Consider the following 114036-nt stretch of genomic DNA (forward strand, 5'->3'; position numbering starts at 1 on the left):
CAGGCGGCGGCACAGGCGGCGGCACAGGCGGCGGCACAGGCGGCGGCACAGGCGGCGGCACAGGCGGCGGCACAGGCGGCGGCACAGGCAGCAGCTCCGGCGGTAATAATGGTGATGGTGGTGATGGTGGTGATGGCAGCGCATCCACCGAAAATGACCAAGACATCATCACGCAGGCGGCCCGGTTCGTAGACGGTTTGTGGGAAGGCTTTAAAGATCAGTTTTGGGGCCTTGTTGAAATAGTCCTGAATCCTGTTGATACCGCTGTCGCTATGTACAAGTTGGGCGAAGGGCTGGTGCGGGATTTTGACGGTACTATGCAACTGATCGTCGATGAGGTTGCGAAGGATATAGCGGCCGCCACCAGTGGTGACCCCTTTGAAATAGGTCGCATCATTGGGGAGAACGTGAGCCCGGCAGCAATGGCTCGGGTTGCCTCTAAGCTGTCACAAATCGCCAAGTCCGTGAGAAAGCTCGATACCGCGTGCAGCAGTTTTGCTGCTGGCACTATGATCTGGACGGAACAGGGCCCGGTGGCAATTGAGGAGATAGACGTTGGAGCCAGAGTTCTGGCAAGGAATGATCAAACTTACATTGATACGTATCAAGCAGTCGAGCGCTTGTTTCAGAGGGATGTGCGCTCGATATACCGGCTATCTACCGGCTTCGACAATATCCAGGTGACCGGCGAGCACCCATTCTGGGTGCAGGGTGAGGGGTGGCGGCCAGCGTCGCGTCTTCGCCCGGGCCATGCCATTGCCACGGCCGAAGGCGACATCCTGGTTCGCACAAATGAGAAGGTTGACGAGCGAACTAAGGTTTACAATTTCCGTGTCGCTGAGGACCACAGCTATTTTGTTTCTGACAATGGCTTGTGGGTGCACAACGCCAATGAGGTATGCGACTTATCCCAGCGTGACCCCACAAAGTCCACTGATCCTCTTGAAGGGGTCGAAGATATCCCGCTTGACGAACTCGATAGCGGGCTGATCGAAAAGCTGCGCAAACAGCTGGATACGGACCCCAACCTCCTGGAAGATCTCCGTAATCCTGAATTTTTTGAACTGTACAAGCAGGCTGACGGCGATGCTGATTTCTCGTACGAGTTGATGCGTCGGCTGGATGAAGATGAGAAGGCCAAACTCGCAGCTGAATCACGATCAGAATTTTTCAAGCGCATGGCGCTCGGGCGCAAATTCGAATCAGAAACGGTACTCAAAAAACTGATAGATCGGCTGTCCCCGGAGTACCAGTGGTTGCGCACCACGACGCTGGATAAATACGGCGTAGACCTGGATGAATACGATATGTACTCTCAGGTTCAGTTTACATATGACAATTCTGGTAATTATTTTGTTAGCGACCAGGTGTATGTGAAGTGGGGTAAGGATGAATTTGGCAGGGATATACCAATCGATTCGGTTATTATTGAAAACAAATTGACCGACGCCACAGATTTGACGGTCAACCAAAAAGGCGCAAATAAACTTGATAGCCTTAACGTCAGATCGAAACTGAAGAACGCGGATAGTCCTGTTTCTGGTCTTCAGCTGCAATCCTCAGACGAAGTTGTTGGAACTCTTAAGTGGATCAAGGTATTTGATTCTAATTCCGGTGACGTCATTAGTGGCATGAAGGATATATAGTATGGCTCTGGATATTAGTTCTCTTGGAGATGCGGTGCACGATATTTTGGGTCTTTCAGATTATGAAAAACTCCAAAATACTCCTGGTGCAATCTGTTTTGAAGAGAAGTTCGAAAAGTGTACTGTTGAGTTGATTTTTTCATATCACAAGATGGTTTCTGGATATTCCTTTCGTAACGGAATAACCGGACGAAAAAGCTTTTCTGAAGTTGAGGGGTTATTAGAGAAGTACTACAAAAAGTATGACATTAAGATGGGGCTTGGGACGATTTTCCGAAAGTCGGAGAGCGTCGATTTTCGGGATAAAATTTTCGATCATCAAATCATGTCTGTGGACACCCTGAATGAGGTGACGCCGATATTGAAGGGGTGGATTTATGACGATATCCTTCCATTTCTTGATCATTTCAAGAGAGTCGAAGATGTTTACGAAAAAATGGAAAGCATGCCGCTGAATGACCGGAGTGGTTTCGTCTGTAACCCCATGCCAATTCGATCATTGATAATGAAGGGGTTATTAAAGACAGACGATTTTGTGAAATATGGATCACGCCTTGAAGCATTCCTGGACAAGCAAAAAGATTCTGTTCATTACAAAAATGAAACCAAATATTTCGAAGAGATGTATCAGGAATTAAAAGATATGCAGTAGTTCTATTTTCTTTAGGTAAGGTTTATTTTTTATCAGTCCCGGTTTTCCGTAGTGCTGCGATCTTTTCAATTTTGATTTAGTGCTGGGGTGAACTACTGGGAATTTTGAAATTAAAGTCTGAATGGAATACGGGAAGTACTCATACAAAAGGCAGGTCTGGATGAGCCTGCCTTTTGCGTATTTGGGTTGCTAGGTGAGTCTGCGACCTGGGCCTGTCGGTATATGAGTCTACGGGACTGAATGCGGTCTAGACGGATAGTGACTGCGTATATCCGCGACTATCAATAGCCACACACACCAACTCAAAGCTATTTCCTTCATCGAGCCGCAGATAAAGGTTAAATTATGGACGATTTTGGTGTCATAATGCCGGCCCCAGCCCTTATTGGTTACCCCACCTAGTTGAAAGCCCGTGAAAATCCCGAAACGCCTGCAACCCCTTGTTGATGACGGCCTGGTCGATGAAGTGATCAGCCGCCTGATGAGTGGCAAGGAAGCCGATATCTTCATTGTCCGCTGCGGGGGGCATATTCGTTGCGCCAAGGTCTACAAAGATGCCATTAAACGCAGCTTTAAGAAGGCCGCCCAGTACCAGGAGGGGAGGAAAGTGCGCGGTGGCCGCCAGGCTCGTGCTATGGCCAAGCAGTCAAATTACGGCCGCGCCCAGCAGGAAAAGGTTTGGCAAACGGCGGAAATCGACGCCCTATCCCGGCTGGCTGGCGCCGGTGTGCGCGTACCGGAAACCTTCGGCTGTGTGGACGGTGTACTGTTAATGGAGCTGGTTACCGACGATGCCGGCGACGTTGCGCCGCGGCTGGGCGATGTGATCATGTCGGAAGAGCAGGCACTGGAAGACCACGCGTTGATGATGCACTACATCGTGTGCATGCTTTGTACGGGCGTAGTGCACGGTGACCTCTCCGAGTTTAACGTGCTGGTGGATGATTACGGCCCGGTGATTATCGATTTGCCGCAAGCAGTCAACGCCGCGGCCAATAACAACGCACAGGCGATGTTCACCCGCGATGTGAATAATATGCGTCGGTATTATGCGAATTTCGCCCCGGCGCTAGCACACACCCAATACGCCAAAGAAATTTGGGCCCTGTTCGAAGATGGCAGTTTAACGCCTGATTCAGTGCTCAGCGGTAAGTTTGAAGACAGTGGCGATAGTGCCGATGTGGACGGTGTGTTGGAAGAAATAAAGGCGGCAATGCAAGAAGAGCAGGAGCGACAAGAGCGACTGCGCGAAGCAGAGCTTGAATAGCGGCCAATCAACTTTTTATCCATTCGGGTTATTTAATGTCTAAATTCTTTTTCAAGGGCCGCCAGGAAGTGCGTGAAAATCACGTTCAGTCCGGCTATGCCACCAAGGCAATCCAAAAATCCGGGAGCAAAAAATTCCCGTTAAAACTGGTGGTGACCAGTGCAGCGCGCAAGCGCGAAGTAGAGACGTTGGTTGCCGATGCGCAGTTGTATGCAGAAATCAGCGTGGATTCGCGCGAGGGTGCCACTGAATCTATCGCTGAGCTGACGGCGCTGCTCGACAAGCAGGGCACGGTGCGGTTGGACAAGGTTCCCGCGCGGAACGAACCCTGCAGCTGTGGCAGTGGTAAAAAATATAAAAAGTGCTGTGGCTAGTGGATATGAATACGGGTGATACTTCGATGTCTGGTGTTTGATGAAAACCGGATAGGCGGTACGCCAGAAACGAAAAAGGGACCTCTGTGGTCCCTTCTATGGTTTACCTGATTCTGATCAGGGCAGCGGCCGCGTGCGTCCGCGATCGTCTATGGCGACAAACACGAATTCCCCTTCGGTCACTTTCACCTGCTCACCGGTGTCTACCCGGGTCAGCCAGACTTCCACCAGGGTTTTGATGGAGGAGCGGCCTACTTCCAGGGTTTCGGCATAGCAGCTCACGGTGGAGCCGACGGTGACCGGGCGCAGGAACACCATGCTGCCGACGGCAACGGTGGTAACGCGGCCACGGGCAATGCTCTGGGCGAGGATGGCGCCCGCCACGTCCATCTGCGACATCAGCCAGCCGGCAAAGACGTCACCCTGGGGATTGGTGTCCTTGGGCATGGACTGGGTCTGTAGGGTCAGGGTACCGCTGGGTTGCGGCTCTTCATCAATGGCGGACATCGGAAAACTCACGTTCTTAGATTTATTGGTCCGGCGGGTCATTGCTGCCACTTGTGCCGGGTGGCGCATTCTAGCACAAACTGGGTACTAATTAGCCAGTGCCGGTTCGCGATAATTTACCGGTTTACCGCATAAAACCCGGTGTTAGCCGGTACGGGTGTTCTGTTTTTTTACGCAATCATCGGGCCAGATTCGGAAAGGCCACGGCCTGCCAATTGCCTGAACCCCGCCCATCGCCTAGACTTGCGCCCATGCGTGGACTGATTCTAACCCTGATCATTTGCTGTTTCGCTGCCCAGAGCCTGGCTCTGGTGGTGTCGCCTGGCTGTGATATGGGCATGATGACCGAGACCGCGCACGACCATGGTCAGAATATGGATCACGGGTCCAGTTCCCACATGGCAATGTCCCAAAGCGATATGCCTTGTTGCGATACCGGTGTCGATATCGGCACCGATGGCTATGCCGGCCAGAGCCCGGCGGCGGATCTGTGTCAGCTCACCTGTGCCAGCGGTGGCTGCAGTGTCGCCATGGCCACGGAAAATCTCCTGTTCCAGCCCGTTTTGAATAGTGCGCCCTATCTGGCGCAAAGCCCCTCTCCCCTGCCTGCTTCCCAGCAAAACCTGTTACGCCCACCCATCGGCGCCTGATGTTCTCCTAACCGGTTCCCCACACTCGGCTTCTTCAAGCCCCGGGGTGCCCGAACATCAGACTGACAGGACGACCCATGACGATTTCCCTGCGCCGGAACGCGCGGTGGCTGCTGCTGGCCGCGTTTTTACTGGCCGTGTCGTTTGCCGCCGGCCCGGCCCGTGCCGAGCTGGATTTGCAGCGTGCCCTCCAGCAGGCCAGACAACTGGACCCGCAAAACGCCGCAATCCGCGCCCAGGCGGAGGCGCTGGCGCAAACGGCGGTGGCCGACGCCCAGTGGCAGGACCCGAGCCTCAAGCTGGGTATTGCCAACCTTCCCACCGACAGTTTTGCCTTTGATCAGCAGCCGATGACTCAGAAGGTAATCGGTATTCGCCAGGAGTTCCCCCGGGGCAACGCCCGCGCACTGATCGGCGAGCGTGGCGCCAGTGCAGCCGAGGCCGGGTTTGCGAGCGCGGCGGATCAGATGCTGGCGCTGGAGCGGGACGTGAGCATCGCCTATCTCTCCCTCGCCGAGCAGCTGCGGGTGCGCGCACTGCTGAGTGACAACCGGCGCTGGCTGCAGCAGCTGGTGGACTACAACCGCGCGCGCCTCGCCAGTGCCCAGATCCAGTCGCAACAACTGCTGCAATCCCAGTTGGCACTGGCCCGTCTGGATGACCGGATTGCCGGGGTGGACGGAGAAATCAGCCGTGCCCGCGGACAGCTCAGTCGCTGGGTTGGTCCCGCCGCCTGGGAGCCCGCAGACAGCACACCACCGGCCTGGCGAAATACCCGCGACTGGCTGGCGGCGCAGGCGCCGCCGCTGCCGCTGGCAATCCTCGATGGGCATCCGGCAATTGCTGCGCGGGAGGCACAGATCGCCGCGGCCCGCGCGGATGTTGATCTCGCCGGCGAGGCCTACAAGCCGCAGTTTGGTGTGGATGTGAGCTACGGCCAGCGCGACCGAACGCCCGGCAGCGACGGCGCCGACTTTGCCAGCGTGATGCTCACTTTCGATTTGCCCCTGTTCCGCAAGAATCGCCAGGATCGCCGTGTGGCCGCCAGCCGCGCGCGGGAGAGTGCCGCCCAGTTGGCGCGGCAGGGCCTGTTGCAGCAGATGCACGGCGAGTTGAACGGCGCTGTGGCCATGGCCAATACCCTGGCGCGTCGCCGCGCGGCCTACGACGGTGAACTCCTGAAGCAGGCCGAGTCCACTGCCGACGCAGTACTGCAGGGCTACGCCAGCAACACTGCGGACCTGGACGCGGTGATCGACGCGCGTATGCAGGCCATCGAGGCACAGATCAGTGCGGTACAACTGACCTACAGCTACTTTCGCGCGCTGGCGCGTATCCGCTACTTCCGCGCCGAATCCCGCGCGATGAACAGCAAATAATTGGCGGCAGACCATGAACAACACACAAAAATTTTTCCTGCTCACCCTGTTCCTGCTGGCGCTGGTTGCCGGAGTACTGTTGGGCAGTGGCCTCGGCGACGGGGCAACAAAGCAGGCGGGCAGCGGCAAAGCCATCCTGTACTGGGTGGCTCCCATGGACCCCAATTATCGCCGCAACGGCCCGGGCAAATCGCCCATGGGCATGGACCTGATTCCGGTCTACGCCGGCGATGAAAAGAGTGAGCCTGCCGGCACCGTCACCATTTCCCCGCAGGTGGAAAACAACTTGGGCGTGCGCACCGCCACCGCCCAACAGGGCCCGGTCGCCACCGAAATAAACGCCGTGGGTCTGGTGCAGCTGGATGAAGACAAGCTGCACCATGTGCACACCCGCCTGAGTGGCTGGGTGCACAAAACCTGGGTAAAAGCTGTTGGCGACCGGGTGGAAAAAGGCCAGCCATTGCTCGAGATTTACTCGCCGGAACTGGTGAAGGCTCAGAGCGAGCTGGTGGCAGCACTGGCCAGCGGCAACCGCACACTGATCCAGGCCACCCGCGAGCGCCTCAACAGCCTCGGCATTCCGGCTGCGCATATACAGCGTCTGGAGGAAACCCGCGAAGTCAGCCAGACCATCACTCTGCGCGCCCACGGCGGCGGGTATGTGAATGCCCTCGGTGCCCGCGATGGCATGTACATCACGCCGTCCACCAATTTAATGGGCATTGGCCCACTGGATACCGTGTGGGTGGAGGCGGAGCTGTTCCCGAAGCAGGCGGGTCTGATCAAGGACGGGCAGGTTCAGTCGGGGCAGAGTATATCCATTCACAGTGACTTCGCCCCCGATCGCCAGTGGCACGGCGAGCGCGCGCAGTGGTTGCCGGATCTCGACCCTAAAACGCGTACCCTGCGCCTGCGCATAGCGGTGGATAACCCGGACAAAAGCCTGCGCCCTGGCATGTTCGTGCGGCTGAAGATTCCCGGCGCCAGCGTAAATGCGCTGACGGTACCGCGCAGCGCGCTGATTCGCACCGGCGAGATGGACCGGCTGGTGATTGCCGAGGGCGATGGCCGCTTCCGATCGCTGCGGGTTCGTGCCGGGCGCGAGCTGGGGGACCGCGTCGAAATTCTCGAGGGGCTCAAGCCCGGTGCGGAAGTGGTTACCTCAGCACAATTCCTGCTGGATTCCGAGTCGAGTATCAGTGCCGACCTGACGCGAATCCACGGCAAGAAAACAGTTCCGAACGACAACACGGTATTGCGTGGGGAGGCGCTCTGGGTGGAGGCGCGCGTGCTCAGCATGCCCGATGATAACCACTACGCCCGTCTGCAACACGCCCCGCTACCCCAGTGGGACTGGCCCGCCATGACCATGGGATTCTACGTCGCGGACGGCGCCCAGGCCGGGCTGCGCTCGGCGCTTGAAAACGATGCGCCGGTGATGGTGCAACTGCGCCAGCGCGCGGATGGCAAATACGAAGTGATTGCCATGCGCGGCGAGACCGGTGACGGAGACAAGCCATGATCGCGCGCATCATTGACTGGTCCCTGCAGAATCGCGCCCTGGTGCTGATCGCCGCCGTCGCGCTGGCGCTGGCGGGGCTTTACAGTCTGCGCCACACCCCGGTAGACGCCCTGCCGGATCTGTCCGATGTGCAGGTGATCGTCAAAACCAGTTACCCCGGCCAGGCGCCGCAGGTGGTGGAAGATCAGGTCACCTATCCGCTTACCACCGCCCTGCTCAGCGTGCCCGGCGCACACACGGTGCGCGGTTATTCCTTTTTCGGCGATTCCTACGTTTACGTCATTTTCGACGACGATGTGGACCTCTACTGGGCAAGATCCCGGGTGCTGGAATACCTGAGCCAGGTGGCCCCGCGCCTGCCGGACGCGGCGCGACCGGAACTCGGGCCCGACGCCACCGGCGTGGGCTGGATCTACAGCTACACCCTGGTGGATCGCAGCGGCCAGCACGACCTGGCCCAGCTGCGCTCCCTGCAGGACTGGTTTCTCAAGTACGAGCTGCAGACCCTGGCCGGCGTGTCTGAAGTGGCGACCGTGGGCGGCATGGTCAAACAGTATCAGGTGCAGGTGGACCCGCTGCGCCTGCGCGCCTACGACCTGACCCTGGCCCAGGTGCAGGGGGCGATCGAGCGCGGCAACCGCGAGTCCGGCGCCTCCGTGGTAGAGATGGCGGAAGCGGAATACATGGTGCGCGCCAGCGGCTATATCCAAAGTGTGCAGGACCTGCGCGCGCTGCCACTTGTGGTCAATGCCGCCGGCACCCCGCTGTTACTGGGGGATGTGGCGGACGTGCAGCTGGGCCCACAGATGCGCCGCGGCCTGTCGGAACTCGATGGCGAGGGCGAGGCCGTGGGCGGCATCATCGTGATGCGCTTTGGCGAGAATGCCCGCGCGGTGATCGAGCGCGTGCGCACGCGGCTGAGCGAACTGCAGCGCAGCCTGCCAGACGGGGTGGAAATCGTCCCCACTTACGACCGCTCCGAACTGATCGACAGCGCGGTGGAAAACCTGTGGCACAAGCTGCTGCAGGAATTCATCGTGGTGGCGCTGGTGTGTGCGCTGTTCCTGTTTCACCTGCGCTCGTCCCTGGTCATCGCCATTAGCCTGCCGCTGGGCATCATCGGCGCCTTTGTGGTGATGCACCTGCAGGGCATCAACGCCAACATCATGAGCCTTGGCGGTATCGCCATCGCCATTGGCGCGATGGTGGATGGCGCCATCGTGATGATCGAAAACCTGCACAAGCACCTGGAGCGGCGGGCACATGGCGATCCGCTTACCGACGAGGAACGCTGGAACATTGTCGGCGAGGCCGCCAGCGAAGTGGGCCCGCCACTGTTTTTCAGCCTGTTGATTATCACCCTGAGCTTCCTGCCGGTGTTCGCGCTGGAGGGCCAGGAGGGCCGACTGTTCGCGCCGCTGGCCTACACCAAAACATATGCCATGGCAGTGGCCGCCGGTCTCGCCATTACCCTGGTGCCGGTGCTGATGGGTTATCTGGTGCGCGGGGCCATCAAGCCGGAACAGGCCAACCCGATCAACCGCGCCTTCGCCGCCGCCTACCGCCCGGCACTGGAATTGTCGATTCGCCACCCGCGCTGGGTCATCGGTGTGGCGCTGGTATTGCTCGCCAGCAGTCTGTATCCCCTGTCCAAAACCGGCAGTGAATTTATGCCGCCGCTGGATGAGGGCGATCTGATGTATATGCCGAGCACCCATCCCGGCATCTCCATCGGCAAGGCCCGCGAGCTGCTGCAGCAGACCGACAAGCTGATCATGCAGGTGCCGGAGGTGGCGCAGGTATGGGGCAAGATGGGCCGCGCGGAAACCGCCACCGACCCGGCGCCGCTGACCATGGTGGAAACCATCATCCGCTTCAAACCCCGCGACCAGTGGCGCGATGGCATGACCCCGGAAAAACTGCGCGCAGAACTGGACGCCGCGGTGCAACTGCCCGGCGTCACCAACGCCTGGGTGATGCCGATCAAGACCCGCATCGACATGCTCGCCACCGGCATCAAGACCCCGGTGGGCATCAAGATTGCCGGGCCCGACTTGCACCAGATCGAACAGATCGGCACCCGTCTCGAATCCCTGCTGGAAAATGTTCCCGGCACTACTTCGGTATTTGCCGAGCGGGTGGAAGGCGGCCGCTACATCGACATCGATATCGACCGCGCCGCCGCCGCTCGCTACGGGCTCAACATCGCCGATGTGCAGACCGTCATCGACACAGCGGTGGGGGGCAAAAAGGTGGGGGAAACCACCGAGGGCCTGGAGCGCTACCCGATCAATCTGCGTTATCCACAGGCCTGGCGCGACTCCCCGGAACGTCTGCGCAACCTGCCCCTGGTGGCGCCAAACGGCAGTCACCTGACCCTCGGCAACGTGGCGCGCATCGAAGTGCAGAGCGGCCCGCCGATGATCAAAACCGAAAATGCGCGTCCCAACGGTTGGGTGTATATCGATATTAATGATGAGCGCGACCTGGGCAGTTGGGTGGGCGACGCCCAGGGGCTGGTCGCAGATCAGCTCGACCTGCCGCCGGGCTACTCCCTGGCCTGGTCCGGCCAGTACGAATATATGCAGCGCGCCCGCGAGCGCTTGAGCCTGTTGTTGCCCGTCACCCTCGGCATCATCGTGCTGCTGTTGTATTTCAGCTTCCGCCGTTTTGGTGAGGTATTGCTGATTATGGGCACCCTGCCCATGGCGCTGATCGGCGGCCTGTGGCTGTTGTATTGGCTGGGTTACAACCTATCGGTGGCGGTGGGAGTTGGTTTTATTGCCCTCGCCGGAGTAGCGGTGGAAATCGGCGTGATCATGTTGGTGTATCTGAATCAGGCGTGGGGTTGGACGCAAAAAGAATGCGAAGCTGCCGACCGCAATCCCACCCTGCAAGATCTACGTGAAGCGATTCGCCAGGGCGCCGGCCAGCGCATGCGCCCGGTACTGATGACCACCGCTACGGTATTTGTCGGTCTGGTGCCGGTGATGATCGGGTCCGGGGTTGGTTCGGAAGTGATGCAACGTATTGCTGCGCCGATGGTGGGGGGCATGGTCAGCGCCATGTTGCTGACGCTGATGGTGCTGCCGGCAGTCTATGGTTTGTGGAAAGGACGCAGGCTGCCGCGGCGAAGCGCTGAGGCCGAGTGAGAGCAAGAGTGGTGGATGCGCTGCGCATCCACCAAAGCAAGCCCGACACAGAGGAGGACACGATGGAAAATAACGCCAGGCTTTACCGCATGCACACCGATGAGCATATTTGCCCATATGGCCTAAAATCCCGGCACCTGCTAAGACGTAAAGGTTTCACGGTCGAGGATCACCGCCTGACCTCGCGGGAGGAAACCGACGCTTTCAAGCGCGAATACGACGTGGACACAACGCCGCAAACGTTTATCGATGACAAGCGTATCGGCGGCTACGACGCGCTAAAAGAATACTTCGGCGAGCCACTGCCGGACAAAGACGAGACCACCTACAAGCCCATCATCGCCATTTTCAGCACCACCTTGCTGATGGCACTGGCCCTGTGCTGGAGTCGCTTTCAGGGGTTTCCGCCGATAGCCGTGATCGAGACGTTTATTGCACTCAGCATGTGCGCACTGGCGATTCAGAAGTTGCGCGACCTGGAGGCATTTTCACTGCAGTTCATTACCTACGATCTGCTGGCGATGCGCTATGTGCCCTACGCCTATGTCTATGCATTTCTCGAAGCCTTCGCCGGTATCGGCATGTTGTCCGGCGCGGAGCCCTGGCTGTTTGCAATCCCGGCGCTGTTTATCGGCTCCGTTGGGGCCATCTCGGTAGTTAAAGCGGTGTATATCGACAAGCGCGAACTGAAGTGCGCCTGTGTGGGTGGCAACAGCAACGTACCACTGGGTGTCATTTCTCTGGCTGAGAACCTGATGATGGTTGCTATGGGGCTGTGGATGCTGTTGAAGTAGTTGGCGGCCAGCGCATGCCACTGGTGTGAATGGCTACCGCTACGGTACTTATCGGCCTGGTGGGGGGATGGTGAGCGCCATGTTGCTGACGCCCATTGTATTAGCGGCGGTATATGTTGTTCGGAAAAGGTGGGCTGTGCCAATTCATTGGTCGGCTTTACTTGAGCTGCTCCCGATGCGCTAGGGTTAAATCAGCTATCGCTCTTCCTCTCCTTAAAGGTTGTTTATCCCATGATTTCATGTGTACCGCACATCGGCAGATTGGTGCTGATATTTTTGCTCGCCCTGTCGTTCAATGTTTTCGCTGGCAGTACATTGGTAGAAATCGAAACGCCAAATTCCGATGGAGTGAATCTGTCTTTCGATCTGGATGACGCGGGAAACCCGGTGGTGAGTTTTATTGATCTGGATGACGATGCGCTCAAAATTCTGCATTGTGCGGACGCCCTGTGTGATGTCCAGTCACGCAATATTTCTACACCATCCGCAGCTTCGACTTCTAGAACCAGCCTTGTCCTGGACGAAAATTATTTTCCCGTCGTTGTATTCCGCCCGGGTAGTGGGTCTGCGCAAATACTCCATTGCAACGATCGAAAATGCGCGGTGGATTTCCCGGGCGATACAGAATCCATCGAAAGCCCTGTGACCGGTTTCTCCCCATCTGTAGCTTTAAATAGCAGTGGTAACCCGGTGATTCTGACGAAAAAAACCGGTGCATTGGAACTTGTGCGCTGTGACGATCCGCTGTGCGCACCTGGTGGGGAGACGGTAACCAACATACCGGTAAATGGAAATATCGATTTTGAAAACATGGTGTTAGACGCCGATGATAACCCGGTAATTATTTTTCGCGATCTACAGGTCCTGACGGTTCTCCGTTGTGACAACCCTACGTGCACGGGTCAGGTTAGCGTGGTTACACCTGACAACGGCACCTCTCCAGGAGGTCTCAACGCACTCGCACTGGATAAGAACGGCTTTCCGGTGATTAGCTACGATGATTTGTCGACAGACAAGCTTATGCTCATGCGTTGCCAGGACAAAAATTGCAATGTGCCTCCCGATATTTCTGTTCTGGGGCCAATTAGTATTTTCGGTGCCTTTTCATCGATTGCAATGGACAGCAGAGGCAATCCCGTGGTGGCTTATGATGATGTGACCGGGGGTGGAATTGTCCTGATACATTGTGGCGATAAAACCTGTAGCGGAATTGGCGATAGTCGATTTGTTCAGCCGGATAGTGAGATGGGAGGGAACAGTTGGCTAACCCTGAGGCTGAATGATCAGGGAAACCCTGTGATGGTGTACCGAGCCAGTGATGCAGAGAACCTGAAAATTCTGTTCTGCGATACCCCCACCTGTTATGACTCACCACCGGTCGCAATAGCCGGAGGCCCGTACTGGGGGGTAACCAATACGCCGATTCAACTGGATGGGTCGGGCAGCTACGATCTGGATTCCGAAATCAATTACTACGCCTGGTCGATTTCCGGTGCGGGCAGCGAAAGCTGCGTATTCGAGGGAGATTTCACCACCATTGAGGGTGCAGCAGTACCTCAATTGACTTGTGCTGTTGCGGGCGAGTACGAACTTGAATTCAGCGTCAGCAGTGGCACCGGGCAGGACCGATTGTGGGATTTCGATACGGCGGCTGTCACCGTGGTTTCCCCGGCACAGGGCGTAATGGATTTACTGGATCAGATTGATGCCCTGCAAAATAACGGCGCAATCAGTTTGTCGGCGGCCACCAAGGCCCGCTGGCAATTAAATTCTGCGAAAGACCTGTTACAGCGAGGCGTAAACGCCGCTGCCTGTTGGCAATTACTCTTCTTTGTAAACTCCATCACCTTCTCACGAGACTGGCGGAGTGTTGATGCGCTCACGCGTGAAGCGCTGATTGCACAGGCGAATACCCTGCGGCAGGCTATTGGCTGCGGTGGCGTGTAATCGAGAAGATTTGCAGTCGATGACTTGCCTGGTTGTGGTTGATCAATTCAGGTTGTCAAGCACCGTGGGTTGCTGAGTACCGGCTTCAGCAACCCATTATCCCCCTGCTACGATACCGGGCAGCCAGGTGGCGAGCGCAGGCCACATTGCGAGCAAACACATCACCAATAACTGAATCCCGATAAACGGGACCACTCCGCGGTAGATGGCACCGGTGGCGACTTCGGCCGGCGCAACTCCGCGCAGGTAAAACAGCGCGAACCCGAATGGCGGTGTGAGGAACGAGGTCTGCAGGTTCAGCGCAATCATTACCCCCAGCCACACCGGGTCCAGCCCCATGGCCAGCAGTACCGGGCCGACAATGGGCACCACCACGAAGGTGATCTCGATGAAGTCGAGGATAAAGCCCAGCAGAAAGATCACCAGCATCACCAGCAGGGTGGCGCCCACTACGCCGCCAGGCAGGCTGTGGAACAGATCGGTGACCACTTCCTCACCACCAAAACCTCGGAATACCAGCGAGAACAGCGAGGCGCCGATCAGGATCGCGAACACCATCGCGGTGACCTGCAACGTGCTCTGCCCCACTTCCCCGGCTCGCGCCCAGTTTAGCGCGCCGCGGCCCCAGGCCAGAATACCTGCACCCAGCGCCCCTACGGCGGCGGCTTCGGTGGGGGTGGCGGCGCCGGTGATAATGGATCCGAGCACCAGCAGCATCAGGCCAATCGGCGGCACCAGGCTTTTGAGTGTCTGCAGCAGATCCACTTCTTCTTCCGCGGTGCGCGTGGTGGCGGGCTCACGGCGGGCGATAAACAGCAGGTAAATAATGTAGGCCGCTACCAGCAACAGACCGGGGATAATCGCACCCATAAACAGGTCGCCCACGCTCACCGGTTTGGGATTGAAGATGCCCTGGGACAATTGCGCCTGCTGGTAGGCGTTAGACAGGGTATCGCCCAGCAGGACCAGGGCGATGGACGGGGGAATGATTTGGCCCAGGGTGCCGGTGGCACAGATGGTGCCGGTGGCGAGCTTGGGGGAGTAGCCGCGCTTCAACATGGTGGGCAGGGACATCAGGCCCATGGTCACCACCGTGGCGCCGACGATACCGGTACTGGCGGCGAGCAGCGCGCCCACCACTACCACGGAGACCGCCATGCCAGCGGGGATACCGGAGAATACCCGCGCCAGGTTGACCAGCAGCTCCTCGGCGATCCGCGCTCGTTCCAGCATCACGCCCATCAGTACAAACAGCGGCACCGCCATCAGGGTGCCGTTCTGCATGATGCCGTACAGGCGGTCGGGAAATGCCCGCAGCAGCTCGCCGTCGAACCCGCCGGCGACGATGCCGAGGCCGGCGGCAATCAATGCTGTGCCGCCGAGGGTGAATGCCACCGGATAGCCGAACATTAGTGCGGCGCACACGGCCAGAAACATCAGTAAAGGAATCAGTTCCATCATGGGCTGGCCTCCACGGTGGCTTCCCGCACCAGGGGGTGGAGTTTCCCGGTGGTTTTTTCCGCTGCCTGCGACGTTGCGACCCTGAACGACGTGGTGTCACTCGCGGAGGTTTCCACCTGCATCAGGGTGTGGAGGGCGCGCGCAAACTGGGACACGCCCTGCAGGGCGAGGGTGATGGCGGCGAGGGGCATCAGGCTTTTCAGCAGGTAGACACCCGCGAGGCCGTCGGCGCTGGCGCTGGTCTCGGATACGGCCCAGCTGCTGGCGGCAAACTGCCAGCTGCCTATTGCAATGAAGGTGCAAACAGGAAGTAGGAAAATAAGGCAGCCGACCGCGTCCACCCACGCCTTGCCGCGCGCCGACAGGGTGCGGTAGAACACATCCACCCGCACGTGGGCGCCGGCCTGCAGCGCATAGGCCAGGCCGAGCATAAAGGCGGCGCCGTGCAGATAGGTCACCGCGTCCTGTAAGGCCAGCGACCCGCCATCGAACCCGTAGCGCAGGGCCACCACCAGGCTCTGGATCAGCACCATGACCAGGGTAAACCAGCCTAGCAGGCGGCCGCAGAGGTGGGCGAAGCGGTCCAGCCTTCCGGCGGTGCCGAGCAGAATCGATTGGGGAGGGGACTTCATGGCGGGCATTGTGGAGAGTCTCTCGGCTCATCTTTATTTTTTTGTGATGGGGAGAGAGCGTACCTGCTGGTCAAAGTTTGCGCCAGTATTGCCACAAGCCCGCCGCGGTGGGGTCTCAGGATGGTATGACCAGGTATTGCCACTAGAGTCACGAAATGGGTTTCGGGCTGTAATCTTTTTGTAACTTTACCTTCATAGAATCGCCATCAGTTCGAAATAGCATGCGCCGCGTGCAGACATATTCACCCTTTTGGCGCCCACTTTTTGGAGATACCCATGAACAACCGTTCCGCGAGCAAAACAGTCCTGGCCTCGGCCCTGGCGGCTCTGACCATTGCGGCATCCAGTGCGGCTCTGGCTGCACGCGACCACATCAGCATTGTCGGTTCATCCACCGTCTACCCGTTCACCACCGTGGTCGCGGAGCGCTTCAGTCGCGCGACCCAATTCAAGACGCCGGTGGTGGAGTCCACCGGTACCGGCGGCGGCATGAAACTGTTCTGCCAGGGTGTGGGGGGCAACACCGCGGACATCACCGGTGCCAGTCGCCGGATCAAGCAGTCCGAGCTGGAAATGTGTCATGGCAACGGCGTCGACGTGGTGGAAGTGCAGATTGGTTTTGACGGCATCGTGCTGGCCAACGCCAAGACTTCCAAGCCCTTCGAGCTGTCCCGCAAAGACATCTTCCTGGCCCTGGCCAAAGATGTGCCGAATCCGGACGGTTCCGAAACCCTGGTAGCCAACCCTTACAAAACCTGGAAAGACGTCAACCCGACCCTGCCGGCGACCAAAATTGAAGTACTGGGCCCGCCTCCGACCTCCGGTACCCGCGATGCCTTCGCCGAGCTGGCAATGGAAGGTGGCTGCAAGAAGTTCGACTGGATTGCCGCCAAGAAGTCTTCCGACAAGAACGCCTACAAGGCCATCTGCCACAACGTGCGCGAGGATGGTGCTTACGTGGAAGCCGGTGAGAACGACAACCTGATCGTGAACAAACTGGTGGCCAGCCCAGATGCCCTGGGTATTTTCGGCTTCAGCTTCCTCGACCAGAATGCGGACAAGGTGCAGGGCTCTGTGATTGAAGGCCAGGAGCCCACATTCGAGTCCATCGCCGATAACAGCTACCCGGTGTCCCGCCCGCTGTTTGTGTATGTGAAGAAGGCCCACGTTGAAGTGGTGCCCGGTATCAAGCAGTTCCTGGCCGAGCTCACCAATGAGCGCGCCTGGGGTGAAGAAGGCTACCTGGCCGACAAGGGCATGATTTCGCTGCCCGATGCCAAGCGCCGTGAGGTTGCCAGCAACGTGCGCAAACTGAACAGTCTGACCAATCTCGCAGCGAAATAAATCCGCGCGCGATTCCGAGCATTCGTGTCAGGTAGAGGGATTTACCGGCCGAGCCCCTTTCTATTCATCGGGGGCTTGGCCGTTTCCATATAAAGAATGGCGATATCTTCACAGCGCCATGCAATTGTGGTCACAAGTACGGATAATGGCCGCCGTTTTTGAGCAAAAGAATTAACCGAGCAAATCGATGCAGACTCCCACTCTCTTCGCCCTGCTGCTGTTGCTGATACTGGTCGCCTACGGCACCGGTTTTAGTCGCGCGGTGGGTGCTGCCCGCAGCCGTGGCGGAATTCGCAGCCTGGCGTCACTGCCCAATTACTACGGGGTGCACACGGCACTCTGGTGTGGTTTGCCGGCGCTGGTGATTCTCGCTGCCTGGCTGATTTTCGACGATGCCATTATTCGTATGCTGGTGATGGGCGGCCTTGCTGACAAACCGGATTCGATCTCCGGCCAGAACCTGCTGTATGCACAAATCCAGAATATGGCCGCGGGCAAGCTGATTGGGGAAGGTACACCGCAGGTCGCGGCCGCTGCGGAGCACCTGGCCAGCCTGCGCCAGAGTGGCCAGTGGCTGCAGACCGCACTGATCCTGATTCTGTCACTGGGGCTGGGTGCCTTTGCCCTGCTGCAGGTATCCCCGGAAATGCGCGCACGGGAAAAGGTAGAGAAGGTACTGCGCGCGATTCTGATGGCCTGTGCCTGCGCTGCGATCTTTACTACCGTCGGCATTCTGATGTCGGTGTTGTTTGAATCCCTGCGTTTCTTCCAGTCGGTACCGGTGACCGAATTCCTGTTCGGCCTGCACTGGAGTCCGCAGATGGCGTTGCGGGAAGATCAGGTGGGGTCCAGTGGTGCCTTTGGTGCGGTGCCGCTGTTTACCGGCACCCTGATGGTCTCCGCCATTGCCATGTTCGTGGCGGTGCCGGTGGGGTTGATGTCGGCGATTTATCTCGCCGAGTACGCGGGCAACCGGGTACGCGCCTTCGCCAAACCTTTGATCGAAATCCTCGCCGGTGTACCCACGGTGGTATACGGCTTCTTTGCCGCCCTCACCGTGGCACCGTTTGTGCGTGAAGTGGCGCAAAGCGTTGGTCTGGAGGCGTCCAGTGAAAGTGCGCTGGCCGCCGGCCTGGTGATGGGGGTGATGATTATTCCGTTCGTCTCGTCACTGTCTGATGATGTGATCAACGCGGTGCCGCAATCCCTGCGCGACGGCGCCCTTGGCCTCGGTTCCACCAAATCGGAAACCGTGCGCAAGGTGGTGATTCCCGCTGCCCTGCCGGGCATCGTCGGCGGTGTGCTGCTGGCGGTGTCCCGCGCAATTGGTGAGACCATGATTGTGGTGATGGCCGCGGGCCTCGCTGCCAATCTCACCGCCAATCCTCTGGAGTCGGTCACCACCGTGACGGTGCAGATCGTGACCCTGCTGGTGGGCGACCAGGAATTCGACAGCCCGAAAACCCTGGCTGCATTCGCCCTCGGTCTGATGCTGTTTATCAGCACGCTGATTCTGAACTTTATTGCCCTGCACGTCGTAAGAAAATACCGGGAACAGTATGACTGATCTGACACAGAAACAGGTGCGCGAGCGAATTGCCGCGCGCCTCGCCAGCCGTCACCGCAAGGAAAAGCTGTTCCGCGGCCTCGGTATCGCCAGTATCGCGTTTGGCGTTCTGGCGGTACTGGTGCTGTTTACCGATATCATCAGCAAGGGCCACAGCGCGTTTTTGCAGACGGATATTCAGCTGGAAGTAACCTATGACCCGGCAGAGCTCGGCATCGACAAGATCGATGAAGAGAGTCTGGCCTGGGCCAACTTTGACGGTGTGATCCGCGCTTCCCTGCGCGAGCGCTTTCCGGATGTGAGCGGCCGCCGCGATAAGCGCGAGCTGTATACGCTGGTGTCCAACGGCGCCGGATTCGAGCTGCGCAAGCGCCTGCAGGACAACCCTGAGCTGCTGGGCAAGACGGAAACCCTGTGGTTTAACGCCGACGATGATGTGGACACCTACATCAAGAGCCTGTCGAAATCCGATGACGGCTTCCTTGGCCGCACCTCGGAGCAGAAGGTGGTATGGGTCCAGGCGCTGCGGGAGTCCGGTGAGTTGAAAAAGCGGTTTAACACCACCTTCTTCACCAATGGCGACTCCCGCGAGCCAGAACAGGCGGGTATCCGCGCTGCCCTGGTCGGTTCTCTGTTCACCCTGCTGGTGACCCTGGTGTTGTCTTTCCCCATCGGTGTGGCGGCGGCTATCTACCTGGAAGAATTCGCACCGAAAAATCGCTGGACCGACCTGATCGAGGTGAACATCAACAACCTCGCGGCGGTGCCGTCCATCGTATTTGGCCTGCTCGGCCTGGCAATTTTCATCAACTTCTTTGAAATGCCGCGCTCGGCACCGCTGGTGGGGGGGCTGGTGCTGACCCTGATGACGCTGCCGACCATCATCATCTCCAGCCGTGCCTCGCTCAAATCTGTGCCGCCGTCGATTCGCGAAGCGGCTATGGGCATGGGCGCATCGCGTATGCAGGTCGTGCTTCACCATGTGCTGCCGCTGGCGATGCCCGGCATGCTCACCGGTGCCATCATCGGTATGGCGCAGGCGCTTGGGGAAACAGCCCCGCTGCTGATGATCGGGATGGTGGCCTTTATTGTCGATGTACCCCACGGCATCACTGATCCGTCCACGGTACTGCCGGTGCAGATTTTCCTGTGGGCCGACAGCCCGGAGCGGGCCTTTGTTGAGCGCACCTCTGCGGCGATCATGGTGCTGCTGGCCGTACTGATTACCATGAACACCTGCGCAGTGTGGCTGCGCAAGAAACTCGAGCGCCGCTGGTAACGTACGTCGTTACCTGTGAGTGCTAAGATTGCGAACCGAGATAGACCAATGAACACCATGACTCTGAGTGCCGGCGAAGCAATTCCGGCGGAAACGAAAGCCACCAAACCGGCAGCGGAGCCCCCTTCTGTGAAAAACCAGGCCGTGAAGAGACCCGAGGAAATCGCCAGCACCGTAGGCAGCCCCTTCTGCGATGAAGCCAAGCTGCGAATGCGCAATGTGAATGTATTTTACGGCGAGGCCCAGGCGATTCACGATGTGAGCCTGGATATCGGTCGCAATCAGGTAGTGGCCATGATCGGCCCATCCGGTTGCGGTAAATCCACCTTCCTGCGCTGCCTCAACCGCATGAACGACACGATCGAAGGCTGCCGGGTGGAAGGCGAGCTGAGCCTGGATGGCGAAGCGATTTACGGCCCCAAAGTAGATGTGGTTCCGCTGCGTGCGCGGGTCGGTATGGTATTCCAGAAGCCCAACCCCTTCCCGAAAACCATCTACGACAACGTCGCCTATGGTCCCAAGATCCACGGCATCGCCAGCCGTCGCGCTGAACTGGATGAGATTGTGGAAAACAGTCTGCGCCGCGCCGGCCTGTGGAATGAAGTCAAAGATCGGCTGGACAAGCCCGGCACCGGCCTCTCCGGTGGTCAGCAACAGCGCCTGTGTATTGCCCGCGCTATTGCCGTGAGCCCGGAAGTGATCCTGATGGACGAGCCCTGCTCGGCCCTGGACCCCATCGCCACCGCGCGTATCGAAGAACTGATCGACGAGCTGCGCCAGAACTACACCATCGCCATTGTTACCCACTCCATGCAGCAGGCCGCGCGGGTAAGCCAGCGCACCGCCTACTTCCACCTGGGTAAACTTGTGGAGGTCAACGATACCGAGACCGTGTTCACCAATCCGGAACACGAGCTCACAGAAGCCTACATCACCGGCCGTTTCGGCTAAGGTTGGGGGGAGCCCACACAAAGTTATGGACATGCATTTCGATCAACACATCTCCCGCCAGTTCAACGAAGATCTTGAGTCCCTCAAGACGGAAATGCTGGAAATGGGTGGCATGGTCACCCGTCAGGTGGCTGATGCGGTAGAGGCGCTGGCCAATGCCGATAGCGAATTGGCGGAGAAGGTCCTGCAAGTGGAAGAGGAAATCGACCGCTGTGAAATGGATCTGGACGAGCACGCCACCCTGATCATTGCCAAGCGTCAACCGGCAGCGTCTGACTTGCGTATGGTGATGTCGGTCATTCGCATCGCCCGCGATCTGGAACGCGTGGGCGACGAGGCCAGCAAGGTTGCCAAGATGGCCATCGCTCTCACCGATGAGGGCACCGCCCCCCGCGGCTACACCGAGATTCGCCACATCGCCAACGAAGTGCGCAAAATGCTCAACGATGCACTGGATGCCTACACCCGCTTCGATGTGAAATCCGCCATGGAAACCCTGGCCCGCGACGATCAGGTCGACATGGATTACCGCAGCGCCGTGCGCGAGATGATCACCTACATGATGGAAGATCCGCGCAGTATTTCCCGGGTGATGAATGTGCTGTGGACCCTGCGGTCACTGGAACGTATTGGGGACCACGCGAAGAATATCTGTGAACAGGTGGTGTATCTGGTGAAGGGGGCGGATATTCGTCATGGCAACGAACAGAACATGCGCTGAATAAAATTGCACATCGGAAATCCGACGATTTCGTGCAGAAAAATTTTCTACAAAAGGTCGCAATTGCGGCCTTTTTTATGGGTAGTAAATCCGTACCATTTTTAACTGAGAACCAGTTACCGAAATAAAAGCCATTATTGGCATGGCCAAACGTTTTTTCCCTGGTTTCTTTGTCTGGCCGAACCCGCCGGATTCCCTGTGAACAGGAATCGGAAAATCATTCAGCTTTTATTCAGTTCCCCGCTGTCACAATGCACGTGCAATGGTAGTTAAACTACGGGAATCAAACTGTAATTGAGACGCGCGTCGCAATTAATAGTTTTCATTGCACATAAATTTTCCTGCGCTTAGAATCCGCGCCGAATTTGCCCCGGAGTCGGTTTCGACTGCCAAGGCAGGTCGGACGGGTACCAAGCGTACAGATGTAAATTAAACAGGGAACACTTCCATGAAGTTCAAGTTTGCCGCACTTCCTCTCATGCTGGCCTCTGCTGTAGTTTCTGCAGAGCAATACAATTCTTTCACCGATGCCGATTATGAAACTCGCGATTACAATGGCTCGGACGTTGACACTCTGAGTGTCCAGTCCCAGTACTATTTTGGCGCTCTGGAAACTCTGGGCCCGCGCAAGGAGTTCAGCTACATTCTGCCGGTGACCAACATTTACGGTGGAGTATCTTCGCTCGACGCAGGTTCGTTTGAAGATGAAGTAGTAACATTTGGTGGCGAGTACTACACCGGCCAGTGGAAGCTGTTTGGTGAGTTCAACGATGTTTACTCCACCAATGTTTACAGTGCTGGTGCTGGCTTCCTGTTTTCTCCGAACCTGCTTGCCGAGGTAGAAGCGCAAAAGGTTGAAGATGAAGATACCGTGCTGTTTGTTCGCGGCCAGTACAATCACCAACTGAGCGGCACCGATTACATCGGCTTCACTGCAGAAATTGACGATGGTTTCGATTACCGCAGCGTTTCATCCAAGTATTTCACCGCACTTTCCAGCGGCCAGTACTTTACTGCTGAGCTGGGCCTGACTGACACTGATGGCGCTGACTTTTACTGGAATGGTGGAGTGGAGTTTTACTTCAACGAAAATACTTCCGTGGGCGCTGCGTACGATGAGTTGGTAGAAGACTACGAAATCAACGCCACTCATTTCTTCAATCGCAATGTTGCCGCCAAGGTTGCTTACGGCTCCAACCGCGATTTCGACGATCTGGATATGTTCCGTATTGGCGTAACCGTTCAGCTGTAATTTCCTACCCGGAAATACGCACATAAAAAAGCGGGCGAAGAAATTCGCCCGCTTTTTTTATTTCTGAAATCTGGCTGCACGCCTGGTTTTACAAAAAAGCCATCAGCCCTGATTTCCCAGTGCCTGCACTCGTGCCTGTGCCTTGGTGCCGATATCGCCGCCGCCTTTCGCTGCGATCTGATACTGGCTCAGCGCATTTTGGGTGTTGCCCTGCTCCTCATATACCTGCCCCAGATAATAGTGCGCATGTGGCGTATCGAGATAACCGGTGGATCGCTGCAGATCGCGCTCGGCCGCGGTGTAATTTTTCAATTGCGCATTCAACATGCCGCGCATCAACCAGTTGGAAAACAGTGTCGGATTTTTCTGTACTGCCGTTTCGTAGGATTTGAGTGCTGACTGGTACTGTTTTTTCTGCGCCAGCAAATCCCCTTCCAGTGCGTAAAACGCCGCTTCTTTAGGTTGCTGTTTCTGAGCCTGACGGGTCAGTGTCAGTGCGCGGTCGTAGTCTTCTTTCTGCACCGCGGCTACCGCGTCATCGTAGCTCTTGTAGGCGTCCGCATCTTTCTTCAGCTGTGCAATCGCCTGTTGATACTGGCTGCGATTGACGGTGCCGCTGGGCAACTGCTTCGCGTGTTTGATATTGGCATCCACGCGGGACTGCGACGGCGGGTGGCTGGCGAATAGCGCATCGAGGCCGCCGGCCTGACTGCCCTTGGACAGCTCGACAAATTTTTCCTGCAGGCGCACGGCACCATAGGGGTCGTAACCCGCAGCGGCCATGTATTTCATACCGTACTGGTCGGATTCCAGTTCGTTATCGCGGCCGTATTTGGCGATATAGGCAGAACCACCAAATTGGCTGCCCAGCGAGATCAGGTCGCCGTAGGCAGTTTCTTTTGTGGTCGCTCCCAGAATGGCGATACCGGCCCCCAGAATCTGCTGCTGCGACATGGCGGCGGCGGAGTGGCGCGCAGCGGCGTGGACGATCTCGTGGCCGAGTACTGCGGCCAGTTCGGCCTCGTCTTCCAGCAATACCAACAGGCCGCGGTTGATGGCGATCTTGCCACCGGGCAGCGCCCAGGCATTGGGGGTGGAGTTGTTCAGTACCACGAACTCATAGGGCAGGCTGGGCTGATCGGAAACCTTCGCCAGCTTCTGGCCCACGCGGCTGACGTAGGTCTGCAGTGCTGGGTCAATCAGGTATTCGCCACCCTGGGTCTGCTGGGCCTGGGGGTACTGCTGCTGGCCCAGTGCCACTTCCTGGCTCTGGGACATCAGGGACAATTCTTTCTTGCCGGTTACCGGATTGACCGCACAGCCGGCGATGCCCGCCGTCACAGAAGCGGCAACAGCCGCGGCCAGCAGGCGGTTTGAGATTGAGCGCGGAATCATGGATCACTCCCTGTATAATGTTCGGTTCAAAGCGGCGGTATGGGCACTGGGTGCCCGTTCCGCAGCGAACGTCTATTTTACACAGTCCGGAGACCGGGGTTATGACGACCGCACTGCAGATTATCGAACTATTCGCTGGCAACAATCCGGACGGTGAGCCGGTGGTGGAGCGGATGCAGGTGCGGGTCAACGAGGATGACAGCGTGCAGTTGGTGCGCTCGCCGGCGTTTATCAAGGGCATCGCCAGTGGCGATACCATCAAGGTGGACCGGGAGGACCCCGAGAAGCCCAGCTTCGAGCTGGTGAAGCGCTCCGGTAACCTGGCGGTGCGGGTTTTCTGCCGTGGCGACAGCACCAAGCTTTCCGACCAGCTGACCCCGCAACTGGAAAAGCTGGGTGGCGAGCTGGATATGGAGAGCCCGCGCCTGCTGGTATACAGCATTCATGTGAGCTGCGGCTTTGCCGAAATCGAGCAGATACTCAACAGTATCTGTGACGGGGCCAACAGTGTCTGGTACTACGGCAACGTGTACGACCCGGTGGATGGCCAGACGCCGCTGAACTGGTGGCAGGACATCCTCAAGCCGGAATAAAGCTACTGCGCGAGCGCCTGGCGGCGCCCGGCGGTGCTCACAATCCTCACGTACTGAAGTACGCTCCGGTTGTTGCGCTCCGGCGGCCACCACCAGCCACTCGCTCGCTACGCTTTCTTCAGCCCTGAAAGCGACTAAAGATTAATTAGAGTGAGCCGTATGCTGATTGTCATCTCCCCCGCAAAAACCCTCGATTACGAAAGCGAGATCCCCGCCCTCGACACCACCCAGCCGGATTTCCTCAAGGAGTCCGCGGCGCTGATCAAACAGCTGAAGGTCCTGAGCCCGCAGGATATTTCCAGTCTGATGAAAATTTCCGACAAGCTGGGCGTGCTCAATTACGACCGGTTCCACAGCTGGAAGCGCCCGTTTACCGACAAGAATGCCCGCCCTGCGCTGTTGGCGTTTAAAGGCGATGTCTATACCGGGCTCGAAGCGGACTCCATGGGCAAGCGGGATTTTGCCTTTGCGCAAAAGCATCTGCGTATGCTCTCCGGCCTCTACGGTCTGCTGCGCCCGCTGGACCTGATGCAGCCCTACCGACTGGAAATGGGTACGAAATTCGCCAACAGCGGCGGCAAGAACCTGTACGAATTCTGGGACGGAAAAATTACTGAGGCGCTCAACCAGCAGCTCAAGGCACTCAAGAGCCGCGAGCTGGTCAACCTCGCCTCCAATGAATACTTCAAATCCGTGCAGCCGAAAAACCTGGATGCCGAGATTGTCACTCCGCACTTCAAGGATTGGAAAAACGGCCAGTACAAGATGATCAGCTTCTTCGCCAAGAAGGCCCGCGGCATGATGAGCCGCTGGGCGATCGACAACCGGGTGAAGAAGGCAGAGCAGCTGAAGGAATTTGATATGGCCGGGTATTACTACAGCGCCGAACACTCCAAAGGCAATGACTGGGTGTTCCTGCGCGACGAGCAGCCGGCCTGATCATGGACGCCGGTAAACTGCCCGACGCGCCCTCCACCGGGCGCAACCGCGAACCCATTTTGGCTCAGCTGCAGCGGCTGATGTCTCGCAGTCAGCGAGTGCTGGAAATTGGCAGCGGAACCGGCCAGCACGCGGTCTACTTTGCCCCGCGCCTATCGCACCTGCAGTGGCAGGCGTCCGAGCGCCGCGAGCAGCTGCATGAAGTCCGGGCCTGGCTTGCGCAGTACCCCGCAGACAACCTGCCTGCGCCGCTGGAACTGGACGTCACCGGCTGCTGGCCTAACATTTCTGTGGATACCGTCTTTACCGCCAATACCCTGCACATCATGCCGGCGGCGGCGGTCGAAACCCTGTTTCAACGGTTGCCACAGGTGCTGACGGGTGATGGACAATTTATCGCCTATGGCCCGGTGAAGATCGGAGGGCAGTATATCGGCCCTGGCAATGCGGGGTTCGACGACTGGCTGAAAGAACAGCACCCGCTGCGCGGTATCCGCGACCTAGAGTGGCTGGATCAGCTCGCCGCTGCTCAGGGGCTACATAGAATCGAAAACAATTATCTGCCGGCCAACAACCAGTTACTGGTGTGGCAACGTTAAATCGGAAAACAGGAGTGCACTATGCCCCCATGGTTTGAAACCGCCCTCGCTATTCTGGCGGCCATTGCCGCTGTATTTTTCTTTGGCAAATATCGCGAAACCGCGGCAGCGCTACACGAATCCGAGCGCATGAAGCACAAGTTGTCCAAGGACCTGGACCGCTATCGCGACGTCCCTCAGCTGCGCGCCCTGCGCGATGGCCTGATTGGTGAGCGCAACCTGCCGGTGGACGACGACGGACGTGAGCACCTGTTGATCCGCGACAGCGCGCGCAAGCTGGTGCACATCAGCGTGCAGAAAACCGCTGAGCCGGTAACCGCAGAAGAGGCGGTGCATTATCGTGCGGGTGGTGAAGAGCGCGTATTGAAGGAGCTGGAATAGCCTCCCTTTCTACGTTCAGCCTCTTCTCTCCCCGCCACTTTCGCAAAGCCCCTTGTCTGGGGCTTTTTGCCATCTGGGGCGTGCTGCCCTTGCCCTGAAAAACTGCATCACAAAAAAATAGTGATTCATTTCACAAAATAACCCTAAAGGGCCATTGTGATACCCAGCCGTAATGTTTATTTTGGCGCCGCCGATAATGCTAACAACAGGCGTGTACAAAAAATATTCTGACTCAACATTACATAGGATTGGTTGTTCATGTGGACCAAAAACCGAATTGCCAGCGTGGTTACTGCAGGGGCTATCTTGGGGGCGGCGCCGGTGGCCGCAGAAGTGTTTTCCGGGCGCGGCAGTGCCATGGGGGGGGCTGGTGTTGCCGGTGGTGACTACACCTACAGTGCACTGATAAATCCGGCAACGGCGACGAACTTCGAAGAAAACGACGATTTTGCAATAACGTTTGATGTCGGTCTGATTGCCAACGATCGCAACGAATTCATTGATACCAGCGAAGACCTGACGGATTTCCTCGACGAGATCGATGGCCTGGCTGCCACTCAGGAAGACGCCGACTTTATTCTCGATCAGCTGAAACTACTCGATACCGCGAGCCTCACCGCCGAAGCCGGCGCGCAGCTGACCATCGCTATTCCCAACCGTGTTGCTTCCGGCCTGCTGTTTGTACGCCAGTCCGCCTTTGTTGCCACGGATGTACAGCTCGCCGCGTCCGATGTGGCGCTGCTGGAAGATTTTGGTACACAGATTTTTGACGAGGACGATCTGGAAACGGCCGCCGGTGCCTTTGGCTACTCCATGCAGGAGATCGGTTTTGCCGCCGCGAGGGAATTCACCTTTGCCGGGTATCAGGTATCTCTGGGGGCCACGCCCAAGTACCAGACGGTCGAAACCATCGAGTACATCGAAACCATCGCCGACTTCGACAGCGACGACTTTGAAGCGGATGATTACATGCTGGAGCACAGCAACTTCAACATCGACTTCGGCGCCACCATCGACTGGGGCGAGCTGCAGGGTGGCGTTTCCCTGCGCAATGCCATCGCGCAGGAATACGAGACGGTGGAGAAAGGTGTGGAAATCCAGCTGGAGCCGCAACTGACCGCGGGCCTGGGCTACACCGGTGAGGTATTTACCCTGCTGGCCGACGTGGATCTGAATTCCGTTGAACTGTTCGACGGCGCCGGCGAAATGCAGATCGCCCGCCTGGGTGCGGAGGCCGATCTGTTCGACTGGGCACAGCTGCGAATCGGCTACCGCCACGACCTGAAAGACACCTACGACGGCGCCATTACCGCCGGTATCGGTTTCTCGCCGTTCAATGTGGTGCACTTCCACCTGTCTGCGATCAAGTCTTCCGACGATACTCTGGGTGCTGCCCTGCAGTTTGGACTCGACCTGTAACTCGTCGATCGAAATACGCTGGAAAAAAGAAAGGGGCCAATCGGCCCCTTTCTCGTTTTTGTATCGGCTGGATTTTGAATACGTCAGGCGGAGCTGGCCAGGGTCAGCTTCTTGATCGGAAAGTTGAGAATAAACGTGCTGCCCCGGCCCGGCATGCTGGTTACGCTCATATTCGCGCCGTGGCGCAACAGTACATGCTTGACGATGGCGAGACCGAGGCCGGTGCCGCCGCTCTCCCGGGAGCGACCGGCGTCCACCCGGTAGAAGCGCTCGGTCAGACGCGGAATATGCATCGGATCAATACCGATTCCGGAATCTTTTACCGAGTAGTGGCCGCCGGCAGAATCGGTTTTCCAGCGCAGTTCGATGGGCCCGCCGTCCGGGCTGTATTTCACTGCATTGAATGCCAGGTTGGCGAAGGCGCTGTGCAGTTCGCCGGCGTCGCCGGTCAGGGTGCAATCTTCTGCGCAGTGCACGGAAATCTCGTGGCGCTCGCCGCTCAGCGAACGCGCCTCCCCGGCTACCCGTTCCATCAGCTCTCGGACTGAAACCCGGTCGCGCCCGCTGTCGCGCTCGGAAGTCTCCAGCCGCGCCAGCAATAAAAGATCGTTTACCAGGCTGGTCATGCGCACCGTCTGGTCGCTCATCTGCGCCAGTGGCCGATCCCAGTTGCTGGGGGCCTGGCCGCTGAATTGTAGTGTTTCCAGGTAACCGGCGATTACAGTCAGTGGTGTACGCAACTCGTGGGAAACATTCGCCACAAAATCCCGTCGCATCTGTTCCAGGTTGTGCAACCGCGTCACGTCCCGCACGATCACCAGCGCCTCGTCCTGGCCGAAGCGGGTTACCTCCATCTGCAGAATACGCGAGTCGTCCCCCGGTGCCGGCAGGGTGATCGGCTCCTGAGTTTTGTTGTTTGGCTCCAGCATGCGCTGGTGCATGTGCTCTACAAAACGCGGATCGCGCACGAAGTTGACCAGCGGTTGGCCGGCATCGTCCGTCTGCAGGCGCAACATCTGCCCTGCCGCCGGGTTCCACCAGGCCAGATTGCCCTCGTCCTCCAGTGCCACGATCCCCTCGCGCAGAGCGCTGGTACTGCCCTGCACCCGCCGCAACATGGAGTGCAGCTTCTGCTTCTCTTTGCGGTGGCGCCGTTGCAGGCGATAGAAATCGTCGGAAATATCGCCCCACACGCCGAAATTGGTGGGCGCCGGGCCGCGGCGGCCGTTGGAGAGCCAGCGGTCGAAACGATTCTGCTGGTACAGCAGCCAGAAGAGGTAACAGGTCAGGCCGGCGCAGAGCGCCAGCCACCAGTGATTGGTGATGAAACCAAGGATGGTGGTGCCGAGGGCGATGACGATAAAACGCGAGAACTCGCCAATACTGCGATCGAGCATGATGGTTGGGCCATCTTGTTTTGAGGGCTAGGTTACACCCTTTCTGCGGTCTGTACAGAAAAGCGGTAGCCGGTGCCGCGTACGGTCTGGATATAGCGTTCGTGGCCGTCGACGGTCAGCGCCTTGCGCAGGCGGCGGATATGGACGTCCACGGTGCGCTCTTCGACATACACGTTGCCACCCCATACGTGATCCAGCAACTGGGTGCGGGTATAGGCGCGCTCCTGGTGCGAGAGGAAGAACGTCAGCAGACGAAATTCCGTCGGCCCCATCTCCGCCGGATTGCCGTTGATGGTCACCCGGTGGCTGATCGGATCCAGCACCAGGCCTCCCGCGGTCAGTGGCTCTTCCGGGGTGCTCGGGCCCGCCCGGCGCAATACTGCCTTCAGGCGCGCCACCAGCTCGCGCGGAGAAAACGGCTTGGTGATGTAATCATCCGCACCGGTTTCCAGTCCCTTGATCTTGTGATCCTCTTCGCCTTTCGCCGTCAGCATGATGATCGGGATCGAGGAGGTCAGTTCATCCCGCTTCAGACGGCGGGCGAGTTCGACACCGGACACATCCGGCAGCATCCAGTCCAGCAGGATCAGGTCTGGCTTCTCATCGATGACCAGGGCGTGTGCCGCCTGGGCATTCTCCGCCTCAAGGCAGCGGTAGTCCGCCATCTCCAGGGCTATTCGCAACATGTCCCGTACCGGGGCCTCGTCGTCGACGATGAGAATCGTTTTGTTGTGCATCTGCCTGCCATACCCTAACTGGTGAATGCGTCATTACTGACATTTCTTAGAGTGGCCATTTAACGTCACTTTGATGACAAATATATGACAAGCGACCGACTATCACGAATCCGGTGCGGGCGATGGTGAGTCACTGGATGGCAAAGTGAAACAATATTCCCGCAAACAGCGCAGCGCCGACCCAGTTATTGTTCAAGAATGCCTTGAAGCAGTTGTCCCGTTGCCGATCCCGCACGAGCCACTGTTGATACGCAAACAGACCGGCCGCCACAGCAACGCCGCAGTAGTAAAGGGCTCCCAGTTCTGCGCGGCTGCCGAGCATCAGCAGTGCCAGTATGACCATCGCCTGCAGGGTGGCGGTCATCACCCGGTCCATATCGCCAAACAGGATGGCAGTGGATTTGACCCCGATCTTGAGGTCATCGTCTCGGTCCACCATGGCATAGAACGTATCGTAAGCCACGGTCCATAGCAGGTTGGCAGTGAACAGCAGCCACGCCACCGCCGGTACTTCATTGCTAACCGCGGCGAAGGCCATGGGAATGCCCATGCTGAATGCAGAGCCCAGCACCACTTGGGGGAGATGGGTATAACGTTTGGCGAAGGGATAGCAGAAAGCCAGAGCCAGTGCCGGCAGCGACAGAAGGACGGTGAGCTTGTTGGTAGTGAGCACCAGCAGGAAGGCCAGTAGCATCAGCCCGGCAAACAACAGTATCGCGCCTTTGGGGGTGGCGGCACCGGTGGCCAGGGGGCGCTGGTTGGTGCGTTTTACATGCCCGTCGATATTGCGGTCGGCGAAGTCGTTGACGGCGCAGCCGGCGGCGCGGGTCAGGATCACGCCGAGGGTAAACACTAAAAACAGGTGCAGCCCCGGCCAGCCCCCGGCGGCAATCCACAGTGCCATCCATGTGGGCCAGAGTAGCAACAGGGAACCGATGGGCCGGTCCAGCCGGGCCAGCTGCCAGTACGGGAGGGCGGTGGGCCAGCGCTGTCGAATCTGTTGGCTGATCATGGCTTCTCTCTTTGGTGTGCCTTGTGGCCGGCTCAGGTGAGGGGTGGTTTATGGGGATTGAAACTGCTCAGAAAGGTCTCTGCAACCAGCAGCGGTTTGTCGTGCAGCCAGAAGGTGGAGCGGCGGCCCCAGGCGCGCGGTTCCAGAGAGTCGAGCTCGGGCTGTTTGCTGCGCGGGTTGCGCGCGAGGCGGTTGAGGACGATGGGGCTGCGGCGGATGTCGGGCTGGCTGAACAGGAGCTCGCCGAGGGGCCGGTTGTCGAGGTTGCGCAGGTAGCGGGATTTACCGGCGAGGGTGCGTTCGGGGAGTACGCTGCGGGCGTACACCCAGGGCGCTTCATCGCTGCCGTAGAGCAGGACTTCGCGCACCAGTGCGCGGGTTCGCTCCTTGAGGTTGAGGGCGCGACGCTCTTCGAGGTGCGGCTGCTGCCAGCCCTGGCTGAGGATCTGTACGCTAAAATCGCCGTTGCTGAGGTGTTTGAGGGCGGCGGTGAGTGAGCCGGGGTGCAGCAGCCAGGGCAGTAGTTGCTCCGGGGGTGTGTGCCCGTGGAGGCTGTCCAGGGGTTGTGGATGCCAGTCGCCGATGGTCTCAAAGGGGGAGTGGTACAACGCAGACTCCGCGCAGGTTCAAATAACGGCATTGTACCCGACCCGCGGCCCGACGAAACGGGGGTGCATTTTGCTCCGGTCCCACGCTGCGGATATAGTGGCGCATTGTCCTTATTCAGCGATGGGGCACGAATCAACCGCGGTGGCGGTGGTGCTACCGGGTACAGTCTTGTGAGACACGCCGTGAACCCGTCCCTGGGGGCTCTGCAAAAACATCCTGTTTTTGAAGGTCTCACAAGACTGTACCCGGTATCACCACCTTCGCCCGAAAATAAGCAGCGCTGTAAAAGCGAACAATGTGTTCGTCAGCTTTCTGATGAATACCCAAACAGGACGGACCATGGGGCTCACCAAAAAAATTGTACTGGCCATGATTGCGGGGATCGCCGTTGGCCTGATCTGCAATGTTCTCAACACCAGCCAGGTGCTGGGGGCCGGGGTTACTGGCTTTATCAACGATTACCTGACCAATGGCCTGTTCGATATCGTAGGCCGAATTTTTATCGCGTCATTGAAGCTGATGGTGGTGCCGCTGGTGCTGGTGTCACTGATCTGCGGTGCCTGTGCGCTGTCGGAAGGCAGCCGCGTGGGGGTGCTGGCGGGTAAGACGCTGTTGCTCTATCTGCTGACTACTGCGGCGGCGATTAGCCTGGCACTGCTGCTGGCGCTGGTGATCCAGCCGGGTGTGGGTATGGAGCACATGGCGGGAGATGCGAGCTTTGAGCCAAAGCCTTCACCGCCCTTGTCGGAAGTGGTGGTGAATATTTTCCCCACCAACCCGGTGGAGGCGATGGCTGAGGGCAATATGCTGCAGATCATCGTGTTTGCGCTGCTGATGGGCTATGCGATTTCTCGCAGCGGCAAGCCGGGGCAGCGTGTTGCGGGTTTTTTCAATGACCTGAACGAGGTGATCCTGCGCATGGTGGGGGTGCTGATGGTGTTTGCGCCCTACGGGGTGTTTGCGCTGCTGGCGACCAAGATTGCGCAGCTGGGCTTTGATGCGATTCCGCAGTTGGCGAAGTATTTCGGGGTGGTTTTGCTGGCGCTGATGATCCATGCGTTCGGTGTTTACTCGCTGCTGCTGAAGCTGCTGTCCGGCCTGAGCCCGCTGAAACTGATCAAGAAGATGCGCCCGGCGATGGTGTTTGCGTTCAGTACCGCGTCTTCGGCGGCGACCATTCCAGTTACGTTGCAGACGGTGGAGAAGCGCCTGGGTGTGGATAACAAGGTGGCGTCGTTTACGGTTCCACTGGGTGCAACCATCAATATGGATGGCACGGCGATCATGCAGGGGGTGGCGACGGTGTTCATCTCCCAGCTGTACGGTATCGATATCGGTCTGGTGGGTTACCTGTCGGTGATTCTGACCGCGACGCTCGCGTCCATTGGCACAGCGGGTGTACCCGGTGTAGGCCTGATCATGCTGGCGATGGTGTTGCAGCAGGTTGGCCTGCCGCTGGAGGGCATCGCGATTGTGATGGGCGTGGATCGTCTGCTGGATATGGTACGCACGGCGGTGAATATCACCGGTGATTCCGTGGTCAGTACCATCGTGGCGAAGAGTGAGGGTGCGCTGAATGTGGACACCTTCAACGATGACAATTACAACAGTGTGGTCACTGACGGCGAGGATCGGGCGGCGACTTCCTGATCGTTGTCGAATTCCTGAGCACAAAAAAAGGGGCGGGCCGAATAGACGGCTCGCCCCTTTTTTTGCTCGGTTGTGCGGGTGGCCAGTGGGATTCTAGAGTGAAGCCATGTCTCGCAGCTGATCGGCCTCGAGATTGTCTTCCATGGATTCCACCAGCTCTTCCACCAATTCGCTGAGTGCTTTCTTGATGGCTTCTTCGGTGTCGTCATCGCCGCTGCGACCGTCGTAATAACTACGAACCAGATACTGTTCCTGAATTTTCAGGTCATCAATATTGATGCGCTGTTCGCGCAGCGCGGTGCCGCTGCGGTTTTTCAGGGTGTAGCGAAACTCTCCGCTCAGGGCCACGTTGCCCCGTTCGAGATCGTAATCGTCTTTTGGCTTCATCGTATTCAGGTGTTTGATCACCTTGAGCTCGAGGGTGTTGTGCAGGTTCAGTACGCCATCCTGCTCCACCAGCGGTATTTCTTCGTCGTCGAGATACTCGTAGAGTTCCCGCGCCAGCTCGCTGTGCAGGTGCTGGGTGTAGTTGCGCACGGCCTGCTGTTTGAGCTCAGCGAGACCGCCACCAGTGGTGGCCTGGGCGAGCATCAGTTGCAGGTTGCCGCTGGAAACCGGCATGGGGACGTCAATCTGGATGCTGGTGGGGGCGACCACGAGGCTCGGTGTGTGCTCGTCACCACCCCACAGTTGGGCTGCTGCCTGCGTGGACAGGCCGATCCCGAGCAGGCCGGCGAGAGCCAGTCGGCGAAATTTTGATGTTCTCATGCATCGTTCCCTGTTTTCTTTTTTATACCGGGATATGTGTCGTTCGACGGCGAATGATTTCGCTCTGTATTTATGTGATAACTGTGACAGGCTGCCACTTATCGGCACAGAGAGCAAAAAATTTCCGTGACCTGCGCGTCAGTAGCAGTCTTTTTTGTGAATTTGATCTCGGCGAGGGTGGTTTTATTGCGTTAGCCCCAGGGTGGGTGCTGGCCGAGTGATTGCTGGGGGATCTGTGCGGGTGAACCTGTGCGGGGGATGGGAGGCTGCGGGGGTGGAGCCTGGAGGGCGGCTGGCGGAGCCGCCACCGGGGCGAAGAGAGCGGGAGCGCGTGGGCTTAGCCCCCGGTTAGCTCCCGCAGGCTGTCGGCCTCCAGGTCGTCTTCAATACGGTCGACGATGCGTTCGACCAGGGTGTCGAGCATTTTCTGTAATTGCTCGTCGGTGTTGTCTTCCGCGGCTTCGCTGCCCAGCGGGGTCTTGATCTGGTATTTGCCTTTCAGGCGCAGGTCGGCGATGTCCAGGCGTTTTTCTTTCAGTACTTCCCCATTTGGCGCATCGAGACGGAAGTGGTAGTCGCCAGTGGCGCTCAGGTTACCGCGTTCCACTTCGTAGTTGCCGCTGTTCTTCAGTCCACTCAGTTGTTTGGCGATCGAGATGTCGATGCTGTTGTGCAGGGTCAGTGCGCGGCTGTCGCTGATCAGGGGGATTTCTTCATCGGCGAAAAAAGCTTTGAGAGCGGCGTCGAGTTTGCTGCGTAGCTGTTCGCTAAATGCCTCGATCGCTTTATTCCGTGTGGCGCTCAACCCTTTTCCTGAAGTGGCCTGTGCCAGCAGCGCGTCAAAGTCGTTGCCCTGCAACGGGGTGGGGATCTCCGCTGCTACCTCTGTGTAGGCGAGCTTGATGTTGGGCGGCGGTGTGTCGCTGCCGCCAAACAGTCCCTGAGCCCAGCCCGGTGTTGCGAGCAACAGGGCGACCAGGGCAGCAGAGCGTTTGAGAAATGTGTTCAAGGAAATCATCCGGTGAAATGTGTGCTGATGTTGCGCTGGGCAGGGTCCCGCCAGCCGCGGACGGTGAGCCCGGGTAGCAGGCGTAGCCTGCAGATTGTGGGCGGCATTGGCCCTTCAGGGGAGGCTGCCATCACTGGCGTAGGAGTGCAAAATTATTGGTGACCGCAAGTGACTAATTGGTCCCTACAATAACCGTGTCCGGTGCAAAGCGCGCAGCAATTCACATTTCTAGCGATACATCTGCCGCAAGGGTGCGTCAGGCTTCGGCGAAGCGGGGCTTGTTGTGCAGCCAGCGGCGGATCAGCGCGCCGCGGATGTCCGGGCTCAGCTGTGGCGCAGCGGCGATTTTCTGGACCTGTGGCAGCAGGTGGGCGTCGCGCTGCAGGTCGGCGATGCGGTGCTGTATTTCGCCGGTCTGGCGGGTGCCGAGAATTTCTCCCGGGCCGCGCAGGCGCAGGTCTTCCTCGGCGATAGCGAAGCCGTCCGCATGGCTGCGCAGTGCCTGCAGCCGCGCGCGGCCATTGGCAGACAGCGGCGTGCTGTACATCAGCACACAATGGCTGGCAATGCTGCCCCGGCCCACGCGCCCTCTTAACTGATGCAGCTGGGCGAGGCCCAGGCGCTCGGGGTTTTCGATGATCATCAGGCTGGCGTTGGGGACGTCGACTCCCACCTCGATTACGGTGGTGGCGACCAGCAGGTCCACTTCGCCGGCTTTGAATGCCTTCATCACCAGGTCCTTGGCGTCCGGTTTCATGCGCCCGTGCACCAGTGCCACGCGCACGCCGTCGAGGGTGTCGGCCAGTTCTTCAGCGGTGGACTCTGCTGCCTGGGCCTGCAGTGTTTCCGACTCTTCGATCAGGGTGCAGACCCAGTAGGCCTGGCGCCCGTCCTTGACCGCCGTTTGTACCCGTTCCATCACGTCGTAGCGGCGCTCGTCGGATACGGCAACGGTGTTGATGGGCTGGCGGCCTGGGGGCAGTTCGTCGATCACCGAGCAGTCCAGATCGGCGAAGGCGGACATGGCAAGGGTGCGCGGAATCGGGGTGGCGGTCATGATCAGCTGGTGGGGCTGGGTTCGGACCTCGCCTTCCAACGCACCCTTTTCTCGCAATTGCAGCCGCTGGGCTACGCCGAAGCGGTGCTGCTCGTCGATGATCACCAGCGCCAGACGGTGGAACGCCACTCCCTCCTGAAACAGGGCATGGGTGCCCACGATCAGCTGCCCGTCGCCATGTTCGATGGCCGCCAGCTGCGCTCGTCTTTCCGCTGCCTTCATGCTGCCGGTGAGCCACGCGACGGTGATGCCCAGAGGCTCCAGCCAGCCACGGAAATTGATGCGGTGTTGCTCGGCGAGGATCTCGGTGGGTGCCATCACTGCGCACTGATAACCGGCACCGATGGCCTGCAGCGCGGCGCGCGCGGCCACCAGGGTTTTGCCCGCGCCCACATCCCCCTGCAACAGGCGCATCATGGGTGCCGTGGCGGCAAGATCATCGGCGATTTCCCGCCCCACCCGCTGTTGCGCATTGGTGGGGGTAAACGGCAGGCGGGCGAGAAAGTCCCGCTCCAGAGCGGTGTTTATCGATAGTGGCGGCGCGGCGACTTTGGACGCGCTGCGCCGCAATTCCAGCAGGCTCAGGTGGTGGGCCAGCAGCTCCTCGAGAGCGAGGCGTTGCTGTGCGGGATGCTGGCCCTCGGCCAATTGCGACAGGTCCGCGTCCGCCGGCGGGCGATGCAGGTACATGAGGGCGCCGGCCAGTGGCATTTGCAGCGCCTGTGGCATCAGGTTGCTGGGCAGCAGCTCGGTGACATTGTCATCTGCCAGCCAGTCCAGCCCCTGGCCGATCAGCGCGCGCAACCGGCCCTGGCCGAGCCCTTCGGTCAATGGGTAAATCGGGGTGAGCGTTTCCGCGGTCGGAGAAATATCTTCCCCCAGAATTTCGGTTTCCGGGTGATAAAGTTCTATTCCAGCGCTGCCGCGGCGGGCCTCGCCGTAGCAGCGTACCCGCGTGCCAGGGGCCAGGCGGTTTTTTTGCGCAGCGGTGAAGTGGAAGAAGCGCAGGGTGATGCTGCCGGTGGTGTCCTGCAGGCGCACCGCGAGGCTGCGGCGGCGGCCAAAGGTGACGTCGGCGGCGCGTACTTCGCCCTCGATCACTGCGTCCATCCCCGGTCGCAGTCCCGCCAGTGGGATCACCCGGGTGCGATCCTGGTAGCGTGCGGGCAGGTGGAACATCAGGTCCTGCAGGGAGCTGATGTTCAGTTTGGCGAGGGTTTCCGCCAGTTTTGCGCCCACACCTTTGAGGGCCGTAACGGGGATTTCCGCGAGTGGTTTCTGAGAGGGGTTGAGCGTCTGGTTCACGGACTCGGTAATTGGCACTGGTTAATGGCGTCGCGCAGCATATCGATGGCGCGGTGTCGGGGAAAGCTGGCCCGCCAGGCCAGGGCCACGGTGCGCTGGGGCGCCGGCGCCACAAACGGGCGGGTAACCAGCACGCCACTGGCGTACTGGGACGCGGCCGCCGCGGACAGCGGCAGCACGGTAATGCCCAGGCGCGAGGCCACCATATGGCGCAGGGTTTCCAGCGAGCTGCCGTCGGCAGCGGTGCGGATATGGCCGCTGCCGGACTCTTTTTCGATGGAGTGCTGCAGCTGCGGGCAGGCTTCCAGCACCTGGTCGCGGAAGCAGTGGCCTTCGCCCAGCAGCAGGACGTTGTCTTCGCACAGCTGGTCCGGGGTCAGCGCGTCGAACTCGGCCAGCGGGTGATCGGAGGGCATCAGCACCACAAATGGCTCGTCGTACAGGGGTTGGGTGACCACGTCCGGCTCGGTAAACGGCAGTGCGATGATCACCGCATCCAGCTCACCCTTGCGCAGCCGCGCGCGCAGCGTGGAGGTATAACCCTCTTCCACGAACAGGGGCATCTGTGGGGCGCGCTGCTGCAGCTGAGGAATGAAATGCGGGAACAGGTAGGGGCCGATGGTGAAGATCGCCCCAACCGACAGCGGGCTGCTCAGCTGGTCTTTACCCGCACTGGCAATGTCTTTGATGGCTGCGGACTGTTCCAGCACCAGTTGCGCCTGGGCGACGATGCGCTCACCCAGCGGCGTGGCCTGCACCCGTGTCTTGGAGCGCTCGAACAGCGCCACACCCAGCTCTTTTTCGAGCTTTTTAACCGCGATGGACAGTGTCGGCTGGCTTACAAAGCAGCGCTCGGCGGCGCGGCCGAAATGCTGTTCCTGAGCCAGGGTGACGATGTAGCGCAATTCGTTCAGAGTCATGGCAAACGCAATCAGAGAAAACTTGGCGATAGAGTTTATTCATAAACACCCCCGGGCGGCCAGTAAAACTGCCGGGGCCTTGTGTAAATGTCTCAATCTAGAAAAAAATGCTATTAATAAGGGTCACAGTTAGTAATATTTGCTATTACCATGTGATCGAAACCGGTGGCGTGGCGCTTTTTTTGCTATACGTGTAAGGGCAAGTGTTCAAATCACACAAAGCGGAGAAACGCTCTATGGGTATCTTGTCTTGGATTATTTTGGGTCTGATCGCAGGCGCACTGGCCAAATGGATAATGCCCGGCCCCGATCCCGGTGGCTGGATTGTGACCATGGTCATCGGTATCGTCGGTGCATTCATTGGTGGCTGGCTGGGGTCCCTGGTCGGGATCGGCGGCCCGGTTTCCGGTTTTTCGCTGGGCGACATCGTTACCGCGGTGATCGGCGCGATCGTGCTGCTGTTTATTTACCGTATGGTGAAATCGCGCGGTTGACTCCGCACACGGCACTTTTGACGCCAGGGCCCGCAGTTTACTGCGGGCCCTGTTCACAGATTGTGGTTGGTAAACAGGTTATAAAGACTGTTGCTGACTGATTATTCGCAGTAGTTCATAAAAACTATTCGGACGCGATGCAGCTTCTGCTGCGGCATCGTGTATTGTGGGGCCGGTTTTCGGTACCCGGGGGTTTATACGAGCGGTTATGGCAAAGGAAAAAGTCTGGATCTTCGGTTGTGGTGATCTGGGGACTCGTCTGGCATTGAAGCTGGATCGCAAGGCGTACGACGTATTCGGTGTGCGGCGAAATCCGCTGCAGGCACTCGCGCGCAAGCGCCGCGCCGACGTGGTCAACTGGCGCCGCGGCGACGCCACCAAGCCGGAGGATATCCAGCGGCACCTGAACCAGGGTGCAGATATTGTCATCGCCACCTTCACGCCGGGTGCGAGCACGCCCCAGGCCTACCACCGCGCCTACGTGGAAACCGCCAACGCCATGCGCGATTCTATCGCCGCCATGGAAACGCCTCCCCGCCTGTTCCTGTGGATCTCTTCCACCCGCGTCTACGGCCAGAGTGGCGACCAGTGGCTGGATGAGCGCTCGCAACCGCTGCCCGGCAGTTATCAGGGCGAAGCGCTGCTCGCTGCAGAAAAGGTGGCCCAGTCTACGGTTACTGAATCCTGTGTGGTGCGCTTTGCCGGTATCTACGGCCCCGGACGAGACCGCCTGCTGTCGCAGGTGCGCGCCGGCCGCTGTGCACCGCCGTCACCGCCGCAGTTCAGCAACCGGATTCATGTCGACGACGCCGTGGGGTTTCTCGCGCATCTGATCGAGGGCCAGAAAAAAGGCATGCCGTTGGAGAAGTTGTATATTGGCGCCGACTGTACGCCGGTCCCCATGTACGAGCTGCAGAGCTGGCTGGCAAAATCCATGGGTTACACCAGCGCGCACCTGCGTGAGGAAGTGGCCACCAGTGAGCGCCGCTCCAAGAAAATGAGCAATAAACGCATGCTGGATAGCGGCTATACGATGTTGTATCCGGACTACCGTGCGGGCTACAACACCTTGCTGGAAAACGACTGAATTTCCGAATCCGCGCCGCTCACCCGAAGCGGCGCTATTTCTCTTCCGTTCCGCTGGTTCAGATTACCAGTATCCCTTCCGCTTCAAACTGCGCACCCTTGGGCAGCTCGCTCACGCCCACCGCTGCGCGCGCCGGAAATGGCTTGGTGAACATCTCCTCCATCACTTCATTGACGGTGGCAAAGTTGCTGAGGTCGGTGAGATACAGATTCAGTTTGACGAGATCGTCCAGGGAACCATTTGCAGCCTCGCACACGGCCTTGAGGTTCTTGAATACCTGAACCGCCTGCTCGCGGAAATCGTCAGACACCAGCTCCATGGTTTCCGGTACCAGTGGAATCTGGCCGGACAGGTAAATGGTGTGGTCCACTTTGACGGCTTGCGAGTAGCTGCCGATTGCGGCCGGTGCCTTATCGGTTTTTATCACGGCGCGATTGGGCATGGGTTACTTCTCTCCCGGCCTGACAAGGCCTGCTTGCTGAAAAAGAAAGCGGGAGAATATAGCGCGGTTTTTCGGGTTTGGGGAGCAATGCCAGAGGCGGTCTGTCGATATGCGGAACCTGTCCACATTCCAGGAAGATTCACGCAAAACCCCACCGGTTATCACGGCCTACCCGCAAGAAATATCCGCCAATAGCGACAAGCCTGACGCTACCCCTGAGGCGCAGTGGCGGGGCCCATCCGACAAACGATTGCCGGTTAGGTTGTTTGACGGGTGGGCACTGCCACTGGGCCAACCCATTCGAAGCCTAAAAAATTCACGGGCGAGCGATCTTGATCACTGCCGGCAGATTCCGCAGGCGCTTCATTACCTGCGCCAGGTGCACGCGGTTGGTCACTTCCAGAGTCAGTGCGATCACACTGTGCTGGGCATCTTTTTCATCCACATGGATCTGCTCGATGCTCGCGCCCTCTTCCGTAATGCGTGTGGCCAGGCGGGCGATGATGCCCCGTTCGGATTCCACTTCTACCCGCACATCGCCGAGGAAATCACCCTTCACATCCGGTGACCAGGCTACCGCCATGATGTTTTCCGGGTGTTCGCGCAGCTCTGCCGCGTTGCGGCAGGTATCCCGGTGCACCACCACGCCCTTGCCCGAGCTGATGTGGCCCATGATGGTATCGCCCGGAATCGGCCGGCAGCAGCGCGCGAAACTGATCATCATGCCCTCCTGGGCATCAATGGTCAGCGGCGAAGAAATATTGCTGGCTTCGGTTTCCATGGTGCCCGGTGGCACCAGCAGTTTGGCCGCAGAGAAGGCGGCGCGATTGCCCAGGCCGATCTCTTCCAGCAGGTTGTCAAAGCTCTCGCACTTGGCTTCTCTCACGCCGCGCTGAATCTGCTCCTCCTCCAGGTCCGAAACCTTCAGGTGGAACTTGCTCAGTGCTTTTTCCAGCAACCGCTGTCCCAGCTCGATGGAATCGTGATGGCGCTGGTGTTTGAGGTAGTGGCGGATGGCGCTGCGCGCTTTTGCGGTGACCACGAAGTTGAGCCAGTTGGGGTTCGGCTGCACATTCTTGCTGGTGAGGATTTCCACCTTCTGTCCGCTTTCCAGCGGTTGCGACAGCGGCGCCAGGCGCTGGTTGATGCGCACGGCCACGCAGGAATTGCCCACATCGGTGTGTACCGAGTAGGCGAAGTCCACCGCAGTGGCACCGGCGGGCAGGTCGATGATCTTGCCCTTGGGGGTGAACACATACACCTCGTCCGGGAACAGATCGATCTTTACGTTTTCGATAAATTCCAGCGAGTCGCCGGCGCGCTGCTGCATTTCCAGCAGGCCCTGCACCCAGCGGCGCGCGCGCACCTGGCTGGTACCCCCGGTGTTGAGCACCTCGTCGCCGGAGGATTTATACAGCCAGTGGGCGGCAATACCGCTGTTGGCCATCTCGTCCATTTCCTTGGTGCGGATCTGCACTTCGATGGGTACCCCGTGCATACCGAGCAGTACGGTGTGCAGGGACTGGTAACCATTGGATTTGGGGATGGCGATATAGTCTTTGAACTCGCTGATTACCGGCTTGTAGAGGTTGTGGATAACTCCGAAGGTGCGGTAACAGGTGTCCACGCTATCGACGATGATGCGGAAGGCGTAGACGTCCATGATTTCCTTGAACGACTTCTTCTTCGAGCGCATCTTCTGGTAGATGCTGAACAGGTGTTTCTCGCGGCCAATTACCAGCGCGTCGATATTCTCCCGATCCAGGCGCAGCTCGATGGCGTTCTGAATTTTCTCCAGCAGCTCCTTGCGGTTGCCGCGGGCGGCGACCAGCGCCGCGCGCAAACGGCTGGCACGCAAAGGGTAGATGGCGAAGAAGGCGCGGTCTTCGAACTCGATCCGCACATCGTTCATACCTAGGCGGTTGGCGATGGGTGCGTAGATCTCGAGGGTTTCGCGGGCGATGCGCGCGCGCTTTTCCGGCTTCAGGGAACCCAGGGTGCGCATGTTGTGCAGGCGGTCGGCGAGCTTCACCAGAATCACGCGGATATCGCGCGCCATGGCCAGGGCCATTTTCTGGAAGTTTTCCGCTTGTTTTTCCGCGGGGCTGTCGGTCTCAAACTGGGTCAGCTTGGAGACGCCATCCACCAGATCGGCGATCTCGCTACCGAACTGTTCCGACAATGCCGCCTTGGGGATGCCCGTGTCTTCAATGACATCGTGCAGCATGGCCGCGGCCAGGCTCTGGGCGTCCATGTGCATACCGGCCAGCACCGTGGCGACCGCGAGGGGATGGGTAATATAGGGTTCACCGGAGCGCCGTTTCTGGCCCTCGTGGGCCTGCTCCGCGTAGAAGTAGGCACGGCGGATGAACTGGATCTGGTCGGGGGGAAGGTAGGACGAGAGGCGATGGGCCAGACTGTCTATGGTGTGCAAAGCCGCGCTCGCCTCTTAAATTTCCAGCAATTCCTGCATCGATCGATCAAATCGGGCTTACATATCCTGTTCGGACAGGAATACAGGCGCCGGTGCGGCGTGCTGAATCGGCTCTTCTTCCGGCTCGTCGAGGATGCTGGCGTCAACGAAGCCCTCTTCGATTTCGCGCAGGGCGATTACGGTGGGCTTGTCGTTTTCTTCCGGCACATGGGGGTCGCGGCCGCCGGTGGCGATCTGGCGTGCGCGCTTGCTGCCAACGATAACCAGCTCAAAGCGGTTGTCTACGTGGTCGAGGCAATCTTCAACGGTAATACGTGCCATAAATCTTCTGTTCCAGTGTAAGTTCACCCGGGTGGGCAAAATTGACGAATTCTGTTGTCTGGTCGGTCAGCACCGACACGGACGGGGTCATCTATTCTACCGGACCGCGCGGTGTACGCAAATCGAACAGTGTGTATAGGTTCAATTTAGTTTTGGGGCTCACGGTCTGCTGGCTTCGTGGCGGCGCCGCTACCGGGTACAGCTTGCTGAGACACGCCGTGACCCCATCCCTGGGGGCTCTGCAAAAACATCCTGTTTTTGAAGGTCTCAGCAAGCTGTACTCGGTAGCGGCGCCTTTGCCCGCGGTCCGGAGTGTTTTACTGGCTGCGGAGTAGCGACTGCAAAAGACCGGCGTGCTGTTCCTGCTGCCGTCCCAACCGCTGTCGCTCTGCCACCATGATGGCGCGCAGCTCACTCAGCGCGGTGGTGAAATCGTCGTTGATAACCAGGTAATCGGTCTCCACATAGTGAGACATTTCATCGATCGCCTGCGCCATGCGTTTGTCGATTACCGCCTGGTCGTCCTGGCCGCGCCCGGTCAGGCGTTCCAAAAGCGCCTGTTGCGATGGCGGCAGAATAAAAATTCCCACTGTCTTTGGCATCAGTTTGCGCACCTGTGCCGCGCCCTGCCAGTCAATTTCCAGAATCACATCGCGGCCGCTGGCCAGGGTCTCTTCAACCCAGGCTCTTGAAGTGCCGTAGAAATTGTCGAATACCTTTGCGTGCTCCAGAAAAGCACTCTCACCCAGCATCGCCACGAACTCGTCGCGGCTCACGAAATGATAGTTGATACCCTCGGTCTCACCGGGGCGCATGGGCCGGGTGGTATGGGACACGGATACGGTGACCTGGGTGTCGGCCTCGATCAGCGCTTTGACGAGACTGGTTTTGCCGGCGCCGGAGGGCGCGGAGACCGTATAGAGAGTACCTGTGGACACGGCGAACCCTGCTGCTGTGTTGGTGAGTGAAAGTGATGGGCGGGGATTATAACGAAAGGAAGACAGGCAGTCCCCCGACCGGTGCTGGGGGCAAAGTGTTGGGCTTTTCCGGTCCGCCTACTTCGGGGAAGTGGGCGGACTGAAGCCGGCCGGGAGTGCCTGCGGAATCTCAACCACTGCGTCTTGGGGAAGGCGCTGGCTACCACGGATTCCAGTTGCTAATTGCGAACGGGAGTGACTGTATCGTCTTTATTGGGAAAAACCAACACCCACCAGGCAGTTCCGCTCGCCAGGCAGTAGCCGATGATCGGGAGCCAGGTAGCGGCGGGCAGAATGGGCAGGGTTGCGGCGAGCAGTGCCAGTCGCATCAGCTCCCACTGTCGGCTGCGTGCCTCGCCGTCGAGGATGCGGCCATTGACCACCAGGCCGAGCACCAGCATCAGCACGAGCGCGGCGAGAACACCGTAGGAAAGGTCGCCGGCGCTGCCAAGCAGTAGCAGAGCGGCGCCGGAGAAGATCACATGTTGGGCCAGCGCGTACCAGCGCAGGCCGCGGCTGATCTGCGGGTCGAAGCGCTGGAAGTTGTCCAGGTCACCGCTGGCTACCGGCATCGCGGCTTCCGCATCTGCCGGGCGGTAGCCGGTGGCGCGGAACCACAGGGTGAGCTTTTCCTTCCAGCTTTTTGTATGTACCGCGTCCAGCCACATACGCCTGAAATGCTGCAGGTTGGCGGCCAGGGGGTCGAAGGTGTTGAGGGGTTTGCGCACACCATAGATGCACGGCTCTTCCGCGAGTTCTTCCTGATAGGTGCCGAACAGCCGATCCCACACAATCAGCACACCGCCGTAGTTACGGTCTACATACACCTTGTTCTGGGCGTGGTGCACCCGGTGGTTGGAGGGGGTGACGAGAATCCACTCCATCCAGCGGACTTTGGGGAATTTCTGCGTGTGGACCCAGAACTGATAGATCAGGTCGATGGCGCCAGCGGTGATCAGCACTTCCGGAGGCATGCCGATCAGCAGCAGCGGCAGGTAGAACATCCACCCCAGGGGCAGGAGATCGCTGGACTGGCGCAACGCGGTGGTGAGGTTGTAGTCCTCGCTCTGGTGGTGCACCACATGTTCCGCCCAGAAGATGTTGATCTCATGGTTGATGCGGTGCTTCCAGTAGTAGCAGAAATCGTACGCGAGTACCGCCAGCACCAGGTGCCAGGGGTTCTCCAGCGACCACTGAATACCGAGGCTCTGATAAGTCGGTTCCAGCCACTGATACAGTGGGATATACAGCAGCATCAGGATACCGACTTTCACCAGCCCGAGAATACGGCTCAGGATGCCGGCGCCGAGGCTGCCGATGGCGTCATTCAGCCGGTATAGACCCCAGCCACGCCAGCGGTCGAGCACCAGCTCAATCAACACGGCGAGAAGAAAAAACGGAATGGCAGCGGTGATGAGTCCCACAGGTACCTCGGCATTGTCGCTATTGTTATGGTTGTTCTTAATCGTAGTTCTGACCTCGCGGATAATGTTGCCACAGGCCGCGACGTGCACAATGTCCTGAAAGACCGGATTCCGAAATCCGTGAGACTTTTTCTGAAATAGACAGGAAACTCCCCATGATCAACGCCTATGCAGCCGAATCCGCCGGTGCGGAGCTCAAACCCTTTCGCTATGACCCGGGCGCTCTCAACCCCGGCCAGGTAGAAATCGCAGTGGACTACTGTGGCCTGTGCCACAGCGACCTGAGCGTGGTGAACAACGAGTGGGGTATGAGTGCCTACCCGCTGGTGCCGGGGCACGAAGTGGTGGGGCGCGTCGTAGCGCTGGGGGCCGGCGTCACGCACTTGAGCGCGGGGCAGCTGGTGGGTCTCGGCTGGCACGCCGGTTACTGCGGCCACTGCGGTGAATGCGATACCGGCAATCAGAACCTGTGCGCCCAAGCCCAGCCGACCATCATCGGCCACCACGGCGGATTTGCCGATAAGGTGCGTGCCAGTGCCGCCAGTGTGGTTGCCATCCCGGATGGCCTGGATCCCGCGGTGGTTGGTCCGTTGTTCTGTGCCGGTATCACCGTGTACAACCCGTTGGTGCAGTTTGATATCAAGCCCAACAGCCGTGTCGCGGTGATCGGCATTGGTGGCCTCGGTCATCTGGCGCTGCAATTCCTGAATGCCTGGGGCTGTGATGTAACCGCCTTTACCTCCAGCGACAACAAGCGGGACGAGGCACAAGCATTCGGTGCCCACCACACCCTGAGCAGTCGCGACCCGGAAGCGCTGAAAGCCGCTGCTGGCCAGTTCGATCTGATCCTCTCCACGGTCAACGTCAAGCTGGATTGGAATACCTACCTCACCACCCTCAAACCGCGCGGTCGATTGCACTTCGTTGGCGCTACCACCGCGCCGCTGGACCTCAACGTATTCAACCTGTTGATGTCGCAACGCCAGGTATCCGGCTCACCAGTAGGCAGCCCGGCCACCATCGCCGACATGCTGGCATTCGCCGCGCGTCACGGTATTGCGCCCAAGGTCGAGCCGTTCCCGATGAGCAAGGTCAATGAGGCCATTGCACATCTGGAAAGCGGCCAGGCCCGCTACCGGATTGTGCTGGAAGCGGGTAAATAAGTGGCCACAAAAAAGGCCGGCAAAAGCCGGCCAATCAAGGTGGGGGTGTCTCTTTACTTTGTTTGTTCAAAACAAAGAGAGGGTGAAGCGCTGTGTGTTAAGGGGCCGCTTCTGCCTCCAGGGTGACGCCGGAATAGGCGTTGTATCCGCGGATGCTGATATACCAAGTGCCCGCCTGAGGGCTGCTGATGCTGCAGCTCTCGTTGTTACCCCAGCGATAGGGGCGGCACTCGTAGTTGCTGGTGGTGGGCTGGGACCCGTAGCGTACGTAAAGGTCGCCATCACCGCTGCCGCCAGACATCACCACTTCCAGTGACGCCATGCCGCTATTGACGTCCAGGGTGAAGTGCTGCCAGCCACCGGCACTGCCGGAAACATTGGTTTCGGTCCAGCCGGTGGCGCCGCCACCACTACCGCCTTCATCAAAACTACCGGTCAGACTCACACCGGAGAAGCTGCTGTAGGCGCGTACCATCACATAGTAGGTGCCTGCCTGCACATTGCTGATGGTGCAGGTTTCGCTGTTGCCGTTCAGGTACGGGCGGCAGTCGTAAGCAGAGGTGGTCGGCTGGCTACCGTAGCGTACATACAGGTCGGCATCGCCGCTGCCACCGGACATCTGGAAGCTCAGGTTGGAGGCACCTGCCGGCACTTCCAGGGTGTAGAGCAGTTCCCCGCCGGTGCTTGCTGACAGGCCGGTTTCCGCAACGCCATTCGTGAGCTCGCCGTCACCGGGCTCCGGATCCGGGTTGCCGCCGCCATTGGCTGCATTGACTGCAGCCGCCGCATCGACGATACCGGTGCCGCACTGGCTGCAGGAACCGGGGAAGCTACGCGCGGTGTTTTTCAGGATGGATTCCACTTCGGTCGGGGTAATGCCGCTGTCCACGGCATACAGCAGCGCCGCCGCGCCCGCGACGTGCGGTGCCGCCATGCTGGTGCCCTGGTAGAAGGCGTAATTGTCACTGCCCGGGCCCTGGCTGCCGCTGTTCAGGGTAGACAGTACGCCGTTGGAGTTGGTCGAGGTTTCACCACCTGGTGCCGCCACGTCCACCACGCTGCCGTAGTTTGAGTAGTAAGCGCGGCTGCCCGCGCGGTTGGTGGATGCAACAGAAATCACGCCGGAACAGCTGGCCGGGCTGTAATTACCCGCGTTGGCGTTGGAGTTACCCGCAGCCACTACCACCGTGGCGCCGAGGCTCCGCGCTGTATTGATGGCGTTCTGGGTGGTGGTGTCGCAGCCACCGCCGCCGCCGAGGCTCAGGTTCAGTACCTGTGCCGGGTTGGCGTTGGCCGGCACGCCACTTACATTGCCACCAGCGCCCCAGATGATGCCGTCCGCGATATCCGAGGTATAACCACCACAGCGGCCCAGTACGCGGATGGGCACCACTTTGGCTTTGTAGGCGACGCCGGCCACGCCGGTGCCGTTGTTGGTCACCGCGGCAACGGTACCCGCCACGTGCGTGCCGTGCCAGCTACTGCTGCGCGCCGGTTGCCCGGCGCCACAGGCACCCGCGGGAGACCAGTCGCCAGGATCGCTGGCATCGGAATCGCGCCCGTTGCCGTCCTGGGCAACTGTAGTGTCGGAGATCATGTCGTAGCCGGGAAGGATATTGGCGTTCAGGTCCGCGTGCGGGCGGTAGCCGGTGTCGATCACACCCACCACAACCCCTTCACCCTGGGTGATATCCCAGGCGGTTGGCAGGTTCAGGCCGCCGGTGGCCTCAAAATAGTGCCACTGCTGGTTGTAGTTGCTGTCATTGGGGGTGGCCATGGGCTGCATCAGGCGGTCTGGCTCCGCGTATTCCACCTGCGGATCCTGTTGCAGGCGCGCGATGATCGCGTTCAGTTCTGATTTGCTCGCGCGCTTCTCCAGTTTCATCAACTGGGCGCCGGTAGCGAGCCGGCGCATATGCTTGAAGCGGTGGCCGGCGGTCTGCGCGGCACGGTCGAGAGCCGTCTGTGACATGGCCATGGAATTGGCGCCAGCGAGCGCACTTTTATATTTGACGATCACGCGGTCGGTGACAACTTCATCGGCTGCCACCGCCATGGCGGAAAGCTCCGGTTCCACTGCGTGAGTGGAAAAACTGGCGCCGAAGGACGCACAAAGTACAAGTGATGCAGCACCGAGCGCTGTACCGGGCCGTTTTTTGAATAACGCTGATAATTTCATTGTTGCGAAAATCTCCATAATTATTTTTATCGACGGAGCTGGGTAGAGCCGTCGCTAAACACCGCAAAAAAAATTCCTGGGCGGCGCCCCGGCATAGCACCGCAATTTTGTTGCGGAATTAATTGTCCGGGTCTTGGTTTAACGAGGAGAAATGTTTCGCCCACAAAGCGAAATCGGGACAACTCTTTGGAATTCGCGCCAAAATTAGCTGTTAACTGGTACGATCGTAACCCATTAGGAATTGCGTGTGATGGAAGTCTCGGCGGCTGGCATCAATTTGATTTTGGAGTGAGCGATTAAATTTCCTGCTTGAGGACCACCGGCGCTCGACGCATGGTGAGGATGAAACCTAACAAACCGAGGACAGGGCCGGGCAACAATAGCCAGACAGATTCGGGCCCGGTCAACTCGAACAGCGCGCTGATACCGGCGATCGAAACCACGGTGATGGCAAAGCCGATGGAATTTTGAATCGCCAGTGCTGAGCCCACCAGCTCCCGTGGGCAGGCAGTGGCGGAGAGAGCAGAAAATTGCGGTGAATCGGCGATAACCGTCGCTCCCCAGAAAAACAGTAAAGCTGCCAGCCAGATCGCGGGCAACTGATCCCAGAAGAGTACAAAAACCAGCGCGCAACTACCCGATGCCGCCAGTGCGCCGAGCGCAACCCGGGCGCTGCCGATTTTCCGTGACAGTATTCCACCAACAAGACAGCCCACCGCGCCAATGGCGATAATGCCGAACGATAATCCGGCAACGCCGAGTCCGGGAAAAACGTCGAACAATGCCGTACTGGAAACCAGTAGCGGCACCATCGCCCAGAACGCATAGAGCTCCCACATATGCCCGAAATATCCCCACGCAGCCGCGCGAAATTCCGGGATGCGAAAGGCCAGCAGAACAGCGGGTCGGGTAAAAACAGAGCGTTGCTGCGTTTGGGTGTTTTTACGCGCGGGTTGCGGAAGGTGCGGGCCGTCACCAAGTCGATAGATCAGTACCGCCGCGATCACCGCCAACAGTGAAGAAGTACTGATAATCCATTGCCACGGCAACCCGGCGCCCACTTCCCGTAGCCCGTGCGGCAGTGCGGTACCGAGTGTCAGCATTGCCACCAGCTGTGCCAGCGCTGCACCGGCGCGCTCGGGCGCCCAACTCACCACCAGTTTCATGCCCATGGGATAAATGCCTGCGAGGCAAATGCCCACAAGAAAGCGGTATACCAGCGCGCTGTTCAATCCGTCGGACAACCAGGCAAAGCAGGCATTGAAAAATGCACCGGTAAGCGCGCTGACGATAAAAATTTGGCTCGCACGATAGCGGTCGGCGATGCCACCGAGGGCGAGCAACAGAGTGCCGAGGATAAACCCGCCCTGTACCGCGTTGGTCAGCCACCCGATATCGGTGGCAGTAACCTGCCAGCGAAGTGCAAGATCATCCGCCGCACTGTTGGCACTGAACCAAAGTGAGGTGCCGAGTAGTTGTGCAGCAGCGATGATGGTGATCGGACTGAAAATTCGCATGAAAAGGGTAACTGTTTTTTAGGTTGTGATGCGGCGCGTTTGCGCGCGGTGAAAATCAGTCACCATCCAGCCGCTTATTTTTTGCCTCAATCCAGCGGCTCATAAATTCCTCGGCGCGATGCTCGGTACGCTGGAGGATGCGACCCCAGATATTTCGGTTGCGATGGCTATCCAGGTCGGCCGCGATACTTTCCAGGCGCTCGATAAATTTGCTGGCGTGCTGTGTGTGGGAAAAGCCAGAAGCAAGCGCCCGCGCACCGGCATCGCGTACGATTTTCCAGTCGTTTTCATTCTGGTAAACGCGTGCGACGATTTCTGCAAAATGATCGGGGTCTTCCGTCAGCGGGTAGCCCCAGGTATCGCCTGGTGCCATCGATTCTGCGCCAACGGGTGTAGTGATGGTCGGCGTGCCGGACAGCCATCCATCCAGAATCTTGCCTTTCTGCCCAGCGCCAAAACGCAGCGGTGCGAGGTTCAGTCGATAGCGGGAAAGTGTCTCCAGTGCATCGTCGGTGCGGCCGATAATACGCAGTCCCACTTTCGGATTGTGAAAACGCTGCATCGCGTGATCGGCATAGGCGCCGTACACATGGCATTCGACACCGGGCAGTAGTGTGTGCAGCTTGGGCCAGATTGCTTCCGCGAACCAGGCAACCGCATCGCGATTGGGGGCGTGCTTGAAGCCCCCGATCATCGCCAGGTGTTGGCGCTCGGCGAAGTTGGGTGTTGAGTTTATGTCGGGAATCTCGCGCACAAGAAATGGCAGATGGTGCAGCTGCCAGTCCGGCAGGCAGAAGTGCTGTTTCAGCAGCTCTACCTCAACCTGGGAAATCATAATGGTGAGGTCGCAGCGCGCCATGGCCGCGATTTCGCGCTCGGCACTGGGGTGGAAAAGATTTACCGGCTGGCCAGATTTTAGCGCCTGATGTCGCGCCTCGCGCAGGCTGTGAAAATCGCTGGTGTCCAGAACCGTCATCGCGTGCGGACACTGTTCTCGCACCCGCCAGCCGAATTGCTCTTCCATCATAAAACGGTCGTAAATCACCAGCGTCGGATTCAGTGCGCGTACCCAGCCATCAAAGCTGGATTCATTGACTTCAATCTGGTGTTCGCCGTAACCGGTGCTTGCCTGAAACGGCGTGGGCTGGGCGGGGCTACCAATTTCAATCTGATAGCCCGCTTCGTTCAGCAGGTCGAGAATATCGAGCGTGCGCCTGCCGGCCGCTGTGGAAGCCGGTTCGGGCCACTGCTTGGCAATCAGCAGCGCGCACTTTGTATTGGTCTTGGTTGGGCTCTTGATAAGCGTATCGGGGGACATCTGGGGACTATTCGATGTTTTGCACCTGCTCCCGCATCTGTTCGATCAGCACCTTCAATTCCACTGCGGCCTGAGTGGTATCGGTAACCACTGCTTTGGATGAAAGCGTATTCGCCTCGCGGTTAAATTCCTGCATCAGAAAATCCAGGCGGCGTCCGATGGGGCCGCCGTTCTTGAGCACGCGGCGGGTTTCGGTGATATGGGCGTCCAGGCGGTCGAGCTCTTCGTCTACGTCGGCTTTCTGCGCCAGGATGGCGATTTCCTGTTCGATTCGGTCTTTGTCGATTTCTTCCAGCAGCTCTTCCAGGCGGGTTTTCAATTTTTCGCGCTGGTTTTGCAGAATTTGCGGTAGTAATGCGCGCACGGTGGTGACCTGTTCGCTGATGCCTTTAATGCGCGCCTCGATAAATCCGGCGAGTTCAGCGCCTTCTCTTTCCCGGTTGTCTGCGACCTGCGTCAGGGCCTGCTTGAAGCCTTCCAGAATGGCATTGGCCTGTTCATCCGCATCGGTTTCCGGTTCGGCGATGACACCTGGCCACTTGAGGATTTCCAGCGGGTTCAAGGAGAGGCTGTCACTTGCGGGCGCCACCAGCTCCGCGGCTTTGACCAGCTGTTCGGCCAGTGCCTGATTGACCTCGATCGCTGCGACTTCGCCGCTATTGGTCTTCAGGTTCAACGTCATTTCCACCTTGCCGCGGTTGAGGGACTTGCGCAGCACCTCTCGCAGTTTGGGCTCCAGCGCGCGGGCGGCTTCCGGCAGGCGGAAGTGAGGCTCCAGATAGCGATGATTGACGGAGCGCATCTCCCACACCGCGGTGCCGCTGGAGTAGTTGACTTCCGCGCGCCCGAAGGCGGTCATGCTGCGCACTTTGTTGTTGGCCATACTGCCGTGCTCCAGTAATGCTTGATGATGAAATAGGTGGTGGAAAAAGAGCGGCAAAGCATAGCACAGGGTGATTGTGTGCTTTGATGGCTATAATGCCGGACCCTGAAAGTTAACTCTCACATTTCCCTAGATTAGAGGTGCAATATGCAGCGACCCAGCGGCCGCAAACCGGAGCAACTGCGCGATGTGCGCATCACTCGTAACTACACCCGTCATGCCGAAGGTTCGGTACTGGTGGAGTTTGGCGACACCAAGGTGCTGTGTAATGCGTCGGTGACGGCGGAAGTGCCGCGCTTTCTGCGCGGCCAGGGCAGTGGCTGGATTACCGCGGAATACGGCATGCTGCCCCGTTCCACCGGTTCCCGCATGGGCCGTGAGGCAGCGCGTGGTAAACAGGGCGGGCGCACTGTAGAAATTCAGCGTCTTATCGGCCGCTCCCTGCGCGCGGCGGTCGATATGAAAGCTCTGGGCGAGCACCAGATCACCCTCGATTGCGACGTGATTCAGGCCGACGGCGGCACGCGCACGGCGTCCATTACCGGCGCCTGCGTGGCCCTGGTGGATGCGATCCGCTATATGCAGCGGGAGAAAATGATCGCGACCGACCCCCTGAATAATATGGTGGCAGCGATTTCCGTCGGTATTTACAAGGGCGAAGCAGTGCTGGACCTGGATTATCCGGAAGACTCCAATGCCGATACCGATATGAACCTGGTGATGGCGGAAGACGGCGGCATGATCGAAGTACAGGGCACTGCGGAAGGCGTTCCATTTACCGAACATCAGTTTGCCGAGATGCTGGCGCTGGGCAAGGCCGGGATCAAGGAACTGATCGAGTTGCAGAAGAAAGCGCTGGCCGAATAATTAAGCCCAACAATTAAAGCAACGAAACCGAATAAAAAGAAACCGGCGTGTTTTTCCTTCAGCGATGGTGGGGTCTCGCCGGTTTTGTCGTAGTCTTCTCTCTCGCTTGGGTCAGATCTGACGCCAAGTTTGATAACAAGGATAGTGAGAGAGCCGATGAACCGACGTTACCTGGCTTCCATCCTTGCAGTGTTGCTGATCGGTAGCGCACACGTATTTGCACAGGAAACCCCGCAAGAAGCCCCCGCAAGAACCCTGCACAAGCACTATCAGGAGCCCGAAGAGGGCGACAAGCCTTCTCCGAACGGCAATATTGCGCCGCGCCTGCAGAATCTCGGTAAACACACCTTCCCGGTGAGTTGTGCCTCGGAAAAGGGCCAGCTGTATATCAATCAGGCGATGAACCTGACTTATGCCTTCAACCATGCGGAAGCGGGTCGCTCCTTTCGCGAGGCTGCGCGGCTGGATCCGAATTGCGCCATGGCTTACTGGGGGCAGGCGCTGGTGCTGGGCCCCAACATCAATGCGCCGATGGATCAGGAAGCGGAGCCCAAAGCGCGGGAACTGGCACTTAAAGCGAAATCGTTGAGCAAGGGCCTCGACGCGCGCGAGCGGGCACTGATCGAAGCGCTGACCCATCGATATACCGGTGATCCCGCTGATCGTGGCGAGGCCGATAAAAAATACGCCGCGGCCATGGCAAAGGTGGCCAAACAGCATCCCGAAGACCTGGATATTGCGACGCTTTATGCGGAGTCGATGATGGATCTGCGGCCTTGGAATTACTGGATGCGTGATGGCACGCCGCACGAGGGCACTGAAGAGATCGTAACTCTGCTCGAGCAGGTGATGGAGAAAAACTCGAAACACCCCGGGGCATTACACCTCTACATACATCTCATTGAGCCCACCAACAATCCGGCGCGTGCGGAGAAAGCGGCGGACAACTTGCAGGGCCTGATGCCCGGCGCCGGGCACATTGTGCACATGCCTGCACATATCTTTCAGCGGGTAGGACGCTACGCGGATTCGGTAAAGGCGAATGAGCGGGCGATCGCCGCGGATGAAGATTACATCTCCCAGTGCCGCGCCCAGGGCCTCTACCCGATGGCTTACTACCCGCACAATGTCCATTTCCTGTGGTTTGCCAATACGGCCCTGGGACGCAGCGCCGCGGCCATTGATGCCGCGAACAAAACCGCAGAACAGATTTCCGATGAAACCCTCGAGGCAATGCCGCTCCTGGCTGGCTTCCGTGTGCTCCCCTACTGGTCCCTCGCGCAATTTGGCAAGTGGGATCAGGTACTGGCTCTGCCGGCGCCACCCGATGATCCGTTTCTACAGGTCGCCTGGCACTATGTGCGCGGTCTGGCTTTTATCGGTAAAGGACAGCTCAAACAGGCACGGACTGAGCTGGAGCAGGTGCAGAAACTCGCCGACGATCCAGCACTGGAATATGCGATGTTTTCGCCCAACAGCGCCAAACAGATTATGGCGATTGCCCCGGAAGTACTCGCTGGTGAGCTGGCCGCTGCGGGCAAGGACTACGATACGGCGATCAACCATCTGAGCCGCGCGGTCAGACTAGAGGATGGACTGGTGTATACCGAGCCGACGGAGTGGCACTACCCACCGCGCCTGACACTGGGTGCGGTGTTGCTGGAGGCGGGGCGACCGGACGAGGCGGAAACCATTTATTGGCAGGATCTGGATCGTCGCCCTGAGAACGGCTGGGCGCTCTTCGGATTGGCCGAAGCGCTGCGTGCGCAACACAAAACAGAGGAAGCCGCATTGATTGATGCCCGCTTTAAGCAAGCCTGGCAGGATGCGGATGTGAAGCTGAAGAGCACCCGCTTTCGCTAATTGCAGAAACGAAAAAGGGCACAGTGACCGGCAGTCGCTGCGCCCTTTTATTGAATACGCCGAAAAATCAGACTTCCAGATCGTAATCCATGATCACCGGCAGGTGGCTGGAGAAGCTGACGTTCTTGTTGATGGCGCCGTATTCGATCTTGTTTTTTAACGTCTGGGAGACGATCTGCATATCCGTACGCCAGCCGTCGCCCTGTCCTACTTCACCGCTCGGCCACCAGGTAAACTCATCGGCGTCTTTCACGATGCGGCGGAAGGCGTCTACATACCCGATATCGTTGAACAACTGGTCGAGCCAGCGCTGCTCGTGGCGCATAAAGCCGGGGGTGTCCTGGTGATCCTGCCAGTTTTCCACATCCGCGCGGCGGTGGGCCATGCCCCAGTTACCGCAGAAAATAAAGTCGCGGCGTTTGCGGCTGATCTTGGCCAGGTGGGCCTGCATGTCGTCGAAAAACTGCACCTTGGTTTCCAGCGAGGCTTCGTCGGTGGCCACCGGAGCCAGCAGTGAGCCTACGCTCAGGCGTTCGAAGTCCGCCTGCAGGTAGCGGCCATACATATCCACACCGTTGGCGAAGCCCATACCGTAGATCAGCGCTTTCGGCTGGGCACGGGTATAGATGGCGACGCCATTTTCATGGGGCGTACCAGAATCAAAGAAATAGCTGTAGTAACCGTCTGGATGGAAGATGGGGTGATCCAGCTCCGGCTCCAGTGAGCGCAGATCCTGCAGACAGATGATGTCCGCGTCCTGATCTGACAGCCAATCGTACAGTCCGCGCTGTGCAGCCTGGTGCACACCGTCTACGGACAAACTCACTATTCGCATTATTAGCCCCTTACCAGCGGACTGTGTAAAATTGCAGTCGTTATTCGTCTGAACATTTTTTCGATTGCCGCTCCCCGTTCCTTGGGGACCTTCCTTCACCTTAGCCAATAGTTATCAAATTGCCATGCAGCAGTACCAGCGCGACTTTATCCAACTGGCCCTGGAGCACGATGTGCTCTGTTTCGGGGATTTTACGCTGAAATCTGGGCGCCAAAGCCCTTATTTCTTCAATGCCGGCCGATTCCACAGCGGTGCGGCGCTCGCCGCGCTGGGCAATGCCTATGCTGAGGCGATTATTGCCTCTGGAGTGGAGTTTGATGTCATCTTCGGGCCGGCCTATAAAGGCATCCCGCTGGGAGCGGTAACCGCAGTGGCATTGGCGCAGAAAGGCGTAGATAAACCCTTCTGTTACAACCGGAAAGAGGCCAAGGACCACGGCGAGGGCGGAACCTTAGTGGGTGCGCCGCTTAAAGGCAAGGTTTTGATTATTGATGATGTAATAACTGCCGGTACCGCGGTGCGTGAGGTGATGCAGATCATCAACGCCCAGGGCGCGGAGCCCGCCGGTGTAGTCATCGGCCTGAACCGCCAGGAAAAGGCGAATGACGACACGGATCTCTCCGCTATCCAGCTGGTAGAGCAGGAATACAGCATTCCTGTGATCGGCATTGTGGAACTGGATGATATTATTTCTTATCTTAAGTCCGAGGCTGCCAGCGAAACGCTGTTGCAGCAGATCATCGACTACCGGCAGCGTTATGGCGTGCGCGCTGAGGATTAACAGCCTCTGCTCGTCATAGTTCTACCGGGGCGCTAACGGATGAGTGCTTCAGGTCAAAATTTAAGCGATGTACTGAATAGACAAGAAGAGGCAGGCTTGAAAACCGCAATTGCGCTGGCAATGGCCGGCGCCCTACTGACATTGGATGTCGGCGCTGCAGGACAGGAGTGGGATGGCAAGAAGCTGTACCGCTATACCAACGAACACGGCGTACAGGTGCTGGACGACGTGGTGCCTCCTCGTTATGTCGCGAGTGGCTACGAGGTGCTGACCTCTACCGGGCGGATTCTGGAAGTGGTTGAACCGGAGCTGACGGGTAAGGAGCTGGCGGAGAAGCAGCGTCGCGAGGCGCAGATGGCTGTCGACCTGCAGCTCCTGAAGCGCTACAACAGCGTTGCCGACATCGAATCCGCGCGTAAGCGCAAGCTTGCCATCGTGCAGCAGGATATGGCGATCCTGCGCTCCAATATGACCTCCCTGAGCCGCCAGATCGAAAGCGAAGAGTCCGCGGCGGCGCGCACCCAGCGCAACGGCGGCACCGTATCCCCAGAGCTTTTGGAGCGGATCGAGAACCTGCGTAAAGAAGTGGCGGTGGTCGGCGAACGCCTGTCGGTGCGGGAAAAAGAGGCAGTGATGATCGACAGCGAATTTGATCAGGCGGCCAGTCGCTATCAGGAAATCGCCGGCAATTAAGCCGGCTATCCGTTTTTCTTACCCCTGCGCAGTCAGCGCACTTTCCCTGAAGAACCCTGCCACCAGTACCGGCCACTGCTCTGTCCAGTGTTCGGTGGGTTTGCGTTTGAAGCCACTGCGCACGTACTGCACGATGCGGCCCTCAGCGCTGGCCAGCAGCAGGTTGGCTGCGGCGGTCAGCGGGATTGCAGGGCGCAGCTGCTCACGCAGTTCCGCTTCGCGCAGAATCTGCTTGAGCTGGGTTTCCAGGCGATCGAACAGCTGCAGGATGCGGCCGTGCAGGCGCTCGGTTTCGCCGGTGAGGGCGTCGCCGGTAAGCAGGCGGGTGATGCCGGGGTTGCGTTCGCAGAAGGCGAGCAGCAGGTGCAGAATCTTCTGGCAGCGGGCCAGGGCACTGGGCTCGTCCTGCATGATGAGCTTGATACGGCTGAAGATGGTTTCTTCAATGAACTCGATCAGCCCTTCAAACATCTTGGATTTGCTGGGGAAGTGGCGGTAAAGCGCCGCCTCGGAAAAACCCACCTCTTTGGCCAGGGCGGCGGTGGTGATGCGGGCGCCGGGGCTGGCTTCCAGCATGTGGGCAAGCGCCTGCAGGATCTGCTGGCGTCGATTGATTTTTTCGCTGCTCATGAACTGCCTTTACCCGGAATATTCAGCCGGGACCTGATTTTGTTGTTGCGCCCGTTGTTGGCTCTCGTTGCCAGGCGTTTCAGCGTTTGTGATGGGGTGTCAGAAGCCCGTTTTTTTGTCGCTGAAGAGATGTCGCTGAAAAGCGCGTGGTCCGGCGCCAGAATCGTAACGATTCGGCGCCATCACATCAATTGTTAGTGATCGTTAACACCGGTTCTGTGACCCGTGTCACGTGGGTTTTCGCTCAATCTGCGTCCACGTTGGTGTCAAAACTGCTGTTGCTGATAAGGGTGCCGACACCGGTGTCGGTAAAGATTTCCAGTAGTACCGCGTGGGGGACGCGGCCGTCGATGATATGCGCTGAGGTCACACCCGCCTTCACCGCATCCAGGGCGCAGGCAATCTTCGGCAGCATGCCGCCATAGATGGTGCCGTCGGCGATCAGGCCGTCCACTTCCAGGGTGGAGAGACCGGTGAGTACCTCACCTTCCTTATCCTGCAGGCCCGCTACATTGGTGAGCAGCATGAGCTTTTCCGCCTTCAGGTATTCGGCGATTTTGCCGGCAACCAGATCGGCATTGATGTTGTAGGATTCGCCGTTCTTGCCCACGCCAATGGGCGCGATCACCGGGATAAAGTCGCTGTTGATCAGCATATCGATGACGCCGGTGTCCACACTGTCCACTTCACCCACGTGGCCGATATCGATGATTTCAGACGCGTGCAAGCCGGCGGTATCTTCTTGCTGGTCTTTGCGACGCAGCTTTCTCGCGCGGATCAGCAGGCCATCCTTGCCGGTGACACCCACAGCGCGGCCGCCGTTTTTGTTGATCAGATTGACGATCTGTTTGTTCACGGTGCCGCCGAGCACCATTTCCACCACGTCCATGGTCTCGCCATCGGTCACGCGCATGCCATCTACGAAGCGCGATTCGATATTGAGCTTGCTCAGCAGGTCGCCGATCTGCGGGCCACCGCCGTGTACCACTACCGGGTTCATGCCCACCAGCTTCATCAGGATCACATCGCGGGCGAAGCTGTTTTGCAGTTTTTCGTCCACCATGGCGTTACCGCCGAATTTGACCACCACGGTCTTGCCGATAAAGCGCTGGATATATGGCAGCGATTCGTTAAGAACCTGAGCAACGCGCAGGGCGGATTTCTGATCCAGGGACATAGCGTTTTCCTTACTGCTGAATAAAGGGTCGATCAGCCTGGCAGAACCAGGGTGCGGTCGATTTTCTGAAGTTGAGCGGCAACCTGGTTGCGGATACGCGCGAGCGCGGCTTCGTCGTCGGCCTCAAAGCGCAGGGTCAGTGCCGCAGTGGTGTTGGAGGCGCGGACCAGACCCCAGCCATCGGCAAACTCGATACGCAGGCCGTCGATGGTATTCAGGTCTGCCTGGTCGAACTTGCCCTCGCTGCGCAGCTTTTCGATCAGAGCGAACTTGTCACCCTCTGCGACCGGTAACAGGATTTCCGGGGTATTCACCATCTGTGGGAGGGATTCGATCAGTTCGTCCAGGGTCTGCTCGCGCAGCGCCATGATTTCCAGGATTCGCGCGGCCGCATAGATACCGTCGTCGAAGCCGTACCAGCGGTCCTTGATGAAAATATGCCCGGAGAGCTCGCCGCCGAGCAACGCACCGGTTTCCAGCATTTTTTCTTTCATCGGCGCGTGCCCGGTTTTCCACATCACCGGGCGGCCGCCGTACTGGGTCACCAGGTTGGCCAGCGCGCGGGTACTCTTCACGTCGAATACGATATCCGAGCCCGGATTGCGCGCGAGAATATCCCGCGCCAGCAACATCACCAGCTGATCCGCCCACACGATGCGGCCACTGCCGGTAATCAGGGTGACGCGGTCGCCGTCTCCGTCCAGGGCAATACCCAGGTCGGCGCCCTCGCCTGTCACTGCAGCGATCAGGTCCTGGAGGTTTTCCGGGCGGGACGGGTCCGGCGCGTGATTGGGGAAGTTGCCATCCACTTCACAGTAGAGGGTTTCCACTGCGCAACCCAGCTGCTCGAACAGTTCCGGAGCCAGCTCAGAAGTAGCGCCATTGCCGGCATCGACGACGATGCGCGGTTGCCCGGCCAGGGCGACGTCATTGAAAATCTCGTCGATATAGGTATCGCGAATATCCTGGCGGCTGTTGCTGGCTTCGCCGCTGGCGAACTGGCCGGACTGCATCAGCGCGCGCAGTTCATGGAGTTTGTCGTCCGCCAGTGGGCGGCCGTTCATTACGATTTTGAAGCCGTTGTATTCGGCAGGGTTGTGGCTGGCGGTCACCATCACACCGCTATTGGCGTTCTTGCCCTTGGCGCAGGCGAAATAGAGCACCGGTGATGGCACCAGGCCCAGGTCCACCGCGTTACAGCCACTCTCCAGAATCCCTTCGATCAGGCAGTCCCGCAGCAGCTCACTGCTGTTGCGACCATCGCGGCCGACCAATAGCAGTTTCTCGCCAGAGCGCAGGGCCACGGTGCCCAGGGCCCGCCCCAATTGATAGGCAAAGGGTTCGTTGATTTCTTCTCCGGCAATGCCGCGAATATCGTAAGCGCGGAAGACATGCTCTGGAATTTCCGTGCTCGGGGTGCGCATCAGGTCGTCGCGGGAGGTCTCCTCGACCTTGGGGGCAGCAGCCGCAGCGGTCGACACGGCAACGGCGGGCGGGGTGTCTTTTTTCGGGGCCGGCGACTTTTCCAGGTCGCTCTTGCTCAGACCTTTTTTCGCCGGCGCGCGGCCATTGCGGGAAGATTTTTCCCAGGGCGCAGCGCCGCCGTCTGCCGGAAGCATTTTCCACAGTGCAAACAGAGTACCCAGCAGGCCGATAACAGCCAGCCCGTATATCCAGCTGGCAGGAATGCTGTGATCCGCGGCGAACGCCGCAGAGGGAGTAAAGGAAACTTTCAGGTAGGAGCCCTTAACCGGCGCACTGGCCGCCTCGCCACCGCTGGCGCCTGTGGATGAAGTCCACAGGCTGCGGGGCGGGCCGTCGGGAAACTGCTGATTGATCTGGATGGTGCCCACGCTCTGGTCCAGAGCAGACAGCGCGCGCTCGAAGTCCGCGAATGGCTGGCTGGCCAGAAGTGCGCCACCGGCTTCCGCACGGGCGCTGTAGAGGCGCCACTGATCGTCACTGCCGCGTAGGAACTCCGGCTGCTGCGCCTTCTCCAGGCTGCGCTTGGCGAGGTCGACGAGAGCGAAGTCCAGCGGTGGATTTCCCGCGCCTACCTGCAGCTGGTCCGGAGTAAAAAACTGCAGAGACATTTGCCCCGCGGCAATTGCCGTGGTGGATTTCTGCGGAGTTTTCAGTGCGGTCAGCGCTTGCTGGCGCTGTGTAAAAAAGCCGCCCAGCTGCTGCGCATGGCGGTTTGCCACCTGCTGTGCGGCCGTGTGTACACTGCTGGCGTTGCGTCCCTCGATGACGTTGCTCATCAGCAGGTGTGCCCCGCCGAGCCAGATGGCAGCGGCCAGCAGCACAGGCAGGCTCAGCCCGCTGTGCCACAGGGGTTTTCTTTCCGTTTGAATGTGTGAAGCCACGACTTGTTCAGTCTCCCAGTCTTCCCAGACCAGCCCCCGGACCGGTTCAGTATTTTCTGAATCTTGTGTGTTGTTTGGTTATTTGTTTTATCTATTCTGCGCTCGGGAATGCCCGGGCCGCGATCAATCCAATCAGCTGTGTTGCCAGCTCTGTTTTCAGTGCCGCCGGCAGCAACTGTTCACCATTGTCGTCGATTAAAATGACCTGATTGCGGTCGCTGTTAAAGCCGCCTTCCGGATTGCTCACATCGTTGGCGATGATCATGTCGAGATTTTTCCGCGCGAGTTTTCCTCTCGCGTGTTCAGCAACCTTTTCTGTTTCCGCAGCAAAACCCACAACAAACGGACGTTTGCTGGTGCGCCCCGCAATGGCGGCGACAATATCCGGGTTTTTCACCAGTTGCAGCACATCGCTGTCGCTGCCGTCTTCCTTCTTGATCTTCTGGTTGGCGACCACCGCGGGGCGAAAATCCACCACGGCGGCGGCGGCGATAAACAGGTCGCTGTCATCGGCGGCATCTTCGGCCGCCTTGTGCATATCTTCCGTGCTGACCACATCTACCCGGTTGACCCCGGCGGGCGTCTCCAGCCGCACCGGCCCGGCGATCAGGGTGACCTCGGCGCCAGCGCGCGCGGCGGCCGCGGCAATGGCAAAGCCCATTTTCCCGGAACTGTGGTTGCTCAGGTAGCGCACCGGGTCCAGCGCCTCGCGGGTGGGGCCGGCGGTAATGGCGACTTTCTTACCCTTGAGTACCTGTTCCGGTGCGATGGTGTTGATCAGCCCATCCACAATATCCAGCGGCTCCAGCATGCGCCCGGGACCCACGTCGCCACAGGCCTGGCTGCCGGCGTCAGGCCCCAGCAGGGTCGCACCGCGGCTCTGTAGTGTCTGCGCATTGGCCTGGGTAGCCGGGTGGCGCCACATGGCCTGGTTCATGGCCGGGGCCAGTACCAGTGGTGCTTCGGAGGCCAGGCACAGGGTGCTGAGCAGGTCGTCGGCCATACCCGCAGCAAGCCTGGCCATCACGCTGGCACTGGCAGGAGCGATCAGAATCACGTCGGCCCACTTGGCCAGCTCGATATGCCCCATGGCCGCCTCGGCGGCCGGGTCCAGTAAATCGGTGTGTACCGGATTGCCGGAAAGCGCCTGAAAGGTGAGCGGTTTTACGAACTCGCGGGCGCCCGCGGTCATCACCACGCGTACGGTGGCGCCGCGATCCTGGAGCCTGCGTACCAGGTCGGCGCTTTTATAGGCGGCAATACCGCCGGTAACGCCAAGCAGTATCCGTTTGTCGGCCAGAGAGGGCATATTCTGTGGTTCCGGAACTCTGAGAGCGCGTAAGATTACCATCTTAGCGCCGGTGGCAATACGGCCCACGGATAGCTAGTCGGGGCTTGCAGGGGAAGCGAGCGTTTACTTTGACTGAATAGTATTACCCACGGAGGGGAAATGGCGATTACGGACTGGCCCGCGGAAGAGCGCCCGCGCGAGAAGTTACTGGCGAAGGGGGCGGCGGCGCTGTCGGATGCGGAGCTGCTGGCAATCTTCCTGCGCACCGGGTTGCGGGGCGTATCGGCGGTGGACCTGGCGCGGCAGCTACTGGCCGACTTCGGCGGGCTGCGGCCGCTGCTGGAGGCGGAGCGCAAAGCCTTCTGTGCGGGCAAGGGGCTGGGAGATGCCAAGTTTGTGCAACTGCAGGCCGTTCTCGAAATGGGCCGACGCCATCTGGCAGAGGATCTGAAACGCTCCGACGCGCTCACCAGCCCCCAGGCTGTGCGTGACTACCTGTCCGCCCAGCTGCGCCACCGTACCCGGGAAGTGTTCTGCTGCCTGTTCCTCGACAGTCAGCACCGGGTGATCGCCTATGAAGAGTTGTTCGAAGGTACCCTGAACGCCGCCAGCGTGTATCCTCGGGAAGTGGTACAGGCCGCGCTGGCCAAAGGCGCCGCCGCCGTGATCCTGGCGCACAACCACCCCTCGGGAGTGAGTGAGCCCAGCCAGGCAGACATCCACATCACCGCGCGGTTGAAAGATGCGCTGGCGCTGGTGGATATCCGGGTGCTGGACCACCTGATTGTCGGCGAGGGCGCCGGGTGCTCGTTTGCAGAGCGGGGTCTTATCTGACCCCCGACTCAAAATGGCCGTCCAGACAGCAAAAAAGCTGGTTAAAACTTGCCCCCTATAGGGTGTTCTGGTATAAAACGCCGCTCTTTGCGGCCGGGCTAGATTCTGTACAGATCCTGCGGTCGCGCTGGAACCGAATTTTGCACCTGCCCCGCCGCCGCGCTGAGGGCACGAGAGAGTTAAAGAGGCTAATCAGATGTCCAAGGTATGTCAGGTAACCGGCAAGCGCCCGGTAACCGGAAACAACGTTTCTCACGCCAAGAACCGCACCAAGCGTCGCTTCGTGCCGAACCTGCAGTCCCACCGTTTCTGGGTGGAAGCAGAGAAGCGCTTTGTGAAACTGCGTGTATCCACTAAAGGTATGCGTATTATCGATAAGAAAGGTATCGATACCGTTTTGGTTGAGCTGCGCAAGCGCGGCGAGAAAGTTTAATTGCTGCCGTAGCAGCAGATCGGAGATAGAACAATGCGTGACAAGATTCGCCTGAATTCCAGCGCCGGTACCGGCCACTTCTACACCACTGACAAGAACAAGCGCAACATGCCTGAGAAAATGGAGATCAAAAAATACGATCCCGTTGCTCGCAAGCACGTTATGTACAAGGAAGGCAAAATCAAGTAATTGATAGTCTTGCTAGTTCGCAAAAAAGCCCGGTTTTCCGGGCTTTTTTGTGCGCGGAGCGCAGATAAATGCCTGAACTACCAGAAGTAGAAACGACAAAGCGCGGTCTGGCTCCCCACTTGGAGGGGCGTAAGGTCAAGCTGTGTGAAATCCGCCAGCACCGCCTGCGCTGGCCGGTGGACGGAGATTTTGCAGAGATAATTCGGGGCGCCCGTATCCAGCGCCTGGATCGCCGCGCCAAATATTTGCTGGTGGAAACCGACAAAGGCCTCGCCATCTGGCACCTGGGTATGTCCGGCAGCCTGCGTATTGTCGATGGCAAACTGCCGCCGGAAAAACACGATCATATCGACTGGCTCCTCGACAGCGGCCAGCGCCTGCGCTTCCACGATCCTCGCCGTTTTGGCGCCCTGCTGTGGACCACCGAAGACATTGCCGAGCACGAACTCATCGCCCACCTGGGCCCAGAGCCCCTGAGTGACGACTTCGACAGCGACTACCTGTTCATTACCTCCCGCAACCGCAAAGCTCCTGTAAAAACTTTCATCATGGACGGCCGTATCGTCGTCGGCGTTGGCAACATCTACGCCAGTGAAGCCCTGTTTATGGCTGGCATCCGCCCGCAAACCCCCGCCGGCAAAATTTCCCGCGCGCGCTACGAGCGTCTGGTGGAAGCCATCAAAACCGTACTCGCCGCTGCCATCGAGCAGGGCGGCACCACGCTAAAGGACTTCGTCGGCGGCGACGGCAAACCCGGCTACTTTGCTCAGCAGCTGAACGCTTACGGTCGGGGAGGTCAGCCCTGCCCCCGCTGCCCCGGCACCATCCGCGAACAAATCATCGGCCAGCGCAACACCTTCTTTTGTCCCCGCTGCCAACGCTGATTGGGAATTCGTTGTCACTTACCCTAAGTTTGAGACCGATATTCTCATCGGACCCAAACCCATGATTATGATGTTGCCTTTCCTCACTGCAGTCATCTCTGCCTGGTTTACCTGGCGGGGCCACCGCGGTACCGCCATGGTCTGGTGGGGAATTACCGCGGCGATCTATGTTGCCTGGTGCTTCTACCATATGACCTCTTCGCTGAATATTTCCCTGTGATTCTCATTGTGAAAGGTATGCCATGATCCACCATCTATTTGGCCTGCGCCGCTGGACCGATTGCCTCAATGCCCTCGCCCTGCTGGGAATCAGTGGTGTGCTCTGGTTTGCTTTTGCCTGGCAGATTGTGCTGCACGAACTCCCCTGTCCGCTGTGCCTCTTGCAGAGAGTGGCGTTTGCCATGGCCGGTATCGGATTGATGTTGAACGTCTGTTTCGGCAGCCGTCCGGCGCACTACGGTATTGCGTTGTTGTCCGCGCTCGCCGGCATGGTGTCTTCCGCACGCCAGGTACTTTTGCATATCGCCCCCGGTGACCCGGGTTTCGGGTCCCCGTTTCTCGGCCTGCATTTTTACACCTGGGCGCTAATCGCGTTTTTTGCGCTGGGGCTTTTTCTGGGTGGGTTGTTGTTGCTGGATCAGATGAAACTGAAAGAAGCCGCCGATGTGCCGCGCGCGCCGGGGTGGTTGGGAAAGTTGGCGGTTTACAGTTTTCTGGCGATTTTACTGGTCACTGTAATTTCCACGTTGTTGGAGTGTGGCTTCGGGCCCTGCCCGGATGACCCGACGAACTATCTGTGGTTGCCGGGGTAGTACATCATACGGGTGAAGTCAGCTTGAGCCCGATAATTCCCGCAACGATCAATCCGATGCACAGAACGCGCGGCAGTGCGGTAGATTCAGAAAACAGCACGATGCCGAGAATGGCCGTTCCCACTGCGCCGATACCGGTCCACACCGCGTAACCTGTGCCCACGGGAATCGTCTTCAGTGCCTGGGCGAGAAAATAGAAGCTCGCGATCATGGTGATGATCGTGAGTGCACTGGGCAGGGGTTTGCTGAATCCCTGCGTGTATTTGAGGCCGATTGCCCAGCCTACTTCCAGCAGCCCGGCAATCAGCAATAGAAACCATGGATTGGCCACGGGTGTACTTCCTCTGGTTACCGATTGAATTACTTACCCAGGGCGCTGCCTTCACGGCGGGTATCTGCCCCGCCCAGCAACTTGCCGTCTTGCAGCGCGATGCCGTGAATACCGCTGTTCAATTCCTTACGCACGACTTTGTGTCCTTTCATTTCCAGTCGTGCCAGTTCCTTATCGGAAAGCGTATCCGGCTCCACTTCCACCCGGTAACCGATCGCACCGATATTGCCGGCGTGGATGGCTTCGGCAATGGGCATACCTTTGCTCAGGTGGTAGAGGATGGTGCGGGCGGTGTAGTCAATGATCCGCGAGCCACCGGGAGAGCCGACGACCAGTCGCAGGCTGCCATCGCGATTGAACACAATGGTGGGCGACATGGAAGAGCGCGGGCGCTTGCCGGGTTCCACGCGGTTGGCGACCAGCTGCTTTTCCCGGTTGCGGGGCACGAAGGAGAAGTCAGTAAGCTGGTTATTCAGCAAAAATCCTTTGACCAGTAACCGCGAGCCAAAGCCGGTTTCAATGCTGGTGGTCATGCTCACTGCGTTGCCGTACTGGTCGACGATGGAAAGGTGACTGGTGTTCGGAAGCTCCGGCGATACCGACTCTTTGCGCTTCCCGGAGAAGGCGCCGGGAACACCGGGTCGGGCCGGCTGCGCGTGTTCCATATTGATCAGCTTGGCGCGCTGGGCCAGATACTGGGGCGCGACCAATGCGGTAACCGGCACATCAATGAATTCGCTGTCCGCGGCGTAGGTGTTGCGGTCGGCAAAGGCGAGTTCCGACGCTTCCACAAACAAATGGGTGAGTTCTGCACTGCCTACCGGGTAGTCGTCCAGGGGGAAGTGCTGGAGCATGCCGAGGATTGCGCCCACAGTGGTACCGCCAGACGAGGGCATGGTTGCGCCGCAGACTTCATACACCAGAAATTCCGCGCACACCGGCTCGCGAACCTTGGCCTGGTAATCTGCCATATCCTTGCGCGTCATCACGCCCGGGTTTTTCGGGTCGTGGCGCACCGCGTCGACAATAGCAGCGGCGATATCGCCGTCGTAAAACGGTTTTGTGCCCTGCTCTGCGAGGGTTTTCAGTGTTTCCGCGTAGGCTGGATTCTTCAGGATGTGTCCAACGGGCAGGGGCTTGCCGTCCTTGTCGAACAGGTAACTGCGGATGGCCGGGCGCGCGGCTACCCGCGGCATACGGATAATGAGCTGGTGCAATCGCGGGGATACCGCAAAGCCCTGTTCCGCCAGGGTAATGGCGGGTTGGAACAGGTCCTCCCAGGGCAGCTTTCCATCCCGCTGGTGGGCCAGCTCCAGCATCCGCATGACACCGGGCACCCCTACGGAATAACCGCCGATCACAGCGTCGAGAAAGCCGCGCGGCTGGCCGTCGCGAATAAAGTAATTTTCATCCACTGCCATGGGTGCGGTTTCGCGGCCGTCGTAGGAAAGCAGCTTTTTCTCGTCCGCGCGGTAACTCAGCATAAAGGCGCCGCCGCCGATGCCGGAGGATTGTGGTTCCACAAGCCCGAGCACCAGCTGCGCGGCGATGGCGGCATCCACGGCGGTACCGCCTTTCGCGAGCATCTGCTCAGCGGCGCTGGAAGCGTGCGGGTTGGCGGTGACCGCCATGTATTTTTCCGCGCTGGCGGACTTGATCTCGGTGCGCCCGGTGGCGAACTCCGGCTGGACTTCTTTGTGCTGGTCGCCAGTCTGTTTGTCAGACAGGGGCGCGGCAACCGCAGTGGCGGCGGTGAGGAAAACAGAGAGGAAGCAATACAGGGGCTTGTTCACAGGGCGATCCGAATCAATTCGCTGGATCGCCCGAGTGTACCAGACCAGAAGCGGCCGAAGCAGGCCTGGGGCTGCTGCCTGGAATCTACCGGTTGTACTTTTGCTGCAGCGCCTTTTGTACGCCTGGAGGGACAAACTTGGTGACATCGCCGCCGAGAGAGGCGATCTCGCGCACCAGCGAAGACGAGATATAGGACAGGTGCTCCGCCGGCGTAAGGAACAGGCTTTCCATCTGCGGCGCCAGCTGACGGTTCATATTCGCGAGCTGGAACTCGTATTCGAAGTCGGATACCGCGCGCAGGCCGCGCACCACGCCGTGGGCGTCCAGCTGGCGCACCAGATCGGCGAGCAGGATGTCGAAGCCGATGACCTCGATATTGTCCAGATGAGCCAGCTCCTGCTGGGCCAGTTCTACGCGTTCATCCATGGTGAACAGCGGATTTTTGCGGGTGCTGGCGGCTACGGCGACCACCACGTGGTCGAACATGCGACAGGCGCGTTCAACAAGGTCCATATGACCGTTGGTGATAGGGTCGAAAGTACCCGGGTATACCACTTTTTTCATAAGCCAATTCGCCTAGCCGGCCAGAAGGGACGCGCATGTTAAACAATTTAGCCCCGGCTCTCAAAAAGTCCGCTTAAAATCCGGGAATCTGAGGTGAATTTTCGGAATTCACGAGGTAAATCTTGTCCGGGCTTGGCTGAATCATGCCCTGAATAGCCGCATACACACCTGCCCGGCCTGTTTTTCCTTTTCCAGCTGCCAGTCGCCGGGCGCGTTAATCGGCGTGCTGCGAGGGGATTCTACGTAGATCAGCGTGTTGTTGGCGACGCACCCGGCCTCTATCAGCCCGGCGAGTGCACTTTGCCACAGGTCGTTGGCAAACGGTGGATCGACAAAGATCACGTCGAAGGGCTCCACCGGCTGACTGAGAAAGACCTCGGCCGGACAGTTGTGGACCCGCGCGCCCTCGGCCTGCAGCAGGTCCAGCTGCTGGCGCAGGGTCTGTGCCGCGCCGCGATCCATCTCCACAAAGTCCACTTCTGCGGCGCCCCGGCTCAGTGCTTCCAGGCCGAGCGCGCCGGAACCCGCGTACAGGTCCAGACAGCGCGCACCGGGTAAATGAAACTGCAGCCAGTTGAACAGGGTCTCGCGCAGTCGGTCCCCGGTGGGGCGCAGCCCCTCGATGGGCGCGAAGGCCACTTTGCGCCCGCGCCAACGGCCGCCGATGATGCGCAGTTGCGACGTGAGGGCCGATTTTGAGCGGCTGTTCGGTGCTTGTCTGGGCCGGGGGCTGCGGTTTCTGGGCATTCGGGATCCGGTCGATGGGCAAATTATGGCGGCGCACGGCTGTGTGTGAAACGGCCAGCGGTGCTAAGATTAGCGCCTTTCCGCCACCGGCCGCCAGCCGCCGTCGGTGGGCGTATCATCCACTGTCCCCAGTCAAAGAATCCGCACCCGATGATTTTCGATTTTCTGCGCAAGAAAAAGCCCGAGGCCGAGGAGTCCAACGAAGAGCGAGTGGATAACCCCTTAAGCCATGAGACGGCCCCTGAATCGACCGAGCCGGGGCCCGGGCCCGAGGTAGAGCAGGAGCCGGAGTTCGAGATTCCGGACAACCTGCTGACAGACCCGGTCAAAGAGGCTTCCGAGCCTGAGCCTGAAGCGGTGCCGCAGCTGGAAGAGAAGCTGTCGGTAGAAGAAGCGCCGGAATCGGCGTTTGATCCGGCGGCCGAGACCCAGGTCGAGCCTGCCGCCCCTCCAGTTACTCAGGCCCAGCCAGTTACCCAGGAGAAGCCCAGGAAAGAGGGCTTCTTCGCGCGCATCCGTCGCGGCCTGTCCCGCACCAGCAGCCAGTTTGCCGAGGGCATGGGCAATCTGTTCCTGGGTGCCAAGGAGATCGACGAAGATCTGATGGAGGAGCTGGAGACCCAGCTGCTGATGGCAGATGTGGGCCTGGATGCCACTACCGAGATTATCGACCGCCTGACCGAGCGGGTTTCCCGCCGCGAGCTCTCCAATGGCGAGGCGTTGTACAACGCTTTGCAGGAGGAATTGGCCGGGTTGCTGGACAAGGTTGAGGAACCGCTGGCCATCGATCAGGGGAAAAAACCATTTGTGATTCTGGTGGTGGGTGTGAACGGTGTGGGTAAGACCACTACGATCGGCAAGCTGGCGCACCGTTTCCTGAATGAAGGTAAGTCGGTGATGCTGGCGGCCGGGGATACTTTTCGCGCGGCGGCGGTGGAGCAGCTGCAGGTGTGGGGCGAGCGTCACAATGTGCCGGTGGTGGCCCAGCACACTGGTGCCGATAGCGCCTCTGTCATCTTTGATGCGATACAGTCTGCCCAGTCTCGCGGTGTGGACGTGGTGATTGCCGACACTGCCGGGCGCCTGCACAACAAGTCCAATTTGATGGAGGAGTTGTCGAAGGTGCGTCGGGTGATGGGCAAGCTGGACGATTCCGCACCCCACGAGGTGCTGCTGGTGCTGGATGCGGGCACCGGCCAGAACGCGCTGTCTCAGGCGGAGACGTTCCGGGACTCTGCCGGTGTCTCCGGACTGGTGCTGACCAAGCTCGACGGTACGGCCAAGGGCGGGGTGATTTTCGCGCTGGCGCAGAAGCTGGGGATTCCGGTACGCTTTATCGGCGTTGGGGAGCAGGCCGAAGACTTGCAGCCGTTTGTGGCCAAGGACTTTGTAGCGGCGCTGTTTAATCGCGCCCAGGGGTGATTTTTTAGGGCTTGTGGTCCTTGCTTGGGAAGTCCGGTATCAGCACCTGCGCGCAAAGGTATGCGTGTTCGGCGGGGGCGTACCGTAGCTGAATTAAAAACAACAAAAATGCGCTCATGATCCAGTTTGATAACGTCAACAAACGCTACGAGTCCGGCCAGGATGCGCTGGGGCGTGTCAGCCTGGAAATCGACCGCGCGGAAATGGTGTTTCTCACCGGCCATTCCGGTGCTGGTAAAAGCACCCTGCTGAAACTTCTCACCGCCATCGAGCGCCCTACCCGCGGCAGTATCATTGTTGGCGGCCAGAACCTGAATCGGCTGCGCAATGGCCAGATTCCCTACTATCGGCGCAATCTCGGCATTGTGTTCCAGAACCACCAGTTGCTGTTTGATCGCAGCGTGTTCGACAACGTGGCCCTTCCCCTTTCCGTCTCTGGCTGCAGCAAGCGCGAGGTGGGCCGGCGGGTGCGGGCGGCATTGGATAAGGTGGGGTTGCTGCACAAGGAGAAGCAGAATCCGATCGTGCTATCCGGCGGCGAGCAGCAGCGGGTGGGCATCGCCCGCGCGGTGGTGAACAAGCCGGCGCTGCTGGTGGCGGATGAGCCCACCGGCAACCTCGACCCGAAGCTGTCGGAGGAGATCATGGGGCTGTTCCGGCAGTTCAACGCGGTGGGCACCACGGTGTTGATTGCGAGCCACGATCTCGAGCTGATTGCGCGCATGCGCCAGCGGGTGCTGACCCTGCAGCAGGGCCAATTGATCTACGACGGATACCCGAGCCGTGAACCAGCGTATTAAGTCCACGCCAGCCAGAACCGCCACCCCCGCTCCCGAGCGCGCCCGCTCCACCGGCGCGGTGACCGCGCGCACCGGCTTTGGCGACCGCTTCAGCAGCTGGCAGGCTCACCACCGCGAGATGTGGCGGGAGTCCTGGGTGCGTTTTTTCGCCTCGCCCATGTCCAGTGGCATGACTGCACTGGTGATTGCCATTGCGCTGGCGCTGCCGGCGGCGTTGCAGCTGGGGCTTACTAACTTTCAGAAGGCCGTCGCCGGCTGGGACGGACAGCCGCAGATCTCCGTGTTCCTGCACAAACGGGCCAAAGAGAGCGCGGTGACATCGTTTGCCGATGATCTGCGCGCGGATTCCCTGGTGGCAGAGGTGACTTACATTTCTCCGGAGCAGGCGCTGGCGGAGTTCCAGGAATCGTCGGGGCTTGGGGATGCATTGCTGGGAATGGACGCGAATCCCCTGCCGGCGGTGCTGCTGGTGCGACCGCGGAGTTCGGATGGCGTATCGCTGGAAGCGCTGGCGGAACGTTTGCGCGAGAGTGCGCTGACAGACTCAGTGGTGCTGGATATGGCCTGGGTGCAGCGGTTGGCTAATCTGACTGAGCTCGGGCGGCGTATGAGTCTGGGGCTGGCGTTTTTGCTGGCGCTGGGGGTGTTGCTGGTGGTGGTAAACAGTATTCGCCTGCATATCGAGAGCCGCCGGGATGAGATTCTGGTGGTGAAGCTGGTCGGCGCCACCGATGCGTTTGTGCGGCGCCCTTTCCTGTACACAGGCCTGGTATATGGGCTGGTGGGCGGGTTAATTGCCTGGTTGCTGGTGAGTATTGGGGTCTGGTTGCTGGCGGGGCCAGTGAGCGGGCTCGCGAACCTCTACGGTAGCGGATTCCGTCTGGACGGGCCCGGGTTTACCTACCTGGTCGGGCTTGCGGGCGGCGCCGCTCTACTCGGACTGACTGGTGCCTGGCTGGCTGTGGCGCGACATATATCGGCAATTCAGCCTCGTTGACCAGGCGGTCCGTCAAGATTCGTAAAGCCCGGAACTTCCCCTGTGGATAACTGCTCTAATTAGCCGGAAATCAAGGGCTGGCGCGGTTTGCCGGCCGATCTCGAGCGGGGTTCCATTTCCCGTTGCGAGTGCTACACTGTGGCCAACTTTGGTCTCCCGGTGCCGCTTGAGAACTGAACAGTTCAGGGCCGGAAGAGCAAGCCGCCGCAAACTACTGGTCTTGGTAGGAATGAGTCCAAGCAGCAAGTGCCAAGCGGGGCAACGAAGAGTTACGAGGAGAATCCTGAATGGGAACCAGTTTACAGCCGATCCATACACTGTCGCCGGGCGCCAACCTGAACGCCTATATCCAGACGGTAAGCGGCTTTGAGGTACTCTCCGCCGAGGAAGAAAAGAAGCTCGCGGAAGATCTCTACTATCACGAAAATCTTGAGGCGGCCCGTCATCTGGTCATGTCTCACCTGCGCTTTGTGGTGCATATCGCCAAATCCTACTCCGGCTACGGTCTGAACCAGGGTGACCTGATTCAGGAAGGTAACGTGGGCCTGATGAAGGCGGTGAAGCGTTTCAACCCTGAGAAGGGTGTTCGCCTGGTGTCGTTTGCGGTGCACTGGATCAAGGCGGAGATTCACGAATTCATCCTGCGCAACTGGCGCATCGTTAAGATCGCCACCACCAAGGCGCAGCGCAAGTTGTTCTTCAACCTGCGCGGCCAGAAGAAGAAGCTGGCCTGGCTGACCAGCGCGGAAGCGAAACGCGTGGCTGCCGAGCTGAATGTGGATGTGCAGCATGTGCACGATATGGAAGGCCGTTTGTCGGCCCACGATGCGGCGTTCGATGCCGGTGTGGACGACGACGAAGATTCCGCGTGGCAGGCCCCGGCGCATTACCTGGAAGACCGCCGTTACGATCCGGCTACCATGCTGGAAAACGATAACTGGCAGGAAACCAGCGTTAATAACCTGACCATGGCGATGGAACAGCTGGACGACCGCAGCCGCGATATTATCGAGGCGCGCTGGTTGAGCGAGAGCAAGTCCACGCTGCACGAACTGGCCGACAAATACGGTGTTTCTGCGGAGCGAATTCGCCAGCTTGAAAAGAACGCCATGAAAAAAGTCCGGGTGGCAATGGAGGCCTGACAGCCTTCTCGCCGACCGGACTCAAGAACCGCGCTACTGGCGCGGTTTTTTCGTATGTGGTTCGGTGGTTTTTGCTTTGAAACTGGTCCGGTGGTGGGGGAACACCGGGGGCGGGTTTTCAGAACCGCTGTGTACCCATCCATGGGCGCTGCGGCAGCGACGTCCCTGTCGCTGACGCTTCTGAAAACCCGCCCCCGATGCTCCCCCTTCGCATTGAACTGAATTACTTCGTAAGCCAGAACGAAAGGAATAACGATGGCTAAATTGTATTTGTTACTTGCTGCATTTATTGGCGGTACCGGAGTGGTTCTCGGTGCCTTTGGCGCCCATGGCTTGCGCGACAAAGTCGCGGAAAACTTGCTGGAAGCCTATAAAACTGGTGTTCACTACCAGATGATTCACGCCCTGGCACTGATCGCCGTGGCTGTGCTGATTCATCAGATCGGCGCAAAAACCTCGCTGATTGTAAGTGGTGCCCTGTTTGCCATCGGCATCCTGTTTTTCTCTGGCAGCCTCTACGGCCTGACCTTCGGTGGCCCCAGAATCCTGGGTCCCATCACCCCGCTGGGTGGCACCCTGCTGATCGGCGGCTGGATAGCACTGTTTATCGCCGCCCTGAATTACGGAAAATAACCGCCAACCAAAGGCGGTAAGAACACAGAAATATGAATTGAAGGCCGAGCGCCGGGTGGGAGTTTTCAGAAGCGTCGCAAACAGGATGTTTGCGCCGCAGCGCCCAGGGATGGGTCTACAGCGGTTCTGAAAACTCCCACCCGGTGCTGGGCCGCCCCACCACCAGCTACGGAGCACCCAAAAAAGCTACGAAGCTCAGAGGTAAAGAATGCAAGAAGAACCCAGCAACGAACAAGGTAACGAGGAAGAAGACTTCCCCTACCGCACCGAATTCAAAAAGAAATCCATCCGCAGCTACGTGATTCGCGGCGGGCGTATGACCGAGGGCCAGCGCAAGGCGTTCGATAATTACTGGGGCCCGTTTGGTTTGTCCCTGTACGACGGCGCCATCGACCCGAAAACAATTTTCGGCCGCGAAGCACCGGTGGTACTGGAAATCGGATTCGGCATGGGCGACTCCCTGCTGGAAATGACCAAAGCCGAAACCGACAAAGACTTTATCGGCATCGAAGTCCACCCGCCCGGTGTCGGCCGCCTGATCAACAACGCCGGCAAGGAAGAAGTCAAAAATCTGCGTGTCTACATGGCCGACGCCATCGACGTGCTCAATGACTGTATTCCCGACGGAAGCCTCGACCGCTTCCAGCTGTATTTCCCCGACCCCTGGCACAAAAAAAAGCACAACAAGCGCCGCATAGTGCAGCCGGAGTTTGTAAAACTGCTGTGCACAAAATTAAAACCCGGCGGCCTGATGCACATGGCCACCGACTGGGAAAATTACGCTGAACAGATGCTCGAAGTACTCGAAGCGGAAGACCTGCTGGAAAACACCGCCGGTAAGGGTAACTACGCCCCGCGCCCGGAGTTTCGCCCGCAGACCAAATTCGAACGGCGCGGTGAGCGCCTTGGGCACGGTGTGTGGGATCTGCTGTACCGCAAGAAATAAATGATTCGACGCTAATATGCCGGCGCCGGGTAACGGTTTCTGAGACATTCACTGCCATGGATGGATTAACAGCGTGTGTCACAGACCTCTACCCGGTGCTGGCATTGCCGCAACGCTGAAAAAGCCACCCGACCTACTGTGCTATCTTCAGACTACCCCCGGTAAACGGATGCTCCGGAGCAACAATGACAACAAGCCCAGCCCCTGCCCGCAAACACCTGTATAGCGCCCTGCTCTGCAGCAGCCTCTTACTGCTCAGTGCTGAGACTCTGGCCGACGCGGAAGGTACCCTCACCCTCTACCTCAACGGTGGCCAGTACTGGTTTGATGAAGAGCGACTGTCTGGCTCGCCCTACATCGGCTATGAGCTCGAAGACAGCGCCGGCGGTGGTATCGGCTTTGGTTACAACGTCACCGATCGCTGGGCAATAGAAGGTGTGTACGACTACTTCAGCGTCAACCTGAAAAACTCCAGCGAAGACGTCGACGTACAAAATTACCACCTCGACCTGCTCTACCAGTTCGCTGGCCGTTTCTGTTACAACTACACGTGGCAGCCCTACCTGGTCATCGGTGCCGGCGAGCTGAGGGTGGATGAAGAGTCGTATGTTTACCCGGACAGCTGGCATCAGCGTCAGACCATGGTCAATTTCGGTGCCGGTATCAAATACGAACTGGCGCCACGCTGGCAGGTACGGGGGGATGTGCGGGGCTTTCAGGGTATCGAGGAAGGTGGCCTGGACAGCTTCCTGAGTATTGCCATCGGTTATCAGTGGCAGGATGAGGTGGCGCCGCGGGATTGGGATGGCGACGGCATTTACAGCGATCTGGATCAGTGCCCGCAGACACCGCCGGGCATCGATGTCGATATGCGCGGCTGCCCGATCGACAGTGATGGCGACGGCGTGCCCGACTATCTCGACCAGTGCCCGGGAACGCCCCTGGGCATGGCGGTGAACGAAGACGGCTGCCCCCGCGAGCCGTACAACCCCGCCGACTTCGCCAAATAACGAGTTGCGCGAAGCGGCGCAGATTGGGCGAAGCGCAGCGCGTCTACCGATTAAACTCCGGGGTACAGGTCTGCTAGGCGCCCCGCGCCTCTTCCAGCTGTTCGGAAACCTCCAACCACTCCATTTCCAGCTCGTCCAGAGTCTCCCGCGCTTCGCCCTGGGCCACGGTCAGTCGCGTAATCTCCTCCTGCTGACCGCCGGCATAAAGGTCCTCATCCGCCAGTTGGGTTTCCAGTGTCGCCAGCGCTTTCTCCGCTTTCGCCATCTTTTGTTCGACGCTTTTCAGTTTGTTGGTCAGCGGTTTCAGCTGTTCGCGCAGGGCAGCCGCCGCGCGGCGCTGGGCCTTTTTGTCCTCAAGGGGCGTGCCCGAGGATTGTTCGCTTCCGGAATCTGGTTCCTGACGGCGTTTTTCATCGCGTTTGAACGACAGCAGCCACTGCTTGTAATCGTCCAGATCACCGTCGTAGGGCTCGGCGCGACCCTCGGCCACCAGGATGAATTCGTCGGTGGTGTTGGCCAGCAGATGGCGATCGTGCGAAACCAGCAGCATGGCGCCGGGAAACTCCGCCAGGGCCAGGGTGAGTGCGTGGCGCATCTCCAGGTCCAGGTGGTTGGTGGGCTCGTCCAGCAGCAACAGGTTGGGTTTCTGCCATGCCAGCAGCGCCAGTGCGACCCGCGCCTTCTCACCACCGGAAAAGCCGCCTACCGGCTCGAATACCCGATCGCCGAAAAAGCCATAACCGCCGAGAAAGTCCCGCAGCTCCTGTTCGCTGGCATTGGGTGAGAGGCGCTGTACGTGCAGCAGCGGTGAGGCTTTGGCATCCAGCGCCTCCAGCTGGTGCTGGGCAAAGTAGCCGATCTTCAGGTGCTCACCGCCCTGGCGCACACCGGACAGCAGCGGCAGGTCGCCCGCCAGGGTTTTGATCAGGGAGGACTTACCGGCGCCGTTGGGGCCAAGTAAACCAATGCGACGGCCGGGTTGAATGCCCAGTTCCACATTGGGCAGGATGGTTTTGCCGGGGTAGCCGATCTCCGCTTCGCGCAGATCGATCAGCGGGTTGGAGACCTTGTCGGCACAGGGCAGGCGGAAGCGGAACGGGGAATCCACATGCGCCGGAGCAATTTCCGCCATGCGGTCCAGTGCCTTGAGCCGGCTCTGGGCCTGCTTGGCCTTGGTGGCTTTTGCGCGGAAGCGGCGCACGAAGTCTTCCATGTGCGCGCGCTGGGCCTGCTGTTTCTCGTATTCCACCTGTTGTTGCGCCAGGCGCTCGGCACGCGCGCGCTCGAACGCGGTGTAGTTGCCGCTGTAGAGCACCAGGCTCTGTTGTTCAAAGCTGACAATGCCGTCCACGACCGCGTCGAGAAAGTCCCGGTCGTGGGAGATGATCATCAGCGTGCCGGGAAAGCGCTGCAGCCACTGTTCAAGCCACAGGGTTGCATCCAGGTCCAGGTGGTTGGTGGGTTCGTCCAGCAGCAACAGGTCCGCCGGGCACATCAGCGCCCGCGCCAGGTTCAGCCGGATGCGCCAGCCACCGGAAAAACTCTTCACCGGGCGCTGTTGCTCGGCGTGGGAAAAGCCCAGTCCGTCCAGCAGCTGTGCTGCCCGCGCCGGGCCGCTGTAGCCGTCGATCGCCGCCATCTGCTCGTGCAGCTCGGCGATGCGCTTGCCATCGCTGCCGTCGGCTTCGGCGGCCTCCAGCGCACTCTGCAGGTCGCGCAGGCGGTGGTCGCCGTCCAGTGCGTAGTCCAGGGCACTCTGGTCGGTGGCCGAGACCTCCTGGGCCATGTGCGCCACTTCCCAGCCAGCCGGCACATCAATAGTGCCCGCGTCGCTGTCCTGTTGTTTCAGCAACATTTTGAACAGAGTCGACTTGCCGCAGCCATTGGCGCCGATGACGCCCACCTTGTGACCGGGGAAAATTCGGCAGCTGGCGTCGTTGAGCAGATCCCGTCCGCCCACCTGCAGCGACACGCCTTGCAGATTAATCAATAGAAACCTCTTTGAATTCGCCCGATTTTGACTAGGCTATCGGCTATAACAAACCGCCGGGATTCTAACGTGACAGAAACCGCACCTCCATCATCGTCGCACTCTCCAGCGCAAACTCCGCTACAGAACCCTCTGTGGGATTTCAGCCTGGCGTTTTATCGACAGCCTCAGGTCGCCGATTTCCTGCTGCAGTGTCAGGACGTCCGCGGTGCGGATGTCTGCCTGTTGTTGTGGGCCAGCTATACCAGCGCCTGCGGGCGTCAGCTTAGTGAGGAGAGCTGGCGGGTGGCCGATCGCGGCCTGGCACCGCGCCGCCGCATGATCAGCAGTGTGCGCAACCTGCGCCGGCTGGTGGGGCGGGTGAAGAAGAACACCGGGGTATACGAATGGTGCAAGCGCTGCGAATTGCGCATGGAGCAGCGGCAGCTGGCAGCCTTGTGGAAGCTCAACGGTGAGAGCTGGCCGGAAACCCGCTCGCCGCTGGAACTGGCAGGGCAGCAGTATGGCCTGCTGCAAAAAGAACAGGCCCGCTGGGCGGGCCTGATCGATGCCTACAGCACCTGTGGGGAAGATTCCCTGAGGGCTGTGGCCGGTGAGCTCCCCGAAGGGCGTTCACCGGGAGGAAGTGCGACCTCCTGATTCCCTAATCAGTGTTTGTGTTTGTGCTCATCCGGGCCGTAGTGCGGGTTTTCTTCAGTAGAAAACAGGCTGTTGGCCGGCGTGGTGGGGGTGATGGTCGGCGCTGCCGGGGTCACCGCGGCCGGGCTGGATTCGGGTACCAGCGGCTTCGGCTCTGAGGTTTTCCCCATCACCGGTGCCGGTGATTCTACGGGTGCGGCGGCGACGGTTGCCGGAGCGGTGGGCTTTTCCTGCGGCTTTTTCTCGGCCTGAGGTTTCGGCTGCGCTTCTTTTGCAGCCTGCTTCACAGGCTGCGCCGCCGGCTTGCTGCCGTTGGTTTTTGGCGCGTCTGCTTTCTTTGCTGGTGTTTTCTTCGCTGCACTTTTCTTGGGCGCTGCTTTCTTGGTAGCCGTTTTCTTCACGGCTGCCTTTTTGGTAACGGTCTTTTCTGCCGCTGCTTTCTTGGCCGGCGCTTTTTTGGCTGCAGTGCTTTTCTTGGGTGCGGCCTTCTTCGCGGTAGCCTTCTTGGCCGCTTTCGCTGCTGGTTTGACGGTGGTGGCCTTGGTGGTGGCCTTTTTCGCCGCAGGTTTTTTTGCCGTCGTTACTTTTTTGGCAGCTGTTTTCTTTTTCGATTTGGTGGCGGCCTGCACTTTTTTCGCGGCTGCTGCACCGGCTTTCTTGATGGATTTCGCGGTCTTCTCAGCCAGCTTGCTGGCCGCAGAAGCAGCTTTGGATTCACTCAGGGTTTTGGCGGCGTCTTTGGCGACCTTCTCTACCTTGGTAACTGCCGCTTTGGCTGCATCGACCTTTTTCTTGGAAGACGCTTTGGCCGCAGGGGTTTTCGCCTTCCCCGCCGCAGTGCGTGCGGTGGCCAGTTTGGCTTTGGCTTTCTTTACCTGTACCTGGGCTTTGTTCGCGTCGGTGGTGGCTTTTTTCAGGGCTTTTTCGGCATCTGCCGCGTCCTTGGCCCGAGCCTTGTCCAGTTGGGTGGTGATCTTGGCGATCTGTTTTTCGAGATCGGCAATGGATACAGCGGCTTTGCGTTTGGCGGCCATGAGTAGAGATCCTGCAATTGAAACGGTTGTGAGTGTCGGTTCGAACGGTGCCCCGAGGCTCTCCCTGTGTAGTGCAGAATCACCTCTCTGCAGGAGAAAAAAATATCGGGGTAGAACGCTGATAATAGCGCTGTTATTTACTTAGTGCATCCCGTGCACGCCGGGATTCAATGGTTTTTTACCAGTGTTTCGATCCCCGGCCTCTATTCTTCATATCGTATCTGCCAAATTGAAATTTACTCCCGGCGCTAAAGGACGTGCACAGGGCTGAAAAAGTTACAGGAAAATGAAACCACCAGCATCGGAAGTAGTCTTAGCGGGCAGTGTGCAGCGCCAACCCGCATGGGTTAGACTTGCCTGTCGCTGGCCGCACCCGCGGTACTGTGATCTGTCGCACAAAGTGCGTGGGGATTCGGGTGTACAACAGCGGAGAAGGGTGGAACCCTCTCATACGAATAAATACTTCACGGAAATAAAGAGACGATTCTCATGAACAAAACTTCTTTGGCCGCTGCGGTTGCACTGGGTATTGCACTGGCTGGCTGTAACAAACAGGAGCCCGCTGGTTCCGCCGACGTCAAGCTCGAGTCCCAGGAGCAGAAGGTCAGCTATATCATCGCCGAAGATATGGCCAATCGCCTCAAAAGCCAGGAAGTGGCTCTGGACCCGAACATTGTCGCTATGGCGCTGAGCGATGTAGCCAGCGGTCGCGAGTCGCGTTTGAGCGAAGAAGAAAAGCAGGAAGTGATCAAGGTTTTCCAGGAGAGCATGCAGGCCAAGCAGAAAGAGCTGATGGCCAAGCAGGAAGAGGAATTCAAGGCTTCCGCCGGCAAGAACCTGGAAGAAGGTAAAAAATTCCTGGAAGAGAATGCCAAAAAAGAAGGCGTTCAGACTACCGATTCCGGCCTCCAGTACAAAGTGATCACTGAAGGCACCGGTGCCAGCCCGACCGAAACCAGCGTGGTAGAAGTGGACTATAAGGGCACACTGATCGACGGTACCGAGTTCGACAGCTCTTACAAAAATGGCAAGCCGGTTCAGTTCCCGGTAAACGGCGTGATCAAGGGCTGGACTGAAGCCCTGCAGCTGATGAAAGAAGGCGGCAAGTGGGAACTGTATATCCCCTCTGATCTGGCCTATGGTCCGGGCGGCGCTGGCGGTCTGATTGGCCCCAACTCCACATTGATCTTTGAAGTGGAACTGCACAAGGCGGACGTCAGCAACAACGAAGGCGCTGCGGAAGAAGAAGCCGTGGAAGAAGTGATCGAAGAGGATGCTACCGAATAAGGTGGTCAGATCTGCAAAAAAGAAAGGGGCCTCTGGCCCCTTTCTTTTTATGTGTTATCGCACATTTGCCACTTGGGCGAATGTGAGCGTGGCCCAGTCAGGCCAGCTGATTTTTATGCGCGGTGTGCAGCGTATCGATCATGCGATCCTCCGCCGCGAAGCGGGTTTCCAGAGCCACGCCGAGTTCTGAAAGATCTTTTTGCAGGGAGCCCAGGTCATCGGTCTCCAGATACTTGTCATTAAAGTCCACGGCCACATCGGTAGTGCCGTCAATCTCTCGGTACAGGGATTTGGCCTGCTGCAGGCCTTCGGTATCGCCGAACGCCTGACCTTCCTGGATGAGCTGGTCGTATACTTCAAAGTGTCCGGCAGACACATAGTCCACCAGCTGCTGGCACAGGAGGCGCACGCTGGTCTCGGCTTCTTTGTCGCTATCGGCGATCACCTTCTTTTCCGAGAGCTGGCAAAAGCTCACCAGGAGCGCCTGACGGGAGTGCAGCCAGCGATCGATGATCTGGCTGACGCCGCCCCAGCGTTCCTGCGCATTTTTACAGTTTTCCAACATCTCCAAGTTTCCTTTTGTAACTTCTTCAACGGCTCTTAGGAATGTAGAAGCTTCTGCCGCCGCGGGCAAGGAAGACACCGTAAAAAACGCCATAAAGCGACACCTGTCCGCTCTCACGGAAAATGCTGACGAAAAGGGCTCAGCTGGTCACGAGCAATGGCAATACCAGCGCGGTAAGGGCACCGCACAGCCCCATGGCCAGCGCCGAGAATGCGCCGCACAGGGCGCTGATTTCCAGCGCGCGCACGGTGCCGATGGCATGGGCGTTGATGCCGAGGGAGAAGCCCACTACCCGCTCGTCGGTGATGTTCAGCCGGCGCAGCAGACCCGGCCCGCACACGGCACCGACGATACCGGTAAAAGCCACGACACCGGCGGCGAGACTCTGAATGCCGTGCATCTCCTGTGCCAACGCCAGTGCCACCGGGGTGGTGACAGACTTGGTGGTGAGCGCCACAAGTACGGTTTTGCTGCCACCTAGCAGCAAGGCAATCACCACCGCCACCAGCGGCGCCAGCACGGCACCCAGCAGCAGCCCCAGTATCAGTGGCCAGCCCACTTTGCGGATCATGGTCAGGTTCTGTTTGAGGGGAATGGCGAGGGCAACCACCGCAGGGCCGAGCAGCAGGTACAGCAAGCCGCTGCCTCGCTGGTAGCCGGTGAAATCCACATTCAGCAACCACAGGCCGGCAAATACCAGCAGGCTGCCGCCCACCACCGGGTGCAGCAATGGGCTGCCGAGGCGGCGGTAAATTTTTAGTGCTACCCAGAACCCCAGAATGTTCAGGGGAAGAATAATCAGCGGGTGCGCCGCCGACAGTGGCGCGGTGAAATCACTGGCCGCCTGTTGCAGCTGGCTTAGCCACGTTTGCCACTCACTCCACATTGGTGTCTTCCCCCTGTGGGTTGCTGCGGCGGCGGATCAGGTGGTTCAGCAGCAGTGCGGTGAGGGTGAAGCTGATCAGGGTGCCGACCACCATGGCGACAGCCAGGGCGATCCAGTCATTGATGGCGAGGTCCCGCAGAAAATAAATGCCCACAGTGGCGGGCAATAGAATCAGCACGAGGTAGCGCAGCAGTTGCTCGGCGACTTCTGCCAGCCCTCGCGGAACGCGACCGTACAGCATCAGTGCCAGCAGCAGGAGCAGCATGCCCAGCACCGGGCCGGGTACCGGCAGGGAAAGAGCGCTGGTAAGAGTGCGGCCGGTAAGGTCAAAGGCCACCAGCAGGCCGGCCCCAAGCAGCCAGCGCGGGAGTTTTTTTAGCTGCGCCATGGGGGCGGATCAGTGTTTGCGGAACGCCTGCCAGACGCCGAACATGATCAGCCCGATAAACACCAGGGCGGCCCAGCCGGCAATGGAGAGACCGAGCAGGGTCCACTGCACTTCGGCGCAGTTGCCGTCGCCGGTGAGCAGGGTTTTGATGACTTCGGCCATGGGGAACACATCCACCATGTAGGTGATACCGGGGCCGCACGCGGGCACCTGGTCTTCCGGCAGGCTCTGCAGCCACAGCTGGCGGCCGGCGAAGTAGAGGCCGCCGATGGCGAACAGGGACACCAGCAGACCGTAGATGCGGCGGCCAATCTGGGTGGCGCCGGTGGGGTTGTGCAGGAAGGCGATGAGAGATACGAGGCCGACGCCGAGGAACATGACCCGCTGGGTGATACACAGGGGGCAGGGCTCCAACCCCATGATGTATTCCATGTAGAAGGCGACACCGAGCACGAGGATGACGGCGAGAAACATCAGTAGGAAGGTGGTGCGGGGTGTCGGCAGTGTCATAACGTTTATTGTCCGGATGGTTTCCGTTGCTCTGTTCCCAGGCGGAATTGTTCCGCCTGTTGGGTCAGGTCGCTGAATAATATTTGAAAGTCGTGTTCCAGCGCTTTCTGGTCGGCGCGCAGCAGGGGCAGTACGTCTGCCAGGGGCTGCGGGCGTCGCAGACGTAGCCCGACCCGTTCGAGGGTGCGCTGGATAATGTCTACGCGGCGGTAGCCGGGCAGCAGTTTAAATTGCTCGGCTCTTTGAATAAATGCCTGGGCGTTTTCCGGTATCCATTGCTGGCGCGTGCGAAAGTTGGACCAGCAGTGGTCGGTAAAGGTTTCGAGGGTTTGCGGGTGCCAGTTGTGCCAGTCGTTGGCGAGCAGGTGGTCGAACCAGATATCGAGGGCGATGCCGCCCAGCCTGCGCCACTGGGGGCCGAGGCGTTTGAGGGCGCTGAGGTAGGCGGGGTGTTGATCGCTGAGCAGGTCGATGCGCCGGTGCAGGCGCATGCCGTCTTCGATCGGTTCTGGGCGCTCGCCTTTGAGTGGCCCTTTGACGAAGTCACCGAGCAGGCCGCCCAGTTGCCAGTCCGGGTCGGGGCCCGAGAGTAGCAGGTGGGCGAGGTAGTTCATGCTCGGGTCCGTGGCTTGGGGTTTTTTTCAGGTTTTGGTGGTAGCGCCGCCTGCGCTTTGGCTTTAATGCCCTTTCTGACAGAAGGTGTACTGGGCGTAATACTGGCCGAGAAAATCTTCGAAGCTACCACTGTCCGCGGCTTCCACTTCTTTCTGCTTTTGCAGCGATTCTTTCGCAAGCCGCTCGAATTCCGCCTGGTCCGCGGCGTCCAGCGGACGCTCGAGGAAGTACTGGCGGTGTTGCTCTGCTTTGGACTGTGCCCACTGGAAGAAGGTCTGTTTGTGCTCGTGCATTTCCGCGAGCATCTGCGCGGCAGGTGTTGGCACCTTGCCGTCGATCTTGTCGCGCTGGACGCTGACGGCGCGCTGGTAGTCGCGGCTGTCCCAGGCGGTGTCGAGCAGTTCGGCCATGGGGTTGATCTGGTCGAGGAGTTCGCCGGCCCAGTCGGTGAGTTTGCGCTCGCCGCCGTTGTGAACCAGTTGCACCTCCGGGTCGCGGCCCTGATAGACGATGCGTGACTGGTTTTCCTGAATCGCGCGGTAGTCGGCGTCGTCGGTCATGGGGCTGTCGCTCAACAGGCAGTGCAGCAGGAAGGCGTCGAGGAAGCGCATCTGCGGGGCTTCTATACCCAGCGGGACGAAGGGGTTCAGGTCCAGGCAGCGGACTTCGATGTATTCCACTCCGCGGGCGTCGAGTGCGGAGAGGGCGGTTTCGCCCATGCCGGCGGGGTTTTTGGGGCGGATCGGGGAGTAGAACTCGTTTTCGATCTGCAGCAGGCCGGCGGAAAGTTGCTGGTATTCGCCGTTCTGGTCCTTCACACCCAGTTCTTGGTATTCCGGGTAGGGGCGGCTGATGGCCGCGCACAGGGTGGACAGGTAGCTGGGTAGGTCGTTGTAACAGACGATCAGGGATTTCTGTGCGTCGCTGGTGTAGCCCAGGTCGCCCATCCGCAGGGAGGTGGCCTGCGGGGAGTAGAGGCTGCGGCCGTCGCCGTCAAAAGGCTGCAGTTTGTGCTCGCGGTCCTGCACGAAAGTGCCACACACGGCGGGGGCGGCACCGAACAGGTAAATCAGCAGCCAGTAGTGGCGACGGAAATTGCGGATCAGGTCGAAGTAACGACGGGTTTTGAAGTCTTTCAGGGCTTCGTCGCTGCCCTCTTTCTGCTGCAGCCACTGCCAGAAGCTGTCCGGCAGCGAGAAGTTGTAGTGGATACCGGCGATGGTCTGCATGGCGCGGCCATAGCGCACGCCCAGGCCGAGGCGGTAGATACTCTTCATGGTGCCGCTGTGGGAGTCGCCGTAGCGGGCCACCGGGATATCTTCGTCGCGGCCGATGCGCCCGGGCATGCTGTTCACCCACAGCCGCTCGTCGCCGATCTGGCTGTAGGTGTAGCGGTGGATATGATCGAGCTGTTCCAGCGCCTGCTCCGGTGTGGCCAGCGGCGGAGTGATAAATTCCAGCAGGGCTTCGGCGAAGTCGGTGGTGATGTAGTCGTGGGTGAGTGCGGAGCCGAGGCCTTTGGGGTGTTCGGTTTGTGCCAGCTCTCCTTCGGGGGAGACCCGCAGGCCTTCCTTTTCAATGCCGCGGCGGATGCCCTTCAGCAGCGTTAAAGCTTCCGGCTGGGCCAGCTCGGCCAGATTGAACGTCGACAAGGGAATCTCCTGTGAGCAGCCGGGGTAGGCTGGTTGGCCGGATGCGCCATGGAGGACGCTCTGCTTAAAGTCAGTCCGGCCTAAATGGGGGCGCGTGCTGGCAACTCAAGTGGTGAATGCGACCGTAGCGGGTCAGGGTTGCTCGATTGCGGACTCGGGGGGCTGATCCGGCTGAATCTCCGGCGGCACTTCTGGAGAGTGGCCGGGATACTGATCCGGGTTTACCTCGGGCTGCGGTTGCGGCTCTACTTCCGGTGCCGGCGCAGGATCCACTTCGGGGTTGTGTTCCGGTGGGGTCTCGCTGGGACCTGGCTGTGGCAGCTCGTCGGGATCACCGGCACTGGCTGCTTCCTCTGCGGTGGCGTCGGCGGCAAGCAGAGGTTCGTCGCTCAGGGCGTCGTCGGGGACCTGGGGATGCTTTTTGGTGTCGAGCGGGCATTCGAGCAGCTCAATACGCAGGCTGACGTTGCGGGTGTTGGCTTCGAACATCTGGTTGATGGCGACATCTTTGTGTTCGGTGCGGAACAGCTTGTTGTTCTCGCGGCCATCAATCCACTCGTTGCTTTTGCTCAAAAACTGCTGGTGCTGGTTGGTCAGCACGTAGACGTGACTCATGGGCAGGGACATCGTTGCTCAGACATGGGGGCAGTTTAGCGGTGGCTGGGAGGAGGCTCAAGGATTGGGGGGGATTGCGGATTTTCATTGAAGTCTGTGGCGGCACCGAGACCGGGTACAACCTTGCGAGACACGCGCTAGGCGCCCCCCGGAACCCATCCCTGGGGGCTCTGCAAAAACATCCTGTTTTTGAAGGTCTGGCAAGGCGGTACCCGGTCTCGGCGCCTTCGCCGAGAGGTTTGGTGTTCTATCCCGCCGTTGTTACAGGGTCTTCAGCGGATAATGCGCCGGATACGGCAACCGGGCGGAGCCACTGTCTACCGCGGCGCGGGCCACGGCCGCCGCCACTTCTGGCAGCAGGCGCGGGTCGGTGGGTTTGGGCAGGATGTAGTCGGCACCGAAGCTCAGCTCGATACCGCCGTAGCCCGCGCGCACTTCCTCCGGCACCGGCTCGCGCGCAATCTTGCGAATCGCCTCGATGGCCGCGAGCTTCATGTCCTCATTGATGCGCGTGGCGCGTACATCCAGCGCACCGCGGAAAATGAACGGGAAGCACAACACGTTGTTGACCTGGTTCGGGTAGTCCGAGCGGCCGGTGGCCATAATCAGGTCGTCGCGGGTGGCGTGGGCCAGCTCTGGGGAGATTTCCGGATTCGGGTTGGAACAGGCGAAAACCACGGGTTTTTCCGCCATGTGTGCCAGCTGCTCGGCGGACAGCAGGTCCGGGCCGGATACGCCGAGGAATACATCGGCGCCTTCGATGGCATCGTCGAGGGTGCGCATTTCGGTGTCGCGCGCCCACTCGCCTTTATAGGCATTGATATCGCTGCGCCCGGAGTGGATTACGCCGCGGCTGTCGAGCATGGTGATCTGGTCTTTCTTGGCTCCGGCGGCCAGCAGCAATTTACAGCAGGCGGTGGCGGCAGCGCCGGCGCCGAGGCACACGATGCGCACGTCTTCAATCTGTTTCCCCTGGATCTCCAGCGCATTGAGCATGCCGGCCACGGTAACGATGGCGGTGCCGTGCTGGTCGTCGTGGAACACCGGTACCGAGCAGCGCTCCACCAGGGTTTCCTCGATATGGAAGCACTCCGGCGCCTTGATGTCTTCCAGGTTGATACCGCCGAAGGTGTTGGCGATGGCCGCGACCGTCTCGATAAAGCGCTCCGGGCTCGGGCAGTCCACTTCGATATCCACCGAGTTGATGTCGGCGAAACGCTTGAATAGCAGTGATTTACCTTCCATAACTGGTTTGGAGGCCAGTGGGCCCAGGTTGCCGAGGCCGAGAATGGCGCTGCCGTTGGAAATCACCGCCACCAGATTGCCCTTGCCCGTATACAGGTAGGCCGCTTCCGGGTCTTTGGCGATCTCGCGCACCGGTTCTGCCACCCCCGGACTGTAGGCCAGGGACAGGTCTTCCTGGGTTTGTGCAGGGGTAGTGAGTTCCACCGAAAGTTTGCCCGGTGTCGGCAAGGCATGGTAATCGAGCGCTGCCTGGCGCAGTGAGTCGGTCATCAGGATGTCATCTCTTGGGTTTGGAGTGCCCCCAACATTCTGCGGTTGGCGGCAGGTTACTGCGGATATTTTGATTTTATTGTGGGGGACGAATGTCCCTTACCCGAGGCGCGGAGAATAACCGAGACGACTGCAAGTTCACAAGCTCAAAAATTAAACTGAGCGAAAGATTTATACTAATAAGGCTGTAAAAATAACTTATCGTCGCATTTTATTATGTAGTTTTTCTACAAGATTAGGATGAAATTGCGGTTTGCCGGCCCGGAAGATAGCCATTCTCCACTTTTGCGCAACTTGCCAATAGGCCGTTTCCCGTGGCCAGAATCCAAAATCTTCACGTTTGAGCGTTTGAGCGTTTGAGCGTTTGAGCGTTTGAGCGTTTGAGCAGAGAGGACGAGAGCGGAAAGTTCTGACCAAATAAATACCTTCATTCTTTTGTCACAGCCTGACGCTAGGGTCATGGACGTCAAATTTCTCCATGATGGTTGTGAACAAGCATGTTGCTCTCCCTACTTTCCCGCCGCCTTTGCTGGAGCTTCTGTTGCCTGGTGCTGTGTGGCTGCCAGCCAGATGAGGCGGTAATCACTGGCGATCTCGATGCAGCGGCTCTCTTGCCGGCGGTTGCGACGGACCAGCGCCTTCCCGCTCTCGGCACACACGAGGCCAACCCGGAAGCGCCGGTGCCACCCATGTGTTACACCAAAACCGAGGGCCGCCATAACCCCTGTTACGTGTGTCACCAGCTGTATGAACGCGATCCGCAGCGGCCGCGCATGAACATGCTGGACGACGGCGGTATCCAGGGCACCTATCTGTTCTCCGAAGAAGGGCTGGAAAACCACTGGGCCAACCTGTTTGTGGACCGCACGGAATGGCTGGATAAGGTGAGTGATGCGGCAATCATCCGTTACATCAATCAGGACAATTACAGCAGACTGCCCGCGCGGCTGGAGGCCCAGGGGTGGCAAGGTTTTATTCCGGACCTGACGGATTTCGATCAGGCCGCTGCGGCGTTTGATGAGGAAGGCTTCGCCCGCGACGGCAGCGGTTGGGTGGCGTTCAACTATAAACCCCTGCCGAGCACCTTTTGGCCGACCAATGGCAATACCGACGATGTGGCCATTCGTCTGCCAGGCGAATTCCAGCAGCGCGATGGTGAAACTTCGCGCAGGGTCTACCAACTCAACCTGGCGCTGGCCGAGCTCACGATCAAACAACTGGATGGCGTCCGCATCCCAAGCACGGACGAGCGCGTGGTGAATCGCGATCTCGATGGCGATGGTCAGCTGGCTGGCGCAGCCAACTGGATGGCGGCTCAAAGCCACTACTTTGGCGATGCGAGTAACGTGGCGGTGGTGGGTCAGCAATTTCCCAAAGGCACCGAGTTTATTCACTCCGTGCGTTATGTGGGGGTGGATGATGCGGGCAATATCGGTGTTCCCGCGCGCATGAAAGAAGTGCGCTACATGAAAAAGATCCGCGAGTTGACCGAGTCGGATCTGGACAACCGCTACCGCACCGAGCGCAAGGAAAAGGTGTTGGGGGAGCTGCCCTACTATATCGATCACGGTGATAAAGGCCGTGAAAATGGTATGGGCTGGTTGCTTACCGGGTTTATCGAAGACTACGACGGCGAACTCCGGCCGCAGAACCGCGAGGAAATGCTGTTCTGCATGGGCTGCCACGCGGCCATCGGTACCACCATTGATCAGACCTTCTCATTCGCGCGCAAGGTCACCGGCCCGGAAGGCTGGGGATATATTAACCTGCGCGGTATGCAGGACGCCCCGAGTCTTGATCAGGACGAAGGTGAAATTCTCCAGTATCTGAAACGTGCGGGTGGCGGTAGTGAATTCCGTGAGAACCCGGAAATGCTCGCGCGCTGGTACAACACCGATGGCACGGTGAACGAAGAGGCAGTGCTGGCGGCCGATGTGTACCAGTTGATTACACCGTCCCGCGAACGCGCGCTCGCCATGAATAAAGCCTACAGCCATATTGTCCGACATCAGAGTTATGTACAGGGCCGCGACGCCAGTTGGTTGCCGGCGCAGAATGTGCACAGCAAGATCGAAGATTCAACGCCACCGCTACAGGCGGAGCACCGTTTGTTCGGCTGGGATATGCGTCTCGACTGGACTGAAAAACAGTAACACCCCGTGCGAGTGGGAACTAATTTCATTGCCGTTAAATATTTAGCAACAAAGTTTCACTCTAATCGTCATGGAACGATCGTCGTTCCTTAACACCCGGTGTGGATCATTGGTGATAGCGTCAGCAATTTTGCTCGCGCTTTTACTTATGCATTTCACGGGGGCAAGACCATGGAAAACAAGGGTTCAATTTTTAGAAAAAATGCGCTCGCCATCGCAGTGCTCGGCGCGCTGTTGCTGGGCGGTTGCGCGGATGATGGGTCAAATGGATTGAGCGGTACCGACGGCGTTGATGGTGTCAACGGTGTCGATGGCGTTAACGGAGCGGATGGCCAGGACGGTGCCGACGGTGAAGATCTGACCGCCGCACCCGCGCTGACCCGCATCGCGACAATATCCTTGGGCGCTGAAGTGACCGGCATCTTTAAAACCGATAATGGTGAATTATTTTTCAACGTCCAGCACCCCTCTGACACCCTGCCGGACGGCTGGAATGATGCCGCGGTCGGTGCCTGGACCGGTCTGGATATCGACAACCTGGATCCGCATCTGGAGCCGGTTGCGGTGCCGGCGTCCGACTCGCCGGAAGCTCAGGTAGTGCAAGTTGCTACCGGAAGCTACCAGGTTCTCGGCCGCAGTGGCGATACGTTTGGCGGTGCGCTGCCGTTTGGTTTTGGCGCCATCGTCAAAGGCGACCAGTCCATGTCACTGAAGCAGTCTCAGAACCCGGATTTCAACGCCTTTATTCCCACCAGCGCTGACGGCAGTGAAGGTTTGCTGTACGTGGCCTGGGAAGATCGTCCGGGCGCAGTGAACCGCCTGCATTTGCAGCGCCAGGAAGATGGCAGCTGGAATGTCACAGGCGCTTCCGATGTGGACTTTTCTGCGGTCCAGGGCACCCTGATCAACTGCTTTGGCAGCGTCTCCCCCTGGGGTACTCCGCTGACCGCAGAAGAAAATTACGAGGCGGAAAACACGGCACACTGGAATGATCCCAATTATTCCAGCGGCTACCCGAACAATGCAGATATCGACCTGCTCACGGACTACCTCGGTGGCGACTATCCCAACCCGTATCGCTACGGCCATATCGTCGAGATCACGGAGCCCAAGTCGGACGCGCCGGTGCCGGTAAAACTCTTTACCCTGGGCCGCATGGCGCATGAAAACCCCATCGTTATGCCGGACCGAAAAACCGTTTACCTGACCGACGACGGTGGCAGCAAAGGTTTCTTCAAATTCGTTGCCGATACCGCCGGTGACCTGGGTGCGGGTACCCTGTACGCGGCAAAAGTGGTGCAGGATGCAACCCGCGATCCTGCCAAGGCCGGTTTTGACATCAGCTGGATTGAACTGGGCCACGCCAGCAACGATGAGCTGGAAAGCTGGATTTCCGAGTACGACGGTATTGACCGCAGCGACTACGTGGAAGGGGAAACCAGTTACATTTCCGATGCGGAAATCGAAGCCTACGCTGCCGGCACTGCCGCCGACAGCCGTGTTGGATTCCTGGAATCCCTGCGCGCTGCAGAGGCCATGGGTGCGACGGTGGAATTCAACAAAATGGAAGGTATCAACATCAACCAGCATGGCGCAGCCGATGGCAGCATCCCGTACATGTATGTGGCAATGGCTTCTGTCGATTACGCCATGTCCGATGATGAAGGGGATATTCAGGTCGATGCCAACAAGTGCGGCGTAGTGTACCGATTTGGGTTGCAGCCAGATTACGACGTAATCCGCATGGAGCCGGTGGTTGTCGGCGGTACCTATGATGCCGGTGCTGAAAACCGCTGTCCGGTGGATGCCATTTCCAGCCCAGACAACATCGAAGTGCTGGACGATGGCCGTGTACTGATCGGCGAAGACTCGGGCAATCACGTCAACAACGCCATGTGGGTGTACAACCCGAAGGGCGAATAAGCCATGAGTGGAAGCCCAGAGGGCTAATGGCGCGAATACATCGCGCCGCCGGGTCCGCCGCAAAACCGTGCGGGCCCGGTGTTTTCTTCTAGCGCACAAACTCCAGCGTCTGCATCGAGTCCACGGTCATAAACCAGCGTTTGTGCCCGGGATTTTTCTTCACGTATTTCTCCCCCCGGTCCACCAGCCAGCCGCGCACCAGCACCTTGTCGCCGCGCCAGTTCTTGACGTGTTCGTAACGGGGGATGGCTTTCGGGTTGATACGCAGCGCCACCGGGCCGTCCAGATCCAGCCAGATAGTGCGATTGGGGCGTATCTTTTCGGGATGTATCTTCTCAATGATCCCACTCAGCAATACAAAGCCACCGTCCCCCTTGCGTATATGTTCTGCCGGCATTACCGGCCAGACGCCCGGCGCCCACACCCCTCGCTGCTGCTCGCGGGCTTCTTCTTCGCGGCTGGACAGGCATTCGGCGAGGGCGAGGTTTGGTGCCACCGCGATATGAAATGCCAGGCCTGCGGAGAGCAGCGCGGATTCCAGGCTGTCGCCGCGGTGGTTGTACACGTGGGCCAGTACGCGGCCATGGTTGTCGCGGCGGTCGCGGTCGTACACCAGTTCCAGGTCGCCGCCGCTCAGAAAGCGTTGCACAAACTCCCGTGCCTCTTCCGCCAGAGGTTGTGCCCGGCGTTGCCCGTGGGCCAGCTCCGGGGTATTCACCCCGATCAGGCGTATCCGGCGTCCGTCTTTGAGGCGCAGGGTGTCCCCGTCCACCACTTTCTTGAGGGCCACCAGCTCATCCGCCTCTCCCAGCACGCAGTCGGCGAGCGCGGGTGCGGGTGAAAACAGGCTGAGTAGTAACAGGCAGGCACAAAAAAAGACGCCGAGGGGATCCCTGGGCGTCTTTCTGGTAAGCATTGCGCTGGTCACGGCGGGAAATACAAAAGCCATCCCGGCGTGCCGTTCGCGGGTACTTACTTGGAGATGCGGCTGCCGAAACGCTTCTTGAAGCGGTCTACGCGGCCACCGGTGCTCGCTTCGCGCTGCTTGCCAGTGTAGAAAGGGTGGCAGTTGGCGCACACGTCCAGCTGGATGTCCTTGCCCAGAGTGGAACCCATTTTGTAGGAGTTGCCACAGGAGCAGGTCGCGGTGATTTCGCTGTAATTCGGGTGGATATCGGTCTTCATGATGGCCTCTTTTCGATACCGCCACCCAGTCACTTGCTGAGCACGGGATCGTCTTTGGTACAGGGGACTTCTCCCCGGGCTGTTTAAAAAGTCGGCGCATACTATCAGAATAGCCCGCCGATTCAAGCGCTAATGCGGCTGCCGGCAGCGCAGCACACCGCATTTACTCACCGGTGGTTCAGCCCCCGGCGGCACTGGCGTCGATCAGTGTCTGCAGCGCGGACATATGACCGTCCAGTGCCGAGCGACCGGCGGGGGTAAGTTGGTACCAGGTGGTCGGTTTGCGCTCCACGAAATCCTTGCGGGATTGAATATAGCCCCGATCCTCCAGTTTACGCAGTTGCGCCCCCAGGTTGCCGTCGGTGGCCTGTAGCTGCTCCTTGAGCCGCGCAAAGGTCACCTCTCCGTGTTTGGCCAGCAGTACACAGGTCCCCAGGCGGATCCGGTGCTCCAGCAGCGGGTCGAGAGATATCAGCGCTTTCATTGATCACCGCCCGCCTTGATTGCGGCGCGGCGGCTGAAGCCCGCCCAGCACAGGGCGATACTCACGGTGATGCCGGTGATGGTCCAGGTATACGGCGGCAGTAGCACCACGAGAACACCGTAGGCGAGCAGCATCAGAATGCCGCACCACAACAGCGGCCGCTCCAGGTGCACCCCGGCGAGACCGTAAGCGATGCCGGTCACCAGCAGAAAATTGGCCCCGCCCATTTCCGGTGACACGCGCCCCAGCATCAGCGGCAGGAAACACAGCAGAAAGGCGGCACCTACCAGGCACCAGTGCAGTCCGTACCGCTGTGCAAGTTGCGGATTGTTTACCCCGGCGCGCCGGCTCTGGCGCGCACCCAGCCACCAGCTGAACAGCCCCCCGCCGATACCGGCGAACAACCAGTAGATGCCGGCCAGCTGCGGGGCGAAGTCCGGCAGGCTGAAGCCCACGGCGATCAACAGCGCCCATAGGTAGTAGAGTGCGGGAATCCCGCCCTCGGTCGCGTCGGCGCGCACCGCGCTGCTGATATAGTCCAGGTCACTCTGCAATTTATTGACGTCGGTCATGGTCACGATTCCCTTGTGGATACATCCGAAGTTGAGATGGGTGTTCTAGAGCTCTCTAATATTTAGAGTTAATGTGTAGAGTACTTTAATTTTTAGAGTTCGCAACAGGTTTCTGATTAAATCGTGTGAAACGGCAGTGTTTGGCGCCAGATTCTGGCGGAGGCTTAGCGTCAGCCGGTTGGCTGGCGCTCTAGATTCCGGGCGGGCGGCAATGGGGTCGCGGAACTCAAATTGCAACGGCGACTGTACCGACAGGCGCCAGCCGGTAAACTAACGCGCTTTTGCGTCCGGCGTACCGGCAACCGCCGGGCGCGATGCCGTGGCGGCGATAACCATTTTATATAGGGGGCAGTTTGACGGGACCGGCGGTGCAATCATCCAACCAGACAGAGAACCAGGGCGCGGCATCGACCGCGGCGCGTGTGATTCTGCGGTTGGCGGTCCCGGTTCCCCTGCGCCGCCTGTTCGATTATCTGCCCCCCGAGGGGTTGGGTGCGGCGGATTTGCGCCCGGGGCAGCGCTTCTGGGTCTCTTTCGGCAACCGCAATCTGGTCGCGGTGCTGGTGGATGTGGTGGCGGAGTCACCGCTGGCGGAACTCAAGCCGGCGCTGGAGCGGATCGACCGCCAGCCGATTTTTGACGACCGCAGTCGCGGTTTCCTGCAGTGGGCTGCGGATTATTATCAGGCCCCGCTCGGCGAGCTCTACGCCGCCGCTCTGCCGGTAGCCCTGCGCAAGGGCAAACCCGCCGATCACTGGGCGGAGCAGTGGCTGGAACTCACCACCGACGGCAAGGGGTTACCGGAAACCGCGTTGGCGCGGGCGAAAAAGCAGCAGGAACTTTTACAACTGCTGTTGGGCAGCGGCCGCCAGAGCCGCACCGCGCTCACTGCCCGCGGGCTGAATAGCACCGTGTGCAAGGCGTTGATTGAGCGCGGCCTGGCGCGCTGGGTATCTGGCCCCACGGCGCCGCCGCCCATGGAGGCCGTTGAGCCGCGCCCGGCCCCTGAATTGAATGATGAGCAGCGCGAGGTGATCGACCGTGTTGCGGCTACCGGCTTCAGCGCCTCATTGCTGGAAGGCACCACCGGCAGTGGCAAGACCGAGGTCTATCTGCGCCTGATGGAGCGCGCCCTGCGCGACGGCAATCAGGCCCTGCTACTGGTGCCGGAAATCGGCCTGACGCCACAGACCCTGCGCCGCATCGCCGCGCGCTTCCCGGACTTTCGCATCGCCGCCCTGCATTCGGGCCTCGCCGACGGCGAGCGCGCCCGCGCCTGGCTGTCTGCCGCCAGCGGCGTGGCGGATATTGTGATCGGCACCCGCTCCGCCATCTTCACCCCGCTGCCGCGCCTCGGGGTGATTTTGATCGACGAGGAACACGACGGCTCCTTCAAACAGCAGGACGGGGTGCGCTACTCCGCACGGGATCTTTCCGTGGTACTGGCCAAGAACACCGGCGTGCCGGTTCTGCTGGGCTCCGCCACGCCCTCTCTGGAAAGCCTGCACAACGCCCTCTCCGGCCGCTATCAGCACCTGCGCCTGCGTCACCGCGCCGGCAATGCGCGCCCGCCCGAGATCAGCCTGGTGCCGACTCTGCATCAGCAGCTGCAGGAAGGATTCGCGCCGCAGGTACTGCGGCATATCGGCGAAACCCTGAAGCGCGGTGAGCAGGCGCTGGTGTTTATCAACCGCCGCGGCTACTCCCCGGCGCTCACCTGCGACGACTGCGGCTGGCTGGCGGACTGCCCACACTGCTCCGCCAAACTCACCTTGCACCGCCGCCAGCGCCAGCTGCGCTGCCATCACTGCGATTACCGCATGCGCGAGGTACACAGTTGCCCCCAGTGCCACAGCCGCAAGCTCAATGCACTGGGCGCGGGTACCGAGCGCAGTGAGGACTTCCTTACCCACAGCTTCCGGGATTTCCCGGTGGTGCGGGTGGACCGCGATACCACTTCCAGCAAACAGGCGCTGGATAAACTGCTGGAGCCGGCGCGCAACGGCGAGCCTTGCCTGCTACTGGGTACCCAGATGCTGGCCAAGGGGCACCATCTGCCGAGGGTCACCCTAGTGGTGATCCAGGATGCGGATGGCGGCCTGTTCAGTGCCGATTTCCGCGCTCCCGAGCGCATGGGGCAGCTATTGGAACAGGTTGCCGGCCGCGCCGGCCGCGAGGACCTGCCCGGCCATGTTCTGGTGCAGAGCCGCTATCCCGAGCACCCGCTGCTGCAGTTGCTCCTCACCAGGGGCTACGGTGCCTTTGCGCGCCAGTTGATGGAAGAGCGCAAAATCGCCCAGCTGCCGCCGGTGCGGGCCATGGCGCTGGTGCGTGCAGAATGCGAGGAACCCCGTTGGGCGGAAGAGTTTTTGACCACCGCGCGCGACTATTTACAGGCCGTGGCGCCGCCGTCTCCGGAACTGCAGTATCTGGGTCCGGTGCCCGCGCTGCTGGAGCGCAAGTCCGGCCGCTTCCGCTTCTATATTCAGATCACGGCAGACAAGCGCGGCCTGCTGCAGAGAATTCTGGCGCAGTTCAGTCATTGGGCCGAGGGCAATCGCAACCGGCGGATACGCTGGGCGGTCGATATGGACGCACAAGAACTTTCATAAGTGCTTTCTCAAGAACTTTCCTGGAACTTCCCTAAACACCCGCCGCAAGCGTTACAATTTGCCGCCCGCAGAATAATCAGCAAAGCTCGAGAGAAGTGCCATGGCCCGCCGCAATACCCGTCGCCAACAATCTACCGGTAAACCCGCCTGGGTCTGGTTTGTGCTGGGCAACTTTGTCGGCGGTTTTGCGGTATTCGTATTTCTGCTGAATGACCTGAAAATCGAGCAGGGCAAAGTTGCGGCCCGTGCCGACAAGCCCGCCGCTCGTGAGCCTGCGCCCACAGAAGCCAAGCCGCGCTTCGATTTCTACAAATTACTGGAAGAAAACGAGGTAAAAGTCCCCAAGCCGAAGAACCAGCAGGTTCGGGTGCGCGAGGGAGATGACAAGAGCGGCGACACCCAGGAGCGGGCGGAGCCCAAATCCGACCTGGTATACATCCTCCAGGCCGCCAGCTTCCGTGACAAAGCCGAAGCCGAGCGTCTGCGTGCCCAGCTGATGCTGGCCAACCTGGACGTCAAAGTGGAGTCTGCCACGGACAATCGCGGCACCTGGCACCGCGTCCTGGTCGGCCCCTATACCAACCGCTCCAAAATGGCTGCAGCGCGCGGAGTACTCGCCGAGCACCGCCTGATGCCGCTGGTGCTCAAACGCCCGGCACAAGGTTGAGAGTGTGAACCTGGTAAAGTGGCGGTGCCGCTACCGGGTATAACCTTGGGCTATTCAGTCTCCACCAGCTTCCGGGTTATCCAGTGCGCCAGCGGCGCAATGAAAGAAACCAGCGGAAACGCAATCACCCAGGCCGCAATACCCGCGTGCAGCCAGCGCTCCAGAAACCCCTCGGTCAGCCCCGTATTGATCACCGTCACCACGCCCGACATCAGCGTCGACATGAAAAACGACATAAACAGGGCGAAAACCAGCGTGTAATAACGATGCTTGATGCGGGCCATAGTATTCCTCTCGATACCGCTGAAAGAAGCCGCGCAGTATAAAGCCGCAACCCCCACGTTGAAATCTAGCCCCATCGACCACACTTAGTGCATCTGAAATGTAAAACATCGAGGCACACGTGGAACAATATCGCGGCACTACCATCCTCTCCTGCCGTCGGAACGGCAAAGTCGTTATCGGCGGTGACGGGCAAGTCTCCATGGGCAACACCATCATGAAGGGCAACGCCCGCAAAGTGCGCCGCCTGTACAACGACAAGGTCATCGCCGGATTCGCCGGTGGCACCGCCGACGCCTTCACCCTGTTCGAACGCTTCGAAGCCAAACTCCAGGCTCACAACGGCCAGCTCACCCGCGCCGCCGTCGAGCTCGCCAAAGACTGGCGCACCGACCGCGCTTTGCGCCGACTCGAAGCACTGCTCGCCGTCGCCGACGAAACCGCCAGCCTGATCGTCACCGGCAACGGCGACGTGATTCAGCCCGAAGACGACCTCATCGCCATCGGCTCCGGCGGGCCGTTCGCCCAGTCCGCGGCGCGCGCACTGCTCGACAACACCGAGCTGGATGCCAGAACTATTGTGGAGCAGGGTTTGAAAATTGCCGGTGATATCTGTGTGTATACCAACCAGAATCACACGATTGAAGAGCTGAGCTATTAACTGGCGTCCCGATCCGGTGCCACGCCGCCCCGCAGCGGGAACAAAACGCGCGGGGCCTGAAAAATATGCGAGGGCGATGTTCGCCTGCAAGCAGGCTCCATCGGGGCTGTAGAAAATCGAAATTGCGAGTTTTGTTATGTCCATGACCCCCAGAGAAATCGTCCACGAACTCGACCGTCACATCGTCGGCCAGAACGACGCCAAGCGCGCCGTCGCCATCGCCTTGCGCAATCGCTGGCGCCGTATGCAGGTCAACGAAGAGCTGCGTGCGGAAATTACCCCGAAAAACATTCTGATGATCGGCCCTACCGGTGTTGGCAAAACCGAAATCGCCCGCCGCCTCGCCAAACTCGCCGGCGCCCCGTTTATAAAAGTTGAAGCCACCAAATTCACCGAAGTCGGCTACGTCGGTCGCGATGTAGAATCCATCGTGCGCGACCTCGTTGAAATGGCCATCAAGCTCGAGCGTGAACGCGCCACCGAAGGTGTCAAACAGCGCGCGATGGACGCCGCCGAAGACCGCGTTCTCGACGCCCTTCTGCCCCCCGCCCGCAACACAGATCCCAGCGATAAAGACTCCAGCACCCGCCAGGTCTTTCGCAAAAAATTGCGCGAAGGCGAGCTCGACGACAAGGAAATCGAAATCGACGTTTCCGCCAACCCCATGGGTGTGGAAATCATGGCGCCCCCGGGCATGGAAGAAATGACCAATCAGCTGCAGGGCATGTTCTCCAATATGTCCAAGGGGAAAACCCAAAAGCGCAAGGTCACCGTCAAACAGGCGCTCAAGCAACTGACGGACGATGAAGCTGGCAAGCTGGTGAATGACGAAGAAATCAAAACCAAAGCGATCCAGACAGCCGAGCAAAACGGCATTGTGTTTATTGATGAAATCGACAAAGTTGCCAAGCGCCAGGAAAGCGGCGGCGCCGACGTCTCCCGCGAAGGTGTGCAGCGCGACCTGCTGCCACTGATCGAAGGCTGCACCGTGACCACCAAATACGGCATGCTCAAAACAGACCACATTCTGTTTATCGCCTCCGGCGCCTTCCACCTGTCCAAACCCTCGGACCTGATCCCGGAACTACAGGGCCGCCTGCCGATCCGTGTGGAACTGAGCTCGCTCACCTCCAAGGATTTCCAGCGCATCCTCACCGAGCCGTCTGCGTCACTCACCGAACAGCAGAAAGCACTGATGAATACCGAAGGTGTAAATCTGGAATTCGCGGACGACGGTATCCAGCGCATCGCCGAAGTGGCGTTCGAAGTGAACGAGTCCACCGAAAACATCGGCGCGCGCCGCCTACACACCGTGCTGGAGCGGCTGCTGGAAGAAGTGTCATTCGCCGGCGGCGATGGCAACAGTAGCGTCACGATCGACGCGGCCTACGTGGACAAGCATCTGGGTGAGCTGAGCAAAGACGAAGATCTGTCGCGCTTTATTCTCTAATAAACACCGCCCCCCCACGTGTGCCAGGAGCCTGCCCGGCAGGTTCCTGGTAAGCGGCGAAATATCCGGAACCCCCCATGCCCGCCCCCAAAAAAATCCGCCTGGATAAATCGGAAAAACAGCTTGTCCTGCAATACCCGGACAACGCATTCACCCTCCCCGCAGAATACCTCCGCGTCTACTCCCCGAGCGCCGAAGTCCGCGGCCACGGCGCCGATCAGGGCAACCTGGTCACGGGCAAGCTCCACGTAGGCATCGACCGCGTGGCAGCCGCCGGCCGCTACGCCCTGCAGATCTTCTTTGACGACGGCCACGACAGCGGCATTTACACCTGGGACTACCTGCGCGAACTCTGCGATACGCAAACGGAAAAATGGCAGGACTACCTCGAGCGCCTGGATTTGGCCGGTCAGGGCCGCGACCCGGATGAGAGCCCGGTCAAGCTGATCGGCTGACGCCGCAGTAAAACTGACGCATTTTTCCGGTACCCTTAGCGCAATTCTTTTTACATCCTATTAATTCCAGATTGCAATTGGGGGATCTCTCATGCAGTTGAATCGCTTTTCTTTGGCCTTCACCCTGGCCTTCGGCGCCACCCTCGCCGCCTGCCACAGCGGCAAATCCGAAACGGTCGAGACTGAAACCGGCGAATCGAAAGCCCCGAAAGCTGCCGATTTTTCCACGACCGCCGCGAGCCTGCCGGACACACAGCGCAACAGCAGCTGGTTCCAGAGTGGCCGCGATGCCATCGCCAGAGCCAGCGCGGTCACCATCAACAATCAGCCCGGTGCTGCCAAAAACGTGATCCTGTTTGTGGGGGATGGCATGGGCATCTCTACCGTCACCGCCGCACGGATTCTCGCCGGGCAGCAGCAAGGTCTGAGCGGAGAGGAATACCAGCTCAGTTTTGAAAAGATGCCCTTCGCCGGCCTAATCAAAACCTACAACACCAACCAGCAGACCCCGGATTCTGCCGGCACCGCCACCGCCATGCTGGCCGGTGTGAAAACCAAAGCCGGTGTCCTCAACGTGGAGGAAAGCGTGGCCCGCGGAGATTGCGCCGGCAGCCTGCAGCGCCCGCTGACCACCGCCCTGGAGCTGGCCGAAGAGCGCGGCAAGCGCACCGCCATCGTCAGCACCGCGCGCATCACCCACGCCACTCCGGCGGCCACCTATGCCAAGGTGCCCGAGCGCGGCTGGGAAGCGACGGCGCCGGAAGGCTGCAAAGATATTGCCACCCAGATGGTAGAGCTGACCGCGGGCGACGGAATCGACGTGATCATGGGCGGCGGCCGCCGCAGTTTCCTGCCCAAGGAGGTTACTGACCTTGAAGGCAACACTGGCAAGCGTGAAGACGGCGTCAACCTGATCGATGCCTGGAAGGAGCGTTACGGCAATCAGGCGGACAGTGTCGTGTACATTGAAGACCAGGCGGGCTTTGACAACATCGACGTCGCGGGCACTGACAAGCTACTGGGCCTGTTCGAAAGCTCCCATATGCGCTACGAGATCGACCGCAAAAACGACAAGGCGGGCGAGCCGTCCCTCGCGGACATGACCGGCAAGGCCATCGACCTGCTGAGCAATAAAAGTAACAACGACCAGGGTTACTTTATGCTGATCGAGTCCGGACGTATCGATCACGGTCACCACGCCGGCAGTGCACACAACGCTCTCACCGACACAGTGGAATTTGCCAAGGCCATTCAGCTCGCCATGGACCGCACCAGCGCCGAAGACACCCTGATCATCGTCACCGCAGACCACAGCCACGTCATGACCATCGCCGGCTACCCCACCCGCGGCAACCCGATTCTTGGCAAGGTCGTCACTAATAACCCCGAAGGCGCACCGGAACCCGACGTGGCACTGGCAGCCGATGGCAAACCCTACACCACCATCACCTACGCCAACGGCCTCGGCCACGCTCACTATGGCGCCAGCACCGACGCCGATGACCGCTACGAAGACCCGGCCAGCGCTGGCCGCCAGGACATCAGCGGCGATGACACTGAAGCCCAGGGTTATCATCAGGAGGCCTTGGTGCCTCTGGGTAGCGAAACGCACGCCGGTGAAGACGTTGGTGTGTGGGCCCGAGGCCCCGGTGCACATCTGTTAAGCGGCACCAATGAGCAGAGCTTGATCTTTCATGTGATGGCGCATGCGGGTGGTTTGTTGGGTGAGTAGTGCTGGCCGAAGAGGTGGGAAAATAAACCCTTTCCGCTAAAACGAAAAAAGCCGCATCCAGAGGTGCGGCTTTAAAAGCGGGGGCGCAAGGCCCCCCGGTTCTTGTTGTTGATCTGACCAAGTTGTTTAGAAGGTGTAGTTGGCACCCAGGTAGAACGTACGGCCCATGGTGTCGTACATGCCGGAACCTTCGCCGGTGCCCGTCAGACGTGCGGGCGGTGCCTTGTCTTCGAGGTTGTTCACACCGCCGTACACTTCCAGGTCGTCCTGGAACAGGTAGCTGGTGCGCAGGCTGTTGTAGCGTACTTCTCCGGTGTATGGGAATGCCTCGGCGTACTTATTCTCCTGGCCGATATCGTACAGCGCCTGGTCACCAATGTAGCGGTGGCCCCAGTTTACTGACAGATCACCGTAGCGGTAGGTTACGTTCATGTTGTAGGCATCTTCCGGGTCACCGATTTCACCGGCAATGGGGTCAACGCTGTCCGGCTCATTCTGGAAGGAGTAGTCATCGCGCTCCAACAGGCGGGTGCCCTGCAGGCTCAGACCCAGGCTGCCCAGCTCTGTGTTGAAAAGATCTGCCAGGGCCAGCTCGTAGCGCACTTCATAGTCAACACCCCTCGCGGTCAGCTTGGAGGCGTTCAGAGCGGAGCTGGTCAGTGAGGTCAGGTCGCCGTTCGCCGCGCGGGTGATATTGCCGCAGAAGGCGTTGTCGATGGAGGAGCCATCTACACATTTGTCCAGAATGGTCTGGCCAGCGTAGTAGGAGATGGCGTCTTCGATTTCGATATCCCAGTAGTCAATGGTCACGGTCAAGCCGTCCGCAAAACGCGGGGTGATTACGAGGCCATAAGTCAGGGTTGTCGCGGTTTCTTCCTGCAGCTCGGGGTTGCCACCACTAAAACCTGCCAGGGTCGGGCCGCCATTCCATGGAGACTCATAACCCGGGCTCAGGCCAAGTGCGGCACAGTTGGCTGCACGCAGTTCGGGGTCTGGCGCGCCGCCCACCTCACGGTAGTCGCAGGGGTCGTTGATGCTGTAGAAATTCTCGCCCAGTGGTGCGAACAGCTCATCGATATTCGGTGCACGTACTGCTTGCGAGGTAGTTGCGCGAACACGAACGTCGTCGATCACAGACCAGTCGAGGCCGGCTTTCCAGGCGCCTGTGGTGCCTACGGTGGAGTAGTCGGCAACGCGGTAGGCGGTATCGAATACCAGGCTCTGGATACCCGGCAGGTCGGACAGAAGCGGTGCCGACAGCTCTACATAGGCCTCGGATACGTCGTACTCGCCTTTGGTGGACGCCAGGGCGTTCATGAAGGTTTCACCGTTCTTGATGATTTCATCGAAATCAACGGCGCTGGTTTCTTCGCGGTATTCAAAACCGCCGACCACAGACAGTGGGCCGGCCGGGAGATCGATCAGGTCACCGGTAACGAAGCCGGAGGCTACAGTCTGGGTCATTTTTTCTTCGGAGCCGGTATCGTCCAGTGTTACCCAGTCGATAGCCTCCTGAGAATTCAGCCCAAAGCCGAACATGTTCAGTGGCTGGCAGCCTGCCGCACGGGCTGCTTCGTCGGCACATACGATGGCACCGTCGAGTTCAATCGCGTCGATCGCCTGGCCGTAGCGTTCGTTGTGACGGTTGTTTACGTAGAACACATCGGCGTTGTACTCGCCGTACACCAAGCTGGTCTCGTAGCTCCAGCTGCCACCCAGGTCACCCTTCAGGCCGGCAACAAAGCGCATGGTTTCACGCTCGGTCAGGTCGCCGCGGTAACCCAGGTCAGAATGCATGCGGTACATGCCGAATGCGGGCACGTCGTCGGCTACCAGTCGGTCAGACAGGTCTTTGTCCAGGAACGGATTGGTAGAGGAGTAGCCGTCGTAACTGAAGCTCGCCTGGCCCCAGCTTTCCGCTTCATGGTTTACGTATTTCGCTTCACCAAATAGTTGCATAGAGTCGGAAATATCAAAGTGACCTTTGACGAAAACATTCGCCGTTTCCATGCGCGGGTACATCTGGTACTGGCCGACAAAAGCGTAACCGTCACCGCCAGAACAGCGGCCTTCGATATCGCACACATCGCCGGGAACGACCGGGCGTGCGGTGCCATCGTCATTAAAGGTGTAATCACCATATGGAAGGAAGGCGATGCCATTGTCACTCAGGAATGGAATCCGGTAGTCCTCGACCGGAATGCGGTCGGGTATGTTGTCGTCGGCGATGACTGCGCCAGTATCGGGATCGATGTTGCTCGGGTTGACCAGCGTGCCGTAACCCTTGGTGATCCAGTCGCGTTCTGTGCCATAGACATCGCCGCGAGAGGTGTGCTGTACGCTACCGGCGATATTCGCGCGGCCGTCAAACAGATTTTTACCGAAGGTTACCGACAGTTCAGTGGTTTCCGCACCGCCACGCTGGGTGTCGCTGCCGAACGCACTTATTTTTACGCCCTCGAAATCGTCTTTCAGAATAAAGTTGACCACACCGGAAACGGCGTCTGCACCGTAAATGGCCGAGGCGCCACCGGTGATCACGTCTACGCGCTCAACCAGATCTTCCGGGATGGTGTTTACATCCACCGCAGAGGTGCCCACGGAAGAGGCGATGTGCCGGCGGCCATCCTGAAGCACCAGGGTGCGGGAGGTGCCGAGACCGCGCAGGTCCAGCAGGTTCAGGCCTACGGTACCGATGTAGCGACCGGAGTTTTGCCCGGAAAAGGTAGAGCGCAGGGCGGGCATGGTGTTGAGGAAGTCGCCCAGGTTGGTCTCACCGCTCAAGCTGATGTCTTCGGCGGTCAGCGTGGTCACTGGGGTGGCGCTTACGGCGTTGGGGCGCGCGATACGGGAACCGGTAACAGTGACCTGCTCGATCGCGTCGTCGACGGCAGCAGCGTCTACTGCCTGGGTATTTTCCTGTGCAAATGCGGGCGTGGCGCCTACGGCTGCCAGGATGGCGCCGCGGATGGCCATGGAGAGTGCGTTGCTTTTCATTTTTGTCTATTCCCCTTCAGGGTTTTCTTGGTCAGAGAAATCGGCGTTTAGAGTTATATGCCGTACATGTGTAACGATTGGGATGAAAGTCCCCTCATAAAGAAAATTAACAAGATTAAATATTGTTCGTTTCAAGTGAAATCGTTTTCTGGATTGCTTCAGGCGGGGGGAAAAATGAAATTTGTGCTAATTGCGCGCTTAGCCGGCGCCCGGTTCATCCGGAAAGTGGTCAGGTACCGCGGGTCGGTGACCAAGGCTCGTTGTTGATTCGCGACGCGTACTGCCAGCTTCACTGTGGCGCCTATCACCTTATGCATATCCCATTCCAACTGGCCCCATGTACAATACCGCCCTGAATCAGGTACAGCAGGCACACAATGACGGAACGCAAAACGACTCATTTCGGCTACCAGCAGGTGCCGGTGGACGAGAAGGCCGGGCGGGTGGCGGATGTTTTCCACTCGGTGGCGGCCCGCTACGATGTGATGAACGATCTGATGTCCGGCGGTGTGCACCGTTTGTGGAAGCGCTTCACCATCGAGTTGTCGGCGGCCCGTCCGGGTCAGTCGATTCTGGATATCGCCGGTGGCACTGGTGACTTGACCGCGCGTTTTTCCCGCATCGTCGGCCCCACCGGCAAGGTGGTGCTGGCGGATATCAATGAATCCATGTTGAAGGTGGGCCGCGATCGCCTGCTGGACCGAGGGATTGCGGGCAATGTGGAGACGGTACAGGCGGATGCCCAGTACCTGCCCTTCCCGGACAATACTTTTGATTGCATTACCATTGCCTTTGGTTTGCGCAACGTAACGGATAAGGATCTGGCGTTGCGTTCCATGTTGCGGGTGTTGAAGCCCGGCGGCCGCCTGCTGGTGCTGGAGTTTTCCAAGCCGCAGTCGAAGCTGCTGGAGAAGGTGTACGACCAGTATTCCTTTCGCCTGCTGCCGTTTATGGGCAAGCTGGTGGCAGACGATGCGGATAGTTACCGTTATCTCGCCGAGAGTATCCGTATGCATCCGGATCAGGAAACCTTGAAATCCATGATGGGCGAGGCCGGGTTTGTGGATTGCGAATTCCACAATATGACCGGTGGCATCGTGGCATTGCACAAGGGAATCAAGCCCTAATTCGCCAGCATATTTCTTAGTCTGTGGCGGCCCGAGCGGCGGTGCCTTCTTGTGTGACACGAGCTGGGCGCCCCCGATAACCCATCCACAGGGGCCTGCAAAAACAACCTGTTTTTGAAGGTCTCGCGAGGGGTTCCTGCCGCCCGGGCCTTCGCATCAGCGTATTTCGCACGGACAAATTCAGAAGAAAATGACCGATCCCACCTTCCGCGCCGGCTTCGACGCCACCCTGGAAACCGCCATCAATTCCGCCCTGCGTTACGACCCGGGCAGCCGCACGCGCCTGGCCAAGCTGGCCGGAAAAGTGCTGGGAGTAACGCTCACCGCACCCGCCATGTCGCTGTTTCTTCTCATAGAGGAGGAAGAGGACGGTGGTTATGTGGAAGTACACAGCCGCTGGCAGGGCGAGGTGACCACGGAGCTGTCCGGTTCCGCGCTGGCCTTTGTTCAGCTGCTGAGAAACCGCGATGCCACGCCGGCCAAGCTGGGGGTGACGGTGCGCGGTTCCAGTGCGTTGCTGGCGGAGCTGCAGGCGATTTTGCGCGACCTGGATATCGACTGGGAGGAGCCGCTGGCGAAGCTGATCGGTGATTCCCCGGCGCATCAGTTGGGCGCCGGGGTACGGTTGGCGGCGGGCTGGCTGAAAGATGCTTTGGGGGCGGCGCCCAAAGCGGGTGCTGAGGCGGTGAGCGAGGAGTGGCGAATGACGCCACCCGAGCCGCAGTTTGAGGCGTTTGCCGAGGATGTGGCGGCGTTTGTCCAGGGGGTGGATCGGCTGGAAGCGCGGTTGCAGGTTCTGCGAAGCAAGTTTGAAGGCCGGGATGGGGCTGACGGTGGGGAGAAGTAGCGCGTGCCAGTAGCGAGAAGTCTGACCATTGCGCGGGTATTTCTGCGCTACCGCCTGAACGAACTGGTTCCCACGGAGCACCAGCCCCTGTGGTTGCGGGCGCTGTGGGCGCCGGCGAAGTTGCTGCCGCAAAGTCGCAAAGCGAAGAATATGGGCCGCGGTGAGCGGCTGCGGCGGGCGCTGGAGGATCTGGGGCCGATCTTTGTGAAGTTTGGCCAGCTGTTGTCCACGCGCCCGGACCTGCTGCCGCCGGACATGGTCGAAGAGCTGAATCACTTACAGGACAATGTGCCGCCCTTCCCGGCAGACCAGTGCATCGCGCGTATCGAGGCAGCACTGGGTGCGCCGGTGAATGAGTTGTTTGCTGAGTTTGACAGAGAGCCACTGGCTTCCGCCTCGGTCGCTCAGGTGCACGCGGCGCGGCTGAAAGATGACAACGGTGCACCCGGCGCGTCGGTGGTGGTGAAGGTACTGCGTCCCGGCATCGACAAGGTGATCGAGAAGGATCTGCAGCTGCTGCATTTTATTGCCCGCTGGACCCAGCGCTATCTGCCGGATGGCCGCCGTATGCGCCCGGTCGAGGTGGTGGAGGATTATCGTCACACCATCGAGGGCGAGCTGGATCTGGTGCGCGAGGCGTCTAACGGTTCGGAATTGAAGCGCAATTTCGCCAACTCCCCCCTGCTGTACATCCCCGAGGTGCATTGGGACTACACCCGCGAGAATGTGCTGGTGCTGGAGCGCATCGACGGTATTCCGGTGACAGATCTGGAACAGCTGCGTGCGCAGCACACCGATATGGCGCTGCTGGCTGAGCGCGGGGTGGAGATCTTCTTCAAGCAGGTGTTTGAACACAACTTCTTCCACGCGGACATGCACCCGGGCAACATCTTTGTGTCCCGCGAGCATCCCGAGCGCCCCAAATACATCGCCATCGACACCGCCATCGTCGGCAGCCTCACTCGCGAGGATCAGTACTATCTGGCACGCAATCTGCTGGCCATGTTCCGTCGCGATTACCGCATGGTGGCGGAACTGCATGTGCAGAGTGGCTGGGTACGGAAGGACACGCCGGTCAACGCATTTGAGTCGGCCATCCGCGCGGTGTGTGAGCCCATCTTTGAAAAGCCTCTGGGCGAGATTTCATTTGCGCGGGTGCTGATCAGTCTGTTCCAGACCGCCCAGCGCTTCGATATGGAAGTGCAGCCTCAACTGGTGCTTTTGCAGAAAACTTTACTCAATATAGAAGGATTGGGGCGACAGCTTTATCCTCAGCTGGATCTGTGGAAGACTGCTCATCCCTTTTTGGAGCGATGGATGCGCGAGCGCATTCACCCCAAGACCATCGTCGGCGAAATCCGGCGATATGGGCCGGAATGGCTGGAGAAATTCCCCCAATTACCGCAACTGGCGTTTTCCGCCCTGGAGCAGGGGCGCGAGCTGGGGCCGCAGCTACAGCAGTTGAGTGAACAGCTGGCGGGCAGCCAGCGCCGCGGCCGTGCCCGCTATGCGCGGATGATTGTGGGCGGCCTGTTGGCGGCGGGCGCCGCACTGGTGGCCTCGCCGGGGCTGTTGGCTCAGGTGCCCGTGGTCAGTTGGGTACTGGGGGCGGTGGCACTCGGGCTACTGCTCTGGCCGTAAATAACTTGCTGTAGGAGCCGACACAGGCCGAACAGCACCCCAAATGGCCACCGGGTCGAGAACTGGGCAGCCTACAATAACGAATGCAGTAAGGACGCATACCGTGAGCGAAACCGATTTCACCCAGGCAGTCAGCTGGAACAGCGACGGGCTGGTGCCAGCTATCGCACAGGATTTCAAAACCGGCCGGGTGTTGATGATGGCCTGGATGAACGCCGAGTCCCTGCGCCTGACGGTGGAAGAGAGCCGTGCAGTCTACTGGTCACGCTCCCGTGGCAAACTGTGGCGCAAGGGTGAGTCCTCCGGCCATGTGCAGCAGGTGCGCGAGATCCGCCTCGACTGTGACGGTGACACCATCGTCCTTATGGTGGAACAGCTGGGCGGTATCGCGTGCCACACCGGACGCACCAGCTGCTTTTACCAGGTGCTGGAAGATGGCCAGTGGCAGGTTCGCCAGCCGGTGATCACCGATCCGAAAGAGATCTATTCAGGGGAGAAGTAGACAGCGACATGAGCAATATGCTGATACAACTGGACCGGGTACTGCGCCTGCGCATGCAACAGGGCGATGCGGAGTCCTCCTATGTCGCCAGCCTGCACCATAAAGGCTTGAACAAAATTCTGGAGAAAGTGGGCGAGGAAGCCACCGAGCTGGTGCTGGCCGCCAAAGATGCGGAAGGTAAAGGCCCGGACAGCGATGCACACAAAGCGATGATTTCAGAAACGGCAGACCTGTGGTTTCACTCCCTGGTCATGCTCAACCACATGGGCGCGGATTCCCGTGAAGTGTTGGATGAACTGGGGCGCCGTTTCGGGCTCTCCGGGCTGGATGAAAAAGCATCGCGCAACCAGGACTGATCGCAAAAATTGATCGCGGGAAACCGCGCTATTTTCAACGTTAATCCTTTTAAACCGAATTTAAAAAACACCATCAAGAATTGATTCAGGAGCATTTCACATGGGCATTAGCTGGCAACAACTGCTGATTCTGCTGGTCATCGTTTTGCTGATTTTCGGCACCAAGCGCCTGCGCAACCTGGGTGGTGACCTGGGTGGTGCCATCAAAGGCTTCAAGAAAGCCATGAAGGAAGAAAAGAAAGACGGTGAGGAAGAGGACGAAGACAAGGATCCGGAACTGCTGACCAAAGATGAAAGCGCTAAACCACAGCAGAAAACTTCCAGCGAAGAAAAGCAGTCTCAGGACAAGTAACCAGAAGACAGCCATCGTCCGCAACTGATAGAGCGAGCGCGCGTGTTTGATATCGGATTTTTTGAACTGCTGTTGATCGGTGTCGTTGGCCTGGTGGTCATTGGCCCCGAACGCCTGCCGGATGCCGTGCGCACTACCGTGCGCTGGTGGACGCAAATAAAGCAGACCCTGGGAAATGCCAAAGATGAACTCGAACGGGAAGTAGGCGCGGACGATATTCGCCGCGAACTACACAACGAACGGGTCCTGAAAGAACTGCGCGAAAGCCAGGAAGCGATGGAGCGCACTTTCAGTGAGGCCGAGCGCAAGTTTGAGAAGGACCTGAAATCGGTCGAGGCCCAGGCCCGGGCACTCCAGGACGACACTGAAAAGAGCGCGGGATCTTCCAGTGAGACCGCACTCCCGGAGACGCCCTCGGAGCCGGATATCGTCGCCGACAAGCGCCGCCAGGCCGCTGATTACCTGCCGGAAGAAGAGCGCGATCCCCCGCTCGGGGATAAGCCCGAAGAAGACTACCTTCCGGAAGAGGACGAGGACGACGAAGACCTCGAAGATCCGGAATACCCCGAGCACCTGCACGACCACGGCGATCCAGAATACAACCCGCACCACCCGGATCACTTCCAGCACGAGGAAGACGAAGCCTGGGCGGAAGTGGATCGCCTCGATCCGGAAGATCCCGATCGCGACCAAGATTCGGGGAAAAAACTCGACCAAGAACTCGACAAAGACCTCGACAAAGACCTCGGCAAAGACCGCAACGCCGGAACTGCCGAGGAAGACAGTGCGGAAGCGGCAGCGCCGCCATCCAGTGATAGCGACAGCCCCACCGAGCCGGAAGACAAGCGTCAATGAGTGAAAAAGACCAGCCGTTTATCGAACACCTGATCGAAATGCGGGACCGCCTGTTAAAGACCCTGCTGGTGGTGGTGGCGATTTTTGCCTGCATGGTGCCCTTCGCCAACGACATCTACAATTTTGTCGCTGACCCGTTGCAGGCGCGCCTGACCGAAGGCGCAGGCATGATCGCCACGGAAGTTACCTCTCCATTTCTTACCCCGTTTAAAACTACCTTTGTGCTGGCATTTTTCGTCGCCATTCCGGTAGTGCTGTATCAGTTCTGGGCGTTTATTGCCCCGGGCCTGTACAAACACGAAAAGAAATTGATCGCGCCGCTGATGATTTCCAGCATCTTCCTGTTTTACGCGGGCATGGCATTCGCCTATTTCGTGGTGTTTCCACTGATATTTGAATTCTTTATCAGCTCAGCCCACGCGGATATCAAGGTGATGCCGGATATTCGCAGTTATCTGGATCTCGCGCTGAAGCTGTTCTTCGCCTTTGGCTTTGCGTTTGAAATCCCCATCGCTACGTTGCTGCTGATCTGGAGTGGCGCGGTGACCGCACAAGAACTGGGTAGAAAGCGCCCCTACGTCATCGTCGCCTGCTTTGCCATGGGCATGCTGCTGACGCCCCCGGATGTGATTTCACAGACCCTGCTGGCGGTTCCCATGTGGCTCCTGTTTGAAGTGGGGGTCTTTTTCGGGCGCTGGGTAAAACGCGGCAAGCCGGATGAAGAGACGGAAGCGCAGTAGCAATCTCCGTTTTAATCCTCGCAGTAATCCGAAAGCGGCACCTGTGCGTATGCCTGGAACGAGATGGTGATCCGTTGAGCGATCACCAAGGGTATACGCATTGGCGAGGTGGCGATGAAAACCGGATCAAAATCCATTGTCGGCATGATCGGCGCCCACGCCCTGATCTTTTTCGCGAGCTTCCCACAAAGCGCTCTTGCTTCTGAACCGGTAGAGCAACAAGCTGCCCGCCCCTGCGCCATCCTCATCCACGGTATCACCAAAGATTCCTCGTCCATGGAGGCGATTGCATCGGCGCTCGACGATGCGGGCTTTCATACGGTCAATCTCGACTACCCATCCAAAAAATACCCAATCGAAACTCTGGCAGAGATGACGCTGCCCCGGGGTATCTCCGCCTGTGACCAAGCCCAGGCCTCGCCACTCTACTTCGTCACTCACTCCATGGGCGGCCTGTTACTGCGGCAGTATTATGAAAATCGTGTAGTCGATGATGTCGCCCGTGTCGTCATGCTGGGGCCGCCCAATCAGGGCAGCCGTCTCGGGAATTTTCTCTCCTGTATCCCCATCATCAAGGATGTAAACGGCCCGGCGGGCAATCAGATGGGCATCGATGAGCGCGCTCTCCCAAACCGGCTCGGCCCGGTAAAATTTCCACTCGGTGTCATCGCCGGAACCCGCTCATGGAATCCACTGTTTTCCGCCATTATCCGCGGGAACGACGACGGCATCGTGGGCCTGCCGAGCACGTACGTGGAGGGCACCTGCGAGCGAATCACCTATCCCCTGACCCACAATGGGTTGACGGGCAGCCCGCAGGTGATCGATCAGGTGGTGAACTATCTGGTGAACGGGCACTTCGCGGGAAATGAAACCGAGTATTTTGATTGCAGCCAGTAGTATCGGGATATTGGGCGGGGCTTGCGGCGATGCGCGGTCACCGTGTAAAAACGACTATGCTGGAAAACAACAGGATGGCCGAAGCTAACGTAACGAGTTGCTCCTGATGCCGCGGATTGCTCAGGAGTATGAGTAGCGGTAATAGCGGAAAAACAAGCGCCGCGATCCCCATCCCGGTGGATACTTCAAACGAAAGCCGTATCAGATAAATCCACAACACGGCACCGAGCACCAGCGAAAATACCAGCGAAACAGCGGCAACGGGCGGCATGGACGACTCCCTGAAAAAATCTTTTCTCCTGCACTTTAAATTAGTCGCTAAGTACCGGCTGCGCTCAAACTGGCGCGCTGGGCTGCGGTTGCTGGTTGTGGCCCTGGCACTTTTTGCCGCCGGTTGCGAAACCGTGCATTTCTATTCCCAGGCCGCCACTGGCCAGCTGAAGATTCTCGCCGGGCGCAAGTCCATTGATCGGCTGGTGGACGACGAGCAGACGGATCCCAAACTGCGCCGGCAACTGCAATGGGTGCGCGCTATTCGCGCCTATGCCGCCGGCGAATTACACCTGCCGGTGGGGTCCGCTTACAGCGACTTTACCCAATTGGAAGACGAGTACGCGCTGTACAACGTGATTGCGGCGCCGGAGTTTTCCCTGTCGCCGAAGCGCTGGTGCTATCCCATC

The 114036-nt window shown here is 59.2% G+C and carries 109 protein-coding genes (1 of these 109 only partly in view); 62 read left to right on the forward strand and 47 right to left on the reverse strand.

Annotation, left to right across the window (positions count from 1 at the left end):
• The 4 genes from Q1A74_RS06525 to Q1A74_RS06540 all read left to right on the forward strand — a co-directional run.
• The coding region (locus Q1A74_RS06525) for a polymorphic toxin-type HINT domain-containing protein (RefSeq protein WP_299593893.1) at positions 1 to 1646 on the forward strand (1646 nt) is incomplete at its 5' end.
• A 1-nt stretch (position 1647) separates the two neighbouring features.
• The gene (locus tag Q1A74_RS06530) at positions 1648 to 2298 is read left to right on the forward strand and encodes a hypothetical protein (protein WP_299593895.1); all 651 of its coding nucleotides are present in this window, start codon (positions 1648 to 1650) and stop codon (positions 2296 to 2298) included.
• Between the two features lie 412 nt (positions 2299 to 2710).
• Complete coding sequence (locus Q1A74_RS06535) at positions 2711 to 3565, forward strand: PA4780 family RIO1-like protein kinase (RefSeq protein WP_299593897.1); 855 nt, start codon at positions 2711 to 2713, stop codon at positions 3563 to 3565.
• 35 nt (positions 3566 to 3600) lie between these two features.
• Positions 3601 to 3939, forward strand: coding sequence for a PBPRA1643 family SWIM/SEC-C metal-binding motif protein (locus Q1A74_RS06540; protein ID WP_299593899.1), 339 nt, complete (start codon positions 3601 to 3603; stop codon positions 3937 to 3939).
• Positions 3940 to 4056: 117 nt separating this feature from the next.
• On the opposite strand, the gene Q1A74_RS06545 is transcribed toward Q1A74_RS06540, so the two are convergent.
• Positions 4057 to 4446, reverse strand: a complete 390-nt coding sequence (locus Q1A74_RS06545; RefSeq protein ID WP_299593902.1) for an acyl-CoA thioesterase — start codon at positions 4444 to 4446, stop codon at positions 4057 to 4059.
• A gap of 251 nt (positions 4447 to 4697) precedes the next feature.
• On the opposite strand from Q1A74_RS06545, the gene Q1A74_RS06550 reads away from it, so the two are divergent.
• The 6 genes from Q1A74_RS06550 (at position 4698) to Q1A74_RS06575 (ending at position 13890) form a co-directional block, all read left to right on the forward strand.
• Positions 4698 to 5096: a hypothetical protein gene (locus Q1A74_RS06550; RefSeq protein WP_299593904.1), complete on the forward strand. Its 399-nt coding sequence runs from the start codon at positions 4698 to 4700 to the stop codon at positions 5094 to 5096.
• Between the two features lie 77 nt (positions 5097 to 5173).
• Complete coding sequence (locus tag Q1A74_RS06555; RefSeq protein ID WP_299593906.1) at positions 5174 to 6475, forward strand: TolC family protein; 1302 nt, start codon at positions 5174 to 5176, stop codon at positions 6473 to 6475.
• Between the two features lie 13 nt (positions 6476 to 6488).
• Entirely contained in the window at positions 6489 to 7997 is a 1509-nt protein-coding gene (locus Q1A74_RS06560) for an efflux RND transporter periplasmic adaptor subunit (RefSeq protein WP_299593908.1), read from the forward strand.
• Positions 7994 to 11149, forward strand: coding sequence for an efflux RND transporter permease subunit (locus Q1A74_RS06565; protein WP_299593910.1), 3156 nt, complete (start codon positions 7994 to 7996; stop codon positions 11147 to 11149). The genes Q1A74_RS06560 and Q1A74_RS06565 overlap by 4 nt, the downstream gene beginning before the upstream one ends.
• Before the next feature lie 62 nt (positions 11150 to 11211).
• Positions 11212 to 11943 carry a glutaredoxin family protein gene (locus Q1A74_RS06570; protein ID WP_299593912.1) on the forward strand — a complete coding sequence of 244 codons (732 nt, stop codon included), beginning with the start codon at positions 11212 to 11214 and terminating at the stop codon, positions 11941 to 11943.
• 231 nt (positions 11944 to 12174) lie between these two features.
• Positions 12175 to 13890: a hypothetical protein gene (locus Q1A74_RS06575; protein WP_299593914.1), complete on the forward strand. Its 1716-nt coding sequence runs from the start codon at positions 12175 to 12177 to the stop codon at positions 13888 to 13890.
• Between the two features lie 96 nt (positions 13891 to 13986).
• On the opposite strand, the gene Q1A74_RS06580 is transcribed toward Q1A74_RS06575, so the two are convergent.
• Entirely contained in the window at positions 13987 to 15351 is a 1365-nt protein-coding gene (locus tag Q1A74_RS06580; protein ID WP_299593916.1) for a TRAP transporter large permease subunit, read from the reverse strand.
• Positions 15348 to 15983, reverse strand: a complete 636-nt coding sequence (locus tag Q1A74_RS06585; protein ID WP_299593918.1) for a TRAP transporter small permease subunit — start codon at positions 15981 to 15983, stop codon at positions 15348 to 15350. Before Q1A74_RS06585 ends, Q1A74_RS06580 begins: the two co-directional genes overlap by 4 nt.
• 276 nt (positions 15984 to 16259) lie before the next feature.
• On the opposite strand from Q1A74_RS06585, the gene Q1A74_RS06590 reads away from it, so the two are divergent.
• The 6 genes from Q1A74_RS06590 (at position 16260) to Q1A74_RS06615 (ending at position 23097) form a co-directional block, all read left to right on the forward strand.
• Positions 16260 to 17327: a substrate-binding domain-containing protein gene (locus Q1A74_RS06590; protein ID WP_299593920.1), complete on the forward strand. Its 1068-nt coding sequence runs from the start codon at positions 16260 to 16262 to the stop codon at positions 17325 to 17327.
• A gap of 187 nt (positions 17328 to 17514) precedes the next feature.
• Positions 17515 to 18894 carry a phosphate ABC transporter permease subunit PstC gene (pstC, locus tag Q1A74_RS06595; RefSeq protein ID WP_299593922.1) on the forward strand — a complete coding sequence of 460 codons (1380 nt, stop codon included), beginning with the start codon at positions 17515 to 17517 and terminating at the stop codon, positions 18892 to 18894.
• Entirely contained in the window at positions 18887 to 20173 is a 1287-nt protein-coding gene (gene pstA, locus Q1A74_RS06600; RefSeq protein WP_299593924.1) for a phosphate ABC transporter permease PstA, read from the forward strand. Before pstC ends, pstA begins: the two co-directional genes overlap by 8 nt.
• Positions 20174 to 20383: 210 nt before the next feature.
• Positions 20384 to 21124 carry a phosphate ABC transporter ATP-binding protein PstB gene (pstB, locus tag Q1A74_RS06605; RefSeq protein WP_299595560.1) on the forward strand — a complete coding sequence of 247 codons (741 nt, stop codon included), beginning with the start codon at positions 20384 to 20386 and terminating at the stop codon, positions 21122 to 21124.
• A gap of 25 nt (positions 21125 to 21149) precedes the next feature.
• Positions 21150 to 21845: a phosphate signaling complex protein PhoU gene (gene phoU, locus Q1A74_RS06610; RefSeq protein ID WP_299593926.1), complete on the forward strand. Its 696-nt coding sequence runs from the start codon at positions 21150 to 21152 to the stop codon at positions 21843 to 21845.
• 448 nt (positions 21846 to 22293) lie between these two features.
• Positions 22294 to 23097: a putative porin gene (locus Q1A74_RS06615; RefSeq protein WP_299593928.1), complete on the forward strand. Its 804-nt coding sequence runs from the start codon at positions 22294 to 22296 to the stop codon at positions 23095 to 23097.
• 102 nt (positions 23098 to 23199) lie between these two features.
• On the opposite strand, the gene Q1A74_RS06620 is transcribed toward Q1A74_RS06615, so the two are convergent.
• Positions 23200 to 24492, reverse strand: a complete 1293-nt coding sequence (locus Q1A74_RS06620) for a M48 family metalloprotease (protein ID WP_299593930.1) — start codon at positions 24490 to 24492, stop codon at positions 23200 to 23202.
• Positions 24493 to 24593: 101 nt separating this feature from the next.
• Between Q1A74_RS06620 and Q1A74_RS06625 the strand changes: the two genes are divergently transcribed.
• The 5 genes from Q1A74_RS06625 (at position 24594) to traF (ending at position 28423) form a co-directional block, all read left to right on the forward strand.
• Positions 24594 to 25085, forward strand: a complete 492-nt coding sequence (locus Q1A74_RS06625) for a DUF4265 domain-containing protein (RefSeq protein ID WP_299593931.1) — start codon at positions 24594 to 24596, stop codon at positions 25083 to 25085.
• 159 nt (positions 25086 to 25244) lie between these two features.
• Positions 25245 to 26024, forward strand: a complete 780-nt coding sequence (yaaA, locus tag Q1A74_RS06630; protein ID WP_299595562.1) for a peroxide stress protein YaaA — start codon at positions 25245 to 25247, stop codon at positions 26022 to 26024.
• Between the two features lie 2 nt (positions 26025 to 26026).
• Positions 26027 to 26623, forward strand: coding sequence for a DUF938 domain-containing protein (locus Q1A74_RS06635; RefSeq protein ID WP_299593933.1), 597 nt, complete (start codon positions 26027 to 26029; stop codon positions 26621 to 26623).
• Between the two features lie 21 nt (positions 26624 to 26644).
• Positions 26645 to 27004, forward strand: a complete 360-nt coding sequence (locus tag Q1A74_RS06640) for a hypothetical protein (RefSeq protein WP_299593936.1) — start codon at positions 26645 to 26647, stop codon at positions 27002 to 27004.
• 258 nt (positions 27005 to 27262) lie between these two features.
• Positions 27263 to 28423, forward strand: coding sequence for a conjugal transfer protein TraF (traF, locus tag Q1A74_RS06645; protein WP_299593938.1), 1161 nt, complete (start codon positions 27263 to 27265; stop codon positions 28421 to 28423).
• An 83-nt stretch (positions 28424 to 28506) separates the two neighbouring features.
• Here the strand turns inward: traF and phoR are convergent, their stop codons facing one another.
• The 4 genes from phoR to Q1A74_RS06665 all read right to left on the reverse strand — a co-directional run bounded on the left by phoR (position 28507) and on the right by Q1A74_RS06665 (position 32177).
• On the reverse strand, positions 28507 to 29820 hold the full coding sequence (phoR, locus tag Q1A74_RS06650; protein ID WP_299593940.1) for a phosphate regulon sensor histidine kinase PhoR: 1314 nt from the start codon (positions 29818 to 29820) through the stop codon (positions 28507 to 28509).
• A gap of 32 nt (positions 29821 to 29852) precedes the next feature.
• A complete protein-coding gene (phoB, locus tag Q1A74_RS06655) occupies positions 29853 to 30557 on the reverse strand; it encodes a phosphate regulon transcriptional regulator PhoB (protein ID WP_299593942.1) in 705 nt (234 codons plus the stop codon).
• Positions 30558 to 30687: 130 nt separating this feature from the next.
• Positions 30688 to 31569 carry a 4-hydroxybenzoate octaprenyltransferase gene (gene ubiA, locus Q1A74_RS06660; protein WP_299593944.1) on the reverse strand — a complete coding sequence of 294 codons (882 nt, stop codon included), beginning with the start codon at positions 31567 to 31569 and terminating at the stop codon, positions 30688 to 30690.
• Positions 31570 to 31601: 32 nt separating this feature from the next.
• Positions 31602 to 32177, reverse strand: coding sequence for a chorismate lyase (locus Q1A74_RS06665; RefSeq protein ID WP_299593946.1), 576 nt, complete (start codon positions 32175 to 32177; stop codon positions 31602 to 31604).
• A gap of 340 nt (positions 32178 to 32517) precedes the next feature.
• On the opposite strand from Q1A74_RS06665, the gene Q1A74_RS06670 reads away from it, so the two are divergent.
• Positions 32518 to 33828, forward strand: a complete 1311-nt coding sequence (locus Q1A74_RS06670) for a dicarboxylate/amino acid:cation symporter (protein WP_299593948.1) — start codon at positions 32518 to 32520, stop codon at positions 33826 to 33828.
• Positions 33829 to 33921: 93 nt separating this feature from the next.
• Here Q1A74_RS06670 and Q1A74_RS06675 read toward each other — a convergent pair whose 3' ends face one another.
• The 4 genes from Q1A74_RS06675 to Q1A74_RS06690 all read right to left on the reverse strand — a co-directional run bounded on the left by Q1A74_RS06675 (position 33922) and on the right by Q1A74_RS06690 (position 38887).
• Positions 33922 to 34596: a hypothetical protein gene (locus Q1A74_RS06675; RefSeq protein WP_299593950.1), complete on the reverse strand. Its 675-nt coding sequence runs from the start codon at positions 34594 to 34596 to the stop codon at positions 33922 to 33924.
• Between the two features lie 337 nt (positions 34597 to 34933).
• Entirely contained in the window at positions 34934 to 35605 is a 672-nt protein-coding gene (locus Q1A74_RS06680) for a hypothetical protein (protein WP_299593952.1), read from the reverse strand.
• Between the two features lie 256 nt (positions 35606 to 35861).
• Positions 35862 to 37967, reverse strand: a complete 2106-nt coding sequence (gene recG / locus Q1A74_RS06685; RefSeq protein ID WP_299593954.1) for an ATP-dependent DNA helicase RecG — start codon at positions 37965 to 37967, stop codon at positions 35862 to 35864.
• Positions 37964 to 38887, reverse strand: coding sequence for a hydrogen peroxide-inducible genes activator (locus Q1A74_RS06690; protein ID WP_299593956.1), 924 nt, complete (start codon positions 38885 to 38887; stop codon positions 37964 to 37966). The genes recG and Q1A74_RS06690 overlap by 4 nt, the downstream gene beginning before the upstream one ends.
• 236 nt (positions 38888 to 39123) lie before the next feature.
• On the opposite strand from Q1A74_RS06690, the gene Q1A74_RS06695 reads away from it, so the two are divergent.
• Together Q1A74_RS06695 and Q1A74_RS06700 are read left to right on the forward strand one after the other, a co-directional pair.
• The gene (locus Q1A74_RS06695; protein ID WP_299593958.1) at positions 39124 to 39381 is read left to right on the forward strand and encodes a GlsB/YeaQ/YmgE family stress response membrane protein; all 258 of its coding nucleotides are present in this window, start codon (positions 39124 to 39126) and stop codon (positions 39379 to 39381) included.
• A 208-nt stretch (positions 39382 to 39589) separates the two neighbouring features.
• On the forward strand, positions 39590 to 40468 hold the full coding sequence (locus Q1A74_RS06700; RefSeq protein WP_299593960.1) for an NAD-dependent epimerase/dehydratase family protein: 879 nt from the start codon (positions 39590 to 39592) through the stop codon (positions 40466 to 40468).
• A 58-nt stretch (positions 40469 to 40526) separates the two neighbouring features.
• Here the strand turns inward: Q1A74_RS06700 and Q1A74_RS06705 are convergent, their stop codons facing one another.
• The 5 genes from Q1A74_RS06705 to Q1A74_RS06725 form a co-directional block, all read right to left on the reverse strand.
• Positions 40527 to 40910 (reverse strand): RidA family protein, encoded by a 384-nt coding sequence (locus Q1A74_RS06705; protein ID WP_299593962.1) that lies wholly within the window; start codon positions 40908 to 40910, stop codon positions 40527 to 40529.
• Between the two features lie 316 nt (positions 40911 to 41226).
• The gene (locus Q1A74_RS06710) at positions 41227 to 43344 is read right to left on the reverse strand and encodes a RelA/SpoT family protein (protein WP_299593964.1); all 2118 of its coding nucleotides are present in this window, start codon (positions 43342 to 43344) and stop codon (positions 41227 to 41229) included.
• A 57-nt stretch (positions 43345 to 43401) separates the two neighbouring features.
• Positions 43402 to 43665, reverse strand: a complete 264-nt coding sequence (gene rpoZ / locus Q1A74_RS06715) for a DNA-directed RNA polymerase subunit omega (RefSeq protein ID WP_299593966.1) — start codon at positions 43663 to 43665, stop codon at positions 43402 to 43404.
• A gap of 317 nt (positions 43666 to 43982) precedes the next feature.
• The gene (gene gmk / locus Q1A74_RS06720) at positions 43983 to 44603 is read right to left on the reverse strand and encodes a guanylate kinase (protein ID WP_299593968.1); all 621 of its coding nucleotides are present in this window, start codon (positions 44601 to 44603) and stop codon (positions 43983 to 43985) included.
• Between the two features lie 218 nt (positions 44604 to 44821).
• The gene (locus Q1A74_RS06725; RefSeq protein ID WP_299593970.1) at positions 44822 to 46066 is read right to left on the reverse strand and encodes a sterol desaturase family protein; all 1245 of its coding nucleotides are present in this window, start codon (positions 46064 to 46066) and stop codon (positions 44822 to 44824) included.
• 155 nt (positions 46067 to 46221) lie between these two features.
• On the opposite strand from Q1A74_RS06725, the gene Q1A74_RS06730 reads away from it, so the two are divergent.
• Positions 46222 to 47229, forward strand: a complete 1008-nt coding sequence (locus tag Q1A74_RS06730) for an NAD(P)-dependent alcohol dehydrogenase (RefSeq protein WP_299593972.1) — start codon at positions 46222 to 46224, stop codon at positions 47227 to 47229.
• A gap of 97 nt (positions 47230 to 47326) precedes the next feature.
• Here the strand turns inward: Q1A74_RS06730 and Q1A74_RS06735 are convergent, their stop codons facing one another.
• The 4 genes from Q1A74_RS06735 to Q1A74_RS06750 form a co-directional block, all read right to left on the reverse strand.
• Positions 47327 to 49285 carry a S8 family peptidase gene (locus Q1A74_RS06735; protein WP_299593974.1) on the reverse strand — a complete coding sequence of 653 codons (1959 nt, stop codon included), beginning with the start codon at positions 49283 to 49285 and terminating at the stop codon, positions 47327 to 47329.
• Between the two features lie 419 nt (positions 49286 to 49704).
• The gene (locus Q1A74_RS06740) at positions 49705 to 50925 is read right to left on the reverse strand and encodes an MFS transporter (RefSeq protein WP_299593976.1); all 1221 of its coding nucleotides are present in this window, start codon (positions 50923 to 50925) and stop codon (positions 49705 to 49707) included.
• A gap of 55 nt (positions 50926 to 50980) precedes the next feature.
• Positions 50981 to 52243, reverse strand: coding sequence for a glycosyltransferase (locus Q1A74_RS06745; RefSeq protein ID WP_299593978.1), 1263 nt, complete (start codon positions 52241 to 52243; stop codon positions 50981 to 50983).
• A gap of 7 nt (positions 52244 to 52250) precedes the next feature.
• On the reverse strand, positions 52251 to 53126 hold the full coding sequence (locus tag Q1A74_RS06750; protein WP_299593980.1) for a YicC/YloC family endoribonuclease: 876 nt from the start codon (positions 53124 to 53126) through the stop codon (positions 52251 to 52253).
• A gap of 147 nt (positions 53127 to 53273) precedes the next feature.
• On the opposite strand from Q1A74_RS06750, the gene rph reads away from it, so the two are divergent.
• Together rph and Q1A74_RS06760 are read left to right on the forward strand one after the other, a co-directional pair.
• Positions 53274 to 53993: a ribonuclease PH gene (gene rph, locus Q1A74_RS06755; RefSeq protein ID WP_299593982.1), complete on the forward strand. Its 720-nt coding sequence runs from the start codon at positions 53274 to 53276 to the stop codon at positions 53991 to 53993.
• Between the two features lie 156 nt (positions 53994 to 54149).
• Complete coding sequence (locus Q1A74_RS06760) at positions 54150 to 55856, forward strand: hypothetical protein (RefSeq protein WP_299593984.1); 1707 nt, start codon at positions 54150 to 54152, stop codon at positions 55854 to 55856.
• Positions 55857 to 55923: 67 nt separating this feature from the next.
• On the opposite strand, the gene Q1A74_RS06765 is transcribed toward Q1A74_RS06760, so the two are convergent.
• Positions 55924 to 56691 (reverse strand): exodeoxyribonuclease III, encoded by a 768-nt coding sequence (locus Q1A74_RS06765; RefSeq protein ID WP_299593986.1) that lies wholly within the window; start codon positions 56689 to 56691, stop codon positions 55924 to 55926.
• A gap of 124 nt (positions 56692 to 56815) precedes the next feature.
• On the opposite strand from Q1A74_RS06765, the gene pyrE reads away from it, so the two are divergent.
• Positions 56816 to 57472, forward strand: coding sequence for an orotate phosphoribosyltransferase (pyrE, locus tag Q1A74_RS06770; RefSeq protein WP_299595564.1), 657 nt, complete (start codon positions 56816 to 56818; stop codon positions 57470 to 57472).
• A 96-nt stretch (positions 57473 to 57568) separates the two neighbouring features.
• The gene (locus Q1A74_RS06775) at positions 57569 to 58165 is read left to right on the forward strand and encodes a hypothetical protein (protein WP_299593988.1); all 597 of its coding nucleotides are present in this window, start codon (positions 57569 to 57571) and stop codon (positions 58163 to 58165) included.
• Positions 58166 to 58183: 18 nt separating this feature from the next.
• Here the strand turns inward: Q1A74_RS06775 and slmA are convergent, their stop codons facing one another.
• The 4 genes from slmA to coaBC all read right to left on the reverse strand — a co-directional run bounded on the left by slmA (position 58184) and on the right by coaBC (position 63647).
• Positions 58184 to 58795 carry a nucleoid occlusion factor SlmA gene (slmA, locus tag Q1A74_RS06780; protein WP_043319938.1) on the reverse strand — a complete coding sequence of 204 codons (612 nt, stop codon included), beginning with the start codon at positions 58793 to 58795 and terminating at the stop codon, positions 58184 to 58186.
• Between the two features lie 244 nt (positions 58796 to 59039).
• Positions 59040 to 59972: an acetylglutamate kinase gene (gene argB / locus Q1A74_RS06785; protein ID WP_299593993.1), complete on the reverse strand. Its 933-nt coding sequence runs from the start codon at positions 59970 to 59972 to the stop codon at positions 59040 to 59042.
• A gap of 32 nt (positions 59973 to 60004) precedes the next feature.
• The gene (locus Q1A74_RS06790; RefSeq protein ID WP_299593995.1) at positions 60005 to 62338 is read right to left on the reverse strand and encodes a phosphomannomutase/phosphoglucomutase; all 2334 of its coding nucleotides are present in this window, start codon (positions 62336 to 62338) and stop codon (positions 60005 to 60007) included.
• Positions 62339 to 62429: 91 nt separating this feature from the next.
• Positions 62430 to 63647: a bifunctional phosphopantothenoylcysteine decarboxylase/phosphopantothenate--cysteine ligase CoaBC gene (gene coaBC, locus Q1A74_RS06795; RefSeq protein WP_299593997.1), complete on the reverse strand. Its 1218-nt coding sequence runs from the start codon at positions 63645 to 63647 to the stop codon at positions 62430 to 62432.
• Positions 63648 to 63788: 141 nt separating this feature from the next.
• Here coaBC and radC point away from each other — a divergent pair, with 141 nt between their 5' ends.
• The 6 genes from radC to Q1A74_RS06825 all read left to right on the forward strand — a co-directional run bounded on the left by radC (position 63789) and on the right by Q1A74_RS06825 (position 66781).
• Complete coding sequence (radC, locus tag Q1A74_RS06800) at positions 63789 to 64463, forward strand: DNA repair protein RadC (RefSeq protein ID WP_299593999.1); 675 nt, start codon at positions 63789 to 63791, stop codon at positions 64461 to 64463.
• Positions 64464 to 64659: 196 nt separating this feature from the next.
• Entirely contained in the window at positions 64660 to 64896 is a 237-nt protein-coding gene (gene rpmB, locus Q1A74_RS06805; protein WP_161856954.1) for a 50S ribosomal protein L28, read from the forward strand.
• A gap of 33 nt (positions 64897 to 64929) precedes the next feature.
• Positions 64930 to 65085, forward strand: coding sequence for a 50S ribosomal protein L33 (gene rpmG, locus Q1A74_RS06810; protein ID WP_043319942.1), 156 nt, complete (start codon positions 64930 to 64932; stop codon positions 65083 to 65085).
• A 68-nt stretch (positions 65086 to 65153) separates the two neighbouring features.
• A complete protein-coding gene (gene mutM, locus Q1A74_RS06815) occupies positions 65154 to 65969 on the forward strand; it encodes a bifunctional DNA-formamidopyrimidine glycosylase/DNA-(apurinic or apyrimidinic site) lyase (protein WP_299594003.1) in 816 nt (271 codons plus the stop codon).
• 61 nt (positions 65970 to 66030) lie between these two features.
• On the forward strand, positions 66031 to 66189 hold the full coding sequence (locus Q1A74_RS06820; RefSeq protein ID WP_299594005.1) for a DUF5993 family protein: 159 nt from the start codon (positions 66031 to 66033) through the stop codon (positions 66187 to 66189).
• Between the two features lie 22 nt (positions 66190 to 66211).
• A complete protein-coding gene (locus Q1A74_RS06825; RefSeq protein ID WP_299594007.1) occupies positions 66212 to 66781 on the forward strand; it encodes a disulfide bond formation protein B in 570 nt (189 codons plus the stop codon).
• 4 nt (positions 66782 to 66785) lie between these two features.
• Here the strand turns inward: Q1A74_RS06825 and sugE are convergent, their stop codons facing one another.
• The 4 genes from sugE to rsmD all read right to left on the reverse strand — a co-directional run bounded on the left by sugE (position 66786) and on the right by rsmD (position 70217).
• A complete protein-coding gene (gene sugE / locus Q1A74_RS06830; RefSeq protein WP_299594009.1) occupies positions 66786 to 67112 on the reverse strand; it encodes a quaternary ammonium compound efflux SMR transporter SugE in 327 nt (108 codons plus the stop codon).
• A 29-nt stretch (positions 67113 to 67141) separates the two neighbouring features.
• Positions 67142 to 68905, reverse strand: a complete 1764-nt coding sequence (gene ggt, locus Q1A74_RS06835) for a gamma-glutamyltransferase (RefSeq protein WP_299594011.1) — start codon at positions 68903 to 68905, stop codon at positions 67142 to 67144.
• An 85-nt stretch (positions 68906 to 68990) separates the two neighbouring features.
• Positions 68991 to 69470, reverse strand: coding sequence for a pantetheine-phosphate adenylyltransferase (coaD, locus tag Q1A74_RS06840; RefSeq protein ID WP_299594013.1), 480 nt, complete (start codon positions 69468 to 69470; stop codon positions 68991 to 68993).
• Positions 69471 to 69611: 141 nt separating this feature from the next.
• The gene (gene rsmD, locus Q1A74_RS06845; protein WP_299594014.1) at positions 69612 to 70217 is read right to left on the reverse strand and encodes a 16S rRNA (guanine(966)-N(2))-methyltransferase RsmD; all 606 of its coding nucleotides are present in this window, start codon (positions 70215 to 70217) and stop codon (positions 69612 to 69614) included.
• Between the two features lie 150 nt (positions 70218 to 70367).
• Here rsmD and ftsY point away from each other — a divergent pair, with 150 nt between their 5' ends.
• From ftsY to Q1A74_RS06880, 7 genes are all read left to right on the forward strand, one after another.
• Entirely contained in the window at positions 70368 to 71639 is a 1272-nt protein-coding gene (gene ftsY / locus Q1A74_RS06850; RefSeq protein WP_299594016.1) for a signal recognition particle-docking protein FtsY, read from the forward strand.
• A gap of 116 nt (positions 71640 to 71755) precedes the next feature.
• On the forward strand, positions 71756 to 72439 hold the full coding sequence (ftsE, locus tag Q1A74_RS06855; RefSeq protein ID WP_299594018.1) for a cell division ATP-binding protein FtsE: 684 nt from the start codon (positions 71756 to 71758) through the stop codon (positions 72437 to 72439).
• On the forward strand, positions 72423 to 73436 hold the full coding sequence (gene ftsX / locus Q1A74_RS06860) for a permease-like cell division protein FtsX (RefSeq protein WP_299594020.1): 1014 nt from the start codon (positions 72423 to 72425) through the stop codon (positions 73434 to 73436). Before ftsE ends, ftsX begins: the two co-directional genes overlap by 17 nt.
• A gap of 287 nt (positions 73437 to 73723) precedes the next feature.
• Positions 73724 to 74578, forward strand: coding sequence for an RNA polymerase sigma factor RpoH (gene rpoH, locus Q1A74_RS06865; protein WP_299594022.1), 855 nt, complete (start codon positions 73724 to 73726; stop codon positions 74576 to 74578).
• 255 nt (positions 74579 to 74833) lie between these two features.
• Positions 74834 to 75211 carry a DUF423 domain-containing protein gene (locus Q1A74_RS06870; RefSeq protein ID WP_299594023.1) on the forward strand — a complete coding sequence of 126 codons (378 nt, stop codon included), beginning with the start codon at positions 74834 to 74836 and terminating at the stop codon, positions 75209 to 75211.
• 208 nt (positions 75212 to 75419) lie between these two features.
• The gene (gene trmB, locus Q1A74_RS06875; RefSeq protein ID WP_299594025.1) at positions 75420 to 76157 is read left to right on the forward strand and encodes a tRNA (guanosine(46)-N7)-methyltransferase TrmB; all 738 of its coding nucleotides are present in this window, start codon (positions 75420 to 75422) and stop codon (positions 76155 to 76157) included.
• A gap of 185 nt (positions 76158 to 76342) precedes the next feature.
• A complete protein-coding gene (locus Q1A74_RS06880; protein ID WP_299594027.1) occupies positions 76343 to 77167 on the forward strand; it encodes an outer membrane beta-barrel protein in 825 nt (274 codons plus the stop codon).
• A gap of 73 nt (positions 77168 to 77240) precedes the next feature.
• Here Q1A74_RS06880 and Q1A74_RS06885 read toward each other — a convergent pair whose 3' ends face one another.
• A complete protein-coding gene (locus Q1A74_RS06885) occupies positions 77241 to 79157 on the reverse strand; it encodes an ABC-F family ATP-binding cassette domain-containing protein (protein WP_299594030.1) in 1917 nt (638 codons plus the stop codon).
• A gap of 69 nt (positions 79158 to 79226) precedes the next feature.
• Between Q1A74_RS06885 and Q1A74_RS06890 the strand changes: the two genes are divergently transcribed.
• Positions 79227 to 79796 carry a TIGR02444 family protein gene (locus Q1A74_RS06890; protein ID WP_299594032.1) on the forward strand — a complete coding sequence of 190 codons (570 nt, stop codon included), beginning with the start codon at positions 79227 to 79229 and terminating at the stop codon, positions 79794 to 79796.
• A gap of 8 nt (positions 79797 to 79804) precedes the next feature.
• On the opposite strand, the gene Q1A74_RS06895 is transcribed toward Q1A74_RS06890, so the two are convergent.
• Positions 79805 to 80830 (reverse strand): histidine kinase, encoded by a 1026-nt coding sequence (locus Q1A74_RS06895; protein WP_299594034.1) that lies wholly within the window; start codon positions 80828 to 80830, stop codon positions 79805 to 79807.
• 489 nt (positions 80831 to 81319) lie between these two features.
• Between Q1A74_RS06895 and Q1A74_RS06900 the strand changes: the two genes are divergently transcribed.
• Positions 81320 to 82117 carry an FKBP-type peptidyl-prolyl cis-trans isomerase gene (locus Q1A74_RS06900; RefSeq protein WP_299594036.1) on the forward strand — a complete coding sequence of 266 codons (798 nt, stop codon included), beginning with the start codon at positions 81320 to 81322 and terminating at the stop codon, positions 82115 to 82117.
• Between the two features lie 97 nt (positions 82118 to 82214).
• Here the strand turns inward: Q1A74_RS06900 and rsd are convergent, their stop codons facing one another.
• From rsd to Q1A74_RS06940, 8 genes are all read right to left on the reverse strand, one after another.
• Positions 82215 to 82682, reverse strand: coding sequence for a sigma D regulator (gene rsd / locus Q1A74_RS06905; protein ID WP_299594038.1), 468 nt, complete (start codon positions 82680 to 82682; stop codon positions 82215 to 82217).
• A gap of 139 nt (positions 82683 to 82821) precedes the next feature.
• Positions 82822 to 83568 carry an LrgB family protein gene (locus tag Q1A74_RS06910; RefSeq protein WP_299594040.1) on the reverse strand — a complete coding sequence of 249 codons (747 nt, stop codon included), beginning with the start codon at positions 83566 to 83568 and terminating at the stop codon, positions 82822 to 82824.
• The gene (locus tag Q1A74_RS06915; RefSeq protein WP_299594042.1) at positions 83558 to 83956 is read right to left on the reverse strand and encodes a CidA/LrgA family protein; all 399 of its coding nucleotides are present in this window, start codon (positions 83954 to 83956) and stop codon (positions 83558 to 83560) included. Before Q1A74_RS06915 ends, Q1A74_RS06910 begins: the two co-directional genes overlap by 11 nt.
• Positions 83957 to 83965: 9 nt before the next feature.
• Positions 83966 to 84466 carry a disulfide bond formation protein B gene (locus Q1A74_RS06920; RefSeq protein WP_299594044.1) on the reverse strand — a complete coding sequence of 167 codons (501 nt, stop codon included), beginning with the start codon at positions 84464 to 84466 and terminating at the stop codon, positions 83966 to 83968.
• Between the two features lie 5 nt (positions 84467 to 84471).
• Positions 84472 to 85080 carry an ACP phosphodiesterase gene (locus Q1A74_RS06925; protein ID WP_299594046.1) on the reverse strand — a complete coding sequence of 203 codons (609 nt, stop codon included), beginning with the start codon at positions 85078 to 85080 and terminating at the stop codon, positions 84472 to 84474.
• A 63-nt stretch (positions 85081 to 85143) separates the two neighbouring features.
• Positions 85144 to 86733 carry a glutamate--cysteine ligase gene (gshA, locus tag Q1A74_RS06930; protein ID WP_299594048.1) on the reverse strand — a complete coding sequence of 530 codons (1590 nt, stop codon included), beginning with the start codon at positions 86731 to 86733 and terminating at the stop codon, positions 85144 to 85146.
• Positions 86734 to 86865: 132 nt separating this feature from the next.
• Entirely contained in the window at positions 86866 to 87348 is a 483-nt protein-coding gene (locus Q1A74_RS06935) for a hypothetical protein (RefSeq protein ID WP_299594050.1), read from the reverse strand.
• 261 nt (positions 87349 to 87609) lie between these two features.
• Positions 87610 to 88863 (reverse strand): malic enzyme-like NAD(P)-binding protein, encoded by a 1254-nt coding sequence (locus Q1A74_RS06940; RefSeq protein WP_299594052.1) that lies wholly within the window; start codon positions 88861 to 88863, stop codon positions 87610 to 87612.
• A gap of 497 nt (positions 88864 to 89360) precedes the next feature.
• Between Q1A74_RS06940 and Q1A74_RS06945 the strand changes: the two genes are divergently transcribed.
• Both Q1A74_RS06945 and Q1A74_RS06950 read left to right on the forward strand, forming a co-directional pair.
• Complete coding sequence (locus tag Q1A74_RS06945) at positions 89361 to 91016, forward strand: hypothetical protein (RefSeq protein ID WP_299594054.1); 1656 nt, start codon at positions 89361 to 89363, stop codon at positions 91014 to 91016.
• 171 nt (positions 91017 to 91187) lie between these two features.
• Positions 91188 to 92939 (forward strand): alkaline phosphatase PhoX, encoded by a 1752-nt coding sequence (locus Q1A74_RS06950; protein ID WP_299594056.1) that lies wholly within the window; start codon positions 91188 to 91190, stop codon positions 92937 to 92939.
• 88 nt (positions 92940 to 93027) lie between these two features.
• Here Q1A74_RS06950 and Q1A74_RS06955 read toward each other — a convergent pair whose 3' ends face one another.
• The 4 genes from Q1A74_RS06955 to Q1A74_RS06970 form a co-directional block, all read right to left on the reverse strand.
• A complete protein-coding gene (locus Q1A74_RS06955; RefSeq protein WP_299594058.1) occupies positions 93028 to 93888 on the reverse strand; it encodes a thermonuclease family protein in 861 nt (286 codons plus the stop codon).
• 23 nt (positions 93889 to 93911) lie between these two features.
• Positions 93912 to 94124, reverse strand: a complete 213-nt coding sequence (gene rpmE / locus Q1A74_RS06960) for a 50S ribosomal protein L31 (RefSeq protein WP_078082942.1) — start codon at positions 94122 to 94124, stop codon at positions 93912 to 93914.
• A gap of 178 nt (positions 94125 to 94302) precedes the next feature.
• Entirely contained in the window at positions 94303 to 94608 is a 306-nt protein-coding gene (locus tag Q1A74_RS06965) for a transcriptional regulator (protein WP_299594062.1), read from the reverse strand.
• Entirely contained in the window at positions 94605 to 95180 is a 576-nt protein-coding gene (locus Q1A74_RS06970) for a hypothetical protein (RefSeq protein ID WP_299594064.1), read from the reverse strand. Before Q1A74_RS06970 ends, Q1A74_RS06965 begins: the two co-directional genes overlap by 4 nt.
• A 368-nt stretch (positions 95181 to 95548) precedes the next feature.
• On the opposite strand from Q1A74_RS06970, the gene Q1A74_RS06975 reads away from it, so the two are divergent.
• Both Q1A74_RS06975 and Q1A74_RS06980 read left to right on the forward strand, forming a co-directional pair.
• A complete protein-coding gene (locus Q1A74_RS06975; RefSeq protein ID WP_299594066.1) occupies positions 95549 to 97792 on the forward strand; it encodes a primosomal protein N' in 2244 nt (747 codons plus the stop codon).
• A gap of 100 nt (positions 97793 to 97892) precedes the next feature.
• Positions 97893 to 98459 carry an SPOR domain-containing protein gene (locus Q1A74_RS06980; protein ID WP_299594068.1) on the forward strand — a complete coding sequence of 189 codons (567 nt, stop codon included), beginning with the start codon at positions 97893 to 97895 and terminating at the stop codon, positions 98457 to 98459.
• A gap of 50 nt (positions 98460 to 98509) precedes the next feature.
• Here Q1A74_RS06980 and Q1A74_RS06985 read toward each other — a convergent pair whose 3' ends face one another.
• The gene (locus Q1A74_RS06985; protein WP_299594070.1) at positions 98510 to 98743 is read right to left on the reverse strand and encodes a DUF2798 domain-containing protein; all 234 of its coding nucleotides are present in this window, start codon (positions 98741 to 98743) and stop codon (positions 98510 to 98512) included.
• Between the two features lie 119 nt (positions 98744 to 98862).
• On the opposite strand from Q1A74_RS06985, the gene hslV reads away from it, so the two are divergent.
• The 4 genes from hslV to Q1A74_RS07005 all read left to right on the forward strand — a co-directional run bounded on the left by hslV (position 98863) and on the right by Q1A74_RS07005 (position 103039).
• Positions 98863 to 99402 carry an ATP-dependent protease subunit HslV gene (gene hslV, locus Q1A74_RS06990; protein WP_206998635.1) on the forward strand — a complete coding sequence of 180 codons (540 nt, stop codon included), beginning with the start codon at positions 98863 to 98865 and terminating at the stop codon, positions 99400 to 99402.
• A 136-nt stretch (positions 99403 to 99538) separates the two neighbouring features.
• Positions 99539 to 100852: an ATP-dependent protease ATPase subunit HslU gene (gene hslU, locus Q1A74_RS06995; protein ID WP_299594079.1), complete on the forward strand. Its 1314-nt coding sequence runs from the start codon at positions 99539 to 99541 to the stop codon at positions 100850 to 100852.
• Positions 100853 to 100929: 77 nt separating this feature from the next.
• Positions 100930 to 101307 (forward strand): DUF971 domain-containing protein, encoded by a 378-nt coding sequence (locus Q1A74_RS07000; RefSeq protein WP_299594081.1) that lies wholly within the window; start codon positions 100930 to 100932, stop codon positions 101305 to 101307.
• A gap of 91 nt (positions 101308 to 101398) precedes the next feature.
• Positions 101399 to 103039: an alkaline phosphatase gene (locus Q1A74_RS07005; protein ID WP_299594083.1), complete on the forward strand. Its 1641-nt coding sequence runs from the start codon at positions 101399 to 101401 to the stop codon at positions 103037 to 103039.
• Between the two features lie 126 nt (positions 103040 to 103165).
• On the opposite strand, the gene Q1A74_RS07010 is transcribed toward Q1A74_RS07005, so the two are convergent.
• Positions 103166 to 106036 (reverse strand): TonB-dependent receptor, encoded by a 2871-nt coding sequence (locus Q1A74_RS07010; protein ID WP_299594085.1) that lies wholly within the window; start codon positions 106034 to 106036, stop codon positions 103166 to 103168.
• Positions 106037 to 106413: 377 nt separating this feature from the next.
• On the opposite strand from Q1A74_RS07010, the gene ubiE reads away from it, so the two are divergent.
• From ubiE to Q1A74_RS07055, 9 genes are all read left to right on the forward strand, one after another.
• Positions 106414 to 107163 carry a bifunctional demethylmenaquinone methyltransferase/2-methoxy-6-polyprenyl-1,4-benzoquinol methylase UbiE gene (ubiE, locus tag Q1A74_RS07015; RefSeq protein WP_299594087.1) on the forward strand — a complete coding sequence of 250 codons (750 nt, stop codon included), beginning with the start codon at positions 106414 to 106416 and terminating at the stop codon, positions 107161 to 107163.
• Positions 107164 to 107353: 190 nt separating this feature from the next.
• Positions 107354 to 108010 carry an SCP2 sterol-binding domain-containing protein gene (locus tag Q1A74_RS07020; RefSeq protein ID WP_299594089.1) on the forward strand — a complete coding sequence of 219 codons (657 nt, stop codon included), beginning with the start codon at positions 107354 to 107356 and terminating at the stop codon, positions 108008 to 108010.
• Between the two features lie 3 nt (positions 108011 to 108013).
• The gene (ubiB, locus tag Q1A74_RS07025; protein WP_299594091.1) at positions 108014 to 109651 is read left to right on the forward strand and encodes a ubiquinone biosynthesis regulatory protein kinase UbiB; all 1638 of its coding nucleotides are present in this window, start codon (positions 108014 to 108016) and stop codon (positions 109649 to 109651) included.
• Positions 109652 to 109754: 103 nt separating this feature from the next.
• Complete coding sequence (hisI, locus tag Q1A74_RS07030; RefSeq protein WP_299594093.1) at positions 109755 to 110153, forward strand: phosphoribosyl-AMP cyclohydrolase; 399 nt, start codon at positions 109755 to 109757, stop codon at positions 110151 to 110153.
• A gap of 8 nt (positions 110154 to 110161) precedes the next feature.
• Positions 110162 to 110509: a phosphoribosyl-ATP diphosphatase gene (locus tag Q1A74_RS07035; protein WP_299594095.1), complete on the forward strand. Its 348-nt coding sequence runs from the start codon at positions 110162 to 110164 to the stop codon at positions 110507 to 110509.
• Between the two features lie 100 nt (positions 110510 to 110609).
• Positions 110610 to 110861 (forward strand): twin-arginine translocase TatA/TatE family subunit, encoded by a 252-nt coding sequence (gene tatA, locus Q1A74_RS07040; protein WP_299594097.1) that lies wholly within the window; start codon positions 110610 to 110612, stop codon positions 110859 to 110861.
• Positions 110862 to 110903: 42 nt separating this feature from the next.
• Entirely contained in the window at positions 110904 to 111716 is an 813-nt protein-coding gene (gene tatB, locus Q1A74_RS07045) for a Sec-independent protein translocase protein TatB (RefSeq protein WP_299594099.1), read from the forward strand.
• Positions 111713 to 112456 carry a twin-arginine translocase subunit TatC gene (gene tatC, locus Q1A74_RS07050; RefSeq protein ID WP_299594101.1) on the forward strand — a complete coding sequence of 248 codons (744 nt, stop codon included), beginning with the start codon at positions 111713 to 111715 and terminating at the stop codon, positions 112454 to 112456. The genes tatB and tatC overlap by 4 nt, the downstream gene beginning before the upstream one ends.
• 114 nt (positions 112457 to 112570) lie before the next feature.
• Positions 112571 to 113356: an alpha/beta fold hydrolase gene (locus Q1A74_RS07055; protein WP_299594103.1), complete on the forward strand. Its 786-nt coding sequence runs from the start codon at positions 112571 to 112573 to the stop codon at positions 113354 to 113356.
• Positions 113357 to 113393: 37 nt separating this feature from the next.
• Here the strand turns inward: Q1A74_RS07055 and Q1A74_RS07060 are convergent, their stop codons facing one another.
• Positions 113394 to 113627, reverse strand: a complete 234-nt coding sequence (locus Q1A74_RS07060; RefSeq protein WP_299594105.1) for a hypothetical protein — start codon at positions 113625 to 113627, stop codon at positions 113394 to 113396.
• Between Q1A74_RS07060 and Q1A74_RS07065 the strand changes: the two genes are divergently transcribed.
• Positions 113626 to 114036, forward strand: partial view of an aminopeptidase gene (locus Q1A74_RS07065; protein ID WP_299594107.1) — the 5' portion only. The gene runs 786 nt beyond the window's last position; the window shows 411 of its 1197 coding nt (coding positions 1-411); its start codon is at positions 113626 to 113628; its stop codon lies off the right edge, out of view. The two genes, Q1A74_RS07060 and Q1A74_RS07065, sit on opposite strands and share 2 nt — an antisense overlap.

Source organism: uncultured Microbulbifer sp. (assembly GCF_947504145.1).
Classification (GTDB): domain Bacteria; phylum Pseudomonadota; class Gammaproteobacteria; order Pseudomonadales; family Cellvibrionaceae; genus Microbulbifer.

Bases quoted from the DNA above. Each gene is read 5' to 3' on its own strand.
- Q1A74_RS06530 (WP_299593895.1), top strand. From the start codon at position 1,648: ATGGCTCTGGATATTAGTTCTCTTGGAGATGCGGTGCACGATATTTTG.
- Q1A74_RS06540 (WP_299593899.1), top strand. From the start codon at position 3,601: ATGTCTAAATTCTTTTTCAAGGGCCGCCAGGAAGTGCGTGAAAATCAC.
- Q1A74_RS06545 (WP_299593902.1), bottom strand. From the start codon at position 4,446: ATGTCCGCCATTGATGAAGAGCCGCAACCCAGCGGTACCCTGACCCTA.
- Q1A74_RS06550 (WP_299593904.1), top strand. From the start codon at position 4,698: ATGCGTGGACTGATTCTAACCCTGATCATTTGCTGTTTCGCTGCCCAG.
- Q1A74_RS06555 (WP_299593906.1), top strand. From the start codon at position 5,174: ATGACGATTTCCCTGCGCCGGAACGCGCGGTGGCTGCTGCTGGCCGCG.
- Q1A74_RS06560 (WP_299593908.1), top strand. From the start codon at position 6,489: ATGAACAACACACAAAAATTTTTCCTGCTCACCCTGTTCCTGCTGGCG.
- Q1A74_RS06565 (WP_299593910.1), top strand. From the start codon at position 7,994: ATGATCGCGCGCATCATTGACTGGTCCCTGCAGAATCGCGCCCTGGTG.
- Q1A74_RS06570 (WP_299593912.1), top strand. From the start codon at position 11,212: ATGGAAAATAACGCCAGGCTTTACCGCATGCACACCGATGAGCATATT.
- Q1A74_RS06575 (WP_299593914.1), top strand. From the start codon at position 12,175: ATGATTTCATGTGTACCGCACATCGGCAGATTGGTGCTGATATTTTTG.
- Q1A74_RS06580 (WP_299593916.1), bottom strand. From the start codon at position 15,351: ATGATGGAACTGATTCCTTTACTGATGTTTCTGGCCGTGTGCGCCGCA.
- Q1A74_RS06585 (WP_299593918.1), bottom strand. From the start codon at position 15,983: ATGAAGTCCCCTCCCCAATCGATTCTGCTCGGCACCGCCGGAAGGCTG.
- Q1A74_RS06590 (WP_299593920.1), top strand. From the start codon at position 16,260: ATGAACAACCGTTCCGCGAGCAAAACAGTCCTGGCCTCGGCCCTGGCG.
- pstC (WP_299593922.1), top strand. From the start codon at position 17,515: ATGCAGACTCCCACTCTCTTCGCCCTGCTGCTGTTGCTGATACTGGTC.
- pstA (WP_299593924.1), top strand. From the start codon at position 18,887: ATGACTGATCTGACACAGAAACAGGTGCGCGAGCGAATTGCCGCGCGC.
- pstB (WP_299595560.1), top strand. From the start codon at position 20,384: ATGCGCAATGTGAATGTATTTTACGGCGAGGCCCAGGCGATTCACGAT.
- phoU (WP_299593926.1), top strand. From the start codon at position 21,150: ATGGACATGCATTTCGATCAACACATCTCCCGCCAGTTCAACGAAGAT.
- Q1A74_RS06615 (WP_299593928.1), top strand. From the start codon at position 22,294: ATGAAGTTCAAGTTTGCCGCACTTCCTCTCATGCTGGCCTCTGCTGTA.
- Q1A74_RS06620 (WP_299593930.1), bottom strand. From the start codon at position 24,492: ATGATTCCGCGCTCAATCTCAAACCGCCTGCTGGCCGCGGCTGTTGCC.
- Q1A74_RS06625 (WP_299593931.1), top strand. From the start codon at position 24,594: ATGACGACCGCACTGCAGATTATCGAACTATTCGCTGGCAACAATCCG.
- yaaA (WP_299595562.1), top strand. From the start codon at position 25,245: ATGCTGATTGTCATCTCCCCCGCAAAAACCCTCGATTACGAAAGCGAG.
- Q1A74_RS06635 (WP_299593933.1), top strand. From the start codon at position 26,027: ATGGACGCCGGTAAACTGCCCGACGCGCCCTCCACCGGGCGCAACCGC.
- Q1A74_RS06640 (WP_299593936.1), top strand. From the start codon at position 26,645: ATGCCCCCATGGTTTGAAACCGCCCTCGCTATTCTGGCGGCCATTGCC.
- traF (WP_299593938.1), top strand. From the start codon at position 27,263: ATGTGGACCAAAAACCGAATTGCCAGCGTGGTTACTGCAGGGGCTATC.
- phoR (WP_299593940.1), bottom strand. From the start codon at position 29,820: ATGCTCGATCGCAGTATTGGCGAGTTCTCGCGTTTTATCGTCATCGCC.
- phoB (WP_299593942.1), bottom strand. From the start codon at position 30,557: ATGCACAACAAAACGATTCTCATCGTCGACGACGAGGCCCCGGTACGG.
- ubiA (WP_299593944.1), bottom strand. From the start codon at position 31,569: ATGATCAGCCAACAGATTCGACAGCGCTGGCCCACCGCCCTCCCGTAC.
- Q1A74_RS06670 (WP_299593948.1), top strand. From the start codon at position 32,518: ATGGGGCTCACCAAAAAAATTGTACTGGCCATGATTGCGGGGATCGCC.
- Q1A74_RS06675 (WP_299593950.1), bottom strand. From the start codon at position 34,596: ATGAGAACATCAAAATTTCGCCGACTGGCTCTCGCCGGCCTGCTCGGG.
- Q1A74_RS06690 (WP_299593956.1), bottom strand. From the start codon at position 38,887: ATGACTCTGAACGAATTGCGCTACATCGTCACCCTGGCTCAGGAACAG.
- Q1A74_RS06695 (WP_299593958.1), top strand. From the start codon at position 39,124: ATGGGTATCTTGTCTTGGATTATTTTGGGTCTGATCGCAGGCGCACTG.
- Q1A74_RS06700 (WP_299593960.1), top strand. From the start codon at position 39,590: ATGGCAAAGGAAAAAGTCTGGATCTTCGGTTGTGGTGATCTGGGGACT.
- Q1A74_RS06705 (WP_299593962.1), bottom strand. From the start codon at position 40,910: ATGCCCAATCGCGCCGTGATAAAAACCGATAAGGCACCGGCCGCAATC.
- rpoZ (WP_299593966.1), bottom strand. From the start codon at position 43,665: ATGGCACGTATTACCGTTGAAGATTGCCTCGACCACGTAGACAACCGC.
- Q1A74_RS06730 (WP_299593972.1), top strand. From the start codon at position 46,222: ATGATCAACGCCTATGCAGCCGAATCCGCCGGTGCGGAGCTCAAACCC.
- Q1A74_RS06735 (WP_299593974.1), bottom strand. From the start codon at position 49,285: ATGGCGGTGGCAGCCGATGAAGTTGTCACCGACCGCGTGATCGTCAAA.
- Q1A74_RS06740 (WP_299593976.1), bottom strand. From the start codon at position 50,925: ATGCGAATTTTCAGTCCGATCACCATCATCGCTGCTGCACAACTACTC.
- Q1A74_RS06745 (WP_299593978.1), bottom strand. From the start codon at position 52,243: ATGTCCCCCGATACGCTTATCAAGAGCCCAACCAAGACCAATACAAAG.
- Q1A74_RS06750 (WP_299593980.1), bottom strand. From the start codon at position 53,126: ATGGCCAACAACAAAGTGCGCAGCATGACCGCCTTCGGGCGCGCGGAA.
- rph (WP_299593982.1), top strand. From the start codon at position 53,274: ATGCAGCGACCCAGCGGCCGCAAACCGGAGCAACTGCGCGATGTGCGC.
- Q1A74_RS06760 (WP_299593984.1), top strand. From the start codon at position 54,150: ATGAACCGACGTTACCTGGCTTCCATCCTTGCAGTGTTGCTGATCGGT.
- Q1A74_RS06765 (WP_299593986.1), bottom strand. From the start codon at position 56,691: ATGCGAATAGTGAGTTTGTCCGTAGACGGTGTGCACCAGGCTGCACAG.
- pyrE (WP_299595564.1), top strand. From the start codon at position 56,816: ATGCAGCAGTACCAGCGCGACTTTATCCAACTGGCCCTGGAGCACGAT.
- slmA (WP_043319938.1), bottom strand. From the start codon at position 58,795: ATGAGCAGCGAAAAAATCAATCGACGCCAGCAGATCCTGCAGGCGCTT.
- argB (WP_299593993.1), bottom strand. From the start codon at position 59,972: ATGTCCCTGGATCAGAAATCCGCCCTGCGCGTTGCTCAGGTTCTTAAC.
- coaBC (WP_299593997.1), bottom strand. From the start codon at position 63,647: ATGCCCTCTCTGGCCGACAAACGGATACTGCTTGGCGTTACCGGCGGT.
- radC (WP_299593999.1), top strand. From the start codon at position 63,789: ATGGCGATTACGGACTGGCCCGCGGAAGAGCGCCCGCGCGAGAAGTTA.
- rpmB (WP_161856954.1), top strand. From the start codon at position 64,660: ATGTCCAAGGTATGTCAGGTAACCGGCAAGCGCCCGGTAACCGGAAAC.
- rpmG (WP_043319942.1), top strand. From the start codon at position 64,930: ATGCGTGACAAGATTCGCCTGAATTCCAGCGCCGGTACCGGCCACTTC.
- mutM (WP_299594003.1), top strand. From the start codon at position 65,154: ATGCCTGAACTACCAGAAGTAGAAACGACAAAGCGCGGTCTGGCTCCC.
- Q1A74_RS06820 (WP_299594005.1), top strand. From the start codon at position 66,031: ATGATTATGATGTTGCCTTTCCTCACTGCAGTCATCTCTGCCTGGTTT.
- Q1A74_RS06825 (WP_299594007.1), top strand. From the start codon at position 66,212: ATGATCCACCATCTATTTGGCCTGCGCCGCTGGACCGATTGCCTCAAT.
- coaD (WP_299594013.1), bottom strand. From the start codon at position 69,470: ATGAAAAAAGTGGTATACCCGGGTACTTTCGACCCTATCACCAACGGT.
- rsmD (WP_299594014.1), bottom strand. From the start codon at position 70,217: ATGCCCAGAAACCGCAGCCCCCGGCCCAGACAAGCACCGAACAGCCGC.
- ftsY (WP_299594016.1), top strand. From the start codon at position 70,368: ATGATTTTCGATTTTCTGCGCAAGAAAAAGCCCGAGGCCGAGGAGTCC.
- ftsE (WP_299594018.1), top strand. From the start codon at position 71,756: ATGATCCAGTTTGATAACGTCAACAAACGCTACGAGTCCGGCCAGGAT.
- rpoH (WP_299594022.1), top strand. From the start codon at position 73,724: ATGGGAACCAGTTTACAGCCGATCCATACACTGTCGCCGGGCGCCAAC.
- Q1A74_RS06870 (WP_299594023.1), top strand. From the start codon at position 74,834: ATGGCTAAATTGTATTTGTTACTTGCTGCATTTATTGGCGGTACCGGA.
- trmB (WP_299594025.1), top strand. From the start codon at position 75,420: ATGCAAGAAGAACCCAGCAACGAACAAGGTAACGAGGAAGAAGACTTC.
- Q1A74_RS06880 (WP_299594027.1), top strand. From the start codon at position 76,343: ATGACAACAAGCCCAGCCCCTGCCCGCAAACACCTGTATAGCGCCCTG.
- Q1A74_RS06895 (WP_299594034.1), bottom strand. From the start codon at position 80,830: ATGGCCGCCAAACGCAAAGCCGCTGTATCCATTGCCGATCTCGAAAAA.
- Q1A74_RS06900 (WP_299594036.1), top strand. From the start codon at position 81,320: ATGAACAAAACTTCTTTGGCCGCTGCGGTTGCACTGGGTATTGCACTG.
- rsd (WP_299594038.1), bottom strand. From the start codon at position 82,682: ATGTTGGAAAACTGTAAAAATGCGCAGGAACGCTGGGGCGGCGTCAGC.
- Q1A74_RS06910 (WP_299594040.1), bottom strand. From the start codon at position 83,568: ATGTGGAGTGAGTGGCAAACGTGGCTAAGCCAGCTGCAACAGGCGGCC.
- Q1A74_RS06915 (WP_299594042.1), bottom strand. From the start codon at position 83,956: ATGGCGCAGCTAAAAAAACTCCCGCGCTGGCTGCTTGGGGCCGGCCTG.
- Q1A74_RS06920 (WP_299594044.1), bottom strand. From the start codon at position 84,466: ATGACACTGCCGACACCCCGCACCACCTTCCTACTGATGTTTCTCGCC.
- Q1A74_RS06925 (WP_299594046.1), bottom strand. From the start codon at position 85,080: ATGAACTACCTCGCCCACCTGCTACTCTCGGGCCCCGACCCGGACTGG.
- Q1A74_RS06935 (WP_299594050.1), bottom strand. From the start codon at position 87,348: ATGAGTCACGTCTACGTGCTGACCAACCAGCACCAGCAGTTTTTGAGC.
- Q1A74_RS06940 (WP_299594052.1), bottom strand. From the start codon at position 88,863: ATGACCGACTCACTGCGCCAGGCAGCGCTCGATTACCATGCCTTGCCG.
- Q1A74_RS06945 (WP_299594054.1), top strand. From the start codon at position 89,361: ATGTTGCTCTCCCTACTTTCCCGCCGCCTTTGCTGGAGCTTCTGTTGC.
- Q1A74_RS06950 (WP_299594056.1), top strand. From the start codon at position 91,188: ATGGAAAACAAGGGTTCAATTTTTAGAAAAAATGCGCTCGCCATCGCA.
- Q1A74_RS06955 (WP_299594058.1), bottom strand. From the start codon at position 93,888: ATGGCTTTTGTATTTCCCGCCGTGACCAGCGCAATGCTTACCAGAAAG.
- rpmE (WP_078082942.1), bottom strand. From the start codon at position 94,124: ATGAAGACCGATATCCACCCGAATTACAGCGAAATCACCGCGACCTGC.
- Q1A74_RS06965 (WP_299594062.1), bottom strand. From the start codon at position 94,608: ATGAAAGCGCTGATATCTCTCGACCCGCTGCTGGAGCACCGGATCCGC.
- Q1A74_RS06970 (WP_299594064.1), bottom strand. From the start codon at position 95,180: ATGACCGACGTCAATAAATTGCAGAGTGACCTGGACTATATCAGCAGC.
- Q1A74_RS06980 (WP_299594068.1), top strand. From the start codon at position 97,893: ATGGCCCGCCGCAATACCCGTCGCCAACAATCTACCGGTAAACCCGCC.
- Q1A74_RS06985 (WP_299594070.1), bottom strand. From the start codon at position 98,743: ATGGCCCGCATCAAGCATCGTTATTACACGCTGGTTTTCGCCCTGTTT.
- hslU (WP_299594079.1), top strand. From the start codon at position 99,539: ATGTCCATGACCCCCAGAGAAATCGTCCACGAACTCGACCGTCACATC.
- Q1A74_RS07000 (WP_299594081.1), top strand. From the start codon at position 100,930: ATGCCCGCCCCCAAAAAAATCCGCCTGGATAAATCGGAAAAACAGCTT.
- Q1A74_RS07005 (WP_299594083.1), top strand. From the start codon at position 101,399: ATGCAGTTGAATCGCTTTTCTTTGGCCTTCACCCTGGCCTTCGGCGCC.
- Q1A74_RS07010 (WP_299594085.1), bottom strand. From the start codon at position 106,036: ATGAAAAGCAACGCACTCTCCATGGCCATCCGCGGCGCCATCCTGGCA.
- ubiE (WP_299594087.1), top strand. From the start codon at position 106,414: ATGACGGAACGCAAAACGACTCATTTCGGCTACCAGCAGGTGCCGGTG.
- Q1A74_RS07020 (WP_299594089.1), top strand. From the start codon at position 107,354: ATGACCGATCCCACCTTCCGCGCCGGCTTCGACGCCACCCTGGAAACC.
- Q1A74_RS07035 (WP_299594095.1), top strand. From the start codon at position 110,162: ATGAGCAATATGCTGATACAACTGGACCGGGTACTGCGCCTGCGCATG.
- tatA (WP_299594097.1), top strand. From the start codon at position 110,610: ATGGGCATTAGCTGGCAACAACTGCTGATTCTGCTGGTCATCGTTTTG.
- tatC (WP_299594101.1), top strand. From the start codon at position 111,713: ATGAGTGAAAAAGACCAGCCGTTTATCGAACACCTGATCGAAATGCGG.
- Q1A74_RS07055 (WP_299594103.1), top strand. From the start codon at position 112,571: ATGAAAACCGGATCAAAATCCATTGTCGGCATGATCGGCGCCCACGCC.
- Q1A74_RS07060 (WP_299594105.1), bottom strand. From the start codon at position 113,627: ATGCCGCCCGTTGCCGCTGTTTCGCTGGTATTTTCGCTGGTGCTCGGT.